The following is a 95,151-nucleotide window of genomic DNA, read 5'->3' as shown; positions in this document are numbered from 1 at the left end:
GGCCCGCGTCCAGCAGGAACGCCTCCCGCGAGCGCCGCCAGTCACCCGTGACGGCGGTGCGCTTCGCGGAGGTGCCCGGCGCCGGCTCGGTGGCCGACGGAACGTTCCGTCGGCAGGCGCCGGGGGGTCGTAAACCAGTCAGTCCGGTGAGGGAGCGGGTTCGCGACCAAGGTGGGGGACGGGAGGGAGGGGGAGGGAGCCGTTCGCCTCGGTGGACGGGCGGGCGGGTCGGCCGGACGGGTGGAGGCTCAGTGGATGATGCCGGTCCGCAGGGCCACGGCGACCATGCCGGCGCGGTCACCGGTGCCGAGCTTGCGGGCGATGCGGGCGAGGTGGCTCTTGACGGTCAGGGCGGACAGGCCCATCGAGACGCCGATGGCCTTGTTCGACTGGCCCTCCGCCACCAGTCGCAGGACCTCGACCTCACGGCCGGACAGTTCGCGGTAGCCGCCCGGGTGGCTCGGGGCACCCGGGTGGCGGCGGTGCATACGGGCGGCGGCGGAGCCGATGGGGGCGGCACCGGGGCGGGTGGGGAGCCCGACGTTGGTGCGGGTGCCGGTGACGACGTAGCCCTTCACACCGCCCGCCAGGGCGTTGCGTACGGCGCCGATGTCGTCGGCGGCGGAGAGGGCGAGGCCGTTCGGCCAGCCCGCGGCGCGGGTCTCGGACAGCAGGGTGAGACCGGAGCCGTCGGGGAGGTGGACGTCGGCGACGCAGATGTCGCGGGGGTTGCCGATGCGGGGACGAGCCTCCGCGACGGACGAGGCTTCGATGACGTCGCGCACACCGAGCGCCCAGAGGTGGCGGGTGACGGTGGAGCGGACGCGTGGATCGGCCACGACCACCATGGCGGTCGGCTTGTTCGGGCGGTAGGCGACCAGGCTTGCGGGCTGCTCGAGGAGAACGGACACCGGGCCTCCTGGGGTGCGGGGACGGCTTTCAAGGTCACAGTCGTCTTCGGCACCAAACCTCTGGCCCTTTAGGGAAAGATCACGATTTAGTGAGTAACAATTGGGGCAATTCGGACAGGTGGTCGATCGTTCGAGGCCGGTATCGGTTCGATCGCGGACAGTTTCCTGACCGAAAGTGGCCGTATCGACAAAGTGACGGTCAGGCCGGACCCCTCGGTCCGCCCCCGCGTCAGCGTGCCTGCGGGTCGCGGCGCTGCGGCAGCGTCACCACCGAGGCGTCCCCGGGACCCGCCGGCGGCAGCCCCGCGACCTGGGCGAGCAGATCGCACCACGACGTCAGATGGGCCGCCGTGTCGGGGACGCCGCCCAGGCCCTCCCGCGGGGTCCAGGAGGCGCGGATCTCGATCTGCGAGGCCGCCGGGCGCTCCGACAGCCCCCCGAAGTAGTGGGAGCTCGCCCGGGTCACGGTGCCGCTCGGCTCGCCGTACGACAGCCCGCGCGCCTGGAGCGCGCCGGTCAGCCAGGACCAGCACACCTCGGGCAGCAGCGGATCCGCGGCCATCTCCGGCTCCAGCTCCGCGCGCACCAGCGTCACCAGCCGGAACGTCCCCCGCCAGGCGTCGTGCCCGTCCGGGTCGTGCAGCAGCACGAGACGGCCGTCGGCCAGGTCCTGGTCGCCGTCGACGACGGTCGCCTCCAGTGCGTACGCGAAGGGGGCGAGACGCTGGGGCGCCTTGGTCTGCTCCACCTCGATCTGCGGGCGCAGCCGGCTGCCGCGCAGGGCCTCCACCGCGGCGCGGAAGGCCGGCGGGGCCGTACTGCGCGCATTCCGGTCCCCCTCTCCGCCGCCCTTCGTGTCATCCGCTCCGCCAGTGCCGTCCGACAGTCTTCCCTGAGCCGCAGCCATGCCGGGAAGATTAAGGGGAACACGGGCTGCGTGCAGGGAGGGACACCCGGAGATCACCGCCGCCCCCGGCCCCCGGCCCTCTCCGGCCGTGCGAGACTTGGGCCCGTGAGTGCCAACCAGACGCCGCCTTCCGCCCCGTACGACTCCGCCTTCCTCAAGGCGTGCCGGCGCGAGCCCGTGCCGCACACACCGGTGTGGTTCATGCGGCAGGCCGGGCGCTCACTGCCGGAGTACCGCAAGGTCCGCCAGGGCATCGGAATGCTCGACTCCTGCATGCGTCCCGACCTGGTCACCGAGATCACCCTGCAGCCCGTGCGCCGGCACGGCGTCGACGCGGCGATCTACTTCAGCGACATCGTCGTCCCGCTCAAGGCCATCGGCATCGACCTCGACATCAAGCCGGGCGTCGGCCCCGTCGTGGAGCAGCCCGTGCGCACCCGCGCCGACCTGGCCCGGCTGCGCGACCTCACCCCCGAGGACGTCTCCTACGTCACCGAGGCCATCGGCCTGCTGACGGACGAGCTGGGCACCACCCCGCTCATCGGTTTCGCCGGTGCGCCCTTCACCCTCGCGAGCTACCTCGTCGAGGGCGGTCCGTCCCGCACCTACGAGAACGCCAAGGCGATGATGTACGGCGACCCGGAGCTCTGGGCCGACCTGCTCGACCGGCTCGCGGAGATCACGGCCGCCTTCCTCAAGGTGCAGATCGAGGCCGGCGCCTCCGCCGTCCAGCTCTTCGACTCCTGGGCCGGCGCACTCGCCCCCGCCGACTACCGGCGCTCGGTGCTGCCCGCCTCCGCGAAGGTCTTCGACGCGGTCGCCGGATACGGCGTCCCGCGCATCCACTTCGGCGTCGGCACCGGCGAACTGCTGGGCCTCATGGGCGAGGCCGGCGCGGACGTCGTCGGCGTCGACTGGCGCGTCCCGCTCGACGAGGCCGTCCGCCGGGTCGGCCCCGGCAAGGCGCTCCAGGGCAACCTCGACCCGACCGTGCTGTTCGCCGGGACCGAGGCCGTGGAGACGAAGGCCCGCGAGGTCCTCGACGCCGCCTCGGGTCTGGAGGGGCACGTCTTCAACCTCGGCCACGGCGTGATGCCGTCCACCGACCCGGACGCGCTGACCCGGCTCGTGGAGTACGTCCACACCCGGACGGCCGTCTGACCCTCCCGGGCCCCCGGCCCGCGCCGAACCGCTCCGTGTGACGCCCCCTCACCACCCGGGCCGCGCCCGCCGGCCGAACAGCAGGCCGCGCGGCTCCGGTGGCGGGGGCGTCCCCGGGCGCAGCGGCCACGCGATGGCCATGCCCGCCAGGAAGCCCACGACGTGCGCCGCGTACGCCACCGTGCCCGCGTCCGAGACACCCTCGCCGTTGGAGTACACGGCCTGGAGCACGAACCAGAAGCCGAGCACCAGCCACGCCGGCAGCCGCAGCGGCAGGAAGACGAGGAACGGCACGAGGACCCACACCCGGGCCCTCGGGTACAGCACCAGATAGGCGCCCAGCACCCCGGCGATGGCCCCGGACGCGCCGATCAGCGGTTCCGCCGAGTCGTCGTTGAGCAGCGCGAAGCCGTACGAGGCCGCGTAGCCGCAGACGACGTAGAACAGCAGGAACCGCACATGGCCCATGCGTTCCTCGATGTTGTTGCCGAAGATCAGCAGGAACAGCATGTTGCCCAGCAGATGCAGCCAGCCGCCGTGCAGGAACAGTGCGGTGAACACCGACAGCGCGGGGGACTTGTCGTAGTCCGGCGGGCCGATCACACAGCCCGGGCCGTGCGGCCCGACGGCGACGTCCCCCGTGGGGACCACTCCGGGCAGCTGACCGTGGATCAGCTCCCGCGGGACGGCCGCGTACTGCTCCAGGAACGCCTGCAGATGGCACAGCTGCGCCAGGCTGCCCTCCCCGGCCACGGAGCCGGCGCCGCCGGGCATGAAGAGGAAGACCAGGACGTTCGCGATGAGCAGCGCGTAGGTCACATGGGGCGTACGGCTCACGGGATTGACGTCATGGACGGGGATGACCACGACAGATATCTGCCCCCGATCGCTACGTCGAATCGGTGAACACCGGCGTGTCCCGCTGCGTATGTCTCGGCAACCGCCCGCGGCACGGGGAAGGCGGGCCGCGGGGACGACGTGAGGAACAGGCGATGAGCGACCGAGTAACTCCTCCGATTCACGCACTGCCCGACGGGGAGGCCGAGATCGCCGTGGTGCTGCGGCTGCCGTGGGAGGACGTGGCCCGGCTGGGCCAGGACGCCGGGCGTCTCGCGACGCAGATGCAGCGGCCGGTGACGCTGGACGAGGCGGTCAGCCACCGGCTGCGGTCCGCGCGGCCCGCCGCCGCGCACGCCAAGCCCGCGGGGGAGCAGCCCGCCGCCATGCCGAGCAGCGCGTCCGTGTCCTCGCTGCCCTCGCGGCCGCCGGCCGAGCAGGCGCGGCAGGCCATCGAGAGGATCAACGGCAGCGCGTGAGCCGCCGCCCGGCCGCCGGCTCAGGAGACGCCGTGCACCGCCTTGGACGCCTTGCGGGCCGCCACCAGGACCGGGTCCCACACCGGAGAGAAGGGCGGCGCGTACCCCAGGTCCAGTGACGTCATCTGCTCCACCGTCATCCCGGCCGTCAGCGCCACCGCCGCGATGTCGACCCGCTTGCCCGCGCCCTCCCGACCGACGATCTGCACGCCGAGCAGCCGTCCCGTACGGCGCTCGGCGAGCATCTTGACCGTCATGGGGGAGGCGCCCGGGTAGTACCCGGCCCGGCTCGTGGACTCGATGGTGGCGGTGACGTACCGCAGACCCGCCCCGCGCGCGTCCTTCTCGCGCAGGCCCGTGCGGGCGATCTCCAGGTCGCACACCTTGCTGACGGCCGTGCCGACCACCCCGGGGAACGTGGCGTACCCGCCGCCCACGTTGGTGCCGATGACCTGCCCGTGCTTGTTGGCGTGGGTGCCGAGCGGAACATGGCGCTCCTGGCCGGAGACCAGGTCGAGGACCTCCACGCAGTCGCCGCCGGCGTAGATGTCGGCGTGGCCGCGCACCCGCAGGGACCGGTCGGTGAGGAGTCCGCCGTGCCGGCCCAGCGGCAGGCCCGCCGAGCGCGCCAGGGTGGTCTCCGGACGGACGCCGAGGCCCAGGACGACCACGTCCGCCGGGTACTCGGCGCCCTCGGTGGCCACGGCCCGTACGCGCCCGTCGTCGCCCGTGAGGATCTTGGTGACCTCGGTGTCGCCCACCATGGTGATGCCGAGGCCCTCCATGGCCTCGTGCACCAGGCGGCCCATGTCCGGGTCCAGCGTCGACATGGGCTCGCTGCCCCGGTTGACGACCGTCACCTCGTAGCCGCGGTTGATGAGGGCCTCGGCCATCTCCACGCCGATGTACCCGGCGCCGACCACCACCGCGCGCCGGCCCCGCGTGCGCGACAGCGTGTCGATCAGGGCCTGCCCGTCGTCGAGGCTCTGCACCCCGTGCACCCCGGGCGCGTCGGCGCCCGGCATGTCGGGCCGGACCGGCCGGGCCCCGGTCGCGATCACGAGCTTGTCGTACGACGTCCAGGACTCGTCCCCGGAGGCGAGGTCACGCGCGCGTACCCGCCGCCCGGCCACGTCGATCTCGACGACCTCGGTCCGCAGCCGCAGATCGATGTCCCGCGCGCGGTGCTCCTCGGCGGTCCGCGCGATCAACTCCTCGCGCCCGGCGACGTCACCCCCCACCCAGTACGGGATGCCGCAGGCCGAGTAGGAGGTGAAGTGGCCGCGTTCGAAGGCCACGATCTCCAGGTCCCCGGCGTCCCTGAGCCGGCGTGCCTGCGACGCCGCGGACATCCCCGCGGCGTCGCCTCCGATCACGACCAGCCGTTCCCGTACACCCCGCGCAGCGCTCATGTCCATGCGAACACGCTACGGGGGCCGGGCATTTCAGTGCCGCTCGCCACCCTGTTCGCCGCCCGCGCGCGTGGCGTCCGGCGCCGGTCGGGCCGTCGGCAGCGGCCCGACCGCGCCCAGCGGGTCCGGCACCACCGGCCGGGCCGGCCTGCGCGGCCGCACGACCTTCACCCACAGCAGCACGAGCAGCGCCGCCACCGCCAGGAACGGCAGCACGGCCCCGAACACCACGGCCAGCCAGCGCAGCATCGTCACGAACGCGTCCCAGCCGCCCGCGAGCGCGTCCAGGAAGCCCGGGTCGTCGTCCCCGGGAGCCGCCTTCTTCACCGGGGTCTCCGACAGGGACAGGGCGATGGTCGCGAGGCCGGCGCGGTCCTTCAGGGACGCCTGCTGGGCGAGCAGCGCCTCCAGGTCGGCCTGCCGGCTGCTCAGCTCACCCTCCAGCGTCACGACGTCGCTGAGCTTGGTCGCGCGGTCCATCAGCTCCCGGATCCGGGCCACACTGGCCCGCTGCGAGGTGATGCGGCTCCCCACGTCGACCACCTGGTCGGTGACGTCCTGCGCCTTGGCGCTGCGCTCCACGAGCTTCCCCGTGCCCTCCAGGTCGTCGAGGACCTCGGCGTACCGGTCGACCGGCACCCGCAGGACCACGCGCGTGCGTTCGTGGCCGTCGCCGTCCCGGCGGGTGGTCTCCTCGCCGACGAAGCCGCCCGCGTCCTCCACCGCGGCGCGGGCCGCGTCCAGCGCCTCGGGCACGTCGTCGACCCGCACGGTCAGCGAGGCGGTGCGGATGATGTGGGTGGCGGCCTCGGGCGCCGTGGACGGCTGCCTGCGGGCCGCGCCGCCCGACCCGGAGTCGGCGGCGCCGCCCGGGGCGGCCCCCTTGGCGTCCGACTTCGCGGCATCGCCCGCCGCCGATTCGGACGAGGCGCTGTCGCCGGCGCCGCTGCATCCGGTGAGCGCGAGCGCGGTGGCCAGCAGGAGGCCGGCGAGGGCCTGGACGGGTCGTGCGGAACGGCGTGCGCGCATGTGGACTGCCCCCGAGGGTTCGTCGTGGACGACTGACGCCTCTTCGACGCCCGGGGCTGCCGGAACGTTGGCGGCGTACGGTCCCGATGAGGTCACGGTCGGGACTCGGCGCGGGCACACCGGGCCCGGCGCGGGTGGCCCGTACGACCCTGGCGGGGGTGCCCGTGCCGTTTGAGAGAGTGGGATCATGCGCGAGCACACCGAGGAGCACGAGAAGACCCGCACGGGACCCGGCGGCCGGGTCGTCGTCATCGGCGGCGGCATCGCCGGGCTGGCGGCCGCCCACCGGCTGCTGGCCGGCGGCGGCGACGTCACCGTGCTCGAGGCGTCGGACCGCGTCGGCGGCAAGCTGCTGCCCGGCCGGATCGCCGGTGTGCGCGTGGACCTCGGCGCCGAGTCGATGCTCGCCCGCCGTCCCGAGGCCGTCGGCCTCGCCCGCGAGGTGGGCCTCGCGGGGCAGCTCCAGCCGCCCGCCACCGCGACCGCGTCGATCTGGACCCGCGGCGCCCTGCGCCCCATGCCCAAGGGCCATGTGATGGGCGTCCCCGGCACCGCGGCCGCCCTGTCCGGCCTGCTCACGCCGGAGGGCCTGGCCCGGATCGAGCGCGACGCCGACCTGCCGCGCACCGAGGTCGGCGACGACGTCGCCGTCGGCGCGTACGTCGCGGCCCGCCTCGGCCCCGAGGTCGTCGACCGCCTGGTCGAACCCCTGCTGGGCGGCGTGTACGCGGGCGACGCCTACCGCATCTCGCTGCGCTCCGCCGTCCCCCAGCTCTACCAGGCCGCGCGGACGCACGACTCGCTCACCGGGGCCGTGCGCGAGATCCAGGCCGCGGCCGCCGCCCGGCAGCAGACCGGGCCGGTGTTCATGGGCATCGAGGGCGGCGTCGGACAGCTCCCGCTCGCCGTCGCCGCGTCCGTCCGCGCGCGCGGCGGCGAGATCGTCACCGGCGCGCCGGTCACCGAACTGCGCCGCGAGGGGCCCACCGGATGGCGCGTCGTCGCCGGCGACCGGGTGCTGCGCGCCGACGCCGTCGTCGTCGCCGTGCCCGCCCCGGCCGCCGCGGCCCTGCTGCGGGCCGAGGCCCCCGCGGCCGCCGCCGAGCTCGACACCGTCGAGTACGCCTCGATGGCCCTGGTCACCCTGGCCTACCGGCGCGCCGACGCCGCCGCCCTCCCCGACGGCAGCGGCTTCCTGGTGCCGCCCGTCGATGGCCGCACCATCAAGGCGTCGACGTTCGCCTCCCGCAAATGGGGCTGGATCGCCGACGAGGACCCGGAGGTGCTGGTGCTGCGCACCTCCGTCGGACGGTACGGCGAGACGGAGATCCTGTCCCGCGACGACGCCGACCTCGTCGCCGTCTCCCGGCGGGACCTCCAGGAGGCGACGGGCCTCGCCGCCACGCCCCTGGAGACCCGCGTCACCCGCTGGACCGGCGGGCTGCCCCAGTACCCCGTCGGCCACCACGCGCGCGTGGCCCGCGTCCGCGCGCGCGTCGCCGAACTCCCGGGCCTGGCCGTGTGCGGCGCCCCGTACGACGGCGTCGGCATCCCGGCCTGTATCGCGAGCGCCTACGCGGCGGCCGACCAGCTGGCCGGAGACCTGAGCGGTGTGCAGCAGCTCACCGCCCACCCGGTGCAGAGTCTGCACGGAGGAGCGGGAGAATGAGGGACATGAGTGACGACGCCTCCACCACCGAGACCGGCAGGATCCCGAACAAGGGCAAGCTGGCCAAGGACCTCAACGAGGTCATCCGCTACACCCTCTGGTCGGTCTTCAAGCTGAAGGACGTGCTCCCGGAGGACCGCACGGGCTACGCCGACGAGGTGCAGGAGCTGTTCGACCAGCTCGCCGCCAAGGACGTGACCGTCCGCGGCACCTACGACGTCTCCGGTCTGCGCGCCGACGCCGACGTCATGATCTGGTGGCACGCGGAGACCAGCGACCAGCTCCAGGAGGCGTACAACCTCTTCCGCCGCACCAGGCTGGGCCGCGCCCTGGAGCCCGTCTGGTCGAACATGGCGCTGCACCGCCCCGCCGAGTTCAACCGCTCGCACATCCCGGCGTTCCTCGCCGACGAGACGCCCCGCGACTACGTCAGCGTGTACCCGTTCGTGCGCTCCTACGACTGGTACCTGCTGCCCGACGAGGACCGCCGCCGCATGCTCGCCGACCACGGCAAGATGGCCCGCGGCTACCCCGACGTCCGCGCCAACACGGTCGCCTCCTTCTCCCTCGGCGACTACGAGTGGATCCTCGCGTTCGAGGCCGACGAGCTGTACCGCATCGTCGACCTGATGCGTCACCTGCGCGGCTCGGAGGCGCGCAAGCACGTCCGCGAGGAGGTCCCCTTCTACACCGGCCGCCGCAAGTCGGTGGCGGACCTGGTCGCCGGACTGGCCTGACCCGCGACGCACGGAGGCCCGGGGGATCGCCCCGGGCCTCCGTGCGTGTGCGGTGATGCGGTGGCCGCTCAGCCGGCGGCCTTCGGCCGCTCACCCGGCTTCGTCGCGGCCGGCCGCTTGGACGTGCGGGAGTCCGCGCGCTGCGGTTCGGGCTGCGGCCGCCCCTCGCACGACGCCCGGCGGGCCGGGAGCCGCCCTTCCAGCAGATAGGCGTCGACGTGCGCGTTGACGCACGCGTTGGGCCCGTACGCGATGCCGTGCGTCCCGGCGTTGCGCTCGGTCACCAGCACCGAGCCGGCCAGCCGGCGGTGCATCTCCAGCGCCCCGTCGTACGGCGTGGCCGCATCCCGCTCGGCCGCCAGGATCAGGATCGGGGGCACCTCGCCCGGCCCGGTCCGCACGTCCACCGGCTGCTGCCGCGGCGCCTTCCAGAACGCGCACGGCAGGTTCATCCAGGCGTTGTCCCAGGTCTCGAAGGGCGCCACCCGCGCCAGACGCGTGTTGTCCCGGTCCCAGACCCGCCAGTCGGTCGGCCAGGGCGCGTCGTTGCACTCCACGGCCGTGTAGACGGCGTTGGTGTTCTCCTCCTCGGCCGCCGCCTCCGTCACCGGTGACGCCAGTTCCACCAGCGGCTTGGAGTCGCCCTTCAGATACGCCGACAGCGCCTGCGCGCGCGAGGGCCAGTAGTCGTCGTAGTAGCCGGCCTGCAGGAACGCCTCCTGCAACTGCCCAGGACCGATCCGCCCGCCGGCCGGCTTCGCGGCCAGCCGGGCCCGCGCCTTGTCGTAGCTGCGCAGCACCGCCTCCGGGGTGCGGCCCAGCCCGTAGTCGGCGTGGTGCTCGGCCACCCACTCCCGGAAGTCCGCCCAGCGGCTCTCGAACGCCACCGACTGGGCGAGGTTGTTGTGGTACCAGATCTGCGCGGGGTCCGGGTTCACCGCCGAGTCGAACACCATGCGCCGCACGTGCGTGGGGAACAGGTGCGCGTACAGCGCGCCGAAGTAGGTGCCGTACGACGCGCCCATGAACGTCAGCTTCGGCTCGCCCAGCGCGGCGCGCAGAACGTCCAGGTCGCGGGCGTTGTTCAGGGAGTTGTAGTGCCGCAGCGCACTGCCCGCGCGCCGGGCGCAGCCGCGCGCGTACGCCTTGGCCCGGGCGATGCGCTCCTTCTTGTGCGCCTCGGACGGGTGGACCGGCGCGAGGGTCGGCGCCTTGAGGCGCTCCGCGGGGTCCTGGCAGGACAGGGGAGCGGACGGACCGACTCCGCGCGGGGCGTAGCCCACCAGGTCGTAGGCGCCCGCCAGGCGCTTCCACGCGGGCAGCACCCCGATCAGCGGGAAGTGCAGTCCCGAGGCGCCCGGACCGCCCGGGTTGTAGACCAGGGCGCCCTTGCGCGGCACCCGGTGCTTGCTGTTGCCCGGGTCCCGGTGGGTGGCGCGCACCCGGCTGACGGTGAGCCGGATCTGCTCGCCGTACGGGCGCGCGTAGTCGAGGGGGACGGACACCGTCCCGCACTTCACGTTCTCCGGGAGGCCCTGGCTCTTGGGGCAGGCGCCGAAGTCGATGCCGGCGGTCTCGGCGCGCAGGGCGGCGACCGCGGTGCCGTGTCTCTCGCCCCAGCCGGGCGCGGCTCCGGTGGCCCCTGCCGGTGCTGCGGACAGGGTCGTCAGGAGCAGTGCCCCCGCGGCCGGATAGAGGGCGGCAGCTCGCATCGCGTATCCCTTCGGTGCACGGCAGCAACAGAAGGGATATTTCGTTCGCTGGTTGAGGAAGTAAAGCACCGCCCGCCGGTGTCGGCGTCAATGCCCCCTATGCGTCACGCGAGCCCGGACGTGCCGTCGCGGTGACGGTCCGTCCGGTGCGCCGGGCCGCGGTGCGCGAAGGCCGCCCGCAGCTCCGGCTCGCCGACGGCCCGCACCCCGCGCACGGCGACGGCGGTCAGGAAGGTGCGGTCGTCGGAGTCGCGGGAGCGCCGGACGAGGGAGTTCAGCAGCCGCTGCCCGGCCGGGGAGGCCCACTGGGCGTACGGGGAGATCTCGACGCGGGCGATGGCCAGGCAGCTCAGGGCGAGGATCAGGGGCAGCGCGAACCAGAGCGCGACCAGCTCCCCCGGCATGTCCGAGCGGCCGGGCGTCAGCAGCGCCAGGGCGCCGAGCACCGGCACGGCCAGGGCGGCGAACCGCACCTGACGGATCGCCGCCGTGATGTCGCGGCGCGGGCCGTCGGGGACGGCGAGGCCCGCGCCCACCAGCCGGTCGGCGAGGCTGCCGACGGCGTCGGCGGCGGCCGCCGCGTCCCGCACCGGAGCTATTCGCGACTGGCCCTCGGGTCCGATGGCCCCGATCACCGAACGCTCCATCTCGTCGCGGCCGCGCGGATCGACGACCGTCGCCCACCCGGTGTGCGCGAGCAGCAGCCGTCGCTGCCGGGCCATGGAGACGAGGGTCAGATCGGCGACCCGGCGGGGGCCGCCGGACAGGAACGCCGCCTCGTACAGGGTCAGATCGTGCCGCCGGGCGGCGGGCGCGCCGTTCACGTCCGTGGCCGCGGCGTGTACGGCGGCGAGGCACAGCCGGGTGCAGGCCGTGCCGGCGACGGCCCAGGCCAGCAGCAGGAGGAGGACCCAGAACATGCCGTTTTTCTATGCCAGAAGCACGGCGTGGCGCCATGGTTTGTTCACCATCCGGACACGGCTGTGCGAGGTTGCGACATTCCGGATCGGGACGGGTGGCGGTCAGGAGGTGCCCGAACCGTCCTGCGGCTCCTGGGTGGTGCGCGGGCGCGGACTGCTGGCCGCCGGCGGCAGCGAGTACGTCGGCGACGGATCCGGGTTCGCCGGCACCGCCGGGGACGGGTCGGCGACCGGGCCGGGCGGGGCGGGAGAGGGGACGAGCGGAGGCGTGCTGCCGGCGGCCAGGTCCCGGGCCAGCGCCTCGTAGTCGACGTGACCGGTGGCCTCCAGGACCGTGATGTGGTCCAGGACGGTGGTGTTGGCGTCGTCGGCCAGCTTGCGGACCAGCGAGTTGCGGGTGCCGGCCCGCACCTCGGCCACGACCGTGAACACCTTGCCGTGCGCCAGCCGCAGGATGTTGGCGAACTTCCGGTCGAACTCGGTGCCTTCGGCCCCGCTCAGTTCACTCAGCCACCCGCGCTGCTGCTCCGTGGGCTCGTCGGGCAGCTGGAGGCCGAGTTCGGCCGCCACGTCGCGTACCCGGTCGTCGAGGAACGTGTGCCCCTCGACGAGGTGCCGCCCGGCGGTCCGCACGGCGTCGGTGGTGCCCTTCTGCTGGGCCAGCCGGCCGGCGGGCAGCTCCCACAGGCCCGCGAGCCGGACCTTCGTGATGAAGTCGCGGTCGAGGGCCAACAGGGGGCCGTAGCCGGTCGTGACGCTCTGGGCGTCGAGCACGGCGAGCCCGGTCCCCGCCCGGTCGGCGTACGACCAGATCGGCAGGATCATCGCCGCGAGGGTGGCCACCAGGCCCGTGACGATGAGACCGGTGCCGCTGAGGATGCCTCGGCCCTTGAGGGGAGGTCGCGGTCGCATGGGGTGCCTCCTGCTGCGGCACCGCACGTCAGTGCGCTTCGGGGATGGGATGGGCATAGTACTTCGAGCCCACGCGGACCGCCGCCGGCCGTCACGGAGTCCGGCGTACGGGGAGGAAGCGCCCGAAGGCGGGCCGGGCGGCCGTCAGCGGCGCAGCAGTACCCGGCGCGTGGCCCGCGCCAGCCGTACCGCGGGGCGGCGCGAGCGCGGCTTCGGACCCGACCGCTCCAGCCACCACTCCCGCAGCTCCGCCCGGGCGTCCGCGTCCGCCAGCCGTCCTTCGTCCAGCAGGTGCCCCGCGAAGTCCAGCGCGTCCCGCCGGTAGCCGCCGGTCATCGGGTGCCGCTGCGCGTACGCGAGGAACGCCGGCCGGTAGCCGTCCCCGAGGATCACCGGCAGTTCGGGTGCCACCTTGGCCAACACGTCCGCCCGCTTCCCGGCGAGCGCCCGCGCCTGCACCCCGAGCCGCACCCGGTCGAAGCCCTCCGGCGCGGGGGTCCCCGCGACGAGGGCGGACAGCAGCGCCGTCTGCGCCAGCGCCAGGCGCTCCCGGACCGGCGCGGGGGCCACGGCGACCCCGGGAGACCCCGTCCGCGCCGGCTCCGCCGGGGCCGCCGCCCGCCGGGCCCCGCCCGTCGCCAGCGCCTCCCGGATGGTCTCCAGCTCCCGCTCCAGCTCCGCCGGCTCGGGGAAGTTCTCGTCCCGCTCCAGCAGCACCCCCGCCGGGGACACCCGGGACGCGAGGTCCGTCAGGATGTCGAGGACCGGCCGCGGCACCGGGTGGGCGTGGCTGTCGTGCCAGACCCCGTCGCGCTCGAAGCCGCCCGCGACATGCACGTACGCGATGGCCTCCAGCGGCAGTTCGGCGAGCGCCCTGGCGGGATCCTCGCCCCGGTTGACGTGGTTGGTGTGCAGGTTGGCCACGTCGATGAGCAGCCGGACGCCGGTGCGGTCGGCCAGCTCGTACAGGAACTGGCCCTCCGTCATCTCCTCACCGGGCCAGGAGAACAGCGCCGCGATGTTCTCCACGGCGAGCGGCACCGGCAGCGCGTCCTGCGCGATCCGCACGTTCTCGCACAGCACGTCCAGGGCGTCCCGGGTGCGCGGCACCGGCAGGAGGTGCCCCGCCTCCAGGCGCGGGGACGCGGTCAGCGCGCCGCCCGCCCGGACGAACGCGATGTGCTCGGTGACCAGCGGCGAGCCCAGCGCCCGCGCCCGCTCGGCGAGCGCGGTCAGCCGCCCCTCGTCGGGCCGTTCGGCGCCGCCCAGGCCGAGGGAGACGCCGTGCGGGACCACGGTCACCCCGCGCTCCCGCAGCCGCAGCAGCGACTCCGGGAGGTGTCCGGGGCAGACGTTCTCGGCGACCGTCTCGACCCAGTCGATGCCCGGCATGCGCTCCACGGCGTCCGCGATCTCCGGACGCCATCCGATCCCGGTCCCCAGCCGCACCATCGTCCCCACCTCCACCTCGTGCCGGTCCGCCGTCCGCCTCCCCGGGCGTGCCGGACGTGCCCGGGGTATGGCCCCGCGCGGACCCGCCCGAACCCTCGCGGTGCCACCTTCAGAGCAACATTTGAGGTTCGCCGCCCCCGTCCCGTACGCGGGGGACGCCGGGGATGTTCAGGCGCCGGGCGGGCGGCGCAGCGCCGGGTGGTCGGCGACGACGGTGCAGGAGCCCGGCGCGATCTCCGTGAACCCGGCGTCCCGCACCAGCGGCAGGCCGGACTCCGTCAGCTCGCGCCAGCGCGCCGGGTCCGCGGTCCGCACGGCCAGCGGGAACCCCGCCGCGCGCCAGGCGTCCCGGTCCGCGTCCGGCAGCTCCCACCAGGCGAGCTGTGCCGCGTGCCCGGTCTGCGCCATCGCCTTGCCGGCCGACATGGCGAGGTCGGGGTTGAGCCACAGCACGGGCTCGGCGGGACCGGCGGGCAGGGGCGGCTCCGGGTCGTCGAGGTCGGTGCCGGAGACCTGGAGCTTCGCCAGATCCCTGGGCCAGCCGTCCAGCGGGACCGGCGGGAAGACCCGCACCTCGGCGGACTTGCCGGTGACGGTGACGCCGGGCAGCTCCTGGACGCGCCGCCACTCGGCGCCCCGCGCCCGCCGCACGACCTTGCGGATCCGCGCGTCCTCCCAGTCCCGGACGGCTTGGGCCCACTCGCCCTCGCCGAGGGAGCGCTCGTCGCTCAGGAACACCAGGACGGCGCGCGCCGACGTCTCCAGCGCGTCGGTGCGGGCCGGGGGAGCGGCACGCTCGATGCGTACGACCAGGGGCAGGACGAACTGCGGGGCGCTGTCGCGCGCCTCCGACTCGGAGCGGAAGGGGCTGTCACCGGAGGGCGTGGGCTCACTGTTCACACGCTCCAGTCTGCCAACCCGGCGCGCGGACCGACGACGCCGCCGGCACCCGTACGCCCCGCGCGGTCAGCCGGAGCAGGCCGTGCGCTGCGCCTCCTGCCACTCGCAGACCGGGCAGAGCGTGATGCCCTTGTACGCCTGCGGGTACTCCGTCGGCTCCCGGCACAGCACGCACTCCGCGTACGGCGGCCCGTCCGCCTTCGGCGGCTTCACCACGTCGGCGATCGTGCAATAGTCCTCGCTCATGCCTCCAGCGTAGAACGGTCAGCGGCGGCCGCCCGAGGCGCCGATCAGCTCGGACACCCGCACCAGCCGGAAGCCCTTGCGGCGCAGCTCCGGCACCACCTCGCGCACCACGCGCTCGGTCGTCGGGGCCGCGCTCAGCGTGCAGTGCAGCACGACCACGGACCCGGCCCGCACCTCGTCCAGGACGTCCCGGGCGACGGCGCCGGCGTCCGTGGCGAACGCGTCCCCGCTCACCACGTCCCACTGCACGGCCGTGACACCGGCCGGGGTCAGCGCCCGCAGCGCCCGTTCGTCGTGGCAGCCGCCGGGGAAACGGAAGTACGGCATCGCACCGCGGACGCCGGCCCTGCGGAAGGCCGCGTAGGCCCGCTCCATGTCCGTGCGCATCCGCTCCTCGTCCACGGTCGGCAGGCCGTAGCAGTCCTCGGTGAAGGCGTAGTGGCTGTAGGAGTGGTTGGCGATCTCGAAGAGGGGGTCCCGGCCGAGGGAGCGGGCCTGCCGCGGATACTGCTCGGCCCACCGGCCCGTCATGAACACGGTGGCCGGCACCTTCAGCTCCCGCAGGGCCGCGATCAGCCCCGGGTTGTCGAACCGCTCGCCCCGCGCCGCGCGCGGGCCCTGGTCGGCGGTCATGTCGGCGTCGAAGGTCAGCGCGACGGCCCGGTCGCCGGTGCGGGGGCCGTGCTCGAAGACCGGGGTCAGGCCGGCCGGGCCGGGGGCGAGGGTCGGCGGCCCGGCCGCGGGCGAGGCGGAGGCGACGGCGGAGCCGGGGGTGGCGCGGGGCGCGCGGACCGGTTGCGGTGCCGAGCACGCGGCGAGTGCGGTGAGCGCCGTGCCGAGGGCGCAGACGGCGGCGATGCGCCGGACGCGAGTGATCACCGCTCGACGATATGAGGATCAGATGGACATTCCGGTCCGCCGGCGGGGGCGCCGGGCCGGAGTCACCCGGCCGGTCGGCGGAGGCCGCCGCGCGGCGCCCGGCCGGGTCCGCCGGGTCAGCGGCGCCAGGGTCCCGTCACCGCGAACGTCGTCCCGGGGTCGTAGCAGTTGACGTACATCGTGTCGCCGTCGGGGGAGAAGGTGACGCCGGCGAACTCGCCCCACTCCGGCTCCTGCGGGGTGTTGAGGTTCTGGGCGTTGCGCGCCATCGCGTACACCTCCCCGCGCCGGGTCACGCCGAAGACGTGCTGGGCGCCGTTGCCGTCCTCGCACACCATCAGGCCGCCGCTCGGGGCGAGGCAGATGTTGTCCGGGGACTCGCCGGGGAGCTGGACGTCCGTGTCGGGGCCGAAGACGATCACCAGGGTGAGCCGGCGCTCGGTGGGGTCGTAACGCCAGATCTGCCCGTAGTGGTCCGCCGCCGAGCCGTCCGAGCGGCGGGCGAAGGAGGAGACGAAGTACACCGACCGCCCGCCCCAGTAGCAGCCCTCGAGCTTCTGCGCGTGGGTGATGCCCTTCGGGCCGAAGTCCTGGAAGCGGATCGGCGTTCCGGCGGCGAGCGGGTCGGGCACGTCCACCCACTCGATCCGGTCGAAGGTGGTGCCCGTCTCCTGGGTCGTGGACAGGTCCGGCACGCCCGGCACCCGCATGGCCTGCAGGCGCCCACCGGCGCGCAGCGAGCCGAGACCGCCCTGCGGCCGTTCGGGCAGGAAGCGGTAGAACAGCCCGAAGGGCCGCTCGAACGCGTCCTCGGTCTCGTAGACGATCCCGCGCTTGGGGTCGACCGCGACGGCCTCGTGCTGGAAGCGGCCCATGGCGGTGAGCGGGACCGCGCCCGAGCGGTGCGGATTGCCGGGGTCGACCTCGAAGATGAAGCCGTGGTCCTTGGTGTAGCCGTTGGTGCCGGCCCGGTCCTCGGTCTCCTCGCAGGTCAGCCAGGTGCCCCAAGGAGTCGGGCCGCCCGCGCAGTTGACGGCGGTGCCGGCGATGGCGACCCGCTCGGACAGCACGTGGTTGTGCCGGTCCAGGGTCAGCGCCGTACAGCCGCCCTTGCCCGCCGGGTCGTAGGTCAGGCCGTCGACGGTGGGGACGGCGATCGCGGCGTTCGCGCGGTTCTCGTGGTTGCGGACCAGATGGACGCGGCCGGAGCGGGCGGCGAAGGCGGACATGCCGTCGTGGTGGGAGGGGACCCTGCCCTCACCGGAGCGGAGCTGGTCGCCCTCGCGGGAGAGCACCCGGTAGGAGAAACCTTCCGGCAGGTCGAGCAGGCCGTTCGGGTCGGGGACCAGCGGGCCGTAACCGGAGTGACCCAGGTTCTGGGCGGCGGCGGTGCCGGTGAAGAGTTCGGTGACATTGCCGGCGAAGGCGATGGAGACGCCCAACGCGCCGGTACGGGCAAGGAGCTGACGGCGGGTCGAGCCGGAGCCGCCGGGTGCGGACGCGGTTGTGGACATGGGGGGACGACCTTCCTGCTGGCGGACAGGAACTGTGACCCAGCCGTGTCTATCACCTGGCGGGACTCGCGGGAACCACGCGTGTAGCTCGTGTCACTTCCCTTGCGCGTCACCGATGATGTCGTCGATCGTCCGTTCGACCTCACGCTCCGGTGGCGGCTCCACGGCCTTCGGCGGATCGGTCTTCGACGGGTCCACGGCCTTCGACGGTTCGACGGCCTCCGGAGGGTCCTCGGCCGGGCGGCCTGCGGCCGCGGGCGCCTGGCGCTCCCCGTGGTCCTCGCCCCGCTCCAGGAAGCGCAGCAGCTCCACCGGGATCGGCAGGACCAGCGTCGAGTTCTTCTCCGCGGCCACCGCCATCACCGTCTGCAGCAGCCGCAGCTGGAGCGCGGAGGGGGTCTCGGCCATCTGGCGGGCGGCGTCGGCCAGCTTCCGGGAGGCCTGGAACTCGGCGTCCGCGTTGATGATGCGGGCCCGCCGCTCACGGTCCGCCTCCGCCTGGCGGGCCATGGAGCGCTTCATCGACTCCGGCAGGGACACGTCCTTGATCTCGACGCGGTCCACCTGCACGCCCCAGCCGATCGCCGGGCTGTCGATCATCAGCTCCAGGCCCTGGTTGAGCTTCTCCCGGTTGGAGAGCAGGTCGTCCAGGTCGCTCTTGCCGATGATCGAGCGCAGCGACGTCTGCGCCATCTGCGAGACCGCGTACTTGTAGTCCTCGACCGTGATCAGGGCGCTCGCGGCGTCGACCACCTTGAAGTACACGACCGCGTCCACCCGCACGGTCACGTTGTCGCGGGTGATGCCCTCCTGGCCCGGCACCGGCAGCGTGACGATCTGCATGTTGATCTTGTGCAGCCGGTCCACGAACGGAACGATCATCGTGAATCCCGGAGGCCGCACATCCCCGGCGAGCCGCCCCAGCCGCAGCACCACCCCGCGCTCGTACTGCTTGACGACACGGGCCGCGGCGGCCACGTAGACGGCTCCGGCGGCGGCCACTCCGGCGGCGGCGCCCAGCAGCTCCTCGACCATGTCGACCTCCTCGCTCAGAGGCCTGTTCGCACATCCCTGCCACGATATGCCCGTCCACCGGTCCGGGGCCATCAGTGCGCCGGACCGGCGGGCGGGGGTCAGCGCGCGGTGAGGCGTACCGGCGTGGTGCCCGCCGCGCTGTGCCGTTCGGCCCAGCTCTCCAGGGCCGTACGGCAGGCGTGGTCGAGGTGGTGCAGGCCGGACAGGTCGAGCTCCACCGGGCGGTCCTGCGGCAGGGCCTCCAGGCTGTCGAGTATCTTCGGCAGCCGCAGGAAGGTCGCGTTGCCCGACAACTGCGCCCGGACCGGTCCGGCGCCCAGGTCCCGCACCTCCAGCCGTACGTGCGAGGCATCCCAGGCGGCCTTGGCCACCGACAGGGCGAGACCGACCAGCACGCCCTCGAACATGTTCAGCGCGACGATCGACACCGCCGTGGCGACGAGGATCAGCGCCTCGCCCCGCTCACGCCGCCACAGCGTCAGCAGCCCCCGGAACGGGATCAGCCGCCAGCCCGCGTGCAGCAGGACACCGGCCAGCGCGGGCAGCGGCAGCAGCCCCAGCGTGGCCGGCAGCAGCGCCGCGAACACCAGCAGCCACACGCCGTGCAGGACACGTGCCGCCCGGGTCCGCGCCCCGGCCCGCACATTGGCGGAGCTGCGCACGATGACCGCCGTCATCGGAAGGGCGCCCAGCAGTCCGCAGACGGTGTTGCCCGTGCCCTGCGCCATCAGCTCCTGGTCGTAGCGGGTGCGGGGACCGTCGTGCATCCGGTCCACGGCCGCGGCGCTGAACAGCGACTCGGCGGAGGCGATCAGCGTGAAGGCGACGATCGTGGCGCAGACCGCCGGGTCGGCCAGGTCGGCGAGGGCGTCCGCGCCCGGCGGCTGGACCGCGCCCAGCAGGCCCTCGACCTCGACGGTCGCGACCGGCAGCGAGAGGGCGGCCGCGGCCGCCGTCGCCAGCGCGACGGCCGCGAGCGGACCGGGGACCGCGCGCACCCGGCGCGGCATCCGCGGCCACAGCACCAGGACCGCGACGGTGCCGGCGCCCAGCCCGATCGCGGCCAGCGTCTCCGCGTCGCCGGCTGCCCGGGCGAGCGTGCCGGGCAGCCCGGCGATCCGCTCGGTGCCCGAGGCGGGCGCCTCGGCGTCGGCGACCGAGTAGAGCTGCCCGGCGATCAGCACGAGACCGATCCCGGCCAGCATGCCCTCGACGACGGAGACCGAGATGGCCCGGAACCAGCGGCCCAGCCGCAGGGCGCCCATGAGGATCTGGAGCAGACCGGTGGCGAGCACCAGGACCCCGAGGACCGGCAGCCCGAACTCCCGCACCGCCTCCAGGACCAGCACGGTCAGACCGGCGGCGGGACCGGAGACCTGCAGACTGCTGCCGCGCATCAGGCCGGTGACGACGCCGCCGACGATCCCGGTGACGAGCCCGAGCTCGGCGGGGACCCCGGAGGCGACGGCCACCCCGACGCACAGCGGCAGCGCGACCAGGAACACGACCAGGGAGGCGGCCAGGTCCTTCCGTATGTGGGGGAACGCGGGCATGCGGGCGGTCACAGCGCCTCGAAGGAGTCGGTCGCCGGGTCGTGGACCCGCACGCTTCCGCGGTGCACCTCGTAGTACCAGGCGTGCACGCTGAGCCGGCCCGCCTCCAGCCTTCTCCCGATGCAGGGGTACGAGCGCAGCCTCAGCACCTGCGCCAGCACATGGGCCTGGACGCCCTCGGCGACCTCCGGGTCCTCGGGGGTGCCGGCCGGGGGCGGCGCCGCGTGCGCCAGCCAGTCGCGGACGGCGGGGACGGCGTCCAGGTCGTCGCCGCGCACCAGCGCGCCCACCGCTCCGCAGTGGGAGTGGCCGCAGACCACGATGTCGCGGACGCCGAGGACCTCCACGGCGTACTCGATGGTGGCGGCCTCGCCGGTGGGCTGCCCGGAGCCGTACGGGGGGACGATGTTGCCCGCGGTGCGCAGCTCGAAGAGCTCGCCGGGCCGGGCACCCGTGATCAGGGCCGGTACGACCCGGGAGTCGGAGCAGGTGATGAACAGGACCTGGGGCGACTGTCCTGCGGCCAGCGCGGCGAACTCCTCAGGGCGCTGTCCGAACAGACGGGCGTTGTCGATCAGGGGCTGCATGTGTGGTGACTCCTCCTGGCGCGCCTCGGCCGGCGCGTCGGGGTGTGCGTGACAGAGGTGGGGGGACCGCCTTCCGCACCGCCCGGGGGAGGTCGCCCCCGGGGTGAGTCCTGGCCTTCGCCTCACGCCCCGTGTGCGCGGGCGCGAAGAAGACGCCGGGTGCGAAGAAGGGGGGCGTGGACCGGACGGCGGCGGGGAGCGAAAGCCTGGTCCGGGTCGTCTCACCTCGGAACATGCGCCCCCTTCCAGCCGGTCCACACCTCATGTGTTGACCAACGGTTGGTCAACCGTTGGTCAAGAAAGAAGGTAACCCTGCGAGGTTGTTTGCAAGCTCAACCTGGCGCCCTGCACCGCGAAGCGCCTCGAAGGAGAGGGTGATATGGCCTGAACTCCCGCTGTGCGCCGGAGGGTTGCGCCGAGGCGGCCGTCAGCCGGCCACGAGCCCCCGCGCGTCGCGGGCCAGCGCCGTCAGCCGGGAGATGGCCCGGAAGTACTTCTTGCGGTAACCGCCGTTCAGCATCTCCTCGCTGAACAGCCGGTCGAAGGGCAGCCCCGACGCCAGGACCGGGACCTCACGGTCGTAGAGGCGGTCGGCGAGCACCACCAGCCGCAGGGCGGTGGACTGGTCCGGGACCGGCTGCACCCCGGTGAGGCAGACCGCCTTGAGGCCGTCCGTCAGCGCGCCGTAGCGGCTCGGGTGGACCCGTGCCAAGTGGTCCAGCAGCGTGGGGAAGTCGTCGAGCGAGGCGCCCTCGGTGGCGTACGCCGCCCGCGTCACCTGGTCGTCGGAGTACGGGTCCGGAGCCTGCGGCAGACCGCGGTGGCGGTAGTCCTCGCCGTCGATGCGCAGCGTGCGGAAGCGGGCGGACAGGCCCTGGATCTCGCGCAGGAAGTCGGCCGCCGCGAAGCGGCCCTCGCCGAGCTTGCCGGGCAGGGTGTTGGAGGTGGCGGCCAGGGCGACCCCCGCGTCGACCAGCTTGCCGAGCAGGGTGGAGACGAGGACGGTGTCGCCCGGGTCGTCCAGCTCGAACTCGTCGATGCACAGCAGGCGGTGACCGGAGAGGGACTGCACGGTCTGCTGGAAGCCGAGGGCGCCGACCAGGTTCGTCAGCTCCACGAAGGTGCCGAACGCCTTCAGGGACGGCTCGGCCGGGGTGGCGTGCCACAGGGAGGCGAGCAGATGGGTCTTGCCGACGCCGTAGCCGCCGTCGAGGTAGACGCCGCGCGGTCCCGCCGGGGCCTTGGGCGCCTTCGCCCGGCCGAAGCCGAGCAGACCGCGCCGGGTCTTGCCGCCGCCGCTCGCGTGGGCTCCGCCGAGTCCGCCGGCGAAGGACTCCAGGACCTGGACCGCCTCGGTCTGGCTGGGCTGGTTCGGGTCCGGGAGGTAGGTGCTGAAGCGGACCGAGTCGAAGCGCGGCGGCGGGACCATCTCGGCGACCAGCCGGTCCGCCGGTACGTGCGGCTCGCGGGCGCACAGGGAGAGCGGGCCCGCTTCGGCTATCGGGCTCGGCTGGGACGCGGCGGAGGAGGACGACACGGTTCACCATGGTAGGGCCTGCCCGGCGCGCCCCGGTGTCCGCCCGGACGGCGGCCACGGCGGTGACGTGCGCGTGTGCGCGTGTGCGCGGCCGGGGCGGGGCGGTGGCCGGGTGCCGTGCCAGACTCCTTGCCATGCGACGCCTGTTCCCTGTGACCGACGAGACGACGCCGAATGCCTCCGCGGGAAGCGGACCCGTGGCCGGCCGGGAGTGGAGCCTGGCCGAGCTCGCCGCCGCGTACGCCTACCCCGACGCGGGACCCGGCGGGAGCACCCCGTGGCTGCGGGGCAACATGGTGTCCACGCTCGACGGGGCCGCCCAGCACGAGGGGCGGTCGCAGCCCATCTCCTGCGCGGCCGACATGCGGGTCTTCGGCACGCTGCGGGCGCTGGCGGACGTCGTGGTCGTCGGTGCGGAAACGGTCCGCCAGGAGGGGTACCGCCCGGCTCGCGCGCGAGCCGAATTCGCCGAGGCGCGGGCCGCGGCCGGGCAGGGGCCCGCCCCGGCCATCGCGGTGATCAGCGCGAGCCTCGACCTGGACTTCGGCCTGCCGCTGTTCACCTCGCCCCTCGTGCCGACCCTGGTGCTGACCGGCGCCGCGGCGCCCGCGGACCGGGTCGCGGAGGCGGAACGGGCGGGCGCCCGGGTGGTGGTCGCCGGTGACGGCGCCGGCGTCGACCCCGCCCGCGCCGTGGGTGCGCTCGCCGGTCTCGGCCACACCCGGCTGCTGACCGAGGGCGGCCCGCGGCTGCTCGGGCAGCTGGTGGCGGCCGGGGTGCTCGACGAGTTGTGTCTGACGATCTCGCCGATGCTCACCGCCGGGGACGCCCAGCGCATCGCCGGAGGACCCGCGGTGGCCGTGCCGCGGCGGTTCGAGCTGGTCTCCCTGCTGGAGGAGGACGGCTTTCTGTTCAGCCGGTACCGGCGGCCGCGAGGGTAGGGGGACGGCAGAGGGGTTCTCCGGGCCACGGCCGGGAAACGGCAGAGGGGTTCTCCGAGCCAGGGCCGGGAAACGGCAGAGGGGTTCTCCGAGCCAGGGCCGGGAAACGGCGGAATAGATCGTTCCGCTTGGCCTCGGCCGGGCAGACTACATTTCGCAGTCCCCGTGCCAGCACGGGGCAGGATGGTTTCCGCAGAAGGGGCGCCGGTGTTCACAAGCGTTTTGATGATCGAGAAGGCCTTGACGTCCGCCGATGTGGAGTTCGTCACCACCTTGCACGGCGAGGAGGAGGTCTCCTTCCACGTGCTGCTCCAGCCGCGCGGCGAGCAGGCCGACCGGCTGCTGCGCGCCATCGACGACATCGCGCTCGGCGAGCTGGACGAGGCGGTGCGCGAGGGCGAGACCCCCGAGGGCGAGGAGGCGCTGAGCACGGGCGAACGCGCCCTGGAGGTGTCGCTCACCGCCCTGCGCACCGCAGGGGCACAGGCGGAGGGCCGGCTGCTGGAGGACCATCCGCTGGACGCGCTGAAGGACGTCGTGCGCGAGGTCGGGGCGGACGAGGTCATCGTGCTGACCGACCCGCACTACGTCGAGGAGTTCTTCCACCGGGACTGGGCCTCGCGGGCCCGGCACAAGGTGGGCGTGCCGGTGCTGAAGCTGTTCTCGCACAGCAAGGCGTAGCGGACGCCGCGAGCGCCCCCGGGCGGTGGGCCCGCCGCCTGCTAATAGGCTGGGGCCTCACCGTCGTATCGCACTCCTGGGAGACACGCATGGCACCCGGCCTTCCCCCCGCCATGGACCGACCGCACTTCATCGGCATCGGCGGGGCCGGCATGTCGGGCATCGCGAAGATCCTCGCGCAGCGCGGGGCCGCGGTGGCCGGCAGCGACGCCAAGGAGTCCGCGACCGCCGAGGCGCTGCGGGCACTCGGCGTCACCGTGCACATCGGGCACGCCGCCGAGCACCTCGCCGACGACGCGAGCTGCGTCGTGGTGTCGTCGGCGATCCGGCAGGACAACCCCGAGCTGGCCCGCGCCGCCGACCGGGGCATCCCCGTGGTGCACCGCTCCGACGCGCTCGCCGCGCTGATGGACGGCCTGCGCCCGATCGCCGTCGCCGGCACCCACGGCAAGACGACCACCACCTCCATGCTGGCCGTCTCCCTCACCGAGCTGGGCCTGCGCCCGTCGTACGCCATCGGCGGCGACCTGGACGCCCCCGGCTCCAACGCGCTGCACGGCGACGGCGACATCTTCGTCGCCGAGGCGGACGAATCGGACCGCAGCTTCCACAAGTACGCCCCCGACGTCGCGATCGTCCTCAACGTCGAACTCGACCACCACGCGAACTACGCGTCGCTGGAGGAGATCTACGACTCCTTCGTCACGTTCGCCGACCGCGTCACCGAGGGCGGCACCCTGGTGATCTCCGCCGACCAGGACGGCGCGCGCGAGCTCACCCGCCGCGTCGCCGGGCGCGGGCCGCGCGTCGTGACGTACGGCGAGGCGCCGGACGCCGACGTGCGGGTCCTGTCCGTGGTGCCGCAGGGCCTCAAGAGCGAGGTCACCGTCCTCCTCGACGGGCAGGAGCTCACCTTCACGGTCTCCGTCCCGGGCCGCCACTACGCCCTGAACGCCGTCGCCGCCCTCGCGGCGGGCGCGGCGCTGGGCGTCCCGGCCGCCGAGCTGGCCCCCGCGATCGCCGCGTACACCGGCGTGAAGCGGCGGCTCCAGCTCAAGGGCGAGGCCGCCGGCGCCCAGGTCATCGACTCCTACGCCCACCACCCGACCGAGATGACGGCCGACCTCCAGGCCATGCGGGCCGCCGCCGGCGATGCCCGCATCCTGGTCGTCTACCAGCCCCACCTCTTCTCCCGCACCCAGGAGCTCGGCAAGGAGATGGGCGAGGCCCTGGCCCTGGCCGACGCCTCGCTGGTCCTGGACATCTACCCGGCCCGCGAGGACCCGATCCCCGGCATCACCAGCGAGCTGGTCGTCGAGGCCGCCCGCGCGGCCGGCGCCGACGTGACCCCCGTGCACGACAAGAGCGAGGTTCCCTCGCTGGTCGCGGGAATGACGAAGCCCGGTGATCTCGTTCTCACCATGGGCGCGGGCGATGTCACCGACCTCGGCCCGCTCATCCTGGACCGCCTGTCGAAGTGAGGGGCACACACCCATGTCGTACGACGTAGAGAAGCCGGACGAGCAGTGGCGCGCGGAACTGAGCTCGGCCGAGTACGCCGTGCTGCGCCAGGCCGGTACGGAGCCCGCCTTCACCGGTGAGTACACCGACACCAAGACCGAGGGCGTCTACTCCTGCCGCGCCTGCGGGGCCGAGCTGTTCACCTCCACCACCAAGTTCGAGTCGCACTGCGGCTGGCCGTCCTTCTACGACCCGAAGGACACCGACGCGGTGGAGCTGATCGAGGACCGCTCGCACGGGATGGTGCGCACCGAGGTGCGCTGCGCCCGGTGCGGGTCCCACCTGGGGCACGTCTTCGAGGGCGAGGGGTATCAGACCCCGACCGACCAGCGGTACTGCATCAACAGCATCTCGCTGCGGCTGACGCCGGCCGAGGGCTGACGGCGGGGCGCGCGCGCCGGGGGGCCGGCCCCCGGCCGCGCGTGCGCCCGGGCGGTGCACCTTCCTAGACTCGTAGCAGGCCCCTTTGCCGGGGGTGCGCCCGGTACGGAAGGCGGTGGTACCGCATGCCGTATGTCGCGGTGAGCGCGCTCAGCCACCCTGGGCTGCTGCGCGAGCGCAACGAGGACAGCCTGGCCGTCGGGCCGTGGACGCTGTGCGCCACGGTGACCGAGAGCCCGCAGACCCTGGTCTTCCCGCTCGGCACCCCGGTCGTCGTGGCCGTCGCCGACGGGCTCGGCGGGCATCCCGGCGGTGACCTGGCCAGCTCGCTGGTCGTGCGCCGGATCGCGACGCTCGGACCCGCCCTCGGCAGCGAGGACGCCGTCCGCGACGCCCTGAACGCCTGCAACCGCGCCGTCTACCAGGCCGCCGGCGGCGACGAGCCGACCGAGCTGACCGCGATGGGGACCACGGTCGCCGGCGTGGTGGTGCGCGAGGACTCGGTGCTCGTGTTCAACGTGGGCGACAGCCAGGTCCTCGCGGCCGACGGCGACGGCCTGCGGCAGGTCAGCGTCGACGACAACCCGCCGCACCCGCCCGGCCGTACGACGTCCGTGGTCACCCAGTGCCTCGGGGGCTCACCCACCTTCCGCGAGGTCCACCCGCACATCAGCACCGAACTCCTCGCGGCCGGCACGCGCTACGTCGTGTGCTCGGACGGCCTGACGGACCCGGTGCCCTCCGACACGGTGGCCGCGATCCTGCGCGAGCATGACGACGGCCGGGCCGTCTTCGAGCTGTGGCGGGCCGCGATCGAGGCGGGCGGGCCGGACAACATCACGGTGGCGGTCCTGCGCTTCGGCGAGGAGTAGCGCGGCACACCCCATGTCCCCCGTCCGCGTCGGAACGGGGCGGCGGCCCGGCCGGTGCGCCCGCGTACGTCGTCGGCGTGGACGCCGGGGGCACCCGCACCCTGGCCGCCCTGGCGCCTCCGGCCGCGCGCCCCTCGGCGAGGGCGACGGCGGGCCGGGGAACGCGCTCACCGTGCCCGAGGCCGGACTCACCGGCCGTCTCACCGCCGCGCCGGCCGGGGCCGTTCCACCGGAGCCGCGCGGCCGGGTGGCGGCGTCGCGGGCGGCTTCGCCGGTGCCTCCCGGCCGGCGCCCGGCGAACCCGGGCAGCCGCGCGCACGCCGCCCTCACCGCCGTGCCGCACCAGCCGGGGATCACGGCCGCTGCCGTCGAGATCACAGCGACGGCGGGGTCGCGTTCGCCTCCGCGCCGGGCGGCCCCGCCGACGGGATCGCCCGTCATCGCCGGTACGGGTGCCGTCGCCGTGCGCGTCACCGGGCGGGCCGGCGGCGCCACCGCGGGCGGCGACGGACGGCTGCCCGGCGACGACGGCGCCGGTTCTGGCTCGGGGGCGAGGCGGGGCGGGCCGACGGCCCTGGCCGGGGCGGGCGGACGCGCCCCCGGGATGCCCCCTGACGTGCTGCCGCCCGGGCGTCCGCCCTGCTCCTCGCCGCCGGGGAGCATCCGCCGGTCCATGGCTCGGCCGATGTGCCGGGCTGCTACGAGGGCGATCCGGAGCCGGAGAAGCGGTACGCCGGACCCGTCCGCCGCAGCGCGGGCCGACCGACCCGAGGGCCGCGCGCGAGGGCCGCTCGGGTGAGTGCGGCGGGCCGTGAATGGGCGCACACTGGAGGGGTGCTGTCGGTGCTCAAGGGGGTGTCGGCATGGCGGCGTCCGAGTGCACGAAGGTCCGGCTGTGGCGGTGGCGGCCCAATCCGCTGAAGCGGCGCAGCGACGTCATCGAGGCGTGGGTGGTCCTGGGCGTATGGCTGCTCGCTGTGCTGGGCGGTGTCTTCGCCGGCCTCGCGGCGGCGGACGCTGTCGTCCGCTCCGCCGGACGCGTCCGCGCCGAGACCCGTCAGGTGACCGCCGTCCTGGTGCGGGACGCCGAGGACCCGGCGGCCGGCCGCGTGACCAGTGACCACCTGGTGTGGGCCAAGGTCCGCTGGACCGAGCCGGACGGCACGATCCGCACCGACGAGGCGCGGGTCCCGCCGAAGGCGAAGGCCGGCGGCCAGGTCCAGGTGTGGACGGACCGGCACGGCATCGTCGTCAACGAACCGCTGTCCGGGGCCGAGACGACGCTGCACGCCGTCTCCGGCGGCCTGCTCGCGGGCGCGGGCGCGGCCGGTCTCGTGCTGGGCGCCGGCTGGGTGGTGCGCCTGGTGATGGAGCGGCGGCGGCTGGAGCAGTGGGCCGCGGAGTGGGAGCGGGTGGACACCCCGTGGGGCTGGAAGACCGGCTGAGCCGTGGTGCCCCCGGCCGGCGGGGGCACCCGGTCACTTCACGTCCGCGCTGGGCAGCGCCGTGGGAGACCTGGTGTCCAGGTTCTCCAGGCCCTTGGGGATGCTGAGCGTCAGGATCGGCGCGCCCGGCTGCGGCGGGGGCGGCGTCAGCTGGTCCGCGGGCAGCTTCGGGGGCGTGGTCTGCTGGAAGTTGTTCTGGTCGAAGTTGACCAGCCCCGTCTTCTCCAGAATCGTGATGTGGTCGAGAACGGTGTCGTTCGCGAGGTCGGCCAGCTGACGCACCATGGTGTTCTGCGTGTTCGCCCGGATCTTCGCGATCACCGGGAAGATCTGGCCGTGCGTCACCCGCATGATCGCCACGCCGGTCGAGTCGAACTCCTTGCCGGTCTTGGAGTCCACCGTCGCGACGAACTGCTGCTGCTGCGGGCTCGCCTGGTTCGGCAGCGTGATGTTGAGCTGCGCGGCGGCCTTGCGGCAGGCGAGGTCGAGACGGGCGTGACCGACCACCAGGTGCTGGCCGGCCTCCTTCATGGCCGGGGTCGTGCCCCGCTGCATCGCCATCATGCCCAGCGGGTGCTCCCAGAGCCCCGCCGCGCGCACCTTGACCACGAAGTCACGGTCCGCCTCGGTCAGCGGCCCCCACTGCGTGTTGGCGATGACGCGGTCCTGGCTGGCGGATGTGGTCTGCACACCCAGCATGGCGGGGTAGGCGAGGGCGGAGAGGGTCAGGATCAGGGCGCCTCCCACAAAGACGGTGCCAACCATGCGGCGCGAGACGGGCATCGTGCCTCCAGATGTGAACGGCTCGTACTCCCAGAGGTACGGACGGGACGGCGAGAACAATCACCGCTACGGGAAAAAACTTGCGATCCGCTGATGCGGCGTGCGTCACACAGCCCCCAGCCCGCGCTGCCGCGGCGTCTCACCAGCCCGTCAGCAGCAGATGGTTGACGAGCAGGGCCACCAGCGCCTGGGCCGCCAGCCAGCCCCGGGCCCCGGTCAGGAACGCCGTCGCGGGCAGCAGCCACAGGGCGAACGGCAGCCAGATCCGCTCCGTCTCCGCCTTGCTCATCCCGGACAGGTCGGCGACGAGCAGCGCGGCCAGCGCGGCCAGGACGAGCACCCCGAGACGGCCGTCGGGGTCGGTGCGCGCCCGGCGCAGCGGCACGGCCCCGGCCCGCCGCAGGCCCGCCACGACCGCCACCCCCACCACCGCCACCAGGCAGGCCAGGTTGGCCCACACCCAGTACAGCTGCGGCCGGTCGCCGCCGACGCCCTGGTGGTAGCGGGTGACCAGGAGGCCGTACGCCTCCCACCAGGAGAAGCCGAAGGCCGTGAACACCAGCGGCACCACGGCGCACCCCGCCAGGACGAAGGGCAGCGCCCGGACGCGCGCCGACCCCAGCCACAGCACGGCCGCGCCGATCACCACGAGCAGCGTCAGCCCGTACGACAGATATACGGCGAGGCCGGCCGACAGCCCGGCGGCCAGGCCGGCCGAGCGGGGCCGGTGCCCCGTCACCGCCAGCGCGAGGAACGCCGGCGCCCACGCCGCGACCGCCGCGAAGTACGCGTCGGCCGAGGTGCCCAGCCACACCGCGCCCGGCACCAGGACGAGGAACGGCGCGGCGCGCCGGGCGTGCCGCTCGGAGGCCAGCGCGCGGACGGCGACGAGGACGGCGACCGCCGCCGTGGTGCCGACGGTGATGCACCACGCCCCCGCCCAGGCCCCGCCGCCCAGACCGGCCCGGTCCAGGTACACGAAGGTGAGCGTGGCCGCCGGCGGGTGCCCGGCGACATGCGCGGGCCAGTGGTCCGGCGTGCCGAGCAGGATGTGCCCGGTGAAGTCCCGCAGGGTCGCCGGGATGTCCTGGAAACGGCCGACGGCCCGCAGGTACTCGTGCCGTGTCGTCAGCCGGCCGGCGACACCCCGCTGCCAGCCGTCGGCCAGCGCCAGCGACCAGGTCCAGGCCAGGCCGGCCCCCCACACGGCCGCGAGCAGCCGGCGCCAGGGCAGCCGGGCGGCCAGGGCGGGTCCGTACGCCACCACCGCGACCGCGACGAGGAGCGCGGCCGGGGTGCCCGGACCGGCGTGCGGATGCCAGGTCGCGAGCAGCGGCGGCCAGTTGACGTGGAGGGTGCCGTCGCGGCGCTCGACGAAGGTCCCGACCACCGCCGCCACCGCGAACAGCAGCACGGCGGCGCCGGCCGCGTACAGGTCGCGGCGCAGCGCGCGGCGGTCGCCGGGGCTCGCGGCCGGGCGGCTCTCGGGCGTCTCGGGGGGGAGATCACGGGTCACGTCAGCACGCTAGGACGCCCAGGGGTCCGCCCCCCGTGTGACAAGCGGGGACGTCAGCGAACCGTCATGGTTCGCCTCGGGCTCCGACGGGCCGCCGCGGCCTACGGTCGGCACATGGCACGGTCCCCGTTCGCTTCCTCGTTCTGGCGCAGTCCGCTGCGCGGACCCTGGCTGACGTCGGTGCTCGGCGTCGTCCTGCTCGGCGGGATCACGGTCCTGTTCGTGACCGGGCTGCTGTCGTACGCCGCCTACAACCCCGACCTGTCGCCGGTGAACGACAAGACCCCCGGCAAGGGCGTCCTCGGCTTCTACCTCTTCCCGTGGCCGACCGGCCCGCGCTGGCTGTACCGGCTCAACCAGGGCGTCCACGTCACCCTCGGCGTCACCCTGATCCCCGTGCTGCTGGCCAAGCTGTGGTCGGTCGTCCCCCTGCTGTTCCGGCTGCCGCCCGCCCGGTCCCTCACGCACGCGCTGGAACGCCTCTCGTTGCTGTTCCTGGTCGGCGGGGCCCTGTTCGAGTTCGTGACGGGCGTGCTGAACATCCAGCTGGACTACGTCTTCCCGGGGTCCTTCTACCCGCTGCACTTCTACGGGGCGTGGGTCTTCTTCGCCGCGTTCGCCGTCCATGTGCTGCTCAGGGCGCCCGCGGCCCGGCGTGGTCTGCGAGGGCTGCGGGAGGAGTCCGGCGGCCCGGCGGCGCCCGCGCCCGCCGAGCCGACCGTCTCGCGGCGCGGCGCCCTCGCGTTCGTCGGGGGCGGCTCCCTTCTGCTGTTCGCCACCACGGTGGGGCAGAACTTCGACGGGGTGCCGCGCAGGACCGCCCTGCTCGCCCCGCACGGCGGCGCCGAACCGGGCAGCGGCCCGGGCGCCTTCCAGATCAACAAGACGGCCCGGTACGCCGGGATCGGCGCGGCCGACACGTCGGAGGAGGCGTGGCGGCTCGTGGTGACGGGCCGCACCGGCCGCACCGTCCGCCTCTCCCGCGCCGACCTGCTCGCCCTGCCGCAGCACGAGGCGGCCCTGCCCATCGCCTGCGTGGAGGGCTGGTCCACCTCCGACCAGCGCTGGCGCGGGGTGCGGCTGCGCGACCTCGCGGCGCTCGCCGGCGACGAGGGGGACCCGCCCGACGTCCTGGTGGAGTCCCTCCAGCGGCACGGCGCCTTCCGGCGGGCGGCCCTGCGCGCCGACCAGGTCGCCGACCCGCGCAGCCTGCTCGCCCTCGCCGTCAACGGCGGCGAACTCACCCCCGACCACGGGTATCCGGCCCGGGTCATCGTGCCCGCCGCGCCCGGTGTGCTGAACACCAAGTGGGTGGCGCGGCTGACCTTCGAGGACCTGTGATGCGCCGGCTGCGCCCGCCCCTCGGCAGCCCCCTGCGGCTGCTCCTGCTCGCCTGCTCCTTCGCGCTCACGGCGTACGCGGGGGTGCGGCTCCTCGCCGAGGACCCGTTCGCGGTGGCGCTGTGGTTCGTGGGCGCGGCCGTCCTCCACGACATCGTCCTCGTGCCGTTGTACGGGGCGGCGGACCGCGCGCTGCTGCGGGGCATGGAACGCTCCGGCCACCGCGCCCGCACGATGTACGTCCGGGTGCCCGCCGCGCTGTCGCTGCTGCTCCTGCTCGTGTGGTTCCCGCTGATCACCGGCCGCGTCGCGGACCGCTACGCCCGTGCCACCGGCCTGTCCCCGGACGGCTTCCTCGCCCACTGGCTCCTGATCACGGCCGCGCTGTGCGGGGGTTCCGCGGCGGTGTACGCACTGCGCCACCGCCGGCCGCGCTTGGGAAGGCGGCCCGGGGCCTGAAAGCTGTCGGCCACCTGTCGGCCATCTGTAGAAATGGCCCTCACCGCACCCGCCCCTCGGCGTACCGCGTCAAGTGCCGCACTATGAACGGGTGGAGAACGTACGCCTGCTCGTCGTGGACGACGATCCGCCCATCGCCGACCTCGTCGCGACCGTCGCCCGCTACGAGGGCTGGGAGGCGGTCACCGCGAACTCCGGCGCGGAGGCGCTGCGCAAGGCCGCCGCGTTCCACCCGGACATCGTGGTGCTCGACCTGATGCTGCCCGACGTCGACGGCTTCGGGGTACTGGACCGGCTGCGCGCCACGGGGCGGATGGTGCCCGTGGTGTTCCTGACCGCCCGCGACGGTGTCGCCGACCGGGTCGCCGGACTCACCCGCGGCGGCGACGACTACCTGGTCAAACCCTTCGCCGTGGAGGAGCTGATGGCCCGGTTGCGCACCGTGCTGCGGCGCAGCGCGGGGCCCGGCTTCCAGCGCTCCGTGCTGAGGGTCGCCGATCTGACGATGGACGAGGACACCCGCGAGGTCCGGCGCGGCGACCGGCCGCTCACCCTCACCCCGACCGAGTACGAGGTGCTGCGCTATCTGATGCGCGGGTCGCCGGCCGTGCTCACCAAGGCCCAGATCCTCGACCACGTCTGGGAGTACGGCTTCGGCGGCCGCTCCAACGTCGTCGAACTCGTCGTCAGCAGGCTGCGCCGCAAGCTGGACGACACCGGCGCCCCGCTGATCCACACCGTGCGCGGCTTCGGCTACGTGGTCCGGGAGGCGTCGGGGTGATCGGGCGGCTGCGCCGGGCATACCGCGCGATGCGCCTCGGGACCCGGCTGGCGCTCGGCCTGGCCGTGCTGGCGCTGACGGTGTTCGCGGTGGTCGGCACCGCGCTGACCACGTATATGCGCGACTACCTGGCCGCGCAGCTCGACACGCAGCTGGCGCAGGGGCAGATCGCCCAGTCCAGGTCCCTCGCCGACCACGGCACGCTCAGCGGCAAGAAGTACTACAGCTGGTTCTACGCCGTGTACGACGTGACGGACGGCCACGCCGTGCTGCGCACCCCGGAGGACCCCGCCGATCTGCCCCCCGACGTCGACGACTTCACGGCGCTGGCCCGCACCCAGGCCGGCGCGCACCGGGAGGTGCTGCGCACCGCGCATCTGCGGGGCGACGGCGAGTACCGGCTGCGGGCCTGCGAGGTGGAGCCCGGCGTGATCCTGGTCAGCGCCGCGCCCCTGGACGGCATCGAGGACACCGTCGGCCGGCTGATCACCCTCCAGGCGGTCACCTTCGGGCTGGCGCTGGCCGCCCTGGTGGCCCTCGGCCGGGGCATGCTGCGGCGCGGCCTGAGACCGCTCAGCGACATGGCGCACACCGCGCGGGACATCGCCTCGCACGACCTGACCGACTCCGCGCGGCTGCCGGTGCGGCACGACCGGAGCGGCGGCGGGCCCGAGGTGGAGGAGCTGCGCACCGCGTTCAACACCATGCTGGCGCACATCGACGGCTCGCTGGCCGTGCGGGCGGAGGCGGAGCAGCGCCTGCGCCGGTTCGTGGCGGACGCCTCGCACGAACTGCGCACGCCCCTGATGTCGGTGCGCGGCTACGCCGACCTCTTCCAGTACGCCGCCGCCAACGCCCCCGGGGAACGCGAGCGGCATCTCGCGCGGCTGCGCGCCGAGGCCGCCCGCATGGGCGTCCTCCTCGACGACCTGCTGCTGCTCGCCCGGCTCGACGCCGCCGACGTGGAGACGCCTCTGCGCCCGGTGGAGGCCGACCTGGTGGACCTGGTGGGGCAGGCGGCGGACGCCTTCCGGACCACCCGCCCCGGCCACCCGCTGACGGTCGTCCCCGGCCCCGGCTCCGTGCCCCTGCGCCTGGACCCGCAGCGCGTCCGCCAGGTCCTGGACAACCTCCTCACCAACGCGGCCGTGCACACCCCGCCCGGCACCCCGGTGTCGGTCGCCGTGTCCGTCGCGGACGGCTCCGCCCGGGTCTCCGTCACCGACGCCGGGCCCGGCATACCGCCCGCCGACGCCGAACGCGTCTTCGACCGCTTCTACCGCGTCGACAAGGCCCGCAGCCGCGACCGCGGCGGCAGCGGACTCGGGCTCGCCGTCGCGCGGTCCCTGGTCGAGGCCCATGGCGGCCGCATCACCGTCTCCGGTGAACCGGGAGAGACCCGGTTCACCGTGACGCTCCCGCTGACCGCCCCGGCCCTTACGAACCCATGACATGGGGGCCGCGCGACGGCCCCGGGGAGCGGCGGCGCCCTAGCGTGAAGGCATGCGTGTACTGGTCACCGGCGGCGCCGGATTCATCGGGTCCCAGATCGTCCGGGCGCTCGCCGCGCGCCGGCACGAAACCGTGGTGTACGACGTCCGCACCGATCCCGCGGCGGACGTGCGCGACCCCGACGGCGTGCGGCGCGCCCTCGCCGGCGTCGACGCGGTGTGCCACCAGGCGGCCATGGTCGGCCTCGGCACCGGCTTCGCGGACGCCCCGGAGTACGTCTCCCGCAACGACCTCGGGACGGCCGTGCTGCTCACGGAGACGGCCGGGGCCGGTGTACGCCGGCTGGTGCTGGCCGGGTCGATGGTCGTGTACGGCGAGGGCCGCTACACCTGCGCCCGGCACGGCGTCGTCCGGCCCGGCCCGCGCACCGTCGCCGCCCTGGACGCGGGCCGCTTCGAACCGCCCTGCCCGGTCTGCGGTGCCGACCTGATCCCCGGGCTGGTGGGGGAGGACGCCCCGGCCGACCCGCGCAACGTGTACGCGACGACCAAGCTCGCCCAGGAACATCTGGCGGCCGCCTGGGCGCGCACCACCGGCGGCACCGCCGTGTCGCTGCGCTACCACAACGTCTACGGCCCGGGCATGCCCCGCGACACCCCCTACGCCGGGGTCGCGTCCCTCTTCCGCTCCTCCCTCGCGCGCGGGGAGGCCCCCCGCGTCTTCGAGGACGGGCGCCAGCGCAGGGACTTCGTCCACGTCCGCGACGTGGCCGCCGCGAACGTGGCCGCGCTGGAGGCGAGCGGCGGGGACCTTCCGCCGGGCGCGCTGACGGCGTACAACACCGGCAGCGGGGAGCCGCACACCGTGGGCGAGATGGCCCAGGCGCTCGCGACCGCCCTCGGCGGCCCCCAGCCGGTGGTGACGGGGGAGTACCGGCTCGGGGACGTCCGGCACATCACGGCCGACTCCGCGCGGCTGCGTGCCGAGCTGGGCTGGAAACCGCAGGTGTCCTTCGCCGAGGGGATACGGGAGTTCGCCGGGGCGGAGCCGCGCGACGGGTGACCGCCCCGCACCGGCCGGTGGTGCTGCCCGCGTTCAGGAAGCGGCGGCGGGCAGCACCACCTCGAAGCGGCAGCCTCCGGGGACATTGCGCACGGTCGCCCGGCCCTCGTGCGCCTCCACGATGCCCCGCACGATGGCGAGTCCGAGCCCGGCGCCCGCCGGGGGCGTCCGGGCGTGCGTACCGCGCCAGCCCGTGTCGAAGACGCGCGGCAGGTCCTCCTCCGGGATGCCGCCGCAGCCGTCGGTCACGGACAGCACCACACCGTCCGGGGAGCGTTCGGCGGCGACCGCGACCGTGCCGTCCGCAGGCGTCCGGCGGATGGCGTTGACCAGCAGATTGCCCAGCACCCGGCTCATCTCCCGGCCGTCCACCTGCACCGGCAGCGCCTCCACCCGGTCGCCGACGAGCCGTACGCCGTGTTCCCGGGCCAGCGCGTCCGCGCCCGCGAGGGCGTCGCCCACCAGGTCGTACAGGGACAACCGGGCGAACGACAGCTTGAGCGTGCCGGCGTGGATCCGGGACAGCTCGAACAGGTCGCCCACCATGCCGTCGAGGCGTTCGACCTCCATCCGGATCTGCTGCAGATAGCGATCCGGGTCGGCGGCGACCCCGTCCTCCAGGGCCTCCGCCATCGCCCGCAGACCGGCCAGCGGGGTGCGCAGGTCGTGGGAGATCCAGGCGACCAGTTCGCGCCGCGAGGACTCCAGCGCGCGCTCCCGCTCCCGGGACTCCGCGAGCCGGGCGCTGGTCGCCTCCAGTTCCCGGCTCAGCGCGGCGAGTTCCGCCGTGGCGGGCCCGTCCGGGGAGGTGAAGGCCCCGCCGTCGCCGAACGACCGGGCGGCGAGCGCCAGGGCGTGGCTGCGGGCGGCGACCCAGCGGCCCAGCAGCAGCGCGGTCGCCAGGGAGACCACCGCGGCCATCGCCACGACGGTCGTGACGACGCTCAGGTCGTGCCCCGAGAGAAACATCGCCTGCGCCACGGCGAGCGTGCCCGCCAGCATCGCGGTGACGCCGACGCCCGCGACGACGGCGAGGTGCGTGATCAGCGAGCGCCGCCGGATCAGCAGCAGTACACAGGCGCCCAGGACGCCCGCCGCCGCGGCGCCCAGGAACGCGAACAGGGCGATGAGCAGCGTGTCGCGCACGTCAGCGCTCCTCGGCGGGGGCGGCGCCGTCGGTGTCGAAGCGGTAGCCGACGCCCCACACGGTCTGGATCAGCCGGGGCCGGGCCGGGTCGTCCTCGACCTTGCCGCGCAGCCGGCGCACATGGACGGTGACGGTCGACAGGTCGCCGAAGTCCCAGCCCCACACCTCGCGCATCAGGTCCTCCCGGCCGAACACCCGGCCGCGATGGCGCAGGAAGAACGTCAGCAGATCGAACTCACGGATCGTCAGGGCGAGTTCGGCTCCGCCCTTGGTCGCGCGGCGGGCCGCCGGGTCCACCGACAGGCCCCCGGCGCGCAGGACGCCGGACGGCTGGGCGGGGCGGGCGCGCCGCAGCACCGACCCGACGCGCAGCACGAGTTCCCGGGGGCTGAACGGCTTGGTGACGTAGTCGTCGGCGCCCACCTCCAGGCCGAGGACGCGGTCCTCCTCGTCGCCGCGCGCGGTCAGCATGATGACCGGCACCGGTCCCTGCCCGCGCATCCGGCGGCACACCTCCAGACCGTCCATGCCGGGCAGCATCAGGTCGAGGACGACGAGGTCCGGGCGGCGTGCGGCGGCCGCCGCGAGAGCGGCGGGCCCGTCGCCCGCCCGGTCCACCACGTACCCGGCGCGGTCCAGGTACCCGGAGACGATCTCGGCCACGGTGGGGTCGTCGTCCACGACCAGGACCCGCGCCCCGGCCCCGCCGCTCGGCTCTTGCTGCTTCATGCGGCCAGCCTCGCACCCTCCGCGCGCGCGAGACGCCGCCCGGACCGCGACGTCCGCGTTCCGTAAGAAGCCCTCGTCCGAAATGCCCGGTTCGCGCTCGTAGGGTGAATGCCGTGACGACCTCCTCACCCCGAGCCACCCCCGCGGACCCCGCACCCGTCGACGTCGTGCTGCCCTGCCTCGACGAGGCCGAGGCCCTGCCCTGGGTCCTGGAACGCGTCCCGCCCGGCTGGCGGGCGATCGTCGTGGACAACGGCTCCACCGACGGCTCCGCGGACCTCGCGGACCGCTTCGGCGCCACCGTCGTCCGCGAGACCCGGCGCGGCTTCGGCGCCGCCTGCCACGCGGGCCTGACCGCCGCCACCGCGGACATCGTCTGCTTCTGCGACTGCGACGCCTCCCTCGACCCCGGCGACCTGGTGCCGTTCGTGCGACGCGTCGCGGCCGGCGAGGCCGACCTGGTCCTCGGGCGCCGCCGGCCCCGGCGGCGCGGCGCCTGGCCGCCGCACGCCCGCGCCGCCAACCTCGCCCTCACCCGGCTCCTGCGCCGCCGCACCGGGCTGCGGCTGCACGACCTCGGCCCGCTGCGCGCCGCCCGCCGGGAGGAACTGCTCGCCCTGGACCTGACGGACCGGCGCAGCGGCTACCCCCTGCAGATGGTGGTGCGGGCCGCGGACGCCGGCTGGCGCATCACCGAGGACGACGTGCCCTACCGGCCCCGCACCGGCGCCTCCAAGGTCACCGGGACCTGGCGGGGCACCTGGCATGCCGTCCGGGACATGAGCCGCGTGCTGGCCGAGAAACCCGCCGCACCCGGCGTACGGGAAGGGGCCCGCCCGTGACCACCCTCCTCGTCATCGCCAAGGAGCCGCTCCCCGGCCGGGTCAAGACCCGGCTCACCCCGCCCTTCACCCCCGAGGAGGCCGCCGCGCTCGCCGAGGCCGCCCTCGCGGACACCCTCGACACCGTCGCGCGCACCCCCGCCCGGCGCCGCGTCCTCGTCCTGGACGGCACACCGGGGCCCTGGCTGCCGCCCGGCTTCGACGTCGTCCCGCAGGGCACGGGCGGACTCGACGAACGGCTCGCCGGCGCGTTCGCCGCCTGCGACGGCCCGGCCCTGCTCATCGGCATGGACACCCCCCAGGTGACCCCCGGCCTGCTCACCGTCGACTGGGCGGACTGCGACGCGTACTTCGGCCGCGCACACGACGGCGGGTTCTGGGCGCTGGGCCTGGCCGAGCCCGACCCGGACCGGCTGCGGGGCGTCCCCATGTCGCAGCCGTACACGGGGGCCGCCCAGCGCGCCCGGCTCGCCGGACTGCGGGTGCGGGACCTGCCCCGCCTGCGGGACGTCGACACCGCGCTCGACGCCGGCCTGGTCGCCGCGGCGGCACCCGGCGGACGGTTCGCCGCGGCCCTGGCCCGCCTCGGCCCGGCGGCCCGCCGATGAGCGGGCTCAGGGAGGCCCCCGCGCCCGCGGACCAGGGCGCGCCCTGGTCCGCCGACCCGTACGCCCGTGCCCTCGGCAGCGGCCGCGGCCCCCTCTTCCTGCGCCGCGATGACGGCTGGCTGCTCCCGCTGGACGTGGAGCGCTGGTGCGCCGACGCCGACGCGGTGGACGGCGAGGTGCTGCGGCGCTGCGAGGGGGCGGTGCTCGACGTCGGCTGCGGCCCTGGACGCCTGGTCGCGGCCCTGGCGCGGCAGGGCCGCACCGTGCTCGGCATCGACGTCAGCGACGCCGCCGTCGCCCGCACCGCGCGGCTCGGCGGTCCCGCGCTGCGCCGCTCCGTCTTCGAGCCGCTGCCCGGCGAGGGCCGCTGGGGCACCGCCCTGCTCCTCGACGGCAACATCGGCATCGGCGGCGACCCGGTGGCCCTGCTGGAGCGCCTGGCCCGACTCGTGTGCCCCGGCGGGCTGTTGCTCGCCGAGACCGTGCCCGGCCTCGACCTCGACGAGCGCGTCCAGGTCCATGTCACCGACGCCCGGGGCGCCGAAGGCCCCTTCTTCCCCTGGGCCCGCCTCGGCACCCCCGCCCTGCTGCGGCACGCGGCACGGACCGGATGGCGGCCCGCCGGACAGTGGGCGGTGGACGGCCGGGCCTTCGCCGCGCTGCGTGCCCGCGCGATACCGGACCAGCGCAAAGGTCCCGCAACACAAGGCGTCTAGACTCGGGCCCGATCGGCCCGGCCCGTGGGTCGCACGCGGGCGAAACCTGCCAGACCCGAAGGGTATTCGGCGTTTTGATACGGATAGATGCAGTCACCAAGCGATACCCGGACGGCACGGTGGCGGTCGACCGGCTGTCGCTGGAGATACCCGACCGTTCGATCACCGTCCTCGTGGGCCCGTCCGGCTGCGGGAAGACGACCACGCTGCGGATGATCAACCGGATGGTCGAGCCCAGCGAGGGCACCATCCTCCTCGACGGCGTGGACGTCCAGCGGCAGCCGGTCAACACCCTGCGCCGGTCGATGGGGTACGTCATCCAGAACGCGGGCCTCTTCCAGCACCGCACGATCCTCGACAACATCGCGACCGTGCCCCGCCTGCTGGGCTGGGGCAAGGAGAAGTCCCGTGCCCGGGCACGGGAGCTGATGGAACGCGTCGGCCTCGACGGCTCCCTCGCCAAGCGCTACCCGTACCAGCTCTCCGGCGGCCAGCAGCAGCGCGTCGGCGTCGCCCGCGCGCTCGCCGCCGACCCGCCGGTGCTGCTGATGGACGAGCCGTTCTCGGCCGTCGACCCCGTGGTGCGCAAGGGGCTCCAGGACGAACTCCTGCGCATCCAGGAGGAGCTGGGCAAGACCATCGTCTTCGTCACCCACGACATCGACGAGGCCGTCAAGCTCGGCACCATGGTCGCCGTGATGCGCACCGGCGGCCGGCTCGCCCAGTTCGCCCCGCCCGCCGAACTGCTCACCGACCCCGCCGACGCCTTCGTCGAGGACTTCCTCGGCGCCGACCGCGGCATCCGCCGGCTGTCCTTCTTCTCCTCGGCCGGCCTCGACCTGCTCACCGGGCCGATCGTCGCCGTCGACGCCTCGGCCGAGCAGATCGCCGACGCCCGCCGGGCCGGCGCCCCCTACCTCCTCGTCGTCGACACCGACGGCCGGCCCGTCGGCTGGGGCGACCCCGCCGAACTCACGGCCGGGTCCATCGCCACCGGTGAACTCCTCTCGCACGGACGGCCGTTCACCGCCGGCGCCGACTCCCTGCGGGCCGCCCTGGACTGCGCGGTGCTCTCGCCGACCGGCTGGGCCGTCGCCGTGGACGGCGAGGGACGGGCCACCGGGGTCGTCTCGCAGACGTCCATCGGCGACGCCATCCGCGGCGCGCACGCCGGCCGCGCCGCCGCCGGAACGGCCCAGAAGGTCGCCCCGTGAACGACCTCTTCGACATGCCGAGCTATCTGGAGCACAGCTTCCTCGGCCTCGTGGGGCTGCATCTGCGCGAGGCGCTGGTGCCGGTGCTGGCCGGGCTCCTCCTGGCGCTGCCGCTCGCGCAACTGTGCGTCCGCTTCCGCTGGCTGTACCCGCCGGTGCTGTGGGTGACGACCGTGCTCTACGCCATCCCGTCGCTGGCGTTCTTCGTCGTCCTCATCGACTACACCGGGCTGAGCGAGCTGACGGTGATGATCCCGCTGGCCGTCTACAGCCTGGTCGTGCTCGTCCCGGCCATCGTGGACGGGGTGCGCTCGGTGCCGCAGGAGACACTGGCCGCGGCCACCGCCATGGGCCTGGGGCCCGTACGCCGCTACCTCCAGGTGCAGTTGCCCATCGCCGCGCCCGCCATCCTCGCCGGGCTGCGGGTGGCGGCCGTCTCCAGCATCTCGCTCGTCAGCGTCGGCATGCTCATCGGCAACGAGGGCGCCCTCGGCAACATGCTCGACGCCGGACTGAAGTACAACCAGCCCCGGCTGGTCTGGCTGTCGGTGATCTCCACCGCCGTCCTCGCCATCCTCGTGGACGCCCTTCTGATCGTCCTGCGGGTGTGGGTGACGCCCTGGATGCCGCGCGGCGGCGGCCGGGGCGCCCGGACCGTCCTCGCGAAGGGAACCGCCCGGTGAACATCCTGAACTACGCCGACGCGTTCTTCAGCAACAGCGCCCACTGGCAGGACTACGACGGCATCCCGGTCCGGCTCGGCGAGCACGTCCAGTACACGCTCATGGCCCTCGGCATCGCCGCCGCCATCGGACTCCCCGTCGGGCTGCTCACCGGCCACACCGGGCGCGGCGGCAACGCGCTCGCCCTCATCGCCACCTCCGGCCGGGCGCTGCCCAGCTTCGGCCTGATGGTGCTCATGTTCATCCTGCTGGGCCTCGGCATGGCCCCGGTGATGATCCCGCTGGTGGTGCTCGCCGTCCCGCCCATCCTGGTCACCACCAACGAGGCGATGCGGTCCCTGGATCCGGCGCCCGTGGACGCGGCGCGCGGCATGGGCATGGGCGAGGCCCAGGTGCTGTTCCGGGTCGAACTGCCCACGGCCCTCCCGCTGATCCTCAGCGGGCTGCGCTCCGCCGCCATCCAGATCGTCTCCACGGCCACCATCGCCGCGTACGTCAGCTTCGGCGGCCTCGGCCGCTACATCGTCGACGGCCTCTACCAGCGGGACTACGAGAAGGTCGTGGGCGGCGCGACGCTGGTGGCCGGGCTCGCGGTGGCCACCCTCCTGGTGTTCTGGGCGGTGGCCCGGCTCGCCGTCTCCCGGGGCGTGCGCAGGCCCGGCTAGGCGCTGGACGGCGGGCCACCCCGGTGGCCCGCCGTCAGCCCTCCGTGCGCGCCAGGGCCAGTTCCAGGACGACGAGCAGCGCGTCCCGCACCGAGCCGGTCTCCCGGGCGTCGAACACGACCACGGGGACGCCCTCGCTGACGTCGAGCGCCCAGCGGACCTCGTCCAGGGTGTGCTCGACCCGGCCGTCGAAGGCGTTCACGGCGACCGCGAAGGGGATGCCCTTGTGCTCGAAGTAGTCGACGGCGGCGAAGCAGTCGTCCAGCCGCCGGGTGTCGACGATGACGAGGGCGCCGACCGCGCCCTCGACCAGGTCGTCCCACATGAAGCCGAACCGCTCCTGCCCGGGCGTGCCGAACAGGTACAGCTTCAGGGTCGGGTCGATGGTGATGCAGCCGAAGTCCATGGCGACCGTCGTCGTGGACTTCTGCGGGGTGTGCGTGAGGTCGTCCACCCCCGCCGCGACCTCCGTGATGGCCGCCTCCGTGGTGAGCGGCTCGATCTCGGATATCGCCCCCACGGCGGTGGTCTTGCCCACGCCGAAGCCGCCCGCGATCACCATCTTGACCGGCAGCGGCGGCCGTGCCGTCGCCGTCGTTCCGGCCGTGGCGCCGGCGGCCGTTTCAGTCGCTGTCACTGAGGACCCCTCGTGCGTCGGGGATGGCGCGCAGGCCGTCGATGACCCTGCGCAGGACGGAGGCGTCGTGGACGACGCCGGAGTCGGGCACGTGCACCGTGAGCCGGCCCTCGTCGCGCAGGTCCTCGGCGAGGACCCGCACCACGTTCAGATGAAGCCGCAGCCGGGCCGCGATCTCCGCGAGGGACTGCGGCAGCCGGCACACGGCGACGATGTCCCGCCGCTCGAAGGCGAGCCGGTGGAGCCCGTCCAGTCCCTCGGCGGTGGCCACCACCTGGGTCTCGACGGGCATCGCCCGGTCGCCGGTGGTGTCCGCGACCCGGCCGGCGGTGAGCAGGAACGGCCGCACGGCGGACGCCTGCCCGACCGGTTCCGGGCCGCTCGGGTCCGGCGGTGGGATGTCGTCCGCCATGGGGAGTCCGCTCCTTCCGGCCCGGTCAGCGGGCCGAGGCCGCACCGACGCTGTTCTTGAGCTCCAGGACGAGCTGCGGGCTCAGGGCGGCGCCGGCCCGGTTCGCGAACACCGTCATCTCGTAGGCGACGTTGCCCAGCTTGGCCTCCTTGTCGGTGACCACGCCGAGCACGGCGCCGCCACCGATCGCGGAGACCAGCACATGGCCGCCGTCCAGATCGATGATGACCTTGTTGAGCGCCCCGAGACCGTAGTTGCCGGACGCGCCCGCGGCCAGGCTCGTGATCCCCGAGACGATCGCCGCGAGCCGCTCGGAGTCGGCCTGCTGCCGCAGCTCCGACACGGCGATGAGCAACCCGTCCGAGGAGACGGCGATGGCGTCCACGACACCGGCCGTCTCGGTCGCGAAGCGATTCAGCAACCAGGTGAAGTCGGCTGCGGCGGCCGCCAGTTCGGCTGGCGAGGCATCCGTGCCTCCTGCCGGGGTGCCACCTGTCGACGTGCTCACTGCTCCGCTCCTTCCGGGGGGTCGTTCTGGTCCTGGGCTGGGGGGTTCGGTGCCGGGACCGGGACGGCCCCGCTCTCACGGTGCGCGCGCTCCACGGCGGCCTCGAACGCGTCGAGTTCGTCGCGCACGGCGGCGGCGTCGACGACCCGGGGCCGGTCCGGCAGCACGGCCGCCCGGTCGTCGCCCGGTCCGCTCTTGCGCAGGGTCGCGCCCCGGACCCGCCGCCGCAGCGGGCGGGCGGAGGACGAGGCGCCGGGACCGGCGGGGGCGTGCGAGGAGCGGGGCGCGGGCACGGCGGGTGCGGGGCTCGCGCCGGACCGGGTGGCGGTGGCGCCGGGGTCCGGATCGCCGGCGCGGGCGTGGTCGGCCGGTGCCGCCGGGCGCCTGGAGCGCCGCGGGAGGGGGTCGGGTCCCGCGGTGTCCGCCGGTACGGCGGCCGGGCGCACGGGCGGCGCGGGCACCGGGCCGGTGGCGGGGGCACCCGACGGCCCGGCATCGGGCAGCGCGGTGCCGGCCAGGGCCGACAGCGCCGGGGTGGACGTCGCCGCCGTCGTGCTGCCGGTCACCAGGCGGGCCGAGGGGATCGTCACCTCGGCGGTGACACCGCCGCCCGGGGTGCGGGACAGGGTGACGCCGATCTTCCAGCGGCGCGCGAGCGTGCCGACCACGAACAGGCCGAGCACCTTCGTCGGTACGAGGTCGAGCCGCTCGCGGCGGATCAGGCGGGCGTTCTCCTCCGCCAGGCGCTCGGCGCTCATGCCCAGGCCGTGGTCGCTCACCACGATCACCGCGTCGGCGCCGTCCGCCGCCACCGTCACCTCGACGGGGCTGTCCGCCGGTGAGAACGACACGGCGTTCTCCAGGAGTTCGGCCACCATCAGCGTGAGGTCGCCGATGACCTCCGGTTCCAGGACGGCCTCGGACCGCGCCCGCAGCTCCACCCGCTGGAAGCCCTCGATCTGGCCGAGCGCCGCCCGCACGACGTTCGTGAGCGAGGTGGGACCGGCGTCCAGGGCGGCCTCGTGGATGCCGGCCAGCAGCATCAGGCTGTCGGCGTTGCGCCGCAGGCGGACGGCGATGTGGTCGATGGAGTAGAGGCGTTCGAGGAGCGCGGGGTCGGTCTCGCCGCGCTCCACCGCGTCGATCAGCGAGAGCTGACGGGACGTCAGATTGCTGACGCGGCGGCCGACGTTGCCGAACATCTCGGCGACGTTGCGCCGGCTGAGCACCTGCCGCTCCAGCAGCGCCGCCGCCGTCGTCTGGACGTCGTTGAAGGTCTTGGCGAGCTCGCCGATCTCGTCGCGCGCGGTGACCGGCATCTCGCGCAGCCGGGGCGGCCCCTCGTCCTCGGCGTCGTCGTCCGCGACCCGGGCCAGTTCGCGCCGGGCCACGTCGGCGACCTGCCGCGCGGCGCCGGTGAGGGCGACCACCGGCCGGACCACGGAACGCCGTACGAGCACGGCGAGGACCAGCCACAGGGCGAAGCCGATCAGCGCGGACCCGAGGAGCAGCAGCGCCCGCCACGCGGCCGTCTCGGACGCGTGCTGCGCCCGGTCGGCGATCTGGTCGATCAGCGAGGTCGTGATCGACAGCCGGGTCCTCGCCTGGTCGCGGTAGGCGTCGTAGGAGTCGAGGGCGCGGTCGAGGGACGCGCGGACCTCGGCGGGGGAGCCGGCCTGCGCCGCGCCGGGGTCGATCTGGAGCTCGGCGTACTGCCGGCTGATGGTGGACTGCGCGGTGGTGTACCGGATCCCGGCGAACGTGTCGGCCTGCGCCTCGGTGGCGAAGCGGGTGAACCGCTCGGCCTGGTGCGTGAACTCGTCGTAGGCGCCGATCGCGCCGATGACCTCGATCAGCGCGTTGGAGTCGCCGGTCGACGCGGAGAAGACGGCCGTCTCGAACTCGCTGTGCGCGGCGGCCGACCGCAGCAGCGAGTCCAGCAGGTTGCCGGTGAAGGTGGTGGCGAGTTCGGGGTTGCGGTCCAGGGCCAGGCCGTCGATCAGCTGACCCGAGGCGTGGGTGTAGGCGGGGTCGATGTTGCTGGCCGGCAGGTACCCGTCCTCGATGGTGTCCCGCAGTCCGGCGAGGCCCTCGACGTTCTTCAGGGCCTGGGCCTCGGTCTCCGGCAGCCGCTCGCCGAACGCCTCGCGCACCCGCTCGACCTGGGCGTCCACCCGCTCCTGGGCGGTGCGGTAGGCGGACGTCGAGGAATCGCCGCCACCCGCGGCCTCGTGCCGTACGGAGAGCAGCACGGCCTGCTGGTGCTCGGCGGCCAGTCCGTCGACGAGTTTCGCGACCTCCACGCTCTCGCGGACCAGCCGGGCGGCGTTCGCGGCCTCGCGCGACTGCCCGGTCTGCTCGGCGATGAGGTAGGCCAGCAGGGCCGCGACGACCGTGAGCGGCACACCGACCAGGAGGTTCAGCTTGTGCCGGAAGGGCCAGCGGTCGGGGTGACCGCGCATACGGCGGGGGCGGGGTCCGCCTGCCTCGCTCGTGGGCACCGGGATTCCTCCTTCGTGGGCGCCGCACCTGGGGCGCACGCCTCACGTGACCGCTGTTGCTGACTTCCGATCGGTTCTGTGCGGGACAGTACCGTCCCTTCGGCGCTGTGATCGGAACTGTACGTCAAGATTCCGTTACACCAACCGAGCACCCCGGTCGCCCCGCCTTCACGACGCGCACAACTCCTTGACACATGGAGGATTTTGAGGCCAATCGGTGACCTGGCAGCACTTGACTCATCGAGAACCCGCTGGATTGGATCAGTGGACAAGCTATCCCAACCCCACTGAACCGGAACGGGAATCGTGACTTTCACCCTGCGCAGCAGCTCCCTCAGGAACCATCCCGGCGCGGCCGCCCTCGCGCTCGCGACCGCCGCGGCGCTGCTGACGGGATGTTCCTCCGGCGACAAGTCCGACCCCCTCGCCGAGGACAAGGCGAGCGGTGACACCGTCGTCGTCGGTTCGAACAACTTCGCCGAGAGCGTCCTGATCGCCGACATCTACGGCGAGGCCCTCAAGGCCAAGGGCATCAAGGTCAGCTACAAGCCCAACATCGGCAGCCGCGAGACCACGTACGGCCTGCTCAAGAACGGCTCCGTCACAGTCCTGCCGGAGTACAACGGCTCGCTGCTCGCCTACCTCGACCCGAAGGCGCCGCAGGAGTCCGCCGAGGCCGTCAACACCGCGGTCAAGGCCAAGCTGGACGCCAAGCTCACCCTGCTGGAGTCCTCCCCGGCCGAGGACAAGGACTCCGTCAGCGTCAACGCCGAGACGGCGAAGAAGTACAAGCTGACCGCCGACTCCACCCTCGCGGACCTCAAGGACGCGGCGCCCGAGCTGCTGATCGGCGGCTCGCCCGAGTTCCAGACCCGCCACCAGGGCCTGAAGGGCCTGGAGACCGAGTACGGCCTGAAGTTCAAGTCCTTCAAGGCGCTGGACGCGGGCGGCCCGCTGACCCAGGCGGCCCTGACGAAGAACACCGTGCAGGCCGCGGACATCTTCACCACGGACCCCACCATCACCAAGGAGGGCCTCGTCGTCCTCAAGGACCCGAAGAACCTCTTCGGGTTCGCCAACGTGACCCCGCTCGTATACAAGAGCGGTCTGTCCGACGAGGGCGTCGCGGCGCTCAACGCCGTCTCCGCCAAGCTGGACACCAAGACGCTCCTCGACCTGGACTCCCAGGTCCAGCTGGAGAACAAGGACCCGCTCGACGTGGCCAAGGCCTGGCTGAAGTCGGCCGGCCTGGACTGACGACGCTCCCGGCGCGCCGGTGACGGGCGAGGGCCCTCACCGGCGCGTCCGCGTGTCCGGACCGCCCCGCGCCCTCAGAGCCGGTCGAGGCCGTCCCGCACCTTCTCCAGCAGGCCCGGTTCGGCCGTGCCGGGCGTCACCGGCCGCGGACGGTGCACGGTGATCAGACCGGCCTCCAGCAGATCGCACAGCATGATCGCGACGACGCTCACCGGCAGGTCCAGCCGTGCCGCGAGCTCCGCGACGGCGACCGGGCGGGCACAGCGCCGCAGGATCCGCAGTTGCTCGGGCTGCGGGCGCGGCGCCCGCTCCGGCGGTGGATCGACCGCCGTCACCCGCGTGATCAGGGTGAAGTCGCCACGGCTGGGCCGGGTCCGGCCGCCCGTGAGGGTGAAGGGACGTACCAGCCGGCCCGCCGTATGGTCTGGGCCCACCTCACGCACCCGGGCCGACATGGGCCCGCGGTGCCGCCGACAGGTGCTCACCGATCTTCTTCACCAGCATGTTCATCTGGTACGCCACCACCCCGACGTCGGCGCCCTGGTTGGTCAGGACGACCAGATGGGCGCCCGGACCGGCCGTGGTCAGGATGAGATAGCTCTGGGCCATCTCGATCAGCGCCTGGCGCACCGGCCCGCCCCGGAAGTCCATGCTGACGCCCTTGCTCAGACTCATCAGACCGGACGCGGTCGCCGCCAGCCGCTCGGCGTCGTCGCGCAGGAAGCCCGTCGACTTGCTCACCACCAGCCCGTCCTCGGACAGCACGACGGCGTGGTTGACGTCGGCGACCCGCTCCACGAGTCCGGTGAGCAACTGGTCGAGCTGGGCGTCGGTGGCGGGGGTGGGGCGTGTCATGGCGGAGTCCTTCATGAGCGGTCGGACGGGCTGGCGGGCGTGGGGGACGTGGGGGGCGGGCAGGCGCCGGACGGGGCGGGGTCGCGGTCAGGCGGGTCGGTGGGGCGGTCGTCGGCGGGCTCGGAGCCGTCCTCGGCCCGGGCCCGGAGCGTGCCGCGCTGGAAGCCGCCGAGGGAGGAGGCGGCCCGCTCGGCCGTGAAGTCGTCGTCCCCGGAGCCGTCCTCGTCGGCGGGCGGGGCCCCGTCGCGCGGACCCGCCGCGGGAGCGGCCCGCCGCACCCGGCGCGGCAGGGGCGTCAGCTCCTCCTCCGGATCCGGCCGGCGGGCGGCGGGGACCTCGGGCCGCCCCTCCTCGTCGAGGTCCTGCGTGCCGAGGTACTCCTCGCCGGCGTCCCGCGCGTCGAGGTCCTCCTTGTCGGGCTCCTCGTCCGGCACGTCCGTCACCACGACCTCGTCCGGGACGAGCACGATCGCCGTGGTGCCGCCGTACGGGGAGGGGCGCAGGGTGACCGTGATCCCGTGCCGCCGGGCGAGCCGCGCGATCACGAACATGCCGAGCCGCAGATCGTCCGCGAGCGCCACCACGTCGAACTTCGGCGCCTCGGCCAACTGGCCGTTGAACGCGGTGTAGTCCTCCTCGGACAGACCCAGGCCGCGGTCCTCGACCTCCACGGCCAGCCCCTTGGCCACCAGGGCGGCCCGCACGGCGACCGGCGCGGGCGCCGGCGAGTAGAGCGTGGCGTTCTCGATCAGCTCGGCCAGCAGATGGATGAGGTCGGCGACCGCGGGCGGCGCGATGTGCACCTCCTCCTCGGTGTGCACCTCCACCCGCCGGTACTCGGCGACCTCGCCGACGGCGCTGCGCAGGATGTCGATCAGGGCGACCGGCTCGCTCCAGCTCCGGCCGGGCCGCTCGCCGCTGATGATCACGAGGTTCTCCTGGTAGCGGCGCAGCTGGCTGGCCGTGGAGTCCAGCGCGTACAGCCCCTTGAGCACGTCGGGGTCCTCGTGCGCGCGCTCCAGCGCGTCGAGTTCGGTCAGCTGCAGATTGACCAGATTCTGGCTCTGCCGGGCGATGCCCAGGATGACCTTCTGGAACCCCCGCCGGGTGTCGGCGAGTTCGACGGCGGTGTGCACGGCGGTGCGCTGCGCGGTGTTGAACGCCTGCGCCACCTCGCCCAGTTCGTCGCCGCCGTAGTCGAGCGGCGGTGTCGCCAGCTCGACGTCGACCTTCTCGCCCCGCTCCAGCCGGGCCACCACGTCGGGCAGCCGCTCCTCGGCGAGGGCGAGCGTGGCCTCGCGCAGGCCGCGCAGCCGCCGCGACAGCGAGCGGGTGATCCGCCAGGACACCGCGAGGCACAGCAGCACCGCCACCAGACCGCCCGCGCTCAGCAGCGCGGCGGTGACCAGCAGCCCGCGCGCGTCGTCCGCGCTGCGGTCCAGCAGGGCGGACGTCTGCCCGCGGATGAGATCCGTGTACGCGTCGGACACCCGCAGCAGCGCGGCCCGCCACTCCTTCCGCACGTCCGGGATCGCGACCTCGCCGCCGTCCCCCGTGGGGCGGGCCGCGAGCACCCGGTCCTCGACGGACTGCAGGGTGAGCCACTGCGGGCTGCGCAGGATCCGCTCGGTGCGCGCCTTCGCGTCGCCCGTCAGCGACGGGAGGATCTGGTCGCCGACGAGCCAGCGCCGGGTGCCGACCAGCTTCCCGAACTCCGTCCACGTCGCGGCGTCCATCCGCCCCGCGGGACCGGCCAGGGTCAGCAGCGCGTCCTCCTGGGACATCAGCTCCGCCGCGTGCTCCAGCGAGACGAGCGGCGCGGCCTGCGAGGTCAGATCGCCGTCGTCGACCTGGGACAGCTCCCGGAAGACGTGGATCTGGTCGTCGATGATCGACGTGTACTGGCCCAGTGCCTGCGCGGGTGTGATGTCGGTGGGGTGGTCCACCTGGCCCCGGTAGTACTCCAGGCTGCCCGCCGACGCGACGACCGAGTAGAGCCGGTCCTTGATCCGTTCGGGCGCCCGCCTGATGTCGCCCGACCGGTCCAGGAGTTCGGCGACCGCCTCGTCCGTACGGACGCGCTGGTCGTCGAGCGCGTCACGGGCCGCCTGCTGGCGCGAGGCCAGCCACACCGCCGAGTAGCTGCGCTCCCGCTGCAGGGCGAGGGTGGCCTCGGTGCCCATGGCCCCGGTCGACTCGCTCAGCTCGGTCTGCGCCCGCAGCCGCAGCCCCTCGGAGAACATCTGGACCGTCGTCACGCTCCACACGGCGGTGAGCGTCACGCCGGGCACCAGGGCCAGCAGGAGCAGGGAGAGGCGGATGGAGCCGAGGCGGCGCCGGGGACCTGTCCGTGGAGACATCGTCGTCCTTGGGCGTTCAGCGGAGAGCGGAGGCGGGCAGCGCGGGGGTGCGGCCGTACGGGGGGACCGGCGCCGGGGGTGACGGCGCGGCCGGTACGGCGCGGGGGGTGCGCAGGATGCTATCCGCACATGTGACCGTCCGTGTCACGCGTGACGAAACTTTGGCACCACCGAGCGAAGTGTCCGGTTCAGCGGGTCCCGGCGCCGGCGAACCGGGCGACCGCGGCCACGTTCTTCCTGGTGACGAAGGCCGGACCGGTGAGCACCGGTTTCTCCCCGCCGCCGAGGGTGTTGCCGTTCGTCCGGTACAGCCACAGCGCGTCGACGGCGAGATAGCCCTGCAGGTAGGGCTGCTGGTCCACGGCGAACCGCACGTCACCGGACTGGACCGCCGGCACGAGGTCCTTGCTGAGGTCGAAGGTCGCGACCTGCGCCCGGCTGCCGGCGTCCCGCACCGAACGCACCGCGGCCAGCGCGAACTGGGCGCCGTTGGCCACGACTTCGTCGATGGTCGGGTCCTGGCCGAGCCGGGCCGCGACGGCCGTGGTGACGGCGTCCAGGTCGGTGCCGTCCACGTACAGGTTCTCGCTCTCCCCGCCGAACGCCTTCTTCACGCCCGCGCAGCGCGCTTCCAGGGAGACGTTGCCGCGCTCGTGGACGACACACAGGGCGTGCCGCGCCCCGAGGCCGTCCAGCCTGTCGCCCACGGCACGGCCCGCGACGCTCTCGTCCTGGCCGAAGAAGCCGAGCAGGCCCGCCGAACGCCACTCATCGATACCGGAGTTGAGACCGACCACCGGGATGCCGGCCGCCCGTGCCTCGGCGACGGCCCGCGCCATCGCCCCCGGCTTCGCCAGGGTCACCGCGATGCCGTCGACCCGCTGCCGGACCACGTCCCGCATCAGGGCGGCCTGGCCCGCCGGGTCGGCGTCACTGGCGTACGTCAGGGCGACGCCGTCCTTCGCGGCGGCCGCCTCGGCGCCCTTGCGCACCAGGTCCCAGAAGGCGTCGCCCTCCCCGCCGTGGGTGATGAGGGCGATCCGGGGCCCGGAGGGGCCGCCCGCCGCGTCCGTGTCCTCCCCGTCGCCGGTCCCGCCGCCGGAGCACCCGGCCAGTACCAGACAGACGGCGGCCGTCCATATCGCGACCCGGACGGAGGCGGAGGACGGGCGTGGGGTGTTCATGGTGGTGCGGCACCTCGCTGTGCGGCCGAGCAGGAGGAACGATGGGGAGCACGGCCGGCGTCGCACGGCTGGGGTCCGCCGGTCCGCTGAACTCCCGCTGGGGCGGAGCCAATCGCGTGCGGCCACCGGTAGTCAAGTGCGTCACCACACGGGGTGAGACGCCGCTGCCACATCGTGATGAACCGCCCGCGCGGACACGCCCGGAACCGCGGCCTCCCGGTGAGCCCGCGTTCGCTCAGCCCGTCCTCACGGCGGCGCGGCGGCGCTCCCGCCGGCTCGTGCGCGGTTCCTGGTCCGGCAGCCATCCGAACACCAGGCAGCTCCCGACCACCCCGAGGAGCAGCCCGACCAGGAACCCGCCCAGGTTGGAGGTGAGCCAGGTCCCCAGCGAGACCAGGACGCCGGTGATCGAGTAGAAGAGCCGCTGTGCCGGGTTGAACAGGGTCAGCAGGCCCAGCAGCACCATCAGCACGGGCAGCAGATACCCGGCCAGGCCCTGCATGCCGATGTGAAGGACGACCTTCAGTGAGGCCTTCATGGTGAGCAGGATCCAGGCCCCGCCGAGCGCCAGCAGCAGCCCGCCCCAGAAGGGCCGGCCGGACCGCCACCGGCGGAAGGCGGCCCGCGTGCCCGCGCGCCCGTCCATCAGCAACCCGAGCCGCTGAATCGCAGCTTCAGTCCGGGCAGCTTGAACACCCCGGCGGTGGTGGCGTAGTTGGTCTGCCGCAGATGCGCGATCCGCACGGTGTCGGCCTGCTGGCTGAAGACGCCGATGGGTCCCTTCACACCGGCTTTCGTCAGGGTGCTCGCGTCGTTGCCGATCTCGATGTTGTTGAACGCCGCGTCGCCGGACAGCTCGGTGGAGTCGGTGGTCAGATCGCGGGCGGTCACCTTCTCGGCCCCGCTGCCCGCGGTGATGAGCAGGTTCGTGCCGCCGAGGTCGACGCTCTGGCACAGCTTGGTGAGGGTGGCGTTCTTGATGGCGGAGGTGACGATCAGGACTTGGCCGCCGGTGTCGCCCTCGTTGGGGCTGCCCGGGGCCATCTCGTCGAGACCGCCGAACTGCGCGAAGCCGGTGCCGTCGAGCTCCGTCGCGGTGACCGTGAACGGCATGCCGGAGATGGCGAACTGCACACCCAGCGCCCCCTCGGCGGTGAGCACCGCGAGGCCGGCGGCGACCAGGGTCGCCGGCACCGCCATCACGGCGGCCCGGCGGGCCCGGACGCGCCCGCGGCGTACGGAACCGCTTTCCGTCTGCGCGGGGGTGTCACCGAAGGGCGGGGTGACGTCGGTGGACGAGGCCATGGCTGCTCCCAGGTGTGAAGGACACGGGTAGGGCATCAGCGGCACGTTGTCCTGGCGCGGACAGCGCCCGCGGCGCACGTCCACTCGCATCTCCCGGCGGATGCAAGGGCTTTCACGTACTCCGCGGTAGCCAAAGCCGGAAGTTACCGGTGGTTACACCTGAGGGTCAAGACAGTTGTGGAAAAACGGTGTCGATGAGGTGCCGCCCGCGCCCGGCGGGCCGCCCGCGACCTCGTGAACCGTCGGAATGCACGACAACTCCCGCGCAAACGCTTGACGTTGACGGACACTCAGGTCTACAACTCTCGCAGGTTCCCCCTGGATCCGTGGCGCCGGATCCCCGTCGCGTGGCCCTTGCCCGCGCTCCCGGACCGCATCTCCTTCACACTTCGCCTCCGCGAGATCCTCCCCGCGCGCCGACACGGTCGCTCCCCCCTCGACCCGTGCCGGGCCGCCGCCGGACCCTGGCGTACGGAGAAGGCGCCATGGACCGGCGGCGGCGCACGCAGCGCACCCCCACAGCCCCCCACAGGGCTCCCCGACTCCCCGGGCGACCTGAACCGCCCGGGGCTCCCCCTACGAAAGTCGAGGTACACCCGCATGCGCACCCGCACCCTCACGACCCTGGCCGGCGCCGTCGCCGCGCTCACCCTCCCGTTCGCCGTCCCCGCCTCCGCGGCCGACGGCGCCGTGCTCACCGTCGGTTCCCCCGACGGCGCGGCGGTCGCGGCCGGTGACGTCCTCACCGCTCCGCTGGCCGCCGGCACCACCGCGACCTTCTACTCCAGCGCCACCGGCACCAGCGGCCTGACCTGCACGTCGTCCCAGTTCACCGCAGCTGTGACCGACAACCCGGCCGCGCCCGGCACCGCCACGGAGTCGGTCACCGCGCACACCTTCGACGCCGCCAGCTGCTCCACCAACGTGGTGGGCGTCCTCGGCGTCACCAGCATCACGGTCAACAATCTGCCGTACGACTCCACCGTCGCCTCGGACGGCACGGTCACGGTGACCCCGCCCGCGGGCTCCACCGTGCGCACCACCGTCGTGCTGCGCACCCTGCTGGGCAGCGTCAACTGCGTCTACCAGGCACCGGGACTGACGGGCGCGGCGAGCAACGACGACCACACCATCACCTTCACCCGTCAGCAGTTCAGCAAGGTCTCCGGCTCGTCCCTGTGCTTCGCCAACGGCTACTTCACCGCCAAGTACGCTCCCGTGAACGCGGACGGCGAAGTGGTGTACGTCAACTAGACGCCGCCGGGCCGGAGTTCATTTCCGGCGCAGGCGCAGGGCCAGTGCGGCGCCCCCGGTGAGCACCAGCACCGCGGCGGCGCCGCCCGCGACCAGCGGCGCCGAGGCCCCCGTGGAGGACGTGCCGGTGGACGCCACCGGAGTGCCGGCGGGGGCCTCGGCGGCGCGCGGGGCCCCGGAGGCGGCCTTCTCGGCGGCGCCGGTGGCGGAGGCCGTGGGCAAGACGGAGACCGGCGCCTTCGTCGTGGGCTTCGCGCTGCCCGCGGTGTCCTTCGCGCTCCGCCCCGGCCCCGCGTCGCCCGTCGCCGCGCCGCCCTCGCCGCCTCCCGTCGCGGCCGGGAACACCACGTCGGAGCACGAGTAGTAGGTGTCCGGCGTACTGGTGTTGCGCCACACCGTGTACAGCACATGGCGGCCCGACCGGTCGGAGGGCAGTTTCGCCGTGATCCGGTACGCGCCGTTCGTCAGCGCCGGGTCCTTGACCTCGGCGAACGGCCGATCCGGCAGATCCGACCAGGTGAGCGGTTTCGCCGGGTCGTAACCGGCCTTGGTGAGATAGAGCTGGAACGTGCCGGTGTGCGGGATCGTCGAGGAGTACCGCATCCTCAGGGTGGCGCCGGGCGTGAGCCGGGTCGACGGCCAGTCGGACCGCGCGAGGTCGAGGCCCCGGTAGGCGGGCAGCCCGCCGCTGCACAGTCCGCCGTCGGGCACCACCTGCCGGTCCCGCCCGTTCACGTTCGCGATCCGCAGGTTGTCCCAGGCCGTGAAGGGCGCCCCGTTGGCCGCGACGGCCGCCCGGCACGCCGCCGACCGGGAGGCGGCACCGCCCTCGGGGGAGCAGGCGTACACCCGGCTCACCGGATCCGTCGGCGCCCCGTGCGCCCGAGCGGGCCCCGCCGCCCACACCGTGAGCAGCGACGGCACGGCGACGGCGGCCGCCAGGGCGGCGCGATGCGAACTGATCCAGGGCATCCGGGACATCCGGAACGACTCCTCGGCCGACGGCAACGGTCCCTGTGCAGTACGGGAATTCGGCCCGGCGCGTTCAGTGCGCGACGAGCCGGGGCAAAGCCCGCCATTACCGGTCGGGTACCGGACATCGAGGGTGGGTTTCCGGCCTGGTCGAGGGTTTCCCCTGTATTCCGATGACCTTCTCTTTGCCTATCGTTCCACCACAGCTGACCCACAGGTAACCCCGGACAGGTCCCAGCTCGCGCCAGGCCGGCCGCCGCGCTCCGCACGTCGCACCGCCCCCACCTACGCCTCCCCCGCGTACCACCCCCACCCACGCACGCCTTCCCTGCGTACCCCCCGCCGCTTCGACGACGAAGCGACTCGACCGCCGCTCCGCGCTGCCCGGAGTACGGCCGGCCACGAAAGGCACTCCCTTGCGCACCTCTGCGTCCCTCAGACGGAAGCTGATATCCGTCGCCGCGGTCTCCGCGACCCTCCTCACGGCCGCCACCACCGTCGCCGCCGCCCAGGAACCCGCTCCGCCCGGCTCCGCCGCCGTCCCCACCGCCCAGACCGAGACCGCGCCCGGCACCCCGGCCGAGCGCCTGATCGTCGGCTACCGGTCCGGTGCCGCCGAAGCCACGTCGAACAAGGCCGCCAAGGCCGACGCCGCCGCCAAGGGCGACAAGGCGGGCGAGAACCTCGACTTCGAGCGCCGCCTCGGCTCCGGCGCCGCCCTCGTCGGCCTCGGCGGCGACGTCACCACGAAGGACGTCGCGGACGTCGTCGCCGCGTACCGGGCCGACCCGCAGGTCGCCTACGTCGTACCGGACCGGCTCAACAGGCCGCAGGCCACGCCCGACGACCCCGAGTACGCCAAGCAGTGGGACCTGTTCGAGTCCACCGCCGGCATGCGGGTGCCGGGCGCCTGGGACGTCGCCACCGGCACCGGCGTGACCGTGGCCGTCATCGACACCGGCTACGTCGCCCACTCCGACCTCGCCGCGAACATCGTGCCCGGCTACGACTTCATCTCCGACGCCACCGTCGCCAACGACGGCAACGGCCGCGACGGCGACCCGGCCGACCCCGGCGACTGGACCGCCGCGAACGAGTGCCAGGCGGGCGACCCGGCGTACGGCTCCTCCTGGCACGGCACCCACGTCGCCGGCACCATCGCCGCCGTCACCGGCAACGGCAAGGGCGTCGCGGGCATCGCCCACGGCGCCAAGGTCTCCCCGCTGCGCGTCCTCGGCAAGTGCGGCGGCTACGACTCCGACATCATCGACGCGATCACCTGGGCGTCCGGCGGCGCGGTCTCCGGTGTCCCGGCCAACGCCCACATCGCCAAGGTCATCAACATGAGCCTGGGCGGCGGCGGTTCCTGCACCACCGCGACGCAGAGCGCGATCAACGCCGCCGTGAGCCGTGGCACCACGGTCGTCGTCGCCGCGGGCAACAGCAACGTCAACGCCGCGAACTACTCGCCCGCCTCCTGCGCCAACGTCGTCAGCGTGGCCGCCACCGACCGGCAGGGCAACCGCTCCTACTACTCCAACTACGGCACGGTCGTGGACATCGCCGCACCCGGCGGCGAGACCAACTCGGTGACCGCGAACGGCATCCTGTCGACGCTGAACTCCGGCGCGCAGGGCCCGTCCGCCGAGAACTACGCCTACTACCAGGGCACCAGCATGGCCGCCCCGCACATCGCGGGCCTCGCCGCCCTGATGAAGTCGGCCGACGCGTCGCTGACCCCGGCGCAGATCGAGTCCGCGATCAAGACCAACGCCCGTGCGCTGCCCGGCACCTGCTCCGGGGGCTGCGGCGCCGGTCTCGCCGACGCGGCGAAGACGCTGCAGGCGGTGAGCGGCTCCGGCGGCTCCACGGGGGATGCCACCTTCACCAGCACCACCGCGCTGTCCATCCCGGACGCCGGCTCCGCGGTCGAGTCCCCGATCACGGTCACCGGCCGCGGCGGCAACGCCCCCTCGGCGCTGCGGGTCGGTGTGGACATCACCCACACCTACCGCGGTGACCTGGTCATCGACCTGGTCGCCCCGGACGGGTCGGCGTACCGCCTGAAGTCCGCGAGCGGCTCGGACTCCGCGGACGACGTCAAGGCCACCTACACGGTGAACGCGTCCACCGAGGCCGCCGACGGCACCTGGAAGCTGCGGGTCCGTGACACGGCCGCGCAGGACACGGGCCGGCTCAACAGCTGGAGCCTGACCTTCTGAGCCGACGTCCCGAAGGGGACGCCACGAGCGGGCGGGCCGGCCGATGCGGATGGGGCATCGGCCGCCCCGCCGTCCGTCCCCGCCGCCCGGCACCCCCTCGGAAACCGTCACTCCGGTCCGATGTGATCACGGTCCGTGTCAGGCGTGGCCCACGCCGGCGGCCGTCGCGTCGAGGGCGGCGAGCACCCGCAGCCCGCGGTCGGGCTCCCGGTCGATGCCGGTCAGCAGGCCCGGCACCGCGATGCCCGGCAGCAGATGTCCCCACAACTGGGAGATGCGCTCCGCCAGATCCTCCCGGTCGGTCAGCGCCCGGGACATCAGCTGTATCCCGGTGAACGAGCCGACCAGTAGCTCCACCGTCTGCCGGGGCCGCACAGTGGGCAGCAACTCGCCCTGCTCCAAAGCCTGTTCCAGCACGACGACCAGCAGGTCCGCCCACTGCCGGAACGCCCCGGAGTGGTCGACGCCGGACGGCGCGCTCTGGTCCACGGCGAGCCGCACGCTCCCCTTGAGCAGGGGGTGGTGCCGCAGCCGCTGCCCGAACACGAAGGTCATGTCGACGACTTCCTGCAGCTTGCAGGGCTGCGGCGGCACCGCGCCGAAGGAGATCTGCTCGTCCAGCACGGCCTGCGCGAGCGACTCCTTGGAGGGGAAGTGGAAGTACAGGGCGCCCTTGGTCACCGCGGCCCGCTCCAGGACCATCGAGATGGTGGTGGCGGCGTACCCGTGCTGGTCGAAGACCGCCCCGGCGGCATCCAGGATCACCTGCCGCGTTCTGATGGCGCGCTCCTGCCTCGCCATAACAGCCCCTTCGTCACCCGAGTCGGCCTGTGCGCCCCGCGTCTGCCGGAGCGGTGGGGCACGAGCGAGTGACCCGCGGCCGCATTGAAAACAAACCGGTCGCCTCGTACTCTAACGCTCGCGGCACGGGCACCTCGCCGCCTGTTCAGCGCAACGCACGGGCACACACGGGGGACCCAAGGAGGGGACATGCCACCTTCGCGGCCAGTCGCCACGACCCTGCTCGCCGGACTCCCCACGGCGCCCGGCGGATTGACGGCCACGGTACCCCGCCAGCTCGTCCACCGGGCCTCGGTAGCCGAAACGTTTCTCACCGGGGCGGTCGCCACCGGCGCCGACTCCTTCGACGTCTTCGCCGAGTGGCCGCGCACCCACCAGCTGCTGGTCTCGCCCGACCGGTCGGCCTACCAGCCGATGCTCGTCGCGGAGACCGTCCGCCAGGCCGGCACCCTGCTCGCCCACACCGCCTACGACGTCCCCCTCGGACACCACTTCGTACTGCGGGAGCTGGACATCACCACCCGGCCCCACCTCCTGACCGTGGGGTCCTCACCCGCCGAACCCCTGCTGCGCGTCACCGTCACCGACGTCACCCGCCGCGGCGGCCGCCCCGCCGGATTCCGCTACGAGGCCGACGTCCTGCTCGGCTCCACGAGCGTCGCGACCGCACGGGTGGCGGCGACCTGGACCGGCGAGGCCGTCTACCGTCGGCTGCGCGGCGGCCGTTCCGCCTCCACCGTCCCCGTCCTTCCCCTCCCGCCGGGCCTGCCGCCCGCCACCGTGGGCCGCGCCTCGGCCGCCGACGTCGTCCTGGCCCCGGCCGCCGCCCCCGGCCGCTGGCAGCTTCGCGTCGATACCGGGCACGCTGTTTTCTTCGATCATCCCCTCGACCACGTCCCCGGGATGCTCCTGCTGGAAGCCGCCTGCCAGGTCCTCGCCGCCGACCCCGCGAGCCGCGGACGGACCCCGGTCTCCTACTCCTGCGTCTTCCACCGGTACGCCGAACTCGACCTGCCCACCTGGATGGTGCGCACCGGGACGGCGGGGCCGGGCGGCAACGGGGTGCGTGTCACGGCCCGTCAGAAAGACGCCACGGTATTCGAGTGTGGGGTGGGGACGGGGGAGCGCTGAGATATCGTGTGCACGGACTGAGAAACAAACGGCATGTCCCGTTCTTTTCCGCCCCCTTCAGGAGTGTCCCCCCGATGGCGAGGCAGCTACGCGCCGAACAGACCCGCACCACGATCCTCACAGCCGCCGCCGAACTGTTCGACCGTCATGGCTACGAATCCACCAGTCTGAGCGACATCGTCGAGCAGGCCCAGGTCACCAAGGGAGCCCTGTACTTCCACTTCGCGGCGAAGGAGGATCTCGCGCAGGCCATCATGGAGCTCCAGTCGCGGGCGTCCCGGCAGGTCGCCGCCGAGATGGAGGGCCGCGGTCACTCCTCCCTGGAGGCGCTGATACGCACGACGTTCGGCATCACCCGCCTGTCCGTCGAGGGCCCCATCCCGCGCGCCGGGCTGCGCCTGGCCACCGGGGGAGTGGTGATCCGCCCGCCCCTGCGGCACCCGTTCACCGAACTGCTGGACATCACCACCCGCCGGCTCGTGTGCGCCGCCCAGGAGTCCGACCTGCACCCGGACGTCGACGCCGAGGCCGCCGCGCACGCCCTGGTCTGCTTCTACATCGGCACCCGTGTCGTCGGCCGCTCCACGGAGAGCGTCGCCCGCCAGCCCCGCCGCGTGGCCGAGATGTGGCACCTGATGATCCGCGGGCTGGTCCCGGTGCCCCGCCGCGCCCGCTACCTCACCCTCGCGACACAGCTGGAACGGGAGATCAGAGCCGTATGACACGGGCGGTACGGTGAGGCGCATGCCCGTACGGTCCGACGTCCCGCTCCCGCCCGTCCTCCGCGCCGACGAGCCGGGCTCCTTCCCGCACGGCGTCCTCGCCGAACGGCACCCCGCGATCATCCGCCAGGTCCAGGACGCGTCCCCCTACGGACCCGAGCGGCGCCGCGCCCTGGACGCCCTGCTCGCGAACTGCCTCGACGGCGTGATCGAACCGCTGCCCGCCGACGCCCACGACCGGGACCGCTGGACCGCCTGGGGCGCGGACGCCCACACCGGCCGGTCCTGGTTCGACGTGCCGTGGCTGTGGTCCGAGAGCTTCTTCTACCGCCGCCTCCTCGACGCCGTCGGCTACTTCACCCCCGGGCCCTGGCAGGGCGTCGACCCGTTCCGCCCGTCCAAGACGGCCGAACTCGACTCGTCCGAGACCGACGAGGAACTGGCCGCCCTCGACGCCCTCGCCGGTCTCCCCCCGGCCGAACAGGACCGGGCGCTGCTGCACGGCTCCCTGTGGGGCAACCGGGCCGACCTCAGTTTCCGGCTGGGGGCCACGGGCGACCCGTCCGCCTCCGGCACCCCGCCCCTGGTGGCCGACGACAGCGACGTCCTCTGGTCGCTGCTCCCTCCCTCGGGTACGGCCACCCTCTGCCTGATCGCCGACAACGCCGGCCGTGAACTCGTCCCCGACCTGCTGCTCATCGCCCGCCTCCTCACCGAGAAGCGTGCCGCCCGGGTCCTGCTGCACGTGAAGCCGCATCCGTACTACGTCTCCGACGCCACGCACGCCGACGTGCTCGACGCCCTGCGCCGGCTCGTCACCGCGCCGGGTGCCGCCGCCGAGCACGGGCGCGTCCTGTGGGCGGCGCTGACCGACGGCCGTCTGAGCGTGCGCGCCCACCCCTTCTCCTGTGCCCCGCTGCCGTACGCGGACATGCCCGCCGACCTCCGCGGGGAACTGGCCTCGGCGACCCTGACCATCCTCAAGGGCGACCTCAACTACCGCCGCCTCGTGGGGGACCGGCGCTGGCCGCCCACGACCCCGTTCGCCGAGGTGACCGCCTACTTCCCCGGACCGGTCGCGGCCCTGCGGACCCTGAAGTCGGACGTGGTCACCGGCCTGGACGCCCGCACGGAGACCGCGCTGGAGGCCGCCGAGGGGCAGAAGTGGCGGACGGCCGGGACGCACGCCCTGATCCAGGTGCGGACCTGATGGAGGCGGCGATCTGACGGAGGCACCGATCTGACGAAGGCAGCGGATCCGGCGGCCGGCGGGCCCGCCGTGCGCCGGTGACCGCCCCGGGACGCCACGACACCCCGCCCCGGACGCCCGCTTCCGCCCCCGTTTCACGCGATGGTGTGATCATGTGCGGCCCGGAGGATGCCCGCCGAAGGCCCTGGGTAGGGCCGGGCCATGACGCAGCAGCCCTTCGAACTCCCGCACTTCTACATGCCGTATCCCGCGCGGCTCAACCCGCACGTCGACGAGGCCCGCGCCCACTCGACGCGGTGGGCGCGCGAGATGGGCATGCTGGAGGGCTCCGGGATCTGGGAGCAGGCCGACCTCGACGCGCACGACTACGGCCTGCTCTGCGCCTACACCCACCCCGAGTGCGACGGACCCGCGCTGTCCCTCATCACCGACTGGTACGTGTGGGTCTTCTTCTTCGACGACCACTTCCTGGAGACCTTCAAACGCACCCAGGACCGGGCCGGCGGCAAGGCGTACCTGGACCGGCTCCCGCTCTTCATGCCCCTGGACCCGGCCACCCCGACGCCGCAGCCGGAGAACCCGGTCGAGGCGGGCCTGGCCGACCTGTGGCAGCGCACCGTCCCCACGATGTCCGCCGGGTGGCGCCGCCGCTTCTCCGTGGCGACGGAGCATCTCCTCAACGAGTCCCTGTGGGAGCTGTCGAACATCAACGAGGGCCGGGTCTCCAACCCGGTCGAGTACATCGAGATGCGCCGCAAGGTGGGCGGGGCGCCCTGGTCCGCGGGGCTCGTCGAGTACGCCACCGCCGAGGTGCCCGCGTCGGTCGCCGGGACCAGGCCGCTGCGGGTCCTCATGGAGACGTTCTCCGACGCCGTGCACCTGCGCAACGACCTGTTCTCCTACCAGCGCGAGGTCGAGGACGAGGGCGAACTCTCCAACGGCGTCCTGGTGCTGGAGACCTTCTTCGGCTGCACCACCCAGGAGGCCGCCGACACCGTCAACGACGTCCTCACCTCCCGGCTCCACCAGTTCGAGCACACCGCCCTCACCGAGGTGCCCGCGGTGGCCCTGGAGAAGGGGCTCACCCCCGGCGAGGTCGCCGCCGTCGCCGCGTACGCCCGGGGACTGCAGGACTGGCAGTCCGGCGGCCACGAATGGCACATGCGCTCCAGCCGGTACATGAACAAGCGCGCCGAGCCGTCCACGCCCTGGCGGGGGCCGAGCGGCCCCGGCACCTCTGCCGCCGACGTACGGGCGCTGCTCGCCTCGGCCGGCGCGGAGCGGCTGCGCGCCTACACGCATGTGCCGTACCGGCGGGTCGGCCCGTCCCGGCTCCCCGACTTCTACATGCCCTTCTCCCTGGAGCTGAGCCCGCACCTCGACGCGAGCCGGGTGCGGCTCGCCGAGTGGACGCGGGAGATGGGGATCCTGTCGGAGGGGGTCTGGGACGAGGACAAGCTGCGCTCCTGCGACCTGCCGCTGTGCGCGGCCGGACTCGATCCCGACGCCACCCCCGAGGCCCTGGACCTCAGTTCCTCGTGGCTGGCCTGGGGCACCTACGGCGACGACTACTACCCGCTCGTCTTCGGCCACCGCCGGGACCTCGCGGCCGCCCGGGCCACCACCCACCGGCTGTCGGCGTGCATGCCCCTGGAGGGCGAGCAGGCCGTCGTCCCGGTCAACGCCATGGAGCGCGCGCTGATCGACCTGTGGGCCCGCACGACCGCCGGGATGACGCCGGAGCAGCGGCGGTTCCTCAGGGACGCGGTGGACGTCATGACCGAGAGCTGGGTGTGGGAGCTGTCCAACCAGCTCCAGAACCGCGTCCCCGACCCGGTCGACTACCTGGAGATGCGCCGCGCCACCTTCGGCTCCGACCTCACCCTCAGCATGTGCCGGATGGGCCACGGGCCCGCCGTACCGCCGGAGGTGTACCGCAGCGGTCCGGTGCGCTCCCTGGAGAACGCGGCCTTCGACTACGCGTGCCTGCTCAACGACGTCTTCTCGTACCAGAAGGAGATCGAGTACGAGGGCGAGATCCACAACGCCGTCCTCGTCGTGCAGAAGTTCTTCGGCATCGGCTACCCGGCCGCGCTGGACGTCGTCCATGACCTGATGACCCAGCGCATGCGGCAGTTCGAGCACGTCGCCGCGCACGAACTGCCCGTCGTGTACGACGACTTCGGGCTGTCGGACGAGGCGCGGGACATCATGCGGGCCTATGTGGCCGACCTGCAGAACTGGATGGCGGGCATCCTCAACTGGCACCGCGAGGTGGACCGTTACAAGGCCGAGTACCTGGCCCGGCGCGCCCACGGCTTCCTGCCGGACCGGTCGCCCGCCGTGCCCGTCCTCGGCTGACCCCGCCTCCCCCCTGCCCGGCCGCGTGCCGGGCGGGGGCGTCCTGCCTCAGTACTCCTCGCGACGGGGTGCGGCCCGCCACGCGTCGAACGGCCGCGTGCGGTCCGGCAGTTCCAGCCGCTCCAGCGACAGCGGCCAGGGCACGTCCTCCCGCCGGGCGAACAGCTCGTGCAGGGCCGCGTCGTCGAAGCCGGCCGCCGCGGCGTCGTGCCGGTCGGCGCAGTACACGACCCGTTCGAGGCGCGCCCACAGGGCCGCGGTCAGGCACATCGGGCACGGCTCGCACGACACGATCAGCGCACAGCCCTCCAGCGAGGCGCTGCCCAGCTTCTCGCACGCCGCGCGCAGCGCGCAGACCTCGGCGTGCGCGGTGGGGTCGAGGGCGGCGGTGACACAGTTGGTGCCGGTGGCGACCACCTCGCCGTCCCGGACGACCAGCGCGCCGAACGGGCCGCCGCCCTCGGCCACGCTCTCCGTGGCCAGCGCGACGGCCCGCCGCATCCACTCATGCTCGGCTCGCGTCGTCACGGTCACTCCTGGGGGTGGGGGAGACGGCAGATCAGTCTCACTCGATCGTGGCTCGTGGTGCGCCGGTGCGCCGGGTAGGCACCTGCCGGAGGCGATCCGATGGAACAGACTGCGTTGCGACCCAAGCCCATGCCTGGTCAGGGGCCCACCGACAAGGACCGGGCGGACGGGGGCGCCCGGCGCCCGCACGCCGCGCCCCGCCGGCGCGGGCGGCGCCTGGCGAACCTCGCCGCCGCGGTCCTCGCGGCCCTGGTCCTCGTCCTGGCGGGTGTCGGGCTCGGCACGCTCGGCAGCACGGTGATCGGCATGAGGGAACTCGCCGCACTCCAGCGCCAGAGCGGCCCCGGGCCCGCCGCCACCCGGCCCGCCACCCCGGCGCCGGCCACCGCGTCGCCCGCGCCGGCCACCGGCGCGACGCTCGGGGTGGAGGCCGTCGACACACGGGGGCCGGGTGCCCTGGTCGTCGCCGTCCATGTCCCCGGCCCCGGCTACACGGCCGGCCTGGTCCGCGGGGACGTCGTCCTCGCCCTCGGCCGGTCCCGCGTCGACGACGCGGCATCCCTCGCCCGAGCGGTCTCCCGCGCCCGCCCCGGCCGCGAGATCACCCTGACGGTCCGCCACGGCAACGGCACCCGCCAGCGCCTGACGGCCGTCCCGGGCGTCACGACCTGACCACCCACCCGGCGGATCCACGCGGCGCCGCCGGACGCGTGACGCCATGCCGGCCCGGCGTCCGCACCCACCCCCGGGGTTGACGGGCTGCGGGAGTGCCGTGTGGCGCGAGTCGTGTTCGCCGGACGGGTGGACGCCCGGCGCACGGCCGTGCGGGCGTCACGCTCGGGCTGTCCGCGCTCGCCGGTTTCCGGCGCCGCGGCGCGTGGCGGCGGGACGGGGCGCACGCCGTGTCCCCGTGGTGTCCGCATCCGCGCCGGGCCTCCCCGGCACCGTCGCGTCCCGCCCCCGGGTGCGGCGTCCGTGAACCGGTGACGAGGTTCCCTGACCGGCTCGCGTCCGTCCTCCCGGGCGGGCAGGATGCTGCCCGTACTCCTTTCACGTGACCTGGGAGGCCCGGATGAACGGCATCGCGCCCGCGCCCTTCACCGCCGACGACTACCGGGCCCGGATGGAGCGCGCCGTCGGGGCGGCCTCCGGCGCCGGCCTCGCCGGGCTCCTGGTGGCCCCCGGCCCCGACATGGTGTGGCTCACCGGGTACTCCCCGCCCGCCGACACCGAGCGGCTCACCCTGCTGGTCCTCACCGCGGACCACGGGCCCGTCCTCGTCGTCCCCGCCCTGGAGGCCCCGGACGCCGCGAAGGCCACCGGCGCGCCCGCGCTGACCCTGCGTGACTGGACCGACGGCCAGGACCCCTACGCCGCCACCGCCACGCTCCTGGACGCGAGCGGCCGGTTCGGCATCAGCGACAACGCCTGGGCGATGCACCTGCTCGCCCTCCAGCGGGCCCTGCCCGGCACCTCGTACGCCTCCCTCACCGACGCCCTGCCGATGCTGCGGGCCGTCAAGGACGCGGCCGAGCTGGAGCTGCTGGTCGCCGCGGGCGCCGCCGCGGACGCGGCGTTCGAGGAGATCCGCAAGGTGCCCTTCGGCGGGCGCCGGGAGTCCGAGGTGGCCGCCGACCTCGCCGGGCTGCTGCGGCGCTTCGGGCACTCCCAGGTCGACTTCACCATCGTCGCCTCCGGCCCGAACGGCGCCGACCCGCACCACGAGGCCGGTGACCGGCGGATCGAGCGGGGCGACATGGTCGTCCTCGACTTCGGCGGCCTCAAGGACGGCTACGGCTCCGACACCTCCCGCACGGTCCACGTCGGACCACCCACCGACGAGGAGCGCCGCGTCCACGACCTGGTGCGGGCGGCCCAGGAGGCCGGATACCGGGCCGTCCGGCCGGGCGCGGCCTGCCAGGACGTCGACCGGGCCGCCCGCGCCGTCATCGAGGAGGCCGGCTACGGCGACCGCTTCATCCACCGCACCGGCCACGGCATCGGCGTCACCACGCACGAGCCGCCGTACATGATCGAGGGCGAGGAACAGCCCCTGGTGCCCGGCATGTGCTTCTCCGTCGAGCCGGGTGTCTACCTGCCCGGCCGCTTCGGGGTGCGCATCGAGGACATCGTCACCGTCACCGAGGACGGCGCCCGGCGCCTGAACGACACCACCCGGCAGATGGTCATGGTCGACTGACCGGTGACCCGCCCCGGAGCACGGAGCCCCCGTCCACCCCCGAGCGACAACGGCGCGACCATGACCCAGGCACCGACACCCACCGAGGACACCGTCCGCCGGCTGGTCCGTTCCCTGCTCAAGGACGGCACCGGCGACGCGGCCGGCCCCGAGATCCGGCCCGCCTCCCCGGGCGCCGACCCCATCACCTGGCTGGTCGGAACCCGCCATGTGCTGCGGCTCGCCCCCGACCGGGAGGCGGCCGTCCGCCAGCGCCGCGAACTGCGGCTGCGCGAGCTGGTGCGCCCGCACGTGCCCGTCGCCGTGCCGACGAGCGTCGCCCACGGCGAGTGGTCCCCCGGCCTGACCTACACCCTCGACACCCGGATGCCCGGCGCCCCGGGCACCGAGAACAAGGTGTCCGCCATCGGTGAGGCCGACCTGTCCGGGCTGCTCACCGGGCTGCACCAGATCTCCGTACGGCAGGCCGAGACGCTAGGCGTGCCGCGCGCCGCCCCCCGTTCGCTGGAGGCGCTGCGCCGCACCGCCGAGGGGGCCGCGGCACGGCTGGCCGCCGCCGACGAGTTCGACGCCGAGCGTCTGCGCCAGCTGACCCGGCCCGCGGCCGTGCAGCTCGGGGCGCAGCCGGGCGCGGCCGTCCTCGTCCATCACGCCCTCACCGGCGACCACCTCGTCGTCAGCGCCGACGGCCGGGTGCGCGGCGTCCTCGGCTGGGACGGCACCGTGGTCGGCGACCCCGGCGAGGACATCGCGGGGCTCGCGCTCGCCGTGGGCTCACCGGCCGCCGTCCGCGCCGCCACCCTCGCCGGGTACGGCGCCCGCACCTGCCTGCGCGGCCTCTGGCTGGCCCGCTGCGACGCGATCGTGCGCTTGGCGGCCCGCCTGGACGGGCAGGGCACGACGCCCCTGCCCGTGCTGCGCTCCTGGCTGCGCAACGCCTGGGAGGCGATCCTGCTGGAGCGGGTCACGGACGACGCCCCCGAGCCGTGAGATCCGGTTCAGGACTGGAGCAGGACCACTGCCGACTCGCCCGGCACGTGCAGCACCCCGTCCGCCCCCGGTGACTCCACCGGCTCCCAGGCGGCCAGGACCTCCGCCTTGCGCGGGCCGAGCGGGATCGCCGCCGGGCGGTCGGAGAGGTTCACGGCCACCCGGACGTCCCCGCGCCGGAAGGCGAGCCAGCGGGCCCGCTCGTCGTAGGCGACCTTGGTGTCGGCGAGGTCGGGGTCGGTGAGGTCGGGCTGTTCGTGGCGCAGGGCGATCAGGCGCCGGTACCAGGCGAGCACGCGCGCGTGCGGCTCGCGGCCGGGTTCGGACCAGTCCAGGCAGGAGCGCTCCCGGGTCGCCGGGTCCTGCGGGTCCGGCACGTCCTCCTCGGCCCAGCCGTGCGCCGCGAACTCCCGCCGCCTGCCCCGCCGTACCGCCTCGGCGAGCTCGGGGTCGGTGTGGTCGGTGAAGAACTGCCAGGGCGTGCCCGCCGCCCACTCCTCGCCCTGGAACAGCATCGGCGTGAACGGCGCCGTCAGCGTCAGCGTGGCCGCGCAGGCCAGCAGGCCGGGGGAGAGGGAGGCGGAGAGCCGGTCGCCCTGGGCGCGGTTGCCGACCTGGTCGTGGGTCTGGCTGTAGCCGAGCAGCCGGTGCCCGCCCACGCGCGTACGGTCCAGGGGGCGTCCGTGACCGCGGCCCCGGAAGCTGGAGTGGGTGCCGTCGTGGAAGTAGCCGCCGGTCAGGGTCTTGGCCACGGCGGCGAGGGGCGCCTGCGCGAAGTCGGCGTAGTAGCCCTGGGACTCGCCGGTCAGGGCGGTGTGCAGGGCGTGGTGGAAGTCGTCGTTCCACTGGGCGTGCAGCCCGAGCCCGCCGTCCTCGCGCGCGGTGATCAGCCGCGGGTCGTTCAGGTCCGTCTCCGCGATCAGTGACAGCGGCCGGCCCAGCTCGGCGGCGAGGGCGTCGACGGCCGTCGACAGCTCCTCCAGGAAGTGGCACGCGCGCGTGTCCACCAGCGCGTGCACCGCGTCGAGGCGCAGCCCGTCGAGCCGGTGGTCCCGCAGCCAGGCGAGGGCGCTGCCGACGAGGTAGGCGCGCACCTCGTCCGAGCCGGGCGCGTCCAGGTTGACGGCGGCACCCCAGGGCGTCTGGTGCCGGTCGGTCAGGTACGGCCCGAAGGCCGGCAGGTGGTTGCCGGACGGGCCGAAGTGGTTGTGGACCACGTCCAGCACCACGCCGAGCCCCAGCGCGTGCGCCCGGTCGACGAAGCGTTTCAGCGCCTCGGGGCCGCAGTACGGCTCGTGCACGGCCCACAGCGAGACCCCCTCGTACCCCCAGCCGTGCCGGCCGGGGAAGGGGGTCAGGGGCATCAACTCGACGTGAGTGACGCCCAGTTCGGCGAGGTGCCCGAGCCGGTCGGCGGCGGCGTCCAGGGTGCCCTCGCGGGTGTACGTGCCCACGTGCAGCTCGTACAGGACCGCGCCGGGCAGCGGCCTGCCCGCCCACTCGGTGCGCCACTCGTAGCGGGCCTGGTCGACGACCGCGCTCAGCCCGTCCGGCCCGTCCGGCTGCCGCCTCGACCGCGGATCGGGCAGCACCGGCCCGTCGTCCAGTGCGAAGCCGTACCGGCTGCCGTCCCGCGCGTCCGCCTCCCCCCGCCACCATCCCGCACGCTCCGGATCGGGCTCCAACGCGCTTGTGGCGCCGTCGCAATGGAGCGTGACCAGGTCGGCCTGTGGTGCCCACACCTCGAACTGCACGGACGGTTCCCCTTCGTCTGCCCACGGTGACGTAGCCCGTCCATGGTGCTCCACCGGAGATCGATCCGCTGGGGGATCCACCCTTTCGCGGCGGGCGGCGTGCCGCACGGCACGCCGCCCACCCCGGCGGCCGTTTCCCCGTTTTCTGGACAGCCGCGACGCACTGACCGACAATCAGCACCGTGACGTCGTCCTTCGAGTTCCCCACGTACCCCGCGCGGCTGTCCGACGCGGAGCGCGACAAGGCGCTGAAGGTGCTCCGCGACGGCGTCGCCATGGGCCGGCTGTCGCACGACACGTTCGTCCGGCGCATGGAGCTGGCCCTCGCCGCCCGCCGCGCGGACGAACTCCTCGCGCTCACCGCGGACCTGCCCTCCCAAGGGCGGCTGTCCCGCGTGGTGTTCGGCGCCGTGGAGGCGGTCTCCGGCTTCACCGTGCGGCTGCGCCGCGCCTGGCAGGCCGAGCGGCTGCCCAAGCTGCTGCTGCCCCACCCCGCGACCGGGCATCCGCTGCGCATAGGCCGCGATCCCGCCAACGGGCTGCGGCTCACGCACGAGACGGTGTCCCGCGTGCACGCCGAACTGAGCCACCAGGCCGGTCTGTGGGTGCTGCGCGACCTCGGCTCCACCAACGGCACGACGGTCAACGGCCGTCGTGTCATCGGGGCCGTCGTCGTCCGGGAGGGCGACCAGATCGGCTTCGGGCGGATGGCGTTCCGCCTCGCCGCGCACTGACGAGAAACCGCCTCCGGCCCGGCCGGGGTGACTCAAGTCGCTTTGTCCGTCGCGGTGTTGACGTACACCCCAAGTCGTGACTGACTGTGCGTACACCATGCACACCAGGTGAACCGACGGCACCGGATTCGTGGAGGTGTGCCCTGCCGCCCCTCCTGCGCTATCCGACCGTCGACGAGCTCGGGGCGCGAGCGGCCTCGCTCGTCGCCCGCCATCCCCGGCAGACCCGGTTGCGCCGGGTCGGGACCTCACGGGCAGGCACGCCCCTGTGGCTGCTGTCCGTCGGCCACGGCGGCCGCCAGGCCCTCGTCGTGGCCGGGCCGCACGCCAACGAGCCGGTGGGCGGCGCCACCGTCCTGCGGCTCGCCGAGCGGGTGCTGGCCGACCCCCGGCTCCACGAGGGCGCCGACGCCACGTGGAACCTCCTGCTCTGCCTCGACCCCGACGGCCTGCGCCGCAACGAGGGCTGGCTGCGGGGCCCGTACGCCCTCGGCGACTACTTCCGGCGGTTCTTCCGGCCCGGCTTCCTGGAGCAGCCCGAGTGGCTGCCCGACGGCGCCGAGGCCGTGACGCTCCCCGAGACCCGCGCCCTGCTCGCGCTCCAGGACGAACTGCGGCCCTTCCTGCAGTGCTCGCTGCACGGCGTCGACGTCGGCGGCGGCTTCGTCGAGCTGACCCACGACCTGCCCGGCCTCGCCCAGCGCGTCGCGCGCAGCGCTGCCCGCCTGGGCATCCCGCGCGAGCTCGGGCCCTACGACACCCTGTACTGGCCGGAGCTGGGCCCCGCCGTCTACCGGATCCCGCGGCCCCGGCGCGGCGATCTGGCCGCCGCCATCACCGAGGCGGCCGTGGAGTCGACCTGGTTCCACCCGCACCGGTACGGCACCGTCACGGCGGTCGTCGAGGCGCCCATGTGGGGTGTCGCGGCGGTGGAGGACGGCGCCCCGCCCGCCGACGAGGAAACGGTTTTGCGCCGGGTGAGCCACACCCTGCGCGACGACACCCGGGTCCTGGAACGGCTGCTGGCCCGTCTGCGCCCCCATCTGCCCGCCGGCTCCGAGGCGGCCCGGCTGCTCGCCCCCGTCGACGACTATTTACTGGTCTGCCCGGGCCTCGCCGACACCTGGGACCCCGACGTCCCGGACCCGGTGGGCACCCACCCGCTGCCCCGGCTCAGCACCGCCCATCTGGCCGCCCTGCGCATCGCCGGACGGCGTCTCGCCCTGCGCACCGCCGGACTGCTGCACCAGCTCGTCACCGGCGCCGGCCACGATCCGGCGGGCGTGCTGCCCGAGCTGGAGCGGTGGCTCGACACCTGGTGCGACGACTACCGCGACGGGTGCGGGGCCCGCTGGATACCGGTCGCCCGCCAGGTCGAGTACCAGTCGCGCGTGGTGCTCTCCGCGTTCGAACTCGCCCACCGGCACACGTCCGGGCGATCCCGTTCGGGTGAGTCGGGCTGGAACACGGGGGCCACCGTGCCGATGCATCGGGAATGACCCGACGCACCACACTCGTACGAGGCGGTCTGCTCGCGGCCGCCGCCGCCCTGACCCTCGGCGCCGCCGCACCCCACGCGACGGCCCGGCAGGCGGACTCCGGCAACTGGCTCTTCGTCACCGTCACCCGGGGCGACGGCCGGCACGGTGAACGGCCCGGCCGGCTCCTGCTCTGCGACCCGCCGCAGGGCCACGCCAAGGCGGCCGAGGCCTGCGCACAGCTGGACGCGGCGGACGGCGACATCCGCAGACTCGAACGGCGCGACACCTACTGCCCCATGGTCTACGCGCCCGTCACCGCCCACGCGCGCGGCGAGTGGAACGGCCACCCGATCGACTACCGCGAGACCTTCGCCAACGGCTGCGGGATGGCGGCCCGCACCGGCGCGGTCTTCGCCGTGGACGGCTGACCGGACGGCCCGCGCGGCCCGCGCGCGTACCGGCGGCTCAGCCCGGCCGGTCGCGCGCGTGCCGCGCCGCCGCCAGGACCGTGCGGGACTGGTGCTCGACCTGGTGCTCCAACGGCACCCAGCGGGCCCGGAACCGCTCGGCGAACGCCTCGCTCCAGTCCGCCACCAACTGGTCCAGACGCTGCGCCCCCCGGTCCTCGGTCTCCCGCAGGACCCGCAGCAGCATGGCGGCCGCCCGCAGCGGCAGCCGGCGCCCGAACGCGTCCACGCTCCCGATGTACGCCATGGTGCCGTCGGCGGGCGGGGTGCGCGTCCAGTCCGCCGCCAGCCCCGGCACCAGCTCCAGCGCCCACTGCGCCGCCCGCAGCAGCGGCCCGTCGACGCCCGCCAGCCGGGGCCGCGCCTGCGCCAGCACCCGCTCCACCTCCAGCGCGTCCCGCAGCAGCCGGGCCGCCAGACGCCGCATCGCCCGGTCCGGCGCCGGATGCGGGGCCGGGTCGTCCACCAGGTCGCTGGCCCACATCGGCACCTCCACCACGGCGGTCAGCCCGCCGTAGCGGTGCACGTGGTACCAGGTGCTGCTGCGCGCGTCGTCCGGCATGCTCGGATACGCCGCCCGCACGTCCGGCGCCGGCATCACATGCACCCCGGGACCGGACGCCGGCCAGCCCACCGCGTCCGACGCGCCGGTCTCCACCGGGATGTGCAGCTCGGCCGCCGACTTCGCGAACGGCTCGGCGAGCCCGGGGACGTCCCGGGTCAGCTGCACCCAGCTGCCGCCCAGGTCGGTGCCGTGCAGGGTCACCTGGAGGTAGGGCCGCAGCTCGTCGATGACCGCGGTCAGCACCCGGGTCTCGGGGGGCAGCAGGCCGGGCGGCAGCGTCGCCGGCGCCCACTCCGGCTGCTCCGGGGCCGCGGGCCGGAAGAACCCGCGGTGGTAGTCGTACAGGCTCCGCGGGGCCGGGGTGACATGCAGGCTCGCCCCGTCGGGGTCCGCGCACAGCAGGAAGTGCCAGGAGACGTCCGCCCGCAACTCCCGCTCCATCAGCACCCGTTCGGCGACCGCGAGCACCGCGGGGCCGCCGGAGGGCTCGTTGGCGTGGGCCCCCGCGACCACCAGGACGGCCCGCGCCGCGTGGCCGATCGACAGCAGGTGCAGGGGTCTGCCCGCCCGGGAGGCCCCCACCTGCCGCAGCCTGCACAGCGCGGGGCGGTGGGCGGCCAGCGAGCGGGCCGACCGCACCAGCTCGGCAGGAGTGGGGTAGCGCAGCTCCGTCAGGGAACTCACCCCCGTCACGTCCGCCCGGCGTCGCCTTCCGCAGTACCCCACGTACTCGTTGAGCTGTCAAGGAGCACACGGGGAGTCCGCCGGGGGCGCCCGGAGGCACCACCGGCCGGCAGCGCCCCGGACCTGCCCGTCACTCCCCGGCGCGTTCCAGCAGCGCCACCGGCAGCCGCTCGAAAAGCTGCTCCACGCGCGCGTGCCCGGTGTACTCCCGCTCCGGGTCCAGCACGTCGACCCAGCGGCCCGGCGGCAGCTCGAGCTTGGTGTCCTGCCAGCCGCCGTCCCGCGCCAGCCGCAGCGACAGCCGGGTGGCGGCGGTCAGCACCTCACCGGACCGCACGAACGCCACACAGTGCTCCGCCGCCGGGCCCTCGGCGGCGAGCGGCTGGTACGACGCCGCGTCACCGAACACCTCGGGGCGCCGCCGGCGCAGCCGCAGCGCCGCCGCCGTCACCCGGCCCTTGTCGCCCGGGTCGGCGGGCGGGAACGCCACGGCCCGGCGGTTGTCCGGGTCCACCAGCGCCCGGTACTCGCCCTCGGTGCCCTGGTAGACGTCCGGCACGCCCGGCATCGTCAACTGGGTCAGGGCCATGCCGAGCACATTGGCCCGGACATGGGGCTCCAGGCCGCGCCGGAAGGCCGTCACGCGCTCTCCCGGCACCCCGCACGGCCCCGCGGCCACGAAGGCGGCCACCGCCTCCTCGTACGGCGGCTCCTGCTCCGTCCAGCTGGTGAAGAGGCCCGCCTCCCGGACGTGCTTGAGCAGGGCCCCCTGGACGCGGTCGGTGTCCGCCTCGCCCAGACCGAACACCGTCTGCCAGGCCGCCCACGCCAGCTGCGCGTCCGGGACGCCCTCGCCGTCCCGCGTCACCTCCGCCACGACGTCCGCCCAGTCCCGCGGGCACTCGGTGAGCACGGCCAGCGCGGCCCGCACGTCGGCGCTGCGCTTGGTGTCGTGCGTGGAGACGACCGTCCCGGTCAGCGGCCAGTCCCGCTGCAGGCGCGCGCAGTAGGCGTGGAACCGGTCCGGCGACACGGAGGGGCTGCCCGGGTCGCCGCCCACCTCCGTCGCCGAGAGCAGCGCCACATGCCGGTAGAACGCCGTGTCCTCCACCGACTTGGCCCGCAGCGCCGACGACGTCTGCGCGAACCGCGTCCGGAACTCGACGGCGGCAGGCCCGTCCCCGGCACGCCCGAGCACCAGGTCGCGCACCACGTCCACGGCGCCCGCCTCCTCGGGCACGGCGAAGCCCCGCCGCGCCTCGGCGGCGGCCTCCTCGGTGAGCACGAGGGAGGCGTCGGCCGAGGCGTACGGCCGGTAGACGTCCATCCGGACCAGCAGCTCCTGGAGGGCGGTGCGCAGCGCCCAGGGCGCCCGGTCGCGCAGCGCCGGGTCGGGAGAGGTGTCGCAGACCCGGTGCGCCGCCCGCGTCAGCCGGTCGACCTCCGCGGCCAGCTCATGGGTGAGCACCTTGTACCCGGCGCGCCGCACCGTGGCGTCCCAGTCGCCGCCCCGGTCGGTCTGCGGGGCCGCGAACCTCCGGTAGGCGCCAAGCAGTTCCCCGTACCCGGCCGGGTCGGTGAACAGGCCGTCGACGTGCCGCAGGGCGTCATAGCCGGTGGTGCCGGCGACCGGCCAGGCGGCCGGCAGATGCTCCCGGTCGGACAGGATCTTCTCCACCACGGTCCAGCGCCCGCCGGTCGCCTCGTGCAGCCGCCGCAGGTAACCGTCGGGGTCGGCGAGGCCGTCGGGGTGGTCGACGCGCAGCCCGTCGACCACGCCCTCGTGGAGCAGCTGGAGGATCTTGCCGTGGGTGGCCTCGAACACCTCGGGGTCCTCCACCCGCACCCCGATCAGCTCCGAGATGGAGAAGAACCGCCGGTAGTTCAGCTCGGTCCGGGCCAGCCGCCACCACGCCAGCCGGTACCACTGGGCGTCGAGCAGCCGGGGCAGCGGCAGGTCCCCGGTGCCCTCGCGCAGCGGGAACACATGGTCGTGGTAGCGCAGGACGTCGCCGTCCACGACCAGGTCGTCCAGCTCCTGACCGAGCGGGCCGCCGAGCACCGGGAGCAGCACCCGGCCGTCCTGCGCCTCCCAGTCGATGTCGAACCAGCGCGCGTACCGGGACGCGGAACCCTCGCGCAGCACCTCCCACAGCGCGCGGTTGTGGCGCGGGGCCATCGCCATGTGGTTCGGCACGATGTCCAGCACCAGACCCAGGCCGTGCTCCCGGGCGGTGCGGGAAAGGGCCCGCAGCCCGTCCTCGCCGCCCAGCTCCTCGCGCACGCGCGCGTGGTCCACGACGTCGTAGCCGTGCCCCGACCCCGGAACCGCCTCCAGGACAGGGGACAGGTGCAGATGCGAGACGCCGAGCGAGGACAGGTACGGCACGGCCTCGGCCGCCGCCGAGAACGGAAACGAGGGCTGTAGCTGCAGCCGGTAGGTGGCAGTCGGCACCATGGGGTCGGATCGCTCAGGTGTCATGCAGACCTACGTACCCCTCTTGCCGCCCTTCGTGTCATCACCCGCCGCCACGTGGACCCACGCGCGGGTGCGGCCCCGGTCGCCGGGACCGCACCCGCGCCGCGCCTACACCGGCCGCTGCAGCACCGTCAGGCTGCGGTCCACCAGCGTCAGCCGTTCCCCGGCCTGCACCTTGGGCCCCGTGCCGGGCGGCACCCCGTCCGGGCGGGCGGTGTCCACCACCACCTGCCACTGCCGGCCGTGGTCGACCGGCACGACGAAGTCCAGTGTCTTCGGCGAGGCGTTGAACATCAGCAGGAACGAGTCGTCCGCGATCCGCTCCCCGCGCGGACCGGGCTCGGAGATCGCGTTGCCGTTGAGGAACACCGTCAGCGCCGACGCCTGCGCCCCGTCCCAGTCCCGCTGGGCCATCTCCTTGCCCTCCGGGGTGAACCAGGCGATGTCCGACAGGTCGTCGTGGGTGCCCTCCACGGGCCGCCCGTGGAAGAAGCGGCGCCTGCGGAAGACCGGGTGGTCGCGGCGCATGCCCACCATCGCGCGCGTGAAGGCGAGAAGCTCCCGCGACGGGCTTCCTCCGGCCCCGTCCCCCTCCTCCTCACCGGGCTGCGGCCACCGCACCCACGACAGCTCGCTGTCCTGGCAATAGGCGTTGTTGTTGCCCTGCTGGGTGCGGGCGAACTCGTCGCCGTGGCTGATCATCGGCACGCCCTGGGACAGCATGAGCGTGGCGATGAAGTTGCGCATCTGCCGGGCCCGCAGGGCCAGCACGTCCGGGTCGTCGGTCTCGCCCTCCGCGCCGCAGTTCCAGGACCGGTTGTGGCTCTCGCCGTCCCGGTTGTCCTCGCCGTTGGCGTCGTTGTGCTTGTCGTTGTACGCCACGAGGTCGTGCAGGGTGAAGCCGTCGTGGCAGGTCACGAAGTTGATGGAGGCCAGCGGGCGGCGCCCGTCGTCCTGGTACAGGTCGGAGGAACCGGTCAGCCGGGAGGCGAACTCCGCGAGCGTGCGCGGCTCGCCCCGCCACAGGTCCCGCACGGTGTCGCGGTACTTGCCGTTCCACTCGGTCCACAGGGGCGGGAAGTTGCCCACCTGGTAGCCGCCCTCGCCGACGTCCCAGGGCTCGGCGATCAGCTTCACCTGGGAGACCACCGGGTCCTGCTGCACCAGGTCGAAGAACGACGACAGCCGGTCCACCTCGTGGAACTGGCGTGCGAGCGTCGCCGCGAGGTCGAAGCGGAATCCGTCGACGTGCATCTCGGTGACCCAGTACCGCAGCGAGTCCATGATCAGCTGGAGCACGTGCGGGGACCGCATGAGCAGCGAGTTCCCGGTGCCGGTGGTGTCCATGTAGTACCGGGGGTCGTCCGTCAGCCGGTAGTACTGGGGGTTGTCCAGGCCCCGGAACGACAGGGTCGGCCCCAGGTGGTTCCCCTCGGCCGTGTGGTTGTAGACGACGTCGAGGATGACCTCGATACCGGCCTCGTGCAGCGCCCGCACCGCCGACTTGAACTCCAGCACCTGCTGGCCGCGGTCGCCCCAGGAGGCGTACGCGTTGTGCGGGGCGAAGAAGCCGATCGTGTTGTAGCCCCAGTAGTTGTTGAGCCCCATGTCGACCAGCCGGTGGTCGTTGACGAACTGGTGGACCGGCATCAGCTCCAGCGCCGTCACGCCCAGCTCGGTCAGATGCTCGATCACCGCGGGGTGCGCGAGGCCCGCGTAGGTGCCGCGCAGCTCCTCCGGCAGCCCCGGATGGCGCATCGTCAGGCCCTTCACATGGGCCTCGTAGATCACGGTGTGGTGGTACTCGGTGCGCGGGCGCCGGTCGTCGCCCCAGTCGAAGTACGGGTTCACCACGACGGACGACATCGTGTGCGGCGCCGAGTCGAGGTCGTTGCGCCGGTCGGGTTCGCCGAAGTGGTAGCCGTAGACCTCCTCGCCCCAGCGGATCGAGCCGCTGACCGCCTTCGCGTACGGGTCGAGGAGCAGCTTGGCGGAGTTGCAGCGCAGCCCCCGCTCCGGTGCGTGCGGGCCGTGCACCCGGAATCCGTACCGCTGCCCCGGCATGACGCCCGGCACGTACGCGTGGCGTACGAAGGCGTCGCTCTCCCGCAGTTCCACCGCCGTCTCCGAGCCGTCGTCGTGCAGCAGACACAGCTCTACTCGGTCCGCGGCCTCTGTGAAGACCGCGAAGTTGGTCCCGGCACCGTCGTACGTGGCACCGAGTGGATATGCCTCTCCAGGCCAGACCTGCATGGACACGACTCTTTCAGCTCGACCCCGCCGACGGGGGCGCCTTGACGTCGAGTCTCCCCGAAAGTCATGGAACCACCCCCGACTTACGTCCCTCTTACCGGTCGACCAGTGCATACACCGTATGCCGAACGTGTGGGGCAATCACATACTCCCGATGACCTAGGGGGAGTAGGGGGAAGATGTGCGCGAGATAGTGCACCGCCATCTGGGGAAGGTGGTGGCCGGTGCGGCCATCGCGGTGGCGGGGACCGCCGTGATGGTCGGGATCACCCTGCCGGGCACGGCGGGGGCCGGCGAACAGGCGGGCGACACCGCGGGGCAGGCCGCGGCCCGGCAGCAGGGGACCGCGGGACAGGGCGCCGGCGCGGTGGCGCCGGGCGTCGTGGAGGAGGCCCCGGAAGACGGCGACAAGGGCGTCGGCGACGACCCGCTGACCGACGACGAGACGGAGCGCGCGGCACGCCTCGCGGCGAGCGGGCAGCTGCGCACCGCCGGGGAGAACGTGACCGGGGACCGCGGCGCGCAGCGCCTCGGCGTCGAGCTCGCCGAGCCGGACGGCGACGGGACGGACCGTGCGGGCGGGCCGCGCCGGGCCGAGGTGACGCTCTACGACTACAAGACGGACGCGCTCGTCACCCGGACCGTCGACCTCGACACCGGCAAGGTCGAGCGGACCGTCACCGAGCACGGCGTCCAGCCGCCCCTGAGCCGGGCCGAGTACGCCGAGGCCGCGAAGCTCCTCATCGCCCACCCGCTGGGCGCGGGCATGAAGGCGGACTACAAGGACGCCACCGGCAAGGCGCTCACCTCACCGGACCAGCTGCTGCTCAACGGCGCCGTGTACCGGGCCACGCCGGGCGGGCAGCCCGCCGCGCTCGGAGAGTGCGGCGAGCACCGCTGCGTGCGGCTGTTCCCGAAGGTGAAGAACGGGCCCTGGATCGACGCCCGGTCCTTCGTGATCGACCTCAGCGCCCGCCAGGTCGCCCGGCTCGACACGCGCTGAGCCCGGCCAGGCCCGCTCCACCTCTCCACCGGGCCCGACCCGCCCGGACACCACGTACTCGCATCTCTCGCAAGAGGAGTCACCTCGTCATGCGTGCAAACAGTTCGACCAGCGGTTCCCGCCCGAGGAGAAGGGGCCGGGCCCGCAGGGGCGCCGCCGTCGGCGTGTCCCTGGCCGCCCTGGCCGCCGGCGCCACGACCGGCGCGGGCACCGCCACCGCCCAGCCGCGGGCCGCCGCGGCCGCCGCCGACTGCAGCGCCGCCTACCGCATCGAGCAGAAGCTCAGCAGCGGCACCACCTGGCGCATGTGCTGGCGCTACGACGGCAAGGCCGGGCTCGTCCTGGAGAAGATCTCCTACCAGCCCAAGGGCGAGACCCAGCCCATCAAGGTCCTCAACAGCGCCCGGCTCGGGCAGATCCATGTCCCGTACGACGACGGCAGCGTCGAGTACGACGACCTGACGGGCTTCGGCTTCGCGCAGGGCCTGATGCCCCTGAAGGCCACCGAGTGCCCCGGCGGCACGATCAAGACCGTCAAGGTCCCCGAGGCGTGGGACCCGCAGAACCCCGAGGTCAAGGGCCTGTGCACCACGACCCGCGCGCGGGGCCACGCCTACCGGATGCAGGGCGACAGCGCGAACAAGGTCTACGCCGCGCAGGGCGAGGACCTGCTCGTGTACACCGTCAACCAGGTCGGCTGGTACGAGTACATGACCGAGTGGCGCTTCCAGGACGACGGCACGGTCACCATGAACGTCGGTGCCACCGGCAGCCTGTCGTACGACGACTACGACGCCGGGGACGGCCGGGGCTGGCCGATCGGCAAGGGCGACCGCGCCAAGGCCACCAGCCACAGCCACAACGTGTTCTGGCGCCTGGACTTCGCCCTGGACGGCTCCACCAAGAACCGCGTCGAGCAGTACGACTCGACGGTGACCGCGCCCGCTTCCGGCGACCGCGCGCCGAAGACGAAGACCAGCGTCACCAAGGTCACCAAGGAGCTGGCCGGCGACGCCAAGGCGTACCGCTGGTGGCGGATGGTCAGCGCGACCGGCAAGAACGCGGACGGCCACGCCCGTTCGTACGAGATCGTCCCCGGCGTCAGCACCAAGTACCCGGGCCGCAGCTACACCAAGCACGACGTGTACGTCACCGAGTACGACAAGTGCGAGAAGTTCGCGACGCACAACTCCGGCTGCGGCAACGGGCACCCCAAGTCCGTGGACAAGTGGGTGAGCGGGCAGACCCTCAAGCACCCGATCACCTGGATGAACGTCGGCTTCCACCACATCGCCCGCGACGAGGACCAGCAGCCCATGCCGGTCCACTGGCAGGGATTCTCCATCGTGCCGCGCGATGTGACGGCCATGAACCCGCTCACGCCGAGCGAGCTCGCGTGGCAGAACGGCCACTGGCAGCCGCGCAGTTGAGAAACGACCTGTCCATCCGGCTGCACCGCCCGCCGCTCCCGGAGTACCCTTCCTTGATCGTTGGGACGGGGAGTGCTCGGGGGAGCGGAAGGCGGTGCGCGGGTGGGCTCGGGAGGGCTGGAGTTGCCCCCTGGTGACGAGGGTCACGAGGGGAACTCCCCGGACGTCCCGCCCGGCACGGTGTCCCTGGCCCGGCCGATGGAGACCAGTTCCATCGGCCCGGAGCTGGACTGGGACCCCGAGGCCTGGCGCGAGGTGCGCACCCGCGCCCAGCGGGCCGGGCGCGCCTACATCTGGCTGAACCTCGTCGAACAGCGGCTGCGGGCCGTCGTGGCCGCCGTGCTGCGGCCCGTGTACGAGCCCGTCCACGGGGACGACTGGGTGGTGGCGGCCGCCGGACCGGCCGGTCAGGAGTGGGTCCAGCGCGCGGTCGCCGTACGCGAGGTCAGCCGCCGCAAGGGCTACCTGCTCGACCCGGCCGACGACAACGTCCTCAGCTTCCTCACGCTGCCGCAGCTGCGCGAGCTGATGGTGCAGCACTGGCCGTGCTTCGAGCCGTACCTCGACGACCGGCGGGACGTCGAACTCGCCCTCGACGAGCTCGAGGTGACCCGGAACGTGGTCTCGCGCAACCGTGCCCTGTCCGAGGCCGTGCTCAACCAGGCCGAGCGGGCCTCCGCCCGCCTCCTGGAGGCGCTCGGCACGGGCGGGGACGTGCCGTCGGCCCGCCGGCTGCCCATCGACGCCGTCGAGGACCTGGTCGGCGACCGCTACTCCGACGTCGTCGCCGTCCACTCCGACCGGGTGCGGCTGCTGCGCCGGTTCCCCGCCGAGGACATCTTCGGCGGCGCGCGCCGGCTCGACGCCATCGGCATCGGCCTCAGCCTGCTGGTGCAGAACTTCTCCGGGCGGCGGCTGGTCCGGCTCGCCGAGGCCGGCTGCCGGGTGCGGCTGCTGTTCCTCAACCCGGCGTCCAGCGCGGTCAAACGGCGCGAGCGGGAACTGGGCATCAAGCGGGGCGAGCTGAGCCGCGCGGTGGAGATGAACATCCTGCACATGCGCCGGGTGCGGTCGCGATTGCGCGACCCGGGCGCCTTCGAGATCCAGGTCTTCGACGAGACGCCCCGCTTCACGGCCTACCTCGTGGACGGCGACAACGCCGACGGCATAGCGGTCGTGCAGAACTATCTGCGGCGCACCCGCGGCATGGAGGCGCCGGTCCTGGTGCTGCGCAACGGCAGCAGGGTCGTCAAGTCGGACGAGATCGACGAGGGCGGGCTCTTCCCCACCTATCGCGAGGAGTTCGAGCTGATGTGGGCAGATTCGCGCCCCGTGTCCTGAACTGCCCCGGCGGGCGGGAAATGTCCCACCGGGTAAGCGGAACGCGGTCCTCGGACTGTCAGTGGCCCATGGGAAGGTGGAGACCACTGGGGGACGCACCACAAGAAGGGGGACCGCCATGGGCTGGCACCGTGAGCTGCTGATCGGCTTCGACCTGGAGACGACCGGGACCGATCCGCGCGAGGCGCGCATCGTCACGGCCGCCGTCATCGAGGTGAAGGACGGCGAGCTCCTGGGGCACCGGCAGTGGCTGGCCGACCCGGGCGTCCCGATCCCTGCGGAGGCGGTCGCCGTCCACGGCATCAGCGACGAGCGCGCGGCCGCCGAGGGCCGCCCCGCCGACCAGGTCGCCGACGCCATCGCCGGCGCACTGGTGTCGTACTGGAAGGCGGGCGTCCCGGTCGTCGCCTACAACGCGGCGTTCGACCTGAGCCTGCTCTCCGCCGAGCTGCGCAGGCACGGCCTGCCGTCCCTGCGTGAGCGCCTCGGCGGCCTCGACCCGGCGCCGGTCGTCGACCCGTACACCATCGACCGCCGGGTCGACCGCTACCGACGCGGCAAGCGCAACCTCGAAGCGGTCTGCGGGGAGTACGGCGTGAAGCTCGCCTCCGCCCACGACGCCTTCGCCGACGCGCTCGCCGCCGCCCGCCTGGCCGGCGCGATAGCCGCCCGCCACCCCAAGATCGCCTCCCTCGGCCCGGCGGAGCTGCACCGCCGCCAGATCGAGTGGTACGCCGAGTGGGCGGCCGACTTCCAGACCTTCCTGCGCGGCAAGGGCGACCCGACGGCGGTCGTCGACGGCACCTGGCCGGTCCGGGAGCCGGAGACCCCGGTGACGGGACCGGCCGTGGTCGGCCGCTCGATCCCCGGCGAAGTCCAGATCCCGGCGGACCGGGCTTAGGGCCTTTCGTTCGGATCAGCCCGGCACCGGCTCGCCGTGCCGGGCCACGCGGAAGAGGGGAGCGGGGCGCCCCGGGGTCCCTGACGCCGGCGGGTCCGGCGACCCTCAGAACGGGTACCAGCGCACCGTCTCGTCCCCGTCCCGCAGGGACGCCACCCGCCGCCGGAACTCCTCCAGCGCCTTCGGGTTGCCCGGCGCGTGCTGCGCCACCCACGCGCAGCTCGCCGTCTCCCGCGCCCCACGCAGCACCGCGCACCCGTCCCACTCGCGCACGTCCCAGCCGTACGTCTCCACGAACGCCGTGTAGGCCGCCGCGGGCAGCCCGTACCGGTCGCGGGAGAGTGCCATGACCACCAGGTCGTGCTCGCGCAGATCGGCGGAGAAGGTCTCCAGGTCGACCAGGACCGGCCCGTCCGGGCCCACGTGCACATTGCGCGGCAGCGCGTCCCCGTGGATCGGTCCCGGCACCAGACGGGGCGTCAGACGCGCCGCGGCGTCGGCGAAGCCGTCCCGCCGCTCGCGCAGATACGCGGCGTCCGCCGGGTCGATCGCGTCGCCCGCCAGCCGCAGCCAGCGCTCCACACCGCCCAGCAGCTCACGCGGCGGCAGGGCGAACGGCGGCGCGGGCAGGGCGTGCACCACCCGCAGCAGCGCGGCCAGGTCCCGGGGCTCGGCGGGCCGTACCGCGTCGGCCAGCCGGTGCCACACCGTCACCGGGTGCCCCTCCACCAGCAGCGCCTCGGAGGCGGCGGCCCGGACGGCGGGGACCCCGGCCTCCGCCAGCCACACCGCGATCCGCAGTTCGCGTCGCGCCCGCTCCAGCAGCTCGGCGTCCCGGCCCACCTTGACGACCAGGTCGTCCGCGGCGAACACCGCGTTCTCCCCGAGGGACAGCAGCCGCGCGTCCCCGGCCGGGACGGGCAGGACCCCCGCCGCCGCCAGTACCTCGCGCGCCCGTGCCTCGTCCATCGCCCGCCTCCGTGGGGTCGTACGCCTTCGTGAACGGCAGGCGCATTCCCGCCATTTGCGCCCAGTCTCGCATTTCCACAGGTCGGCCGCGTGCGGGCGGTCTTGACGGGGTACGGCGCCTTCACGACCATGACGGGGCCGTCCGAGCCGTGCGAAGGGGCTGATGCCGTGACCTCGGTGACCGAGGCCGAGAGGCCGGCCGCCCGCGTGCCCCGCCTCGGCGGGGACCGGCGGGTCACGGACCGCGGCGCCTGGTTCCTGGTGCTGCCCGCGCTCATCCCCATCCTGATCCTCAGCGTCGGCCCGCTGCTGTACGGCATCCTGCTCTCCTTCACCGACGCCCAGTCCGGACGCACCGAGGCCACCCGGTGGATCGGCGCGCTCAACTTCCGGGACCTGCTGCACGACACGCTGTTCTGGGAGTCGTTCCGCATCGGCCTGGTCTGGGCGGTCGCCGTCACCGTGCCGCAGTTCCTGCTGGCCCTGGGCCTCGCCCTGCTGCTGAACCAGGACCTACGGCTGCGCTGGCTGGCCCGCGCCCTCGCGATCGTCCCGTGGGCCATGCCCGAGGTCGTCGTCGGCGTCATGTGGCGGCTGGTCTACGCCCCCGACGCCGGCATCCTCAACGAGACCCTGCGCGACCTCGGCCTCGGCGACGGCCGGGACTGGCTGAGCGGGCTCGGCACGGCCCTGCCCGCGGTGGTCGTGGTCGGCGTCTGGGCCGGGATGCCCACCACCACGGTCGCCCTGCTCGCCGGCCTGCAGAACACCCCGCGCGAACTGCACGAGGCGGCCGCCGTGGACGGCGCCGGCGCCTGGCGCCGCTTCCGCACGGTCACCTGGCCCGCGCTGAGACCGGTGGCCCTGTCCGTCACCGCGCTCAACCTGATCTGGAACTTCAACTCCTTCGCGCTGGTCTACGTCCTGACCAGCGGAGGGCCGGGCGGCCGCACCCGGCTGCCGATGCTGTTCGCCTACGAAGAGGCCTTCCGCTACGGGCAGTTCGGCTACGCGGCGGCGATGGGATGCGTGATGGTCGCGGCGGTCTCGGTCCTGCTCGCGGTCTTCCTCGCCGGCCGGCTCCGGGGCGGTGACACGGCATGAGGACCAGCCGGACCGGCCGCGCCGGCCAGTACGCCGCCCTGCTCGCCTATCTCGTCTTCCTGGCGTTCCCCTTCCTGTGGCTGGTCTCCACCGCCTTCAAACCCCCGCGGGAGCTGGGCAGTCTGCACCCCACCTGGGTCCCGAGGGACCCGACGCTCGCCAACTTCCGGCAGGCGTTCGACGAACAGCCCCTGCTGGACGCGGCCCTTAACTCCCTGGCCGCCGCGCTCGGCACCGCCGTGGTCGCCGTGCTCCTCGCGACCCCGACGGCGTACGTCATGGCCCGCCGACGGACCCGCCTCGCGCGGGCCGCGACCGGCTGGGTGGTCGTCAGCCAGGCGTTCCCGCTGGTCCTGGTGATCATCCCGCTGTTCCTGGTGCTGAAGAACCTGCGGCTGATCGACTCGATGGCGGGGCTGGTCATGGTGTACGTGGTGTGGGCGCTGCCGTTCGCGCTGTGGATGCTCGTGGGATACGTCCGCGCGGTGCCGCGCGAGCTGGAGGAGGCGGCGGCGGTCGACGGGGCCGGGCGGCTGCGGACCCTGGTCTCGGTGACCGCGCCGCTGCTCGCGCCCGGCCTGGTGGCGACGGCCCTGTTCGCGTTCGTCACCGCGTGGAACGAGTTCTTCTTCGCGCTGGTGCTGCTGAAGACGCCGGAGAAGCAGACCCTCCCGGTCGTCCTCACCCACTTCATCGGCGCGGAGGGCGTCGCGGACCTCGGGCCGCTGGCCGCCGCCGCGTTCCTCGCGACGCTGCCGTCCCTGGTGGTGTTCGCGCTCATCCAGCGGCGGATCACGGGCGGCATGCTCACCGGGGCGGTGAAGAGCTGATGCGCGCGCGACTGCTGTGGGTGCTCGTCCTGGTCCTGCTGGCCGCCGGATGCGGCGGGGACGGCGACCCGGACGGACCGGTCACCCTGCGCTTCCAGTCCCTGGCCTGGCAGGAGGAGTCCGTCCGGGTCAACAAGGAGCTGGTGGCCGAGTGGAACGCCACCCACTCCGATGTCAAGGTCGAGTATGTCCAGGGCAGTTGGGACAGCGTCCACGACCAGCTCCTGACCTCCTTCGAGGGCGGTGAGGCGCCGGACATCATCCACGACGCCTCCGACGATCTCGCCGACTTCGCCTACGGCGGCTACCTCGCCGATCTGACCGGCCTCCTGCCCGAACGGCTCACCGAGGACATCCCGCGGCACAGCTGGGAGACGACGACCTTCGGGGACGGCGTCTACGGCGTGCCCTTCCTCCAGGAGCCGCGGGTGCTCATCGCCAACGCCACCTGGCTCGACGAGGCGGGCGTGCGCATCCCCACCCCCGAACACCCCTGGACCTGGCGGGAGTTCCGCGAGATCACCGACCGGCTGAGCGGCGACGGCCGGTACGGGGTCGCCTGGCCGCTGAAGGAACCCGTCTCCGTCAGCCTCAACCTGTCGCTGTCGGCCGGCGGGCAGCTCTTCCACCGTGGCCCGGACGGCAAGGTGACCGTGCGCTTCGAGGCGGGTGACGCGGTGATGCCCCGCACCGTCCACGACCAGATCGCCACCGACCGCAGCGCCGCCCCGACCACCCTGGGCAGCGGCGGCTCCGACACCCTGCCGGGCTTCTTCGGCGGCCGGTACGCGATGGTGCCGCTGGGCTTCTCCTACCGGCAGCAGATCGTGCAGCAGGCGCCGGAGGGCTTCGACTGGCGGGTGCTGCCCGCCCCGGCCGGCGCCGACGGCCTCACCCAGGGCGTCAGCCCGCAGACCCTGTCCATCGCCCAGGACAGCCCCCATCAGCGGGAGGCCGCCCAGTTCATCGACTTTCTGCTGCGGCCGAAGAACATGGTGCGCCTCGCGCTCGGCGACTGGATGCTGCCCACCGGCACCGAGGCCCTGAAGGACTCGGCCCTGCACACCGACGAGCACGACTGGGCCACCGGCACCGCCCTCGCCGGCCGGCTCCGCCCGGCACCCGCGCAATCCGTGCGCGGGTACCCCGAGTTCAAGGACAAGGTCGCCACCCCGGCCTTCCAGGAGTACTACAGCGGCGCCATCGGTCTGTCCGAGCTGCGGACCCGCCTGGAACGGGACGGCAACCTGGTGCTCGCCCGCTACCAGCGCTGACGACATCCGGTGGGGCCCGCCGCACGATCCGCCTGACCGTGCCGACCTGGCCGCGCCACGCGTGGAGGCGGGCCCGACGGGTCGGGCGCCGCGGCTTGCGGCCCGTACCCCGGGTGGACACCCGGGATCGTCCGCGTCGAGCGGCGCCGCACCCCGCTCCTCGCGCCCGGCTTCGCCGGGGCCGGCGGGTCGCCGCGCGCCTCGCCGCGGCGGGCCCGGCCGAGGCGGCGCGTGGACGCGGCGTGCCGCGCGGCGGGGCTCGACCGGGACGTTCTCGCGGGGGAGGTGCCGCCGTGGACATCGCCGCGGCCGCACGAGACGACGGCGCCGGGAAAAGGAGGTTGCACGAGACGTATCGTCTCGCCTAGGGTCGGGTCCATGACCAGTCCCGCGCACATCGCCATGTTCTCCATCGCCGCGCACGGCCACGTGAACCCCAGCCTCGAGGTGATCCGCGAACTCGTGGCGCGCGGGCACCGCGTCACCTACGCCATCCCGCCGGTCTTCGCCGGGAAGGTCGCCGCGACCGGTGCCGAGCCGAAGCTCTGGAACTCCACGTTGCCCGGCCCCGACGCCGACCCGGAGGCGTGGGGGAGCACCCTGCTGGACAACGTCGAACCGTTCCTGGCCGACGCGATCCAGGCCCTCCCGCAGCTGGCCGAGGCGTACGAGGGCGACGAGCCCGAACTCGTCCTGCACGACATCACCTCGTACCCGGCCCGCGTCCTCGCCCACCGCTGGGGCGTGCCCGCCGTCTCGCTGTCCCCGAACCTCGTCGCCTGGGAGGGCTACGAGGAGGAGATCGCCGAGCCGATGTGGGCCGAGCCGAAGAAGACGGAGCGCGGGCAGGCCTACTACCAGCGCTTCGAGAACTGGCTGACGGAGAACGGCGTCGGTCTGCACCCCGACCCGTTCGTCGGCCGCCCCGAACGCTCGATCGTCCTCATCCCGCGTGCCCTCCAGCCCAACGCCGACCGGGTCGACGAGCGGGTGTACTCCTTCGTCGGCGCCTGCCAGGGCGACCGCACCGCCGAGGGTGACTGGCGGCGGCCGGCCGGCGCCGAGAAGGTCGCGCTCGTCTCCCTCGGCTCGGCGTTCACCAAGCAGCCGGCGTTCTACCGGGAGTGCGTGAGGGCCTTCGCCGGACTGCCCGACTGGCACCTGGTGCTCCAGATCGGCCGGCACGTCGACCCCGCCGAGCTCGGGGAGATCCCCGCGAACGTCGAAGTGCACGACTGGGTGCCGCAGTTGACGATCCTGCGGCAGGCCGACCTGTTCGTCACCCACGCCGGCGCGGGCGGCAGCCAGGAGGGCCTGGCCACGGCCACCCCGATGATCGCCGTACCGCAGGCCGTGGACCAGTTCGGCAACGCCGACATGCTCCAGGCGCTCGGTGTCGCCCGGCACCTCCCGACCGAGGAGGCCACCGCGGAGGCCCTGCGCGAGGCCGCCCTCGCGCTCACGGGCGACCCCGAGGTCGCCCGCCGCCTGAAGGAGATCCAGGCCGAGATGTCCCAGGAGGGCGGCACCCGACGCGCCGCCGACCTGATCGAGGCCGAGCTGGACGCCGCCCGCGCGGCTCGCGCCGGAGCCTGACGCGGCGGGGCCCGCCGGCTCCTGGCGAGTCGGCGGGCCCCCGGTGTCCGGCGGGCGGGGTCAGACGGGCACCCGCTCGCCCCGGTCGTCGTGCGACGCGTCCCGTGTCACGGCCTCCGGCGCCTCGTCGTGGGTCAGGTCCGGCAGCCGGTGCAGCCACTTCGGCAGGTACCAGTTGCGCTCGCCCAGCAGCGCCATCACCGCCGGGAGCAGCACGCCCCGGATGATCGTGGCGTCGATCAGGACCGCCGCCGCGAGGCCCACGCCCATCTGCTTCATGGACTGCATCGACAGGGTGCCGAAGATCGCGAAGACGGCGACCATGATGACCGCGGCGCTGGTGACGACGCCGGCCGTGGTGACCACGCCGTGCTCGATCGCGTCCTTCGTCGACCGGCCGCGCAGCCGCGCCTCACGGATCCGCGAGACCACGAAAACGTGGTAGTCCATCGACAGGCCGAACAGGATCACGAACAGGAACAGCGGCAGCCAGGTGATGATGGCGCCCACGCCCTCCGCGCCCACCAGCGAGGCGCCCCAGCCGTGCTGGAAGACGGCGACGAGGATGCCGTACGCCGCGCCCACCGACAGCAGGTTGAGCACGATCGAGGTGGCTGCGATCGTCAGGGACCGGAAGGACAGCAGCATCAGGCCGAAGGCGAAGACCACGACGAACGCGAAGACCGGGACGACCGCTCCGGCCAGCTGGTCGTTGAAGTCCTTCGACCCCGCCACCTGACCCGTGATCGGCGCCTCGAGACCGTCGACCTTGCCGAGCGTGGCCGGGCGGACCTCGTCGCGCAGCTTGTCCAGACTCGCGCCCGCCTTGTCCAGGTCGGAGCCGCCGACCAGCGGGACGTACACGAAGGCGACGTTCCGCGCGTCGTGGAGCCGGATGTCGACCGGGCCGCGCGAGGCGCCCGAACTGACCGCCCGCTCACGGAAGGCGGCGAGGGCGGACTTCACCTCGGGAGCGTTGATGTCGTCCGCCTTGACGACGACCTCGGCCGGCTCGGAACCGCCCGGGAAGGCCTCGTTGACCCGGTTGTACGTCTGCACGATGGGCAGCGAGTCGCCGAACTCCTGGTCCAGCGTGAGGTTCTGGGTCTTCATGCCGACCGCGGGCGCGGCGACGGCGAGCAGCGCGCCGGCGGCCACGACGACCGAGACGAGCGGACGGGCCAGCACCGCCTTGAGCACGGCCGACCAGAAGCGGCTCTCCCGGTTCACCCGGCCCCGGTCGCGGCGCAGCCGGCTCTGCGGGTGCAGGAACGGGATCCTGCCCTTCTCGACGCGCTCGCCCAGCAGCGACAGCAGCGCCGGCAGCACGGTCACCGAGCCGACCATGGCGACCGCCACGACCATCAGCGAGGCCAGGCCCATCGCCTCGAACTCGGCGAGCCCGGTGAACAGCATGCCCGCCATCGCCACGCACACCGTGACGCCCGAGACGATGATGGCGCGGCCGCTGGTGGCGGCGGCGACCCGCAGGGCCGTCTGCGGGTCCCGGCCGGCCTCCCGCTCCTCGCGCTCCCGGCGCAGGTAGAACAGGCAGTAGTCGACGCCGACGGCCAGACCGACCAGCAGCATCACGGAGTTGGCGGTGTCGGACATCGGCATGACGTGGCTGACGAGGCCCATGAGACCCATCGTCGCCATGATCGCGGTGATGGCCAGCAGCACCGGCAGCAGGGCCGCCACGAGCGCGCCGAAGGCGATGAGCAGAATGCCGAGGGCCACCGGAACCGCGGAGTACTCGGCCTTCTGGAAGTCGTCCCCGAACGCGTCGTCGAACGTCTTCATCATGCTGGCGCCGCCGATCTCCTCGATCCGCAGCGAGTCGTGGTCCTTCTGGACCTCCTCGACGGCCTTCAGCACGGGCTCGACGCGCTCGCCGGCGGTGTCGGAGTCCCCGCGCATGTCGAACTGCACCAGGGCGCTGCGACCGTCCTCGGAGATGGTCTTCGTGTCGTACGGGGACGTCACGTCCCGGACCTCGCCGGTGCGTTCCACCGCCTTCACGACCGCGTCGACCGCGCCGCGGAACGCCGGGTCGGTGGCCTTCAGCGAGCCGTCCTTCGCCTGGATCAGGACGGTCTCACCGGCCGGCTCCTCGATGCCGGCGTCCTCGACGATCCGGGCGGCGGTGTGCGTCTCCCCCTTGAGCTGGTCGCTGTCCGTCACGTCGACCCGGCCCGCCGCGGAACCGAGGCCCATCGCCAGGACGACGAACAGCACCCAGATCCCGACGGCGGTCCATCGATGGCGGGCGCTCCAGCCGCCGGCGCGAGCGGCGAGCCCTCGCACTCGCGTCTTCGTGTTCCCCATGAGGGCCTGCCCCCTGTGGTCGCGGCGACGGCCCCCTGCCGTCACCTTTCGTCTCTCGACGGTATGAGCCGGGCGGGACGGTCTCGTCGTGCTGCCCGGTGAGGTGCGGCGGGCGGAACTCATCCCCGCGTACGCCGGGCCCTCCGCTCAGGGGAGGACGGCGGCCCCTTACATCTATCCCGGGCGGTCGGGGACACCGATCAGGGATGAGGTTCCGGGACGAGTGGGGACGAGGGGGACGCCCGAGCTTGTGCTTCGTGCTGACCGGTAAGTAACTTACGGTTGCGGCCTTCGTGCCCACCCCCACGGGGCACGACGGCCGCTCACACGCCCGCGCACCGCCATAAGGTGGCCGGATGACGACGACGTACGCGGCGCTGCTGCGCGGAATCAACGTGGGCGGCAGCCGGAAGGTCCCCATGGCCGAGCTGCGCACCCTGCTGACCGGCCTCGGACTCGACGGCGTCCGCACCCATCTCCAGAGCGGGCAGGCCGTGTTCGGCGCCGCCCACGGCGACGAGGACTCCCTCGCCGCGGACGTCACCCAGGCGATCGAGAAGCGCTTCGGCTTCCCGGTGGACGTGATCGTCCGCGACCACGCCTACCTGAAGGCCGTCGCCGACGCCTGCCCGTTCCCGGCGGACACGCTGGAGGGCAGACAGCTCCACGTCACCTACTTCTCCGCGCCCGTGGACGCCGCGCGCTTCGCCGAGATCGACCCGGCCGCGTACCTGCCGGAGGAGTTCCGGCTCGGCGACCGCGCGCTGTACCTGTACGTCCCGGACGGCCTCGGCCGCTCCAAGCTCGCCGAGGCCCTGGCGCGCCCCCGGCTCACCAAGGGGCTGGTCGCCACCAGCCGGAACTGGAACACCGTCGTGAAACTCGTGGAGATGACCGGTGCCTGAGCCCGACCCCGCCGTCCAGGCGGCCATCGAGGGCGAGTTGCGACTGCTGGACCCCCAGGTCCGCCGCTCCCCGGAGCTCCTCGGGACGCTGCTGCACCCCGAGTTCCACGAGGTCGGCTCCTCCGGCCGGCGCTGGGACCGGGCATCGACGATGGCCCGCGTGCCCCTGGACGCCGACCCGCACCGGTACGTCGTGAGCTCGCCCATCCACGGCGTCCGGCTCGCCCCCGACGTCGTCCACCTCGTCTTCGACACCGAGCGCGACGGGGTCCGCGCCCACCGCAGCTCCCTGTGGCGGCGGACGGACACCGGCTGGCAGATGTACTTCCACCAAGGGACGCCGTACGGCGAGGAAGGGGCATGAGAGTGCGCTACGTCATCATCGGGGCCGGAGCCGTCGGAGGCGTCGTCGGCGGGCGGCTCGCGGAGGCGGGACACGAGGTCGTCCTCGTGGCGCGCGGGGCCCACCACGACGCCCTGCGCGACCACGGTCTGCGGCTCAGGGTCCCCGAGGACGAACTGACCCTGCCCGTACCCGTGGTCGACGGCCCGGACGCCCTCGGTGAACTCCTCCCCGACGACGTCCTCGTCCTCGCCGTGAAGACCCAGGACACCGAGGCGGCGCTGCGCGCCTGGGCCCCGATACCGGTCGCCGGCGGCGGTACGGCCGCCGAGCGGCTGCCCCTCGTCTGCGCGCAGAACGGCGTCGAGAGCCAGCGCCTGGCCCTGCGCCTGTTCCGGCGCGTGTACGGCGTCTGCGTCTGGCTCCCCTGCACCTACGTCGAACCCGGCGTGGTCTCCGCAGCCGGCAGCCCCCTCACCGGCATCCTGCACCTCGGCCGCCATCCGCACGGCACCGACGAGACCGCCCGCCTCATCGCCGCCGACCTGGAGAAGTCCCACTTCGAGGCGCCGGTCGTGCCCGACGTGGCGCGCTGGCAGTACGCCAAGCTGCTGGCCAACCTCGTCAACGCGGTCGAGGCGCTGACCGGGCCCGTCGCCGGGGAGGAGGCGCGGGCCCTGCTGCGGCGCGTGCAGGAGGAGGGCGCGGCCGTCCTGCGGGCCGCCGGGATCGCGTACACCACCCCCGAGGAACAGCGGGCCGCCCGCGGCGACAAGGTCACCCTCGTCCCCCTCGACGGCGTCCCGCGCGTCGGCGGCTCCTCCTGGCAGTCCCTGGCCCGGGGCACCGGCACGATCGAGTCCGACTACCTCAACGGCGAGATCGTCCTCCTGGGCCGTCTGCACGGCGTGCCGACGCCGCTGAACGAACTCCTCCAGCACCTCGCCGGCACCTTCGCGCGCGAGCGCAGGGAGCCGGGTTCGATGCCGGTGGCGGAACTGGTGCGGCGCGCGGACGAGGCGGTGGCCCGCACGGACCTCTGACCCGGCCTCAGGCGCCCAGCGCCGTCAGCACCGGCCTGCGGGCCGCGTCGTACCGGTGCAGCAGCAGCCGCGCCACCTCGGGCGCCGCCCCCAGCACGTCCGCCAGGACGTCCGCGCCGGCCGCGCCCCGCGCGATCCGGTCCGGCAGCCGGCCCGGCGCCAGCACGTACGGCGCCACGGCCACCCGCGCACAGCCGAGGGCCCGCAGTTCACGGACGGCGTCCTCGGTGCGCGGGACCCCTCCGGGGAAAACGGCGGAGGCGAACGCAGGCCGCACGGCGCACCAACCGGTGTGCCGCCACTCCCGCGCGATGTCTGCGATCACTGCGATCGCCTCCGGGTCGGTGGACCCCGCCGAGGCCAGCACGACCCCGGTCGAGGACTTGTCGGCGGGCGTGAGACCCGCCTCGTACAGCCGCCGTTCCAGGGCCGCGAGGAGCAGCGGCGACGGGCCGAGCACCTCCGCCTGCCGGATCCGCAGCCTCGCCGGCGCCTCCCGCAGCACCGCCGGGATGTCGGCCTTCGCGTGGAAGGCACGCGTCAGCAGCAGCGGCAGCGCCACGACGTCCCGGACGCCCTCGGCGGCCAGCGACTCCAGCACACCCGGCACGGACGGCACGTTGAAGTCCAGGAAGCCGGTCTCCACACGCAGGTCCGGGCGCAGCGCGCGCACCCGCCGGACGAGGGCGTGCACGGTCGCGGCATGCCGCGGGTCACGGCTGCCGTGGGCGATGACGAGGAGGACCGGCTGGGTGGTCACGGGAGTTCAGCTCCTTGCCAGCAGACCGCGGCCGCGCAGCACCCGGCGCTCCAGCGGGCTGAAGATCAGCAGGTCGATGGCGATGCCGACGACCAGGATGAGCAGGATGGCGAAGAAGACCATGGACATGGAGCTGGTGTTGCGGCCGTTCTCCAGGAGCTGGCCGAGGCCCACGCCCAGGTCGGGGGAGGACGCGATGATCTCCGCGGCCATCAGGGACCGCCAGGAGAACGCCCAGCCCTGCTTCAGACCGGCCAGGTAGCCGGGCAGCGCGGCCGGCATCACGACGTGCCAGGTGCCCTTCAGGCCGGTCGCGCCCAGGGTGCGGCCGGCCCGCAGGAACAGCGGTGGCACCTGGTCGACGCCCGAGACCAGCCCGTTGGCGATCGACGGAACCGCGCCCAGCAGGATGACCGCGAACATCATCCGGTCGTTCAGGCCCAGCCAGATCACGGCCGGCGGGACCCAGGCCACGGACGGCAGCGACTGCAGTCCGGACAGGATCGGGCCGATCGCCGCGCGCACGAACCGCACCCGCGCCACCAGCAGTCCGAGCGGGGTGCCGATCGCGAGTGCCAGCAGGAAGCCGAGCAGGCCGCGCGAGACCGACGTCCAGATGTACTGGTGGAGGGTGCCCTCCAGCCACGACGCGCGCAGCTCGTCCCAGACGGCGGACGGCGGCGGCAGCTTGGTCGGGTCGTCGGCGATCCCGGAGGACACCAGGAACTGCCAGAGCGCCAGCACCAGCAGGACGGCGACGACCGGCGGCAGGACCTTCTGCGTCAGCGTCCTGCGGAACGGCGTACGGCCGCTGTCCACCGTCTCCAGGGCGTCCAGGCCCGCCTCGAGTCCGGCGAGATCGGTGCCGTCCTTGGCGGCGGTCGTCTCAGTGCTGGCCATGGCGGCGGATCTCCCCACGCAGTTCTTCGGTGATCTCCCGGGACAGCTCGGCGACCTCGGCGTCCTCGATGCGGCGGGGCTGCGGGATGCCGACCGTCCACTCCCGGGCGATACGGCCGGGGCGCGAGGACAGCAGCACGACCCGCTGGGCGAGCTTCACCGCCTCGCGGACGTTGTGCGTCACGAACAGGACGGACACGCCGGTCTCCCGCCAGATGCGGGTGAGTTCGTCGTGCAGGACGTCCCGGGTGATGGCGTCCAGCGCGGCGAACGGCTCGTCCATCAGGAGCAGGCGGCTGTCCTGGGCGAGGGCCCGTGCCAGGGCGACGCGCTGGCGCATGCCGCCGGACAGCTCGTGCACGCGCTTGCC

General features: G+C 73.8%; 87 protein-coding genes and 1 pseudogene. 45 read left to right on the top strand and 43 right to left on the bottom strand.

Features of this window, described 5'->3' with window-relative positions:
• Positions 1–248 precede the first annotated feature (248 nt).
• Both ABZ899_RS29830 and ABZ899_RS29825 read right to left on the bottom strand, forming a co-directional pair.
• Positions 249–911 carry a response regulator transcription factor gene (locus ABZ899_RS29830; protein ID WP_055621971.1) on the bottom strand — a complete coding sequence of 221 codons (663 nt, stop codon included), beginning with the start codon at positions 909–911 and terminating at the stop codon, positions 249–251.
• Between the two features lie 229 nt (positions 912–1,140).
• A complete protein-coding gene (locus ABZ899_RS29825; RefSeq protein ID WP_361351855.1) occupies positions 1,141–1,818 on the bottom strand; it encodes a DUF3000 domain-containing protein in 678 nt (225 codons plus the stop codon).
• Positions 1,819–1,923: 105 nt separating this feature from the next.
• On the opposite strand from ABZ899_RS29825, the gene hemE reads away from it, so the two are divergent.
• Positions 1,924–2,979, top strand: a complete 1,056-nt coding sequence (hemE, locus tag ABZ899_RS29820; protein ID WP_361351852.1) for a uroporphyrinogen decarboxylase — start codon at positions 1,924–1,926, stop codon at positions 2,977–2,979.
• A 48-nt stretch (positions 2,980–3,027) separates the two neighbouring features.
• Here the strand turns inward: hemE and ABZ899_RS29815 are convergent, their stop codons facing one another.
• Positions 3,028–3,846, bottom strand: a complete 819-nt coding sequence (locus ABZ899_RS29815) for a rhomboid family intramembrane serine protease (protein WP_361351849.1) — start codon at positions 3,844–3,846, stop codon at positions 3,028–3,030.
• Positions 3,847–3,971: 125 nt separating this feature from the next.
• On the opposite strand from ABZ899_RS29815, the gene ABZ899_RS29810 reads away from it, so the two are divergent.
• Positions 3,972–4,295: a hypothetical protein gene (locus ABZ899_RS29810; protein ID WP_361351846.1), complete on the top strand. Its 324-nt coding sequence runs from the start codon at positions 3,972–3,974 to the stop codon at positions 4,293–4,295.
• 20 nt (positions 4,296–4,315) lie between these two features.
• Here ABZ899_RS29810 and ABZ899_RS29805 read toward each other — a convergent pair whose 3' ends face one another.
• Together ABZ899_RS29805 and ABZ899_RS29800 are read right to left on the bottom strand one after the other, a co-directional pair.
• Complete coding sequence (locus ABZ899_RS29805) at positions 4,316–5,713, bottom strand: FAD-dependent oxidoreductase (protein ID WP_361351843.1); 1,398 nt, start codon at positions 5,711–5,713, stop codon at positions 4,316–4,318.
• A gap of 27 nt (positions 5,714–5,740) precedes the next feature.
• The gene (locus tag ABZ899_RS29800; protein ID WP_361351840.1) at positions 5,741–6,736 is read right to left on the bottom strand and encodes a DUF4349 domain-containing protein; all 996 of its coding nucleotides are present in this window, start codon (positions 6,734–6,736) and stop codon (positions 5,741–5,743) included.
• A gap of 187 nt (positions 6,737–6,923) precedes the next feature.
• Between ABZ899_RS29800 and hemG the strand changes: the two genes are divergently transcribed.
• Positions 6,924–8,405 (top strand): protoporphyrinogen oxidase, encoded by a 1,482-nt coding sequence (gene hemG, locus ABZ899_RS29795; protein WP_361351838.1) that lies wholly within the window; start codon positions 6,924–6,926, stop codon positions 8,403–8,405.
• Between the two features lie 5 nt (positions 8,406–8,410).
• Entirely contained in the window at positions 8,411–9,142 is a 732-nt protein-coding gene (gene hemQ, locus ABZ899_RS29790; protein WP_361351835.1) for a hydrogen peroxide-dependent heme synthase, read from the top strand.
• A gap of 68 nt (positions 9,143–9,210) precedes the next feature.
• Here the strand turns inward: hemQ and ABZ899_RS29785 are convergent, their stop codons facing one another.
• The 12 genes from ABZ899_RS29785 to zapE all read right to left on the bottom strand — a co-directional run bounded on the left by ABZ899_RS29785 (position 9,211) and on the right by zapE (position 22,389).
• Positions 9,211–10,854 (bottom strand): alpha/beta hydrolase, encoded by a 1,644-nt coding sequence (locus ABZ899_RS29785; protein ID WP_361351832.1) that lies wholly within the window; start codon positions 10,852–10,854, stop codon positions 9,211–9,213.
• 104 nt (positions 10,855–10,958) lie between these two features.
• The gene (locus tag ABZ899_RS29780; RefSeq protein ID WP_361351829.1) at positions 10,959–11,774 is read right to left on the bottom strand and encodes a TIGR04222 domain-containing membrane protein; all 816 of its coding nucleotides are present in this window, start codon (positions 11,772–11,774) and stop codon (positions 10,959–10,961) included.
• A gap of 102 nt (positions 11,775–11,876) precedes the next feature.
• Entirely contained in the window at positions 11,877–12,686 is an 810-nt protein-coding gene (locus tag ABZ899_RS29775) for a DUF4142 domain-containing protein (RefSeq protein WP_361351826.1), read from the bottom strand.
• Positions 12,687–12,830: 144 nt separating this feature from the next.
• Positions 12,831–14,138, bottom strand: coding sequence for a DUF692 domain-containing protein (locus ABZ899_RS29770; protein ID WP_361351823.1), 1,308 nt, complete (start codon positions 14,136–14,138; stop codon positions 12,831–12,833).
• Positions 14,139–14,306: 168 nt separating this feature from the next.
• Positions 14,307–15,038 (bottom strand): peptidyl-tRNA hydrolase, encoded by a 732-nt coding sequence (locus ABZ899_RS29765; RefSeq protein WP_361351820.1) that lies wholly within the window; start codon positions 15,036–15,038, stop codon positions 14,307–14,309.
• A 66-nt stretch (positions 15,039–15,104) separates the two neighbouring features.
• Positions 15,105–15,284, bottom strand: a complete 180-nt coding sequence (locus tag ABZ899_RS29760; RefSeq protein WP_361351817.1) for a hypothetical protein — start codon at positions 15,282–15,284, stop codon at positions 15,105–15,107.
• An 18-nt stretch (positions 15,285–15,302) separates the two neighbouring features.
• Positions 15,303–16,163, bottom strand: a complete 861-nt coding sequence (locus ABZ899_RS29755) for a polysaccharide deacetylase family protein (RefSeq protein WP_361351814.1) — start codon at positions 16,161–16,163, stop codon at positions 15,303–15,305.
• Between the two features lie 116 nt (positions 16,164–16,279).
• Positions 16,280–17,677: an alkaline phosphatase PhoX gene (locus ABZ899_RS29750; RefSeq protein WP_361351812.1), complete on the bottom strand. Its 1,398-nt coding sequence runs from the start codon at positions 17,675–17,677 to the stop codon at positions 16,280–16,282.
• 93 nt (positions 17,678–17,770) lie between these two features.
• On the bottom strand, positions 17,771–18,712 hold the full coding sequence (locus ABZ899_RS29745; protein ID WP_361351809.1) for a slipin family protein: 942 nt from the start codon (positions 18,710–18,712) through the stop codon (positions 17,771–17,773).
• Between the two features lie 98 nt (positions 18,713–18,810).
• Positions 18,811–20,265: a SulP family inorganic anion transporter gene (locus tag ABZ899_RS29740; protein WP_361351806.1), complete on the bottom strand. Its 1,455-nt coding sequence runs from the start codon at positions 20,263–20,265 to the stop codon at positions 18,811–18,813.
• 8 nt (positions 20,266–20,273) lie between these two features.
• Complete coding sequence (locus tag ABZ899_RS29735; protein ID WP_361351803.1) at positions 20,274–20,852, bottom strand: carbonic anhydrase; 579 nt, start codon at positions 20,850–20,852, stop codon at positions 20,274–20,276.
• 427 nt (positions 20,853–21,279) lie between these two features.
• The gene (gene zapE, locus ABZ899_RS29730) at positions 21,280–22,389 is read right to left on the bottom strand and encodes a cell division protein ZapE (RefSeq protein WP_361351800.1); all 1,110 of its coding nucleotides are present in this window, start codon (positions 22,387–22,389) and stop codon (positions 21,280–21,282) included.
• A gap of 134 nt (positions 22,390–22,523) precedes the next feature.
• Between zapE and ABZ899_RS29725 the strand changes: the two genes are divergently transcribed.
• The 6 genes from ABZ899_RS29725 to ABZ899_RS29700 all read left to right on the top strand — a co-directional run bounded on the left by ABZ899_RS29725 (position 22,524) and on the right by ABZ899_RS29700 (position 28,230).
• A complete protein-coding gene (locus ABZ899_RS29725; protein WP_361351797.1) occupies positions 22,524–23,330 on the top strand; it encodes a pyrimidine reductase family protein in 807 nt (268 codons plus the stop codon).
• Positions 23,331–23,555: 225 nt separating this feature from the next.
• On the top strand, positions 23,556–24,011 hold the full coding sequence (locus ABZ899_RS29720; RefSeq protein ID WP_361351794.1) for an indole-3-glycerol phosphate synthase: 456 nt from the start codon (positions 23,556–23,558) through the stop codon (positions 24,009–24,011).
• Positions 24,012–24,100: 89 nt separating this feature from the next.
• A complete protein-coding gene (gene murC / locus ABZ899_RS29715) occupies positions 24,101–25,492 on the top strand; it encodes a UDP-N-acetylmuramate--L-alanine ligase (RefSeq protein WP_361351791.1) in 1,392 nt (463 codons plus the stop codon).
• A 13-nt stretch (positions 25,493–25,505) separates the two neighbouring features.
• Positions 25,506–25,913 carry a peptide-methionine (R)-S-oxide reductase MsrB gene (gene msrB, locus ABZ899_RS29710; protein ID WP_361351788.1) on the top strand — a complete coding sequence of 136 codons (408 nt, stop codon included), beginning with the start codon at positions 25,506–25,508 and terminating at the stop codon, positions 25,911–25,913.
• Positions 25,914–26,038: 125 nt separating this feature from the next.
• Entirely contained in the window at positions 26,039–26,785 is a 747-nt protein-coding gene (locus tag ABZ899_RS29705; protein ID WP_361351785.1) for a PP2C family serine/threonine-protein phosphatase, read from the top strand.
• A gap of 863 nt (positions 26,786–27,648) precedes the next feature.
• On the top strand, positions 27,649–28,230 hold the full coding sequence (locus ABZ899_RS29700) for a hypothetical protein (RefSeq protein WP_361351782.1): 582 nt from the start codon (positions 27,649–27,651) through the stop codon (positions 28,228–28,230).
• A gap of 33 nt (positions 28,231–28,263) precedes the next feature.
• Here the strand turns inward: ABZ899_RS29700 and ABZ899_RS29695 are convergent, their stop codons facing one another.
• Both ABZ899_RS29695 and ABZ899_RS29690 read right to left on the bottom strand, forming a co-directional pair.
• Positions 28,264–29,013, bottom strand: a complete 750-nt coding sequence (locus ABZ899_RS29695; RefSeq protein WP_361351779.1) for a DUF4142 domain-containing protein — start codon at positions 29,011–29,013, stop codon at positions 28,264–28,266.
• A 139-nt stretch (positions 29,014–29,152) separates the two neighbouring features.
• Positions 29,153–30,460, bottom strand: coding sequence for a hypothetical protein (locus ABZ899_RS29690; RefSeq protein ID WP_361351878.1), 1,308 nt, complete (start codon positions 30,458–30,460; stop codon positions 29,153–29,155).
• Between the two features lie 183 nt (positions 30,461–30,643).
• On the opposite strand from ABZ899_RS29690, the gene ABZ899_RS29685 reads away from it, so the two are divergent.
• From ABZ899_RS29685 to ABZ899_RS29665, 5 genes are all read left to right on the top strand, one after another.
• Positions 30,644–31,870 (top strand): molybdopterin-dependent oxidoreductase, encoded by a 1,227-nt coding sequence (locus ABZ899_RS29685; protein ID WP_361351776.1) that lies wholly within the window; start codon positions 30,644–30,646, stop codon positions 31,868–31,870.
• Entirely contained in the window at positions 31,870–32,328 is a 459-nt protein-coding gene (locus tag ABZ899_RS29680) for a hypothetical protein (protein ID WP_361351773.1), read from the top strand. Before ABZ899_RS29685 ends, ABZ899_RS29680 begins: the two co-directional genes overlap by 1 nt.
• 91 nt (positions 32,329–32,419) lie before the next feature.
• Entirely contained in the window at positions 32,420–33,109 is a 690-nt protein-coding gene (locus ABZ899_RS29675) for a response regulator transcription factor (RefSeq protein ID WP_361351770.1), read from the top strand.
• The gene (locus tag ABZ899_RS29670) at positions 33,106–34,560 is read left to right on the top strand and encodes a HAMP domain-containing sensor histidine kinase (RefSeq protein ID WP_361351767.1); all 1,455 of its coding nucleotides are present in this window, start codon (positions 33,106–33,108) and stop codon (positions 34,558–34,560) included. The genes ABZ899_RS29675 and ABZ899_RS29670 overlap by 4 nt, the downstream gene beginning before the upstream one ends.
• Before the next feature lie 52 nt (positions 34,561–34,612).
• Positions 34,613–35,623: an NAD-dependent epimerase/dehydratase family protein gene (locus ABZ899_RS29665; protein ID WP_361351764.1), complete on the top strand. Its 1,011-nt coding sequence runs from the start codon at positions 34,613–34,615 to the stop codon at positions 35,621–35,623.
• 33 nt (positions 35,624–35,656) lie between these two features.
• Here ABZ899_RS29665 and ABZ899_RS29660 read toward each other — a convergent pair whose 3' ends face one another.
• Together ABZ899_RS29660 and ABZ899_RS29655 are read right to left on the bottom strand one after the other, a co-directional pair.
• Positions 35,657–36,769: a HAMP domain-containing sensor histidine kinase gene (locus ABZ899_RS29660; RefSeq protein ID WP_361351761.1), complete on the bottom strand. Its 1,113-nt coding sequence runs from the start codon at positions 36,767–36,769 to the stop codon at positions 35,657–35,659.
• A gap of 1 nt (position 36,770) precedes the next feature.
• A complete protein-coding gene (locus ABZ899_RS29655; protein WP_361351758.1) occupies positions 36,771–37,499 on the bottom strand; it encodes a response regulator transcription factor in 729 nt (242 codons plus the stop codon).
• Between the two features lie 104 nt (positions 37,500–37,603).
• Between ABZ899_RS29655 and ABZ899_RS29650 the strand changes: the two genes are divergently transcribed.
• The 6 genes from ABZ899_RS29650 to ABZ899_RS29625 all read left to right on the top strand — a co-directional run bounded on the left by ABZ899_RS29650 (position 37,604) and on the right by ABZ899_RS29625 (position 42,227).
• Positions 37,604–38,341, top strand: a complete 738-nt coding sequence (locus ABZ899_RS29650) for a glycosyltransferase family 2 protein (RefSeq protein WP_361351755.1) — start codon at positions 37,604–37,606, stop codon at positions 38,339–38,341.
• Positions 38,338–38,949: a DUF2064 domain-containing protein gene (locus ABZ899_RS29645; RefSeq protein WP_361351752.1), complete on the top strand. Its 612-nt coding sequence runs from the start codon at positions 38,338–38,340 to the stop codon at positions 38,947–38,949. Before ABZ899_RS29650 ends, ABZ899_RS29645 begins: the two co-directional genes overlap by 4 nt.
• A complete protein-coding gene (locus tag ABZ899_RS29640; RefSeq protein WP_361351749.1) occupies positions 38,946–39,665 on the top strand; it encodes a class I SAM-dependent methyltransferase in 720 nt (239 codons plus the stop codon). The genes ABZ899_RS29645 and ABZ899_RS29640 overlap by 4 nt, the downstream gene beginning before the upstream one ends.
• Positions 39,666–39,739: 74 nt before the next feature.
• Positions 39,740–40,879, top strand: a complete 1,140-nt coding sequence (locus tag ABZ899_RS29635; RefSeq protein WP_361351746.1) for an ABC transporter ATP-binding protein — start codon at positions 39,740–39,742, stop codon at positions 40,877–40,879.
• Entirely contained in the window at positions 40,876–41,562 is a 687-nt protein-coding gene (locus ABZ899_RS29630) for an ABC transporter permease subunit (RefSeq protein ID WP_361351743.1), read from the top strand. The genes ABZ899_RS29635 and ABZ899_RS29630 overlap by 4 nt, the downstream gene beginning before the upstream one ends.
• Positions 41,559–42,227, top strand: coding sequence for an ABC transporter permease (locus tag ABZ899_RS29625; protein ID WP_361351740.1), 669 nt, complete (start codon positions 41,559–41,561; stop codon positions 42,225–42,227). Before ABZ899_RS29630 ends, ABZ899_RS29625 begins: the two co-directional genes overlap by 4 nt.
• Before the next feature lie 34 nt (positions 42,228–42,261).
• Here ABZ899_RS29625 and ABZ899_RS29620 read toward each other — a convergent pair whose 3' ends face one another.
• The 4 genes from ABZ899_RS29620 to ABZ899_RS29605 form a co-directional block, all read right to left on the bottom strand.
• Positions 42,262–42,789: an ATP/GTP-binding protein gene (locus tag ABZ899_RS29620; protein ID WP_361351875.1), complete on the bottom strand. Its 528-nt coding sequence runs from the start codon at positions 42,787–42,789 to the stop codon at positions 42,262–42,264.
• Between the two features lie 61 nt (positions 42,790–42,850).
• Positions 42,851–43,276: a DUF742 domain-containing protein gene (locus ABZ899_RS29615; RefSeq protein ID WP_361351737.1), complete on the bottom strand. Its 426-nt coding sequence runs from the start codon at positions 43,274–43,276 to the stop codon at positions 42,851–42,853.
• Positions 43,277–43,301: 25 nt separating this feature from the next.
• On the bottom strand, positions 43,302–43,784 hold the full coding sequence (locus tag ABZ899_RS29610) for a roadblock/LC7 domain-containing protein (RefSeq protein ID WP_361351734.1): 483 nt from the start codon (positions 43,782–43,784) through the stop codon (positions 43,302–43,304).
• Positions 43,781–46,246 carry an ATP-binding protein gene (locus ABZ899_RS29605; RefSeq protein ID WP_361351872.1) on the bottom strand — a complete coding sequence of 822 codons (2,466 nt, stop codon included), beginning with the start codon at positions 46,244–46,246 and terminating at the stop codon, positions 43,781–43,783. Before ABZ899_RS29605 ends, ABZ899_RS29610 begins: the two co-directional genes overlap by 4 nt.
• 345 nt (positions 46,247–46,591) lie before the next feature.
• Between ABZ899_RS29605 and ABZ899_RS29600 the strand changes: the two genes are divergently transcribed.
• Positions 46,592–47,542: an ABC transporter substrate-binding protein gene (locus ABZ899_RS29600; protein WP_361351731.1), complete on the top strand. Its 951-nt coding sequence runs from the start codon at positions 46,592–46,594 to the stop codon at positions 47,540–47,542.
• 74 nt (positions 47,543–47,616) lie between these two features.
• Here the strand turns inward: ABZ899_RS29600 and ABZ899_RS29595 are convergent, their stop codons facing one another.
• The 6 genes from ABZ899_RS29595 to ABZ899_RS29570 form a co-directional block, all read right to left on the bottom strand.
• Positions 47,617–47,997, bottom strand: coding sequence for a DUF742 domain-containing protein (locus tag ABZ899_RS29595; protein WP_361351728.1), 381 nt, complete (start codon positions 47,995–47,997; stop codon positions 47,617–47,619).
• On the bottom strand, positions 47,978–48,397 hold the full coding sequence (locus ABZ899_RS29590; RefSeq protein ID WP_361351726.1) for a roadblock/LC7 domain-containing protein: 420 nt from the start codon (positions 48,395–48,397) through the stop codon (positions 47,978–47,980). Before ABZ899_RS29590 ends, ABZ899_RS29595 begins: the two co-directional genes overlap by 20 nt.
• A gap of 11 nt (positions 48,398–48,408) precedes the next feature.
• A complete protein-coding gene (locus tag ABZ899_RS29585) occupies positions 48,409–50,757 on the bottom strand; it encodes a nitrate- and nitrite sensing domain-containing protein (RefSeq protein ID WP_361351723.1) in 2,349 nt (782 codons plus the stop codon).
• Positions 50,758–50,945: 188 nt separating this feature from the next.
• Positions 50,946–51,941 carry a substrate-binding domain-containing protein gene (locus tag ABZ899_RS29580; RefSeq protein ID WP_361351721.1) on the bottom strand — a complete coding sequence of 332 codons (996 nt, stop codon included), beginning with the start codon at positions 51,939–51,941 and terminating at the stop codon, positions 50,946–50,948.
• 235 nt (positions 51,942–52,176) lie between these two features.
• Positions 52,177–52,587: a DUF6114 domain-containing protein gene (locus ABZ899_RS29575; protein ID WP_361351718.1), complete on the bottom strand. Its 411-nt coding sequence runs from the start codon at positions 52,585–52,587 to the stop codon at positions 52,177–52,179.
• Positions 52,587–53,246 (bottom strand): DUF6230 family protein, encoded by a 660-nt coding sequence (locus ABZ899_RS29570; protein ID WP_361351715.1) that lies wholly within the window; start codon positions 53,244–53,246, stop codon positions 52,587–52,589. The genes ABZ899_RS29575 and ABZ899_RS29570 overlap by 1 nt, the downstream gene beginning before the upstream one ends.
• A 600-nt stretch (positions 53,247–53,846) precedes the next feature.
• On the opposite strand from ABZ899_RS29570, the gene ABZ899_RS29565 reads away from it, so the two are divergent.
• On the top strand, positions 53,847–54,500 hold the full coding sequence (locus ABZ899_RS29565) for a Tat pathway signal sequence domain protein (protein WP_361351712.1): 654 nt from the start codon (positions 53,847–53,849) through the stop codon (positions 54,498–54,500).
• An 18-nt stretch (positions 54,501–54,518) separates the two neighbouring features.
• Here the strand turns inward: ABZ899_RS29565 and ABZ899_RS29560 are convergent, their stop codons facing one another.
• A complete protein-coding gene (locus tag ABZ899_RS29560) occupies positions 54,519–55,472 on the bottom strand; it encodes a lytic polysaccharide monooxygenase (RefSeq protein WP_361351869.1) in 954 nt (317 codons plus the stop codon).
• A gap of 416 nt (positions 55,473–55,888) precedes the next feature.
• Here ABZ899_RS29560 and ABZ899_RS29555 point away from each other — a divergent pair, with 416 nt between their 5' ends.
• Positions 55,889–57,694, top strand: coding sequence for a S8 family serine peptidase (locus ABZ899_RS29555; RefSeq protein WP_361351709.1), 1,806 nt, complete (start codon positions 55,889–55,891; stop codon positions 57,692–57,694).
• Between the two features lie 138 nt (positions 57,695–57,832).
• On the opposite strand, the gene ABZ899_RS29550 is transcribed toward ABZ899_RS29555, so the two are convergent.
• On the bottom strand, positions 57,833–58,495 hold the full coding sequence (locus ABZ899_RS29550; RefSeq protein WP_361351706.1) for a ScbR family autoregulator-binding transcription factor: 663 nt from the start codon (positions 58,493–58,495) through the stop codon (positions 57,833–57,835).
• Positions 58,496–58,684: 189 nt separating this feature from the next.
• On the opposite strand from ABZ899_RS29550, the gene ABZ899_RS29545 reads away from it, so the two are divergent.
• The 4 genes from ABZ899_RS29545 (at position 58,685) to cyc2 (ending at position 63,919) form a co-directional block, all read left to right on the top strand.
• Positions 58,685–59,626, top strand: coding sequence for a ScbA/BarX family gamma-butyrolactone biosynthesis protein (locus tag ABZ899_RS29545; RefSeq protein WP_361351704.1), 942 nt, complete (start codon positions 58,685–58,687; stop codon positions 59,624–59,626).
• A gap of 74 nt (positions 59,627–59,700) precedes the next feature.
• Positions 59,701–60,348 carry a ScbR family autoregulator-binding transcription factor gene (locus ABZ899_RS29540; RefSeq protein ID WP_361351701.1) on the top strand — a complete coding sequence of 216 codons (648 nt, stop codon included), beginning with the start codon at positions 59,701–59,703 and terminating at the stop codon, positions 60,346–60,348.
• Between the two features lie 22 nt (positions 60,349–60,370).
• Positions 60,371–61,558: a damage-control phosphatase ARMT1 family protein gene (locus ABZ899_RS29535; RefSeq protein ID WP_361351698.1), complete on the top strand. Its 1,188-nt coding sequence runs from the start codon at positions 60,371–60,373 to the stop codon at positions 61,556–61,558.
• A gap of 201 nt (positions 61,559–61,759) precedes the next feature.
• The gene (cyc2, locus tag ABZ899_RS29530) at positions 61,760–63,919 is read left to right on the top strand and encodes a germacradienol/geosmin synthase Cyc2 (protein WP_361351695.1); all 2,160 of its coding nucleotides are present in this window, start codon (positions 61,760–61,762) and stop codon (positions 63,917–63,919) included.
• Positions 63,920–63,967: 48 nt separating this feature from the next.
• Here cyc2 and ABZ899_RS29525 read toward each other — a convergent pair whose 3' ends face one another.
• The gene (locus tag ABZ899_RS29525; RefSeq protein WP_361351867.1) at positions 63,968–64,420 is read right to left on the bottom strand and encodes a nucleoside deaminase; all 453 of its coding nucleotides are present in this window, start codon (positions 64,418–64,420) and stop codon (positions 63,968–63,970) included.
• Between the two features lie 126 nt (positions 64,421–64,546).
• On the opposite strand from ABZ899_RS29525, the gene ABZ899_RS29520 reads away from it, so the two are divergent.
• The 3 genes from ABZ899_RS29520 (at position 64,547) to ABZ899_RS29510 (ending at position 67,637) form a co-directional block, all read left to right on the top strand.
• Entirely contained in the window at positions 64,547–65,119 is a 573-nt protein-coding gene (locus ABZ899_RS29520; RefSeq protein ID WP_361351692.1) for a PDZ domain-containing protein, read from the top strand.
• A gap of 400 nt (positions 65,120–65,519) precedes the next feature.
• The gene (locus ABZ899_RS29515; protein ID WP_361351864.1) at positions 65,520–66,647 is read left to right on the top strand and encodes an aminopeptidase P family protein; all 1,128 of its coding nucleotides are present in this window, start codon (positions 65,520–65,522) and stop codon (positions 66,645–66,647) included.
• A gap of 60 nt (positions 66,648–66,707) precedes the next feature.
• Positions 66,708–67,637: an aminoglycoside phosphotransferase family protein gene (locus tag ABZ899_RS29510; protein ID WP_361351689.1), complete on the top strand. Its 930-nt coding sequence runs from the start codon at positions 66,708–66,710 to the stop codon at positions 67,635–67,637.
• Between the two features lie 8 nt (positions 67,638–67,645).
• On the opposite strand, the gene treZ is transcribed toward ABZ899_RS29510, so the two are convergent.
• The gene (gene treZ, locus ABZ899_RS29505; protein WP_361351687.1) at positions 67,646–69,391 is read right to left on the bottom strand and encodes a malto-oligosyltrehalose trehalohydrolase; all 1,746 of its coding nucleotides are present in this window, start codon (positions 69,389–69,391) and stop codon (positions 67,646–67,648) included.
• A gap of 182 nt (positions 69,392–69,573) precedes the next feature.
• Here treZ and ABZ899_RS29500 point away from each other — a divergent pair, with 182 nt between their 5' ends.
• From ABZ899_RS29500 to ABZ899_RS29490, 3 genes are all read left to right on the top strand, one after another.
• Positions 69,574–70,125 carry a DUF1707 and FHA domain-containing protein gene (locus tag ABZ899_RS29500; protein ID WP_361351684.1) on the top strand — a complete coding sequence of 184 codons (552 nt, stop codon included), beginning with the start codon at positions 69,574–69,576 and terminating at the stop codon, positions 70,123–70,125.
• A 143-nt stretch (positions 70,126–70,268) separates the two neighbouring features.
• Entirely contained in the window at positions 70,269–71,624 is a 1,356-nt protein-coding gene (locus ABZ899_RS29495) for a M14 family zinc carboxypeptidase (protein WP_361351861.1), read from the top strand.
• On the top strand, positions 71,621–72,034 hold the full coding sequence (locus ABZ899_RS29490) for an SSI family serine proteinase inhibitor (RefSeq protein ID WP_361351681.1): 414 nt from the start codon (positions 71,621–71,623) through the stop codon (positions 72,032–72,034). The genes ABZ899_RS29495 and ABZ899_RS29490 overlap by 4 nt, the downstream gene beginning before the upstream one ends.
• Positions 72,035–72,071: 37 nt before the next feature.
• On the opposite strand, the gene ABZ899_RS29485 is transcribed toward ABZ899_RS29490, so the two are convergent.
• The 3 genes from ABZ899_RS29485 to glgX all read right to left on the bottom strand — a co-directional run bounded on the left by ABZ899_RS29485 (position 72,072) and on the right by glgX (position 78,054).
• Positions 72,072–73,322, bottom strand: a complete 1,251-nt coding sequence (locus tag ABZ899_RS29485) for a M14 family zinc carboxypeptidase (protein WP_361351678.1) — start codon at positions 73,320–73,322, stop codon at positions 72,072–72,074.
• Positions 73,323–73,452: 130 nt separating this feature from the next.
• The gene (treY, locus tag ABZ899_RS29480) at positions 73,453–75,804 is read right to left on the bottom strand and encodes a malto-oligosyltrehalose synthase (protein WP_361351676.1); all 2,352 of its coding nucleotides are present in this window, start codon (positions 75,802–75,804) and stop codon (positions 73,453–73,455) included.
• Positions 75,805–75,909: 105 nt separating this feature from the next.
• A complete protein-coding gene (gene glgX, locus ABZ899_RS29475) occupies positions 75,910–78,054 on the bottom strand; it encodes a glycogen debranching protein GlgX (RefSeq protein ID WP_361351673.1) in 2,145 nt (714 codons plus the stop codon).
• 181 nt (positions 78,055–78,235) lie between these two features.
• Between glgX and ABZ899_RS29470 the strand changes: the two genes are divergently transcribed.
• The 4 genes from ABZ899_RS29470 to ABZ899_RS29455 all read left to right on the top strand — a co-directional run bounded on the left by ABZ899_RS29470 (position 78,236) and on the right by ABZ899_RS29455 (position 82,729).
• Positions 78,236–79,057, top strand: a complete 822-nt coding sequence (locus ABZ899_RS29470) for a Tat pathway signal sequence domain protein (RefSeq protein WP_361351670.1) — start codon at positions 78,236–78,238, stop codon at positions 79,055–79,057.
• An 89-nt stretch (positions 79,058–79,146) separates the two neighbouring features.
• Positions 79,147–80,487: a copper amine oxidase gene (locus ABZ899_RS29465; RefSeq protein WP_361351667.1), complete on the top strand. Its 1,341-nt coding sequence runs from the start codon at positions 79,147–79,149 to the stop codon at positions 80,485–80,487.
• 102 nt (positions 80,488–80,589) lie between these two features.
• Positions 80,590–81,828: an SAV2148 family HEPN domain-containing protein gene (locus ABZ899_RS29460; protein WP_361351664.1), complete on the top strand. Its 1,239-nt coding sequence runs from the start codon at positions 80,590–80,592 to the stop codon at positions 81,826–81,828.
• A 118-nt stretch (positions 81,829–81,946) separates the two neighbouring features.
• A complete protein-coding gene (locus ABZ899_RS29455) occupies positions 81,947–82,729 on the top strand; it encodes a 3'-5' exonuclease (RefSeq protein ID WP_361351661.1) in 783 nt (260 codons plus the stop codon).
• Positions 82,730–82,834: 105 nt separating this feature from the next.
• Here ABZ899_RS29455 and ABZ899_RS29450 read toward each other — a convergent pair whose 3' ends face one another.
• Positions 82,835–83,698 (bottom strand): aminoglycoside phosphotransferase family protein, encoded by an 864-nt coding sequence (locus ABZ899_RS29450; RefSeq protein ID WP_361351658.1) that lies wholly within the window; start codon positions 83,696–83,698, stop codon positions 82,835–82,837.
• A gap of 168 nt (positions 83,699–83,866) precedes the next feature.
• Between ABZ899_RS29450 and ABZ899_RS29445 the strand changes: the two genes are divergently transcribed.
• The 4 genes and pseudogenes from ABZ899_RS29445 to mgt all read left to right on the top strand — a co-directional run bounded on the left by ABZ899_RS29445 (position 83,867) and on the right by mgt (position 88,502).
• Positions 83,867–84,802: a sugar ABC transporter permease gene (locus tag ABZ899_RS29445; protein ID WP_361351656.1), complete on the top strand. Its 936-nt coding sequence runs from the start codon at positions 83,867–83,869 to the stop codon at positions 84,800–84,802.
• The gene (locus tag ABZ899_RS29440; protein ID WP_361351653.1) at positions 84,799–85,632 is read left to right on the top strand and encodes a carbohydrate ABC transporter permease; all 834 of its coding nucleotides are present in this window, start codon (positions 84,799–84,801) and stop codon (positions 85,630–85,632) included. Before ABZ899_RS29445 ends, ABZ899_RS29440 begins: the two co-directional genes overlap by 4 nt.
• Positions 85,632–86,906, top strand: coding sequence for a sugar ABC transporter substrate-binding protein (locus ABZ899_RS29435; RefSeq protein WP_361351650.1), 1,275 nt, complete (start codon positions 85,632–85,634; stop codon positions 86,904–86,906). Before ABZ899_RS29440 ends, ABZ899_RS29435 begins: the two co-directional genes overlap by 1 nt.
• Before the next feature lie 299 nt (positions 86,907–87,205).
• A pseudogene (mgt, locus tag ABZ899_RS29430) lies at positions 87,206–88,502 on the top strand (macrolide-inactivating glycosyltransferase).
• Between the two features lie 60 nt (positions 88,503–88,562).
• On the opposite strand, the gene ABZ899_RS29425 reads toward mgt, so the two are convergent.
• The gene (locus ABZ899_RS29425; RefSeq protein ID WP_361351647.1) at positions 88,563–90,830 is read right to left on the bottom strand and encodes an MMPL family transporter; all 2,268 of its coding nucleotides are present in this window, start codon (positions 90,828–90,830) and stop codon (positions 88,563–88,565) included.
• 356 nt (positions 90,831–91,186) lie between these two features.
• Here ABZ899_RS29425 and ABZ899_RS29420 point away from each other — a divergent pair, with 356 nt between their 5' ends.
• Genes ABZ899_RS29420 through ABZ899_RS29410 form a run of 3 tightly spaced genes read left to right on the top strand, consistent with a single transcriptional unit; the run spans position 91,187 to position 93,121 of the window.
• The gene (locus ABZ899_RS29420; RefSeq protein ID WP_361351644.1) at positions 91,187–91,735 is read left to right on the top strand and encodes a DUF1697 domain-containing protein; all 549 of its coding nucleotides are present in this window, start codon (positions 91,187–91,189) and stop codon (positions 91,733–91,735) included.
• Positions 91,728–92,099, top strand: a complete 372-nt coding sequence (locus ABZ899_RS29415; RefSeq protein ID WP_361351641.1) for a nuclear transport factor 2 family protein — start codon at positions 91,728–91,730, stop codon at positions 92,097–92,099. Before ABZ899_RS29420 ends, ABZ899_RS29415 begins: the two co-directional genes overlap by 8 nt.
• Positions 92,100–92,101: 2 nt before the next feature.
• Entirely contained in the window at positions 92,102–93,121 is a 1,020-nt protein-coding gene (locus tag ABZ899_RS29410) for a 2-dehydropantoate 2-reductase (RefSeq protein WP_361351858.1), read from the top strand.
• A 7-nt stretch (positions 93,122–93,128) separates the two neighbouring features.
• On the opposite strand, the gene ABZ899_RS29405 is transcribed toward ABZ899_RS29410, so the two are convergent.
• The 3 genes from ABZ899_RS29405 to ABZ899_RS29395 all read right to left on the bottom strand — a co-directional run.
• Positions 93,129–93,881, bottom strand: coding sequence for a sirohydrochlorin chelatase (locus ABZ899_RS29405; protein WP_361351638.1), 753 nt, complete (start codon positions 93,879–93,881; stop codon positions 93,129–93,131).
• Between the two features lie 6 nt (positions 93,882–93,887).
• Entirely contained in the window at positions 93,888–94,781 is an 894-nt protein-coding gene (locus ABZ899_RS29400; RefSeq protein ID WP_361351635.1) for an ABC transporter permease, read from the bottom strand.
• Positions 94,768–95,151, bottom strand: a 384-nt coding sequence (locus tag ABZ899_RS29395) for an ATP-binding cassette domain-containing protein (protein ID WP_361351632.1), incomplete at its 5' end; no start/stop codon positions are given. The genes ABZ899_RS29400 and ABZ899_RS29395, both read right to left, overlap by 14 nt.

Origin of the sequence: Streptomyces sp. NPDC046859, assembly GCF_040645135.1 — a bacterium.
Lineage (GTDB): Bacteria > Actinomycetota > Actinomycetes > Streptomycetales > Streptomycetaceae > Streptomyces.
This window is presented reverse-complemented; position numbering and strand designations above follow the sequence as displayed.

Coding starts and splice junctions, on each gene's coding strand:
- ABZ899_RS29575 (WP_361351718.1), bottom strand. CDS start 52,587: ATGGACGGGCGCGCGGGCACGCGGGCCGCCTTCCGCCGGTGGCGGTCC.
- ABZ899_RS29510 (WP_361351689.1), top strand. CDS start 66,708: ATGACCCAGGCACCGACACCCACCGAGGACACCGTCCGCCGGCTGGTC.
- ABZ899_RS29455 (WP_361351661.1), top strand. CDS start 81,947: ATGGGCTGGCACCGTGAGCTGCTGATCGGCTTCGACCTGGAGACGACC.
- ABZ899_RS29435 (WP_361351650.1), top strand. CDS start 85,632: ATGCGCGCGCGACTGCTGTGGGTGCTCGTCCTGGTCCTGCTGGCCGCC.
- ABZ899_RS29720 (WP_361351794.1), top strand. CDS start 23,556: ATGATCGAGAAGGCCTTGACGTCCGCCGATGTGGAGTTCGTCACCACC.
- ABZ899_RS29685 (WP_361351776.1), top strand. CDS start 30,644: ATGGCACGGTCCCCGTTCGCTTCCTCGTTCTGGCGCAGTCCGCTGCGC.
- ABZ899_RS29615 (WP_361351737.1), bottom strand. CDS start 43,276: ATGGCGGACGACATCCCACCGCCGGACCCGAGCGGCCCGGAACCGGTC.
- ABZ899_RS29800 (WP_361351840.1), bottom strand. CDS start 6,736: ATGCGCGCACGCCGTTCCGCACGACCCGTCCAGGCCCTCGCCGGCCTC.
- ABZ899_RS29740 (WP_361351806.1), bottom strand. CDS start 20,265: ATGCCCGCGTTCCCCCACATACGGAAGGACCTGGCCGCCTCCCTGGTC.
- ABZ899_RS29565 (WP_361351712.1), top strand. CDS start 53,847: ATGCGCACCCGCACCCTCACGACCCTGGCCGGCGCCGTCGCCGCGCTC.
- ABZ899_RS29805 (WP_361351843.1), bottom strand. CDS start 5,713: ATGGACATGAGCGCTGCGCGGGGTGTACGGGAACGGCTGGTCGTGATC.
- treY (WP_361351676.1), bottom strand. CDS start 75,804: ATGACACCTGAGCGATCCGACCCCATGGTGCCGACTGCCACCTACCGG.
- hemG (WP_361351838.1), top strand. CDS start 6,924: ATGCGCGAGCACACCGAGGAGCACGAGAAGACCCGCACGGGACCCGGC.
- ABZ899_RS29540 (WP_361351701.1), top strand. CDS start 59,701: ATGGCGAGGCAGCTACGCGCCGAACAGACCCGCACCACGATCCTCACA.
- ABZ899_RS29535 (WP_361351698.1), top strand. CDS start 60,371: ATGCCCGTACGGTCCGACGTCCCGCTCCCGCCCGTCCTCCGCGCCGAC.
- ABZ899_RS29695 (WP_361351779.1), bottom strand. CDS start 29,013: ATGCCCGTCTCGCGCCGCATGGTTGGCACCGTCTTTGTGGGAGGCGCC.
- ABZ899_RS29425 (WP_361351647.1), bottom strand. CDS start 90,830: ATGGGGAACACGAAGACGCGAGTGCGAGGGCTCGCCGCTCGCGCCGGC.
- ABZ899_RS29550 (WP_361351706.1), bottom strand. CDS start 58,495: ATGGCGAGGCAGGAGCGCGCCATCAGAACGCGGCAGGTGATCCTGGAT.
- ABZ899_RS29780 (WP_361351829.1), bottom strand. CDS start 11,774: ATGTTCTGGGTCCTCCTCCTGCTGCTGGCCTGGGCCGTCGCCGGCACG.
- ABZ899_RS29560 (WP_361351869.1), bottom strand. CDS start 55,472: ATGCCCTGGATCAGTTCGCATCGCGCCGCCCTGGCGGCCGCCGTCGCC.
- ABZ899_RS29605 (WP_361351872.1), bottom strand. CDS start 46,246: ATGCGCGGTCACCCCGACCGCTGGCCCTTCCGGCACAAGCTGAACCTC.
- ABZ899_RS29450 (WP_361351658.1), bottom strand. CDS start 83,698: ATGGACGAGGCACGGGCGCGCGAGGTACTGGCGGCGGCGGGGGTCCTG.
- ABZ899_RS29525 (WP_361351867.1), bottom strand. CDS start 64,420: ATGCGGCGGGCCGTCGCGCTGGCCACGGAGAGCGTGGCCGAGGGCGGC.
- ABZ899_RS29775 (WP_361351826.1), bottom strand. CDS start 12,686: ATGCGACCGCGACCTCCCCTCAAGGGCCGAGGCATCCTCAGCGGCACC.
- murC (WP_361351791.1), top strand. CDS start 24,101: ATGGCACCCGGCCTTCCCCCCGCCATGGACCGACCGCACTTCATCGGC.
- ABZ899_RS29465 (WP_361351667.1), top strand. CDS start 79,147: ATGCGTGCAAACAGTTCGACCAGCGGTTCCCGCCCGAGGAGAAGGGGC.
- ABZ899_RS29590 (WP_361351726.1), bottom strand. CDS start 48,397: ATGACACGCCCCACCCCCGCCACCGACGCCCAGCTCGACCAGTTGCTC.
- ABZ899_RS29490 (WP_361351681.1), top strand. CDS start 71,621: ATGACCCGACGCACCACACTCGTACGAGGCGGTCTGCTCGCGGCCGCC.
- ABZ899_RS29680 (WP_361351773.1), top strand. CDS start 31,870: ATGCGCCGGCTGCGCCCGCCCCTCGGCAGCCCCCTGCGGCTGCTCCTG.
- ABZ899_RS29585 (WP_361351723.1), bottom strand. CDS start 50,757: ATGTCTCCACGGACAGGTCCCCGGCGCCGCCTCGGCTCCATCCGCCTC.
- ABZ899_RS29520 (WP_361351692.1), top strand. CDS start 64,547: ATGGAACAGACTGCGTTGCGACCCAAGCCCATGCCTGGTCAGGGGCCC.
- ABZ899_RS29545 (WP_361351704.1), top strand. CDS start 58,685: ATGCCACCTTCGCGGCCAGTCGCCACGACCCTGCTCGCCGGACTCCCC.
- ABZ899_RS29620 (WP_361351875.1), bottom strand. CDS start 42,789: ATGGTGATCGCGGGCGGCTTCGGCGTGGGCAAGACCACCGCCGTGGGG.
- glgX (WP_361351673.1), bottom strand. CDS start 78,054: ATGCAGGTCTGGCCTGGAGAGGCATATCCACTCGGTGCCACGTACGAC.
- ABZ899_RS29400 (WP_361351635.1), bottom strand. CDS start 94,781: ATGGCCAGCACTGAGACGACCGCCGCCAAGGACGGCACCGATCTCGCC.
- ABZ899_RS29705 (WP_361351785.1), top strand. CDS start 26,039: ATGCCGTATGTCGCGGTGAGCGCGCTCAGCCACCCTGGGCTGCTGCGC.
- cyc2 (WP_361351695.1), top strand. CDS start 61,760: ATGACGCAGCAGCCCTTCGAACTCCCGCACTTCTACATGCCGTATCCC.
- ABZ899_RS29735 (WP_361351803.1), bottom strand. CDS start 20,852: ATGCAGCCCCTGATCGACAACGCCCGTCTGTTCGGACAGCGCCCTGAG.
- ABZ899_RS29770 (WP_361351823.1), bottom strand. CDS start 14,138: ATGGTGCGGCTGGGGACCGGGATCGGATGGCGTCCGGAGATCGCGGAC.
- ABZ899_RS29655 (WP_361351758.1), bottom strand. CDS start 37,499: ATGAAGCAGCAAGAGCCGAGCGGCGGGGCCGGGGCGCGGGTCCTGGTC.
- ABZ899_RS29440 (WP_361351653.1), top strand. CDS start 84,799: ATGAGGACCAGCCGGACCGGCCGCGCCGGCCAGTACGCCGCCCTGCTC.
- ABZ899_RS29595 (WP_361351728.1), bottom strand. CDS start 47,997: ATGTCGGCCCGGGTGCGTGAGGTGGGCCCAGACCATACGGCGGGCCGG.
- ABZ899_RS29810 (WP_361351846.1), top strand. CDS start 3,972: ATGAGCGACCGAGTAACTCCTCCGATTCACGCACTGCCCGACGGGGAG.
- ABZ899_RS29570 (WP_361351715.1), bottom strand. CDS start 53,246: ATGGCCTCGTCCACCGACGTCACCCCGCCCTTCGGTGACACCCCCGCG.
- ABZ899_RS29700 (WP_361351782.1), top strand. CDS start 27,649: ATGGCGGCGTCCGAGTGCACGAAGGTCCGGCTGTGGCGGTGGCGGCCC.
- ABZ899_RS29760 (WP_361351817.1), bottom strand. CDS start 15,284: ATGAGCGAGGACTATTGCACGATCGCCGACGTGGTGAAGCCGCCGAAG.
- msrB (WP_361351788.1), top strand. CDS start 25,506: ATGTCGTACGACGTAGAGAAGCCGGACGAGCAGTGGCGCGCGGAACTG.
- ABZ899_RS29665 (WP_361351764.1), top strand. CDS start 34,613: ATGCGTGTACTGGTCACCGGCGGCGCCGGATTCATCGGGTCCCAGATC.
- ABZ899_RS29785 (WP_361351832.1), bottom strand. CDS start 10,854: ATGCGAGCTGCCGCCCTCTATCCGGCCGCGGGGGCACTGCTCCTGACG.
- ABZ899_RS29640 (WP_361351749.1), top strand. CDS start 38,946: ATGAGCGGGCTCAGGGAGGCCCCCGCGCCCGCGGACCAGGGCGCGCCC.
- ABZ899_RS29825 (WP_361351855.1), bottom strand. CDS start 1,818: ATGGCTGCGGCTCAGGGAAGACTGTCGGACGGCACTGGCGGAGCGGAT.
- ABZ899_RS29580 (WP_361351721.1), bottom strand. CDS start 51,941: ATGAACACCCCACGCCCGTCCTCCGCCTCCGTCCGGGTCGCGATATGG.
- ABZ899_RS29745 (WP_361351809.1), bottom strand. CDS start 18,712: ATGGTCGAGGAGCTGCTGGGCGCCGCCGCCGGAGTGGCCGCCGCCGGA.
- hemQ (WP_361351835.1), top strand. CDS start 8,411: ATGAGTGACGACGCCTCCACCACCGAGACCGGCAGGATCCCGAACAAG.
- ABZ899_RS29420 (WP_361351644.1), top strand. CDS start 91,187: ATGACGACGACGTACGCGGCGCTGCTGCGCGGAATCAACGTGGGCGGC.
- ABZ899_RS29750 (WP_361351812.1), bottom strand. CDS start 17,677: ATGTCCACAACCGCGTCCGCACCCGGCGGCTCCGGCTCGACCCGCCGT.
- ABZ899_RS29515 (WP_361351864.1), top strand. CDS start 65,520: ATGAACGGCATCGCGCCCGCGCCCTTCACCGCCGACGACTACCGGGCC.
- ABZ899_RS29725 (WP_361351797.1), top strand. CDS start 22,524: ATGCGACGCCTGTTCCCTGTGACCGACGAGACGACGCCGAATGCCTCC.